The following is a 113251-nucleotide window of genomic DNA, read 5'->3' as shown; positions in this document are numbered from 1 at the left end:
GACGGACTTGGTGTCGTGACGGTCACGTACTCGCCGGGCGAGACGCTGGCTCCCTTTGTGGACACCCTTGCGAAGGCCACCACCCGTCCGGCGCAGGTCATCCTCGCCGACAACGGGTCCACCGACGGCGTGCCGGAGTCCGTCGCGGCTTCGCATTCCCATGTCACTTTCCTGCCCACCGGCGGAAACCTCGGGTACGGCGGCGGCGCCAACCGCGGCGTCGCGGCGCTGGGACCCGACGTCGGGTGGGTGCTGATCTCCAACCCCGACATCGAGTTCTCGCCCGGCAGCGTGGACGCGTTGATCGACGCCGCTTCGCGGTGGCCCCGGGGCGGGATGTTCGGGCCGTTGATCCGGGAACCTTCTGGGGAGGTCTACCCGTCTGCTCGGCTGTTGCCCTCGCTTGGTCGTGGGGTTGGGCACGCGTTGTTCGGTGCTGTGTGGAAGTCGAATCCCTGGACTCGGGCCTATCGGCAGGAGAAGGCTCCTGTGGAGCGTTCTGCCGGGTGGTTGTCCGGGTCTTGTTTTCTGATGCGGCGTGAGGCTTTCGACTCCGTCGGCGGGTTCGACGAGCGGTACTTCATGTACTTCGAGGACGTCGACCTCGGGGAGCGTGTGAGTGCCGCTGGGTGGTTGAACGTGTACGTGCCTGATGCGGAGGTCACGCACATCGGGGGGCACTCGACCGCTCGGTCTTCGGATCGGATGTTGAGGGAGCACCACGCCAGTGCTTACCGGTACATGGCTGATCGGCATGCCGGGGTGTTGTGGGCGCCGTTCCGGTTGGCGTTGAAGGCTGGGCTGGCGGCTCGGGTGAAGATTCTCACTCGTAAGTCTGGGTGAGTTTCTGGGGTTCCGGGCTGTTCCTGGGGCTCCGCCCCAGACCCCGCCAATCTGATCCAAAGCCGGGGTCCACGCCACACGCGGGTAGATGGCACGCCTGTCGCTTTGGGCGGAGGCGCGTTGCGTAGATGGGCGCGTCGGTGGGGTGGCTTCGTCACGAGCCGTACCAAGAGCGGGCCACATGCCTGAAGGGGTGTCAAGCGGACGAAAAGCGTGTCCGCTTGACACCCCTTCAGGCATGCAGCAAGTGCTGTGGCACGACTCGTGACGAAGCCACCCCACCCGGACCGTTTTGGTAAGGATTGCTCGCCTTCGGCTTCGCGGGTGAGTTGCGTGCCCATTCGCGTGCGCTCGGACAGCTCGCCTGCGGCATCGCGGGTGACTTGTGTGCCCCTTGCGTGCGCTCGGACTGCTTGCCTTCGGCTTCGCGTGGGCTGACCGTGGCCGCGCTCTCTGGCGCCTTGCCTGCGGTTCGCTTGTGATCAAACGTTCTCTGGCACGCGGCAGTGTCAGACCTGCTCGCTAAGTTGGGTCGCGGGGGACCCAATCCCCAAGGGGACCCCTGCGCGAGCCTGCCCGGCGGTGCGCCGGGCCCGGTTACATCTCGCCGCTCAGCCGCTGCGACAGCGAGTTGCGCGACTGCTGGTGGTTCGAGACCGTCGGGATCAGGCCGGGGCGGACGACCTGCGTGATTTCCGCGTCATCTGCGGGGGCCTGTTGCTGCGGCATCGGCTGCGTCGGCATGGGCTGGTTCGGTGCGTGGTGCGGTGGGCGCTGCGGCTGCTGCTGGCCCATCTGGGCGGGCGCGAGGATCATGGTCGAGTCCGGGTCCCGGCGCGGGTCCACGGCGTTGACCAGCGCGCGAGGGATCTGTTGCGTGTCGGACGCGTCCATCGGGGACGTCATGTTGTCCGGCGTCACGATGTTCCGCCCACGTGCACGGGCGCGGGCGAGCATGGCGTCGGCCCGGTCGCGGGGGTCCATGTCGGATTTAGCTCCTTGCCGGGACCAGATCCCGTATGACGATCTGCTTCGTGTCAGAGTATTCCGTCGAACGGCTCGCTGTAACGCGGAGGAGGAAAAAGGTGCACGGCGTCGAAGCTGTGGTGCTGGTCGGGGGCAAGGGCACTCGTCTTCGCCCGCTGACCCTGTCCGCTCCCAAGCCCATGCTCCCTACCGCGGGGGTGCCATTTTTGACGCACCTCCTGTCGCGGATCAAGGAGGCCGGCATCACGCACGTGGTGCTGGGTACGAGTTACAAGGCCGAGGTGTTCGAGGAGTACTTCGGGGACGGATCGAGGCTCGGGCTGGAGCTCGAGTACGTGGTGGAAGAGGTGCCGCTGGACACGGCGGGCGCGATTCGCAACGTGGCGGACAAGCTGCGTGAGCCCGACGTGATGGTGTTCAACGGCGACATCCTGTCGGGCGTCGACCTGAACGGGATCATGGACACCCACCGCGAGCACGAGGCGGATGTCACGCTGCACCTGGTGAAGGTGCAGGACCCCAGGGCGTTCGGGTGCGTGCCGACGGACGACGAGGGGCGCGTCCAGGCGTTCCTGGAGAAGACCGAGAACCCGCCGACGGACCAGATCAACGCTGGTTGCTACGTGTTCCGGCGTGAGGTGATCGACGCGATTCCCGCCGGCCGGCCGGTGTCGGTGGAGCGCGAGACGTTCCCCGGTCTGCTGGAGGCCGGGAAGAGGTTGCAGGGGCACGTGGACGCCACGTACTGGCTGGACCTCGGCAAGCCCGAGGCGTTCGTGCAGGGGTCCGCGGACCTCGTGCGCGGCGTCGCGCCGTCGGCGGCAGTTGCACAGCCTGGCGACTACTTGGTGCTCGACGGCTCTGCGGTGCACGAGGGTGCAACGCTCAAGGGCGGCAGCACGGTCGGTGCGAACTGCACGGTTGCGGAAGGTGCTGTGCTCGATGGCGCGATCCTTTTCGACGGTGCCGTTGTCGGCGAGGGCGCCTTGGTCGAGCGTTCGATCGTGGGTGCCGGTGCGCTCGTGCAGGCCGGTGCGGTCCTCAAGGACGCCGTGGTCGGCGACTCCGCGGTGATCGGTGCGCGGTGCGAGCTGATCGGGGGAGCGCGGGTGTGGCCGGGCGTCGTGCTGCCCGAGGCCGGCGTGCGCTTCTCGACGGATGCCTAGCAGAGCCTGGACTCCACCGTTCCCACTCGATCTGGGCGCGGTGCTCGGCAGGTTGCGCCGCGGGCCCGGCGATCCGTCCTTCAGCGCGGAGGGCGGCGTCTGGTTCGCGGCGAACACGCCGTGCGGGCCCGGCACGCTGCACATCACCAGGACAGGCGGTGAGGTGCTGGCGGAAGCGTGGGGCGAGGGCGGGCCGTGGCTGCTCGACGGCCTGCCCGCCCTGCTCGGCGCGGACGACACGGTGGACGAGTTCGTCGCGCACCACCCGATCATCGCCGAGTCGCGCAGGCAACGTCCCGGGCTGCGGCTCGGCGCCACCGGACGCGTCTGGGACCTGCTGTTCGCCTCGATCCTGGAGCAGAAGGTCACCGGCGTGGAGGCCTTCCGGACGTGGCGCGAACTGGGCCGCAGGTTCGGTGAGAGCGCTCCCGGTCCGAAGCCGCTGAAGGTTCCGCCGACACCGCAACGGTTGCTGGGCCTGCAGGACTGGGAGTGGCACCAGTGCGGCCTCGACGGTGCCCGCCGCCGGACGCTGATCAACGTCGCGCAGGTCGCGCACCGGCTGGAGAAGGCCGCCGAGATGCGCAGCCGTGAGCTCCTCGAAAAGGTGCCCGGAGTGGGCGTCTGGACGTCGGCCGAGGTGGCGCAACGGGCCTGGGGCGACCCGGACGCCGTGAGCGTCGGCGACTTCCACGTCGCCAAGAACGTCACGTGGGCCTTGACCGGCACGCCGGGCGACGACGACGGCATGATGGAGCTGCTGGAGCCCTACAAGCCGCAGCGCCACCGCGCGGTCATGTACCTGACGGCGGCCGGCCTGCATCGGCCGCGGCGAGCACCGAGGTTCTCGCCGCGCGACTACCGCAAGTTCTGAGGGAGCTTCGTTGGCGAAGCGGCAGTACGTGGCTCGGGGCGTGCCCGGCGGCTACCGGATCTGGAACAACAAGTCGCGGCGGTGGTGGGGCGACCACTACGAACTGTGCCCCGACGACCTCCTCGCCGAGCTGAACGGCGCCGCCGATCCCGCACGGATCACCGCCCTGCTCAAGCGCTACCGGGCGCTCCGGCGCTGAGAATGGCTAACGCAGGCGCGCGAGAGCGCTCTCGATCAACGGGTGCAGGTCGTCCACGTTGTCCGGCAACGAGTCCAGCGGCCACCACTGCAGGTCGACCGACTCGGCGGAGCGCACCGGCTGTGCGCCGACGGGGGCGCGCACCAGGAACCGCACGTCGAAGTGCCGCGTCGGCTTGCCGAGCGAGCACGTGATCGGGTGCACGTCGAGGTGGATCGGCGTCGGCTCGATCCGCAGCCCGCGCATGCCGGACTCCTCGGTCGCCTCGCGCAGAGCCGCCGCGGCCAGGGTCTCGTCCTCGGGCTCGCAGTGGCCGCCCAGCTGCAGCCACCGGCCCACGCGCGGGTGCAGCGTCAGCAACGCGTGCTCCGCGGTGGCGTCCAGGACCAACGCGGAGGCCGTGATGTGTCCGGGCTCGCAAGAGCGTCGGCAGGCGTCCTCGCGGGCGGCCAGGAAGCCCAGGTAGGCCTCGCGCAGGGCGTCCTGTCCCGAGAACCGGCTCAGCGTCGAGACGGCGTCGGCGTGCAGTGTCACAGCTCGATCAGCCCTTCCAGCGGTTCGCGCGGCGTCAGCGGCTCGGTCGGGTGCCCGACCGCGACGGCGCCCAGCGGTTCCCAGTCGTCAGGAACACCCAGCACGGAACGCACGACGTCCGCGCAGAAGATCGTCGACGACACCCAGCACGAGCCGAGCCCCTCGGCGGCCAGCGCCACCAGCAGGCCCTGCACGGCGGCGCCACCGGCGACCGTGAACATCGTCTTCTCGGCGTCCGCGCGGCGGTCGTCGGGGTAGGAGTGCGCGCCGTCGCGCACCAGGAACGGCACGACGATCTCCGGCGCCTCCACCAGCAGGTCGCCCCGGCGCACCCGGCGCGCGATCTGCTCGTCGGTGAACCCGTCGGCGCGCAGGTCGGCTTCCCACTGCTCGCGCATGGCCTTCAGCAGTTCCGCGCGCTTCTCCCGGACCAGCACGAACCGCAGCGGCTTCGTGTGGTGTGGCGCAGGCGCGGTCAGCGCCGCACCGACCGCGCGCTTCAGGACAGCGACGTCGACGGGCTCGTCCGAGTAGAACCGCACGGACCGGCGCATCAGCACGGCCTGCGCACGACCGGCCGCGAGTGCCTCCTCCGTGCCGAGGCTGAAGAGGTCCTCCTCGACCGGCCGGTTCAGGTCACGGGCCGTGGAACCGTCGTCCACCACGTCGAACCCGCGCAGCACCGCCACCGGCACCGCGCCGAGCTTGCCCTTCACCAGGTCGGCGGCCGCGGCGATCTCGTCGGCGATGGCGACCATCGTCACGGCGAGCTGGTTGCCGTGCTCGTCCACCGCACCCGCGTAGTCGTGCAGCACGCGGATGCCGGACGCGCCGATCGCGGCGTCGGTCTGGCCCATCCGCCACGCGCGGCCCATCGTGTCCGTGATCACCACGGCGACCTCGACGCCCAGCGACTTCCTCAGCGCGGCGCGCAGCGATGCCGCGGAGCCGTCCGGGTCCACGGGCAGCAGCGCGATCTCGTCGCCCGCCACGTTCGAGGCGTCCACACCGGACGCGGCCTGCACGATGCCGAGCTTGTTCTCGGTGATCAGCGTGCGCATCTTGCGGGCGAGCACCCGCACGGACTCCGCGTCGACGTGCTCGCGCCGGATCCTGTCCCGTTCCACCGGATCGGCCGGCACGCGGACGAGCCGTCCCTCTACTTTGGACAAGACCTTGGACGTGACGACCAGCACGTCGCCGTCGCGCAGCCAGGGCGCGGCCTTCGCGATCGCGCCGGCCAGGTCGTCGCCGGGGCGGAATTCCGGCAGGCCGGGGACCGGCAGCAGCTCCAGCGCCGCCGCGGCGTGATCAGTCAACGTCGACTCCGGCCAGTTCCAGCGCGGCGCGGGCCATCTGCGCCGTGGCGTCCACATCGGACATCAGCAGCGGAACGGCGCGGACCCCGACACCCGGCACGTCCGCGCGGTCGCCGGTGTGCACCAGCCACGCGTCGAGGATGCCGTCCTCGGAACACTTGCGGGAGCCGTAGAGCCGCCCGACCGCCTCGGCCGAGGTCTCCACGCCGATCGCGTCCAGGCAGGCGTCGGCCATGCCCCGCAACGGTTTCCCGCCGATGATCGGCGACAGGCCCACGATCCCGGCCTCGGTCTTGCGCAGCGCGTCGCGCACTCCGGGCACGTTGAGGATCGTGCCGATGCTCACCACGGGGTTGGACGGGGCCAGGACCACCGCGTCGGCCTCGCCGATCGCGTCCAGCACACCGGGCCCTGCGGTGGCGCTCTCGGCGCCGACGAACGCGAACGACTGCGCGGGCAGACCGGCCCGGTGCTTGACCCACCACTCCTGGAAGTGGATGGCCTTCGTCTCACCGTCGAGCTCGACGACGACGTGCGTCTCGACCCGGTCGTCCGACATCGGCAGCAGCTTCACGCCCGGCTTCCACCGGTCGCACAGGGCCTCCGTCACGGCGGACAGCGGATAGCCGGCGCGCAACATGCGGGTGCGAACGAGATGCGTCGCGATGTCCCGGTCGCCCAGGCCGAACCACGAAGGTTCGGCGCCGTACGCCGCGAGCTCCTCCTTGACGGTCCACGACTCGCCCTCGCGGCCCCAGCCGCGTTCGACGTCGATGCCACCGCCCAGCGTGTACATGCAGGTGTCGAGGTCGGGCGTGATGCGCAGCCCGTGCATCCACACGTCGTCGCCGGTGTTCACCACCGCCGTCACGTCTGCTCCGAGAGCTTTGAGTCCCTGCAGGAACCTCGCGCCGCCGACCCCGCCGACGAGTGCTACGACCTTCACGCCCGCCCATGCTTCCACAGCGCGGTGAGTGGCCTACAGGGAGCGCCAGAACGAGAACGTCGCGGAGCCGAGGTACGCCGCGAACGAGTCGCCGCCGACGAGCTGGAACAGCCAGGTCGACACCTCGAAGAAGAGTCGGCTGACCTCGGAGAAGCCGATCAGGACGGCGAACAGGACCAGCGGCGCCCACGGCCGGGCCTTCGCGCCGAACTGCTGCGCCGAGTAGGGGAGGAACGGCTCCAGGGCACCCCAGCCGTCCAGACCGGGAATCGGCAGGATGTTCAGCACGAACGCGAACACCTGCAACAAAGCAAGGTACGAAATCGCGGCGGCGAGGGCGGCGGGCGGCGAGAAGATCGTGACGACCAGCGCGAGCAGGACGCCGATCACGAGGTTCGAGATCGGGCCCGCGAGTGAGACCAACGACTCGATCTTCTTCGACCGGAGGGCGTGGTGGTTGATCCACACCGCGCCACCCGGAAGTGGGATTCCGCCCATGACCAGCAGCACGAGCGGCAAGACGATGCTGAGCACGGGATCGGTGTAACGACGGATGTCGAGGGTCAGATAACCCTTGTCGCGTACGGAAAAATCGCCGCCCTTGTACGCGACGGCGGCGTGTCCGAACTCGTGCAGGCACAGCGTCACCGCCCACCCGGCGAGTACGAAGAGGATGGTGCCCGAGATGATGGCGACGTCACCTTCGAGCAGGGTGAGCGCAGCTCCGGCGACGGTTGCCGCGAGCAGGCCGAGGAACAGTGGGCTGGGGCGAACCGCTGATCGCTTCACCCCTCCAGTGTGGCGTGTCGGCCGGCGTGGTGGGCCGTTCGGGGACGCCTTGCGACACCTGAATCACTGTCTGTGCAGTCAGTCAAGGTTTTTGCGGCCATCTGCGGGAATATCCCCCGACGTGTGGACTCGGCTTGACCGCCCGCTGTGACGCAGGTGTAATCACATCGGTGTCATTCGTCGTTGTGGGAACGGCGACTGGCGTCCGCCAACCGGGGAGAGCGGAAGGCGAGGAGGCGGACGAAATGCAGGAATTCGAAGAGCTCGAAGAAGATCACGTCACGCAGCCGGTCGTACAGGGCGAGCTGTCGTACCTGTTCGACCCTGCCGACGAGCAGGACTGGCAGGAGCGTGCGCTCTGCGCCCAGACGGATCCCGAGGCGTTCTTCCCCGAAAAGGGTGGTTCGACGCGGGAGGCCAAGCGCATCTGCCTGGGCTGCGAGGTTCGTTCGGAGTGCCTGGAGTACGCACTCCAGCACGACGAACGCTTCGGCATCTGGGGCGGTCTCTCGGAGAGAGAACGCCGCAAGCTGAAGAAGCGAGCCGTCTAGTCGGTCAGAAGCGTGATCTTTCTGCCTTAACTTGAGGGCGTGACAAGCCCTCACCCGAGGCTCCGGACAGCGCCGGTGCTGTGCGTCCTGGTCTGCCACGACGGCGACCAGTGGCTCAGCACGGCGCTGTCTGCCTTGCGGCGCCAGCGAATTCGTCCCCGGCACGTGATCGCGGTCGACACCGGATCGACTGATCGGACGGCAAAAGTCCTGGCGGAGGCCGGAGATCTGCTGGACGGAGTCCTGACCGCGCCGCGTGGCACGGGCTACGGCACCGCAGTGCGCCTCGCGGTCGAGCACGCCGTCGAACGGTGGGGCGACCCGGGCAAGTGGCTGTGGCTGCTGCACGACGACAGCGCACCCGAACCGGACTGCCTGGCGGCTCTGCTGACCGCGGCCGAGGTGTCGCCGTCGGTCGCCGTGCTCGGTCCGCTGTGCCTCGATTGGGTGGATTCTCGTCTGGTCGTCGAGGCGGGTCTCTCGACGGATTCTTCAGGACATCGACAGACTGGTCTGTCCTCCGCGGAACATTCCGCATCGTTTCAGCAGAGCACCGAGGTTCTCGCCGTATCGTCCGCCGGATCGTTGATCAAACGTGAGGTGTGGCACTCGCTCGGCGGTTACGACGAAGCGATGCCGCTGCTGCGCGATGATCTCGACTTCGGCTGGCGCGCTAATCGCGCGGGTCATTTGGTCCTATGCGTACCCGTCGCACGCATGCGACATGCGCGCGCCGCTACTAAAGGCGCACGCCGTTTGGACGCGGCGATGGCACGGCCCGGTCCGTCATTTCGTGGCGTCGACCGTGCGCACGGCATGCGTACATTTTTGGTCAATTGTTCAACTTTGTCGTTTCTCGTCGGAGTGCCGCGGCTGCTGTTCCTGTCGCTGCTGCGGGCCCTCGGCTTCCTGCTGCTCCGGCGTTTCGCGGACGCACACGCCGAAGTCGGCGCGGCCCGCTACCTCCTGACGCGGGGCCGTTTGCTGCGGGGACGGCGTGCCCGTCGCGGTTCCGCCGTCGTGCGCGGCCTCTTCACCAGCAGACTCACCCGGCTGCGCAACGCCGTGCGCGCCGGCGCCGCCTTCCTGATCCGCCGCCGGGTCGAGGCCGACGCCGCGCTGGGTCGTTTGCCCGCAACCGATTCCGGTTCGGCGTGGCTCGAACCGTCCGAAGTGGACTCCCGCCTCGTCGGCCCGTCCGCTCTGCCCGCCGGCGCGTCCCGCGGTCGTCCGCGTGTCGCCGGTCTGCGCCGTCCGCCCGTCGTCGTTCCCGTCGACGCCGCGCTGCCCGGCGCTCTGCGTCCTTCGCCGCGGCCCCGTCCGTCGCCCGGCCCGCGCGCCGGCTCCGGCATGGTCTTCGTCGAGGTCGACCAGTCGCGGGTGCTGCGCTCCCTGCTGCTGGCGCCCCCGGTGCTGTTGCTGCTGTCGCTCTCGGCCGTCGCGGTGATCGCCAACTGGTCCAGGCTCGGGCTCGACCTCGCGGGCGGCCGGCTGCTCCCGGTCGGATCGGTGGGGTCGGTCTGGTCGACCTACCTGTCCTCCTGGCACCCGGTCTTCGGTGGCACGGCGGCGCCCGCACCCGCGGCGTTGGCCGTCCTGGGTCTGATCCCCGGCGGACCGTCGTTCGCCGTCGCCCTGTTGTTGCTCGGCGACATCCCCCTCGCCGCGTTGTCGGCCTACATCGCGTCACGCGGCTTGCGCGTACGCCGTTCCGTGCGCGCGGTGGTGGCGGCCTTCTACGGCCTGCTGCCGGTCGCGACGACCGCCGTGGCCGAAGGCCGTCTGGACGTCGTCGTTGTGCACATCGTCACGCCCGTGGTCTTCGCAGGCGTGTACGCCGTCTTGCGCGCGTCGTCCACGCACGCCTGGTTGCCCATGGCCTCGGGCACCGCCATCGGTGTCGCGATCCTCGGCGCCTTCTCACCGCTGACCCACGTCGTGGTGATCATCGGCGCACTGGGCGGCTTCATCGCGGTGACCGGTGGTGCGCGCAGGATCGCGGCTCTGTTCGTGATCGTGCTTCTGCCCATGGGCCTGCTTCTGCCGTGGCCCGCCGTCTTGCTGCAACACCCGGAGATGGTCCTCAACGGCCTTGGCGCCGCGTTCGAGTCGCCACCGCCGAACCTGATCGTGTGCTCGGTCTTCGTGGCCGCCGCGTTCGCCGCCGCCGTCCTGCGGCCGAACGCCTCGATGTTGCCCGGCCTGACGGTGATCGTGCTGGCCATCGGGGCTCTGGCGGCGGTGGCCGCGGTGGGTGCCTGGCCCGGGACGCCGCTGGTGATCTTGGCCTGGGGACTGGTCTGCGTGGTGCTCGCCGGGTGCCAGCGCGGGGTGCAGCCCGGTGTGGCCGGGCGGGCCGCCGTCCGGCGGGCCGTGTACGTCGTCGGCGTGGTGACTCTGGTCAGTCTCGGAGTGGCCGGGTTCCTGGACCTGCGGTCCGGGCCTTTGAAGGCCGACGGCGGGCTTGCGTTGAATGCTTCGCTGACCGCCGAGTTGGAGCGGACCGGGCGCTCGGTGCTGATCCTCGGGTCGCCTGTGCGTCAGGTTGCCGGACGGATGCCTGCGTTCGGGGACGACGATCTGGTGCCCACGGTGTCGTCGCCTGCTCGGTTGCGGCGGTGGAACTCCTCGTTGCTCGACGGGGCGGCGCCGGCGGTGAAGGTGGCGCTGGGGCAGGCCGCTTCGTCCGGTGTCGCGTTCTTGGTGCTGCCGTCTGAGGAGGCGTCCGCTCGGGTTCGGTCGGCTGCCGGGGAGTTGGTGTCGGAGGCGCCGCGGGCTTCGGGCGGGCGGCCTGTGTTGCGGATGCGGCTGGTTGCTGACACCGGGGTGTTGCTGGCGCCTGATCTTGCTCGTCGGGCTCGTACCGGCGGGGAGCCGCCGTCTGAGCTTGGTGCTGACGGGGTGGCGCCGGTGAACGTGTCCCTGCCTGATGTGGCTGTTCGGGTTTCGCCCGGTGGGGAGGGGCGGGTGCTGGTGCTCGCCGCTGAGGACGAGCCCGGCTGGCAGATTTCCGTGGACGGGGCCGCGGTGCCTGTCGTCCGGGCCTGGGGGCATCTGGTCGGGGTGCCGTTGCCGTCCGGTGGGGCCGAGGTCCGGGTTTCCGTGTCCAGCACGTTGCGGGACTTCTTGTTGCTCGGTCAGGCCGCGGCGGCGTTGTTCACGTTGCTGACCGCTGTGCCCACTCGGCGGCGGACTCCTGGGGCCCCGCCCCAGACCCCGCCGATGTGATCCGAAGCCGGGGCCACGCCGCACGCGGGTAGGGGCACGCCTGTTGAGTTGGGCGCAGGCGCGTTGCTGCGTGTGGCGCGTCGGTGGGGTGGCACGACTCGTGACGAAGCCACCCCACCCGGAGCGTTCGGTGACGACGGCTCGTCTTCGGCTTCGCGCGCGATCAGGGCGCGTGGGCGCGCTGAACTGCGGGGTGTGAGAGGGGTCTCAGCCCTCGTCCACCACGTCCGGGTCGAGGCCCAGGTAGTTCGCGATCTGCTCCACCAGCACGTCGTGCACCAGGTCGGACAGGTCGGCGCCGTCCTTCGCGCGGGCTTCCAGCGGGCGGCGGTACAGGACGATGCGGGCGCGGTTGTCCGAGCCCGCGGGCAGCAGGCGGGCCAGGGGGACGTTGCCGTCCTCCACCACGCCGTCCTCGCCCTCCACCTGGACGTCCGGCACGTCGTCGACTGCCACGTCCAGTTGTGTGAGTTCGGTGCGCCAGCGCGCCTCGATGGGCTCCAGGGCCTCGATGACCAGGGCGTCGAAGCGTTCGGCCCGGGAGCGGGCCGCCGGGAGCGTGGCCGGGTAGAGAGGGCCGCGCAGGCCCCGTCCGTGCCGGTCGCGGTTGCGTCGGCGCGGCGAACCCTGCCGCTGAGAACCCCGTGCCATCACCACAACCAAGCAGCCTAGTTGCTACCCCTGACGACTAAACACAGCGTGCCTCACACACAGCCTCCCGAGGACGCGCTATCGTCCCCGATCGTGCGGAGCGTGAGACGGTGCTCGCGAACCGGGTGTGCTAACCCGGCTGTCGCCACGCTCACCTACGCCTATGCGGACTCCACCGCGGTCGTCGGGCCGCTTGCCACGTACTCCGAACCGCACAGCTACGACCTGTGCGAGGAGCACGCCTTGCGGCTCACTGCGCCGCGGGGTTGGGAGGTCGTGAGGCATCAGGGTGAGTTCGCGGCGCCCGAGCCGACTGTGGACGACCTGACGGCCCTGGCCGAGGCCGTGCGGGAGGCTGGGCGGGCTGATGTGAGCCCGAAGCTGCCCGATGTGCCTGCGGGCTCTCATCGGCGTGGCCACCTGCGGGTATTGCCCGATCCGCACGAGGACTGACTGACCACACGCACCACTAATCTTCTCGCCGGTAGGCTGCCCTGGCAGTGGCCGTCAAGAGCGAGTTTCGGGAGTGTGCGGCGTGCGTGACCTGTCCGGCATCGTCAAGGCGTACGACATCCGCGGGGTGGTCGGCGAACAGCTGGACGCCGGCTTGGTCCGCGACTTCGGCGCCGCCTTCGCGCGCCTGGTCGGTGGACCGGCGATCGTGATCGGTCACGACATGCGTGACTCCTCGCCGGGGCTGTCCCGTGCGTTCGCCGAGGGTGCTCAGGCCCAGGGCGTCAACGTGATCAGCATCGGCCTGGCCAGCACCGACATGCTCTACTTCGCGTCCGGCAAGCTCGACCTGCCCGGCGCCATGTTCACCGCGAGCCACAACCCGGCGCAGTACAACGGCATCAAGATGTGCCGCGCGGGTGCCTCGCCGGTCGGCCAGGACACGGGTCTCGCGCAGATCCGCCAGGACGCCGAGAACCAGGTCCCCGACGTCGAGGGCGTCGAGCCCGGCACGTTCGAGGAGCGCAACATGCTCGTCGAGTACGCGGCGTACCTCAACGACCTGGTCGACCTGAAGAACATCCGCCCGCTCAAGATCGTGGTGGACGCGGGCAACGGCATGGGCGGCTACACGGTGCCGCAGGTCTTCGAGGGCCTGCCCATCGAGGTGATCCCCATGTACTTCGAGCTGGACGGCAGCTTCCCGAACCACGAGGCGAACCCGCTCGACCCCAAGAACATCGTCGACCTGCAGGCCCGCACGAAGGCAGAGGGTGCCGACGCCGGTGTCGCGTTCGACGGCGACGCGGACCGCTGCTTCGTCGTGGACGAGAACGGCGACCCGGTCAGCCCGTCGGCGATCACCGCGCTGGTGGCCGTGCGCGAACTCGCGAAGGACCCCGGCGGCACGATCATCCACAACCTGATCACCTCGCACGCCGTGCCGGAGATCGTCGCCGAGCACGGCGGCAAGCCCGTGCGCACGCGCGTCGGCCACTCGTTCATCAAGGAGGAGATGGCCAGGACCGGCGCCATCTTCGGTGGCGAGCACTCCGCGCACTACTACTTCCGCGACTTCTGGAAGGCCGACACCGGCATGCTGGCCGCGCTGCACGTGCTGGCCGCGCTCGGTGAGCAGGACGGCCCGCTGTCTGCGCTGACCTCGATCTACAACCGCTACGCAGCCTCCGGTGAGATCAACTCGACGGTCACCGACCAGGCCGGTCGGATCGCCGCGATCAAGGACGCGTACGGCTCCAAGGACGGCGTCACGATCGACGAGCTGGACGGTCTCACCGTGCAGCTGGCGGACGGGTCGTGGTTCAACCTGCGTGCCTCGAACACCGAGCCGCTGCTGCGCCTGAACGTCGAAGCCGCCACCCCCGAGGCCGTCGCCGCGCTCAGCGACGAGGTCCTCGCGATCGTGCGGGCCTGAGGAGAACATCGTGGCCGTCAAGCTCGAAGAGCAGTTGCTGGAAATCCTCGCCTGCCCGTGCCCCGAGCACGCGCCGCTGCAGGTCGGTACGCCGTCCGACCCGGAGGCGGACTTCCTCACGTGCACTGCGTGTGGTCGTTCGTTCCCCGTGCGCGACGGCATTCCGGTCCTGCTGCTGGACGAGGCGGTCGAGCCGCCGTCGGCTGGGTGACGTAGGTGCTCGACGACACGCTGCTCGACGACCAGAGCCGCCTCGCCGACGCCGACACGGGCGGCTGGCTGCGCGCCGCCGCACGCGCGGGGGCACAGGTCCGTTCCACCGCCGAGGCCGCGGCCGAGGCGGGGGTGGAGCGGATCTTCGCCGAACGCCCGCGCGCGGTGGTGCTCATCACCCGGCCCGGCCACTCGGTCGCCGTCGCCGCCGTCGTCATGGCGTTGCTCGGTCCCGGCTGCTCGGTGCCGGTCGTGGTGTCCGACGAGGTGCCGCCGTGGGTGGGCGCTCTCGACGTGGTGCTGGCCCACACCGAGGACCCCGGTGACCGGGTGCTCGCCGAGTCGATCGACCGGGCCGTCCGCAGGGGCGCCCGCACACTGCTGACGGCGCCGGACTCCGGTCCGATCGCCGCGGCCGCCGCCGGCCGTGCCGTGCTGCTGCCGCCCCGCATCGACGTACCACCGGGCTTCAGCTTCCCGCGCGCGTTCGCCGCGTGGCTGCTGGTGCTGCACTCGCTCGGCCTGCTCAAGGCCGACGTCGAACTGATCGCCGACGAGCTCGACCGCGAGGCCGAGCGCGACCACCCGATGCACGAGTCGTTCGTGAACCCGGCGAAGTCGCTCGCGTTGCGCGTCGCCGACCGCACGCCGCTGCTGTGGGGCCTCGACGAGGTCGCCACGTCGATCGGTGTGCACGGCGCCGGCGTGCTGGGAGCTTTCGCCGGCGTGGCCTGCGACGTCGCCGGGTACTCGCAGGCGCTGACCCGCCCGGTCCTGCACCGCCGCGCGGTGCAGGGGACCTCGGGTGCGGACCTCTTCGCCGACCCGGACGACGAGCCGGGCAGCGGACTCGTGCGCGTGCTGTTGCTGGCCGTGCGCCAAGGCCCCGTGGCCGATGCCGTGCGCCACGCCGCCGAGGACGCCCTGCCGGGCGCGGACGTGCTGGAGCCGGCCGTCGAGGTGGCGGGAGGCGACGCGGTCAGCGCCGCGCTGCTCGCGCTGCGCTTCGAACTGGCCGCGCTGTACCTCGGGCTCGCCGCCGGGACTCTCGGCGGCAACCCGTACTGATTTGGGAGCTGACTTAGAAGTGGACCTGCTGCACAACGCGGTAAGGCCGTACGCGTGGGGTTCGCGCACGGCCATCGCCGAGCTGCTCGGGAAGGAGGTGCCCGCACCCCATCCCGAGGCCGAACTGTGGATGGGCGCCCACCCCGGCGACCCGTCCCGCGTCCGTGGCGCGGACGGGATCGAGCGCTCGCTGCTCGACCTGCTGACGGCGGACCCCGACGGCCAGCTCGGCCCGCGCGTGGCGCAGAGGTGGGGCAGCAGGCTCCCGTTCCTGCTCAAGGTGCTCGCCGCCGACGAGGCGCTGAGCCTGCAGGCACACCCGTCGGCCCAGCAGGCGGCGGAGGGCTTCGCGGCCGAGGAGCGCCGCGGCGTTCCGCTCGACGCCGCGGTCCGCAACTACAAGGACCCGGCCGCCAAGCCGGAACTGGTCTGCGCCCTGACCGAGTTCCACGCCCTGGCAGGCTTCCGCGAGCCGTCGCGGACGGTCTCGTTGCTGCGCTCGCTGGACGCGCCCGCACTCTCGCCGTACACCGAGATGCTGGTCGCGCAGCCGGACTCGTCAGGCCTGCGCGCGTTGTTCACGATGCTGATCACGCTGCCGCAGACGTCGCTGTCGACGCTGCTCCCGCAGGTGCTGGACGCGTGCGTGCTGCACGTGAAGGAGCACGGCGAGTTCGACCTGGAGTGCCGCACGATCCTGGAGCTGGGCGAGTCCTACCCCGGCGACGCGGGCGTGCTCGCGGCGCTGCTGCTGAACCGCATCGTGCTGCAGCCGGGCGAGGCCATCCACCTGCCCGCCGGCAACCTGCACGCCTACCTGCGGGGCACCGGCATCGAGATCCTGGCGAACTCGGACAACGTCCTGCGCTGCGGCCTCACTCCGAAGCACGTCGACGTGCCCGAGCTGCTGCGAGTGCTCGACTTCACGTGCGGTGACATGGAAGTGCTGCTGGGCGAGGAGGTCCAGCCCGGCGTCCGCGTGTACCGCACACCCGCGCCGGAGTTCGAACTGTCCAGGTTGGACCTGGCCCACGAGACCCGGATCGACCACGAGGGTCCGCAGATCATGATTTGCACCGAGGGCGCCGTGGTACTCACCAACGCCCGTGGCGAGGAGTTGCGGCTGGCGCGTGGCGAGTCCGTGTGGCTCCCCGCGTCGGATCCGGCCGTGCTGCTGCGACCGGATGGTGTTGAATCCGCTGAACTTTTCCGCGCCACGGCCGGAACAGACTAAGGTTCACGACCGGACAAACCGGACTTGTTGCGAGGAGACAGGCGTGTCAGCAGGGGGCGGAACCAAGGCCATTGTCGCGGCCTTGGTCGCGAATGCCGGAATCGCGGTGGCCAAGTTCATCGGATTCCTGATCACCGGCTCGTCGTCGATGCTCGCCGAGTCGGTGCACTCGGTCGCCGACACGTCGAACCAGGGCCTGTTGCTGCTCGGCCAGAAGACGGCCCAGCGCAAGGCGACCAGGCTCCACCCGTTCGGCTTCGGCCGCGACCGCTACTTCTGGTCGTTCGTGGTGGCGCTGATGCTGTTCACCCTCGGCTCGGTGTTCGCGCTGTACGAGGGCATCCACAAGCTGCAGCACCCCGAGGAGCTCTCCAGCCCGCTGGTGGCGGTCGGCATCCTCGTGGTCGCGATCGGCCTGGAGTGCTACAGCTTCTACACCGCGATCGTCGAGTCGAAGAAGATCAAGGGTGACGCCACCTGGTGGCAGTTCATCCGCAACTCCCGCACGCCGGAACTGCCGGTCGTGCTGCTGGAGGACGCGGGCGCGCTGATCGGCCTGGTGCTGGCGCTGATCGGCGTCAGCCTCGCGACGATCACCGGCAACCCGGTCTTCGACGCGCTCGGCACCATCGCCATCGGTGTGCTGCTCGGCATCATCGCGATCATCCTGATCATCGAGATGAAGTCGCTGCTGATCGGTGAGGGCGCGGCCGACAAGGACCTCGACGTGATCATCGACGAGCTGGCCGCCGGCAAGGTCCAGCGGGTCATCCACATCAAGACGCAGTACATCGGGCCGGAGGAGCTGCTGGTCGCGGCGAAGATCGCGCTGGCGCCGCAGCTGTCGCTCGACGAGGTGGCTCAGGCGATCAACGACGCGGAGCAGCGGGTGCGGGCCAAGGTGCCGCACGCCCGGCTGATCTACCTGGAGCCGGACCTGGACCGGTCCACGGTCTCCAGCTCCTGATCTGACGTTCTTCGAAGCCGCTCCGGGTGTTCTGCCCGGGGCGGCTTCGTCGTGTCAGCGGGTGTCGCGGGTGCGGTACCGGTCGATGAACACGACGAGCAGGGTGACCGCTGCGAGGAACACGCCGCCGAAGAGCTGATGTCGCCAGGTGGATCCTGGCGGCAGGTCCTGGCGCCTCGCGGCGGGGCGCGTCGTTGACCCGGACGTCCGAACGGATCTGCGGCTACAGCGAGATCAATCCCACGACCAAGCCGATGACGCCCGTCACGATCCCCATCACGTCGGCAGCGGCAGCCATCGGGCGAGTGGGGCACGGCGATCACCCGTGACCAGTGTGATCACCGTCCGGAACAACCGTTCGGCGCAACCCGCGGCCATCGAGCTATGGGCATCTCACCTGGTGGTTACCTCTAGGGTGGGCCAATTCAGGTTCCATCAAGGAGGTATGCACCGTGCCGGGGAACGGGTTGTGGCGCACGAAGTCGATCGAGCAGTCGATCGCGGACACGGACGAGCCGGGCACCAAGCTCCGCAAGGATCTGACGGCGTGGGACCTCACGGTCTTCGGTGTGGCGGTCGTCATCGGTGCCGGCATCTTCACGCTCACCGCGAGCACCGCGGGCAACATCGCGGGGCCGTCGGTCTCGCTGTCGTTCGTGCTGGCGGCGATCGCCTGTGCGCTGGCCGCGTTGTGCTACGCCGAGTTCGCCTCGACGGTGCCGGTCGCGGGTAGCGCGTACACCTTCTCCTACGCGACGTTCGGCGAGTTCGCCGCGTGGATCATCGGGTGGGACCTGGTGCTGGAGTTCGCGGTCGGCTCGGCCGCGGTCGCCAAGGGGTGGTCGGCCTACCTGCAGACGACGTTGGGGCTCATGGGTCTCGACGTGAAGACCGAGGTGGGCGGCGGCATCAAGTTCGACTGGGGCGCCGTGCTCCTGGTCGCGGTGCTCACTGCGCTCCTCGTCATCGGTACGAAGCTGAGTTCGCGGGTCAGCGCGGTCATCACGGCCATCAAGGTCGCGGTGGTGCTGCTCGTGATCGTGCTGGGCATCACCTACATCAAGGCCGAGAACTACTCGCCGTTCATCCCGCCTGCCGCCGAAGGTGGTGGTCCTGCCGCGCACACCGGGGTCGAGCAGTCGCTGTTCTCGCTGATCACCGGCTACTCGGGCAGCACCTACGGCGTGCTCGGCATGCTGGCCGCGGCGAGCATCGTGTTCTTCGCGTTCATCGGATTCGACGTCGTGGCGACCACGGCGGAGGAGACGAAGAACCCGCAGAAGGCCGTGCCGCGCGGCATTCTCGGCTCGCTGGCCATCGTCACGGTGCTGTACGTCGCCGTCACGCTGGTGATCACCGGCATGGTGCCGTACACGGAACTCGCCACGCAGCCGGACGGCACGCGCGCGACGCTCGCCAAGGCGTTCTCGGACAACGGGGTCGACTGGGCGGCAACGGTGATCTCGGTCGGTGCGCTCGCCGGTCTGACCACGGTCGTCATGGTGCTGATGCTCGGCCAGAGCCGCGTGCTGTTCGCGATGTCGCGCGACGGACTGCTGCCGCGCAAGCTCGCCAAGACCGGCAGCCACGGCACGCCGACGCGCATCACGATCATCATCGGTGTGCTCGTCGCGGTCGCCGCCGGCTTCTTCCCGGCGGGCAAGCTCGAAGAGATGGTGAACGTCGGCACGCTGTTCGCGTTCATCCTCGTCTCGGCGGGTGTGCTGGTGCTGCGCAAGACGAGGCCCGACCTGTCGCGCGGCTTCCGCGTGCCGCTCGTGCCGCTGGTGCCGATCCTCGCGATCCTCGCCTGCCTGTGGCTGATGCTGAACCTGACCGCGCTCACGTGGATCCGGTTCCTCATCTGGATGGCGCTCGGTGTGGTCGTCTACTTCGTCTACAGCCGACGCAATTCGGTGCTGGGCAAGACGGGCCAGGGCAAGGTCGAACCCGAACCGGTGGTCAAGCACGGCGAAGAGCCCGGCATCTAGCTCGTCACCAACTAACCTGCGCACCATGGAAAACGCGCGGTGGCTCTCCGAGGAGGAGGCGACGGCCTGGCACCACTTCGTCCAGGCCTACCACCTCCTCGAGAGGCAGATCGAACAGCAGTTGCAGCGCGACGCGGGCCTCTCGCACGCGCAGTACAACGTGCTGATCGTGCTGTCCGAACAGCCGGACAACCGCATGCGCATGACCGAACTCGCGCGCAGGGTCGTGGTGTCGAAGAGCTCGTTGACCTACCAGATCGGCAAGCTGGAGAAGGCCGGACTCGTGCGGCGCGAGCCGCACGAGTCCGACGAGCGCGGCATCCTCGCCGTGCTCACCGACGCGGGCAAGGACCTGCTGCGGACCACCGCGCCCGGCCACGTCGGGACTGTCCGCGAATACCTCATCGACCTCTTCACGCCGGAGCAGCTCGCGCAGCTCGGGTCGTTCATGAAGGTCGTGCACGAGAAGGCCGACGACTAGAGCGTCAGCAACCCATGCTCGTCCAGCCACTGCGCCACGTCGTCCGGGCCCTGCCGCGTCACGTCGAGCTCCAGCACCGGCAGGATCGACTTCGCCGCGAGCTCGCGGAGTTGGCGCTGCTCCTCGACGAACGGCTCCAGCGAGACGTACTGCTTCGGGTTCGCGCTGATCTTCAGCCGTTCTTCCCGTGCCGCCTCGAACGTGTCCTCAGGCCGTGTGCACAGCACGATCGCGAAGTTGAGCGGCTTCAGTCTCTCCTCCAGCCAGCCGAAGTCGAAGTCGCGCCCCTGCCGCGCCTGGTACGCCAACGTGGACAGGTGGAACCGGTCGACGATCCACGAGTAGTAGCGCTGCAGTTCGAACATCCGCGCCCACGTCTCGTAGGTCTCCATCGCGTGCGCGGTCTCCTCCGGCGCGAAGTCGATCAGCCCACGGCCCCACGGCTCGTTGCTGAAACCGCTCCACTCACCCGAGATCAACGGTGAGTGGTACCGGTACCTGCGGTGACCGACCAGACGAGGGTGTTCGTTCAACGCGAAGGCCAGATCCGTCTTGCCGGTCAGCCGCGTGCCTTCGAGGATCACCTTGGGTGTGAGCTTCATGGTGGCAAGCTAACCCCGTGATCCTCTGTCTCGACGTCGGTTCCACCTGGACCAAGGCCGCTCTCATCACCGGAGAGGGCGAGCTGGTCAGGACCGGGCAGCACCCGACCACGCCGCCGGAGGTGCTGCGGGGCATCGACGCGCTGCGCGAAGAGGTCGGCGACGGCGAGATCCTCGCGTGCTCCTCCGCGGGCGGCGGCCTCAGGCTCGCCGTCGTCGGCCAGGAACGGGTGGTGAGCGCCGAGGCCGGCTACCGGGTCGCGCTCAGCGCGGGCGCCAAGATCGTGCACGTCAGCGCGGGCCCGGTCGACGTGAGGGCGTTGCGCGCGTCGGCCTCTGACCTGGTCCTGCTGGTCGGCGGCACGGACGGTGGTGATCGGTCGGTCCTGCTGCACAACGCCGGGAAGCTCGCCCGCGTGGCCGTGCCGATCGTGCTGGCCGGCAACGTCGAGGCGCAGCCGGAAGCGTTGGAACTGCTGGCGAAGCGCACCGTGGTGGCCTGTCCGAACGTGCTGCCGGACGTCGGTCAGCTCGCCCCGGAACCCGCACGCAGGGCGATCCGCGAGGCGTTCCTCCAGCACGTGATCGGCGGCAAGGGGCTTTCGAGGGGCCCGAGGTTCCGTCAGCTCGTGCGGGCCGTGACGCCGGATGCCGTGCTGGCAGGCGTTTCCCGGTTGGCCGCACAGGATCGCGAAGGTGCCGTGCTGGTGGTGGACGTCGGTGGCGCGACCACGGACGTGTACTCGGCGGTGTCCACTGCGGACAGTGAAGGTCTGGAGAGGACGGTCGCGCTGCCGCCGGACCGGCGCACCGTCGAGGGCGATCTGGGCATGCGCTGGTCCGCGCCGGGCGTGGTGAAAGAAGCGCTGACCGAACGCCTGACGACCGAGGACCTGACCGCGGAGGCGCAGTTCCGCGCCGAGAACGTCGACTGGCTCGCGGACGACCCGGCGGTCGACGTGAAGCTGGCGTCGTTCGCGGCGATCCTGGCCGTGCGCAGGCATCTCAGGCAGGTCGACGGCCAGCTCGGACCACACGGGGCGGGCCTGCTGGTGCTGTCGGGCGGAGTCTTCCGGCACACGCCCGACATCGGGCCGATCGTCGAGGCGCTGCGGGCCGACCCGGTGCTGCGGCCGGTGCTCAAGGCCGCCGAGATCACCGTCGACCGCGACTACGTGCTGGCACCGGTGGGCCTGCTCGCCGAGTCGGAGCGGCTCGAAGCCGCCGACCGACTGGCGAAACGGCTGGGCTAGGCGGATTCCTCGTCGTCCACGAACTCGAGGAGGTCACCCGGCTGGCATTCCAGCACCCGGCACATGGCCTCCAGGGTGCTGAACCGCACGGCTTTCGCGCGCCCGTTCTTCAGCACCGCGACGTTGGCGGGCGTCAGCCCGACCTTCTCCGCGAACTCGCCGACGCTCATCTTGCGCTTGGCCAGCTCGACGTCGATGCGCACGACGATGGCCATCAGATCACCGATTCCATGTCAGCCCGCAGTTCCGTGGCGCGCTTGAGCAGCGCCCGCATCACCACGAGCACGAGCCCGACCACCGAGACCGCCGACGTGAACAGGAAGAACAACACGATCACCCCCGGGTCGTCGGCGTTGACGCCGACCCAGATGAACACGCCCACGAGCACGGCCCACGCCGCGGCGATCGCCCACACCATCACGTTGACCCACCTGATCGCGCCTTCGGTGAAGATCAGATCCTTGCGCACCAGCGTGAGCAGTTTCCAGGTGGCCACGATCACCACCTGCACGCACACGATCCAGAAGATCGACACGATCGTCGAGGGCCACCTCAGATGGGCCTCGTCCGGGTTCTGCTGAGCCATGTGCGCGTACTGGCCGGGGATCGAGAACGTCTCCAGCATCACGAGGATCCCGAACAGCGCCACCAGGAACACCCGGAGCGCCGTCACCGCCCAACGTTCAGAAATCATGCATCGAGTATCGGTAGTCATCTATCGAAAGTCAATCGGTAGTGATCGTGTCGCAACAGGTCTCTACAGTGATCGCCGTGGGACTGCGCGAGCGCAAGAAGATCGAGACCCGAGCGGCGCTGTCGGCCGCCGCCCTGCGGCTCGCCCTGGAGAAGGGCGTGGACGAGGTGCGCGTCGACGAGATCGCCGAGGCGGCGAACGTCTCGCCGCGCACCTACAACAACTACTTCGCCAGCAGAGAGCACGCGATCGTCGCGGGCATCACGGCCACGCGAGCGCTCCAGGTCGCGGAAGCGTTGCGCGCCAGGCCCTCCGACGAGCCCCTGGTCGACTCGATCGTCGCCGCGTTCGCCGAGCAGTACCGCGAACCACCGACCGAGGCCCTCGCGCTGATCACCTCGACACCGGCGTTGCGCGCGGCCTACCTCGACTCGGTGGCGGAACTGGAACCGCCGATCGCCGACGTGATCGCCTCGAGGCTCGGCAAGTCCGACGAGGGCGCCGAAGTGCTGGCGGCCGCGGTGTCGGCGGCCGCCCGCCTGGCCGTGCGGCGGTGGGTCGACCTGCGCCCGTCCGGACTGGTCGTCGTCTCGGCGGGCTCGGTCGAAGATCACCTGCGCGAGGCGATCGGCCACCTCGCGCCCGCACTCACTTGAGCTCGTCCTTCAGCACGCACATCAGCAGCGCGTCGTGCCACTCGCCGTCGCGGAAGAACGACTGCCGGAACCGCCCGTCGACCTGGAACCCGACCTTCTCGTAGGACCGGATGGCGCGGGTGTTCGCCTCCACGACGCCGAGCTCGATCGAGTGCAGCCGCATGGTGTCGAACCCGTACCGGCAGGCCGTGCGCAGGGCATCGGTGCCGTAGCCACCGCCCCAGTGGTCCTTCTCGCCGATGTAGACGTCGACCTCGGCCCGCGCGTTGATCGGATCCGCGTCCCGCAGCACGACGACGCCGATGAGCTTGCCGTCCTTCAACGTCTCGATGCAGAAGGTGACCTTCTCGTACGAGTTCTCCTGACGGTCGGCGAAGCGTCTGCGCGCCGACGCCAGCGACGAGTGGAAGTAGCTCTGCAGCCACCGCATCACTTCTTCGTCGTTGTGCCAGCGGTGGAACGCGTCGGCGTCCTCCGGCTCGACGGGCCGCAGTCGAACAAGATCCCCAGTCAGCATGGTCCGCAGATTACCCAGCGTGGACGACCTGGATGTCCGCTTCCGCCACCACTCTGGGCCCTTCCATCACCAGCATCCTCGCGCCGGGGACCAGAGCGGGCCTGGCCAGTTCGCGCACGAGGAAGTCGACCTTGCAGGTGCGGCTTTCGTCCTCGCGCACATCGAGCTGTTCGATCAGGACGCTGATGTGCGCGTCACCCGGCGTGAACACCGCCGTGGCCATGTAGACGGGGGCCGTGGGCGGACCGGATCGCCGCCCGCCCTGCTCCGCCGTCCGCCATCTGATCACCGCTTCTGCCATGGGGTCGTCGATGTGCTCCCTCACGTCAGGAGCCTCCCAGCGCGTCCCGAGACCGGGTTGCCGGCTTCCGCGCGAACGGCAGCGAAGGCGACTCCGGCGCGTCCACCTGCAGCAGCCCCGCCGCGATCGCCACCGCCCGGTCCCACTCCGGGTCCGACGTGTAGTCGGAGTGCGCCGACACCCCGGACCGCCACCGCCGTCCGGGGAACGGCCCCCGCTGCGGATCCGGCAGCCAGTGGTCGCCACCCAGCACCAACGCCCCGGTGGGCCCGCGCAGGGCAGGCGCCAAGGCACCCTCGGATCCGTCCTCGCGGTAGCCGACGCCGAGCAACATGCCGTCGAACACCTGCCGCCGCCACGTCGTCACCGCGCCGCCCAGCGGATCCGTGCCCCGGCACAGCGCGCGCCAGCGTCCGTCCAGCCCGCCGGCCAGCCGGGCCAGCGACGCGTGCGGCACCACGGCCGGGAACGCCCGCGGGTAGGCCCACTGCAGCTGCGAACCGGCCGTCAGCAGGCCGATCCGCTCGCGGTCGTGCGGAGGCAGGTCCTCCAGCAGGCGGGCCGCGGCGACGGCGACCAGCAGGGAGCCCTGCGAGTGGCCGCAGAGGACGACGCGGGTGCCGGGGTCGCGCAGGTGGTCCTGCACGCGGGCTACGAGTTCCGGCACGACCTTGAGCGCGTAGCAGGGAGGCACGATCGGATGCGCCTCACGCGGCCAGAACTGCGCGATGTCCGCGATGATGCCGAGCCGCCGTCCCGACTCCGGCTGCCGCGCCGCCAGGTACACCGCGCGCAGCAACGACACGGCCAGCAGACCGAGCACGAACACGCCGAAAGCCGAGAAGGGATACGTCCACGAAGCCAGCTCCACGTCGCGCAGCCGCTGCAAGGAGGCCAGCACGGCGCCGACCACCAGCACGGACGCGACGATCAGGATCATGTGATGGCCGTGGTTGCGTTCCCAGCGGGCCCACCACCACGCCCGCGTCGCCATGCGGAGGTCGCGCATCCGGCCGGAGTGCAGCAGCGAAGCCTCACGCGCCCACACCTTGCCCTTGCGGAACGCCCGCCACCGCACGGCACCGGTGAACGAGGCCACCGCGAGCATGCTCAGCAGCGCCAATACCCCCGCCACGCCCCACAGCAGGGTGATGTAGGTGTACCCGAGCGGCAGGTGCAGCTCGTCGCCCAGCGCCTTGCGCACCGGCAACGCCACCCCGGCGCCGAAGCCGCCGCCGAGCAGCCCGGCGATCGCCAGCACCGGCGCCGCGAACCAGCCGCCGGCCCACGGCCGCAGTTCGCGCGGCAACGAGCGCCACGTCTTGCGGGCCAGCAGCGCCGCGGGCACGAGCAGCAGCCCGAACAGCACCAGCACGAACGCCATCAGCAACGCCACGACCTGCACGGTCACGTCCGCGCCGGGCACCCGCAACGGCAGTTGCTCCTGCAGTCCCAGCGTCGTCAGCACCAGAAGCAGCGAGAACACCAGCAGCAGCCGCCGGGGCTTGCGGCTCAACGCCGCGCGCAGCCACCGTCCGCCACGATGAGGCGCACCGCCCGTGGGGTCGTCCAACAACAAGACGCCGAGCACGGACACACCTACGAGCACCAACGACACAGTCCACGCCACCGTGATCGCGACGCCCATGCCGCCGGCGGCCGTGAGCTGCTGCAACGGTCCGCCCAGCGCGATCAGCGACGTCACCGCGAGCGCGGCCACGACGTGCAGCGACCGCAACGCCGCCGTGTCCGGGTCCGTCGCCACGTGCGCGCCGGGCAGCCCCGACGGAGGCTGCTTGTCCTTCTCCTCGGCGTCGGCGATCTCCTTGCGCTCGATCCGCCACTCGACGTGCGAGACGCGCCGCATCACCGCGATCACCATCAGAATCGGCAGCAACCCCAGGAAGGTCCGGAACCAGGGAAAGGCGCGCACGTCGCCCGGAATGCTGGTCAGACACGCGGTGGCGGGCCGCAGGCACTGGGCGGCGAGCAGGTCCAGGCTGACCACCGAGATCTGCGCGACCAGCAACGCCGTCAGCAGCAGCGCGAACACCCGCAACAACGACCGCAGACCGATTCCGAGCAGGTGAGCGGGCAGGTTCTGCTCCGGGACGGGAGGGAGCATCCAGTGCGCGACGTTCGCGATGCTGAACGGGAAGAGCAGCGCCCACGTGGCCTTGGCCACACCGCCGGACGTCATTCCACCCCACAGATACCCCTCGACCACGCGGGGGATGGGACGGCCCTCGGTCTGCAAGACTGGACCAGGCGCGGGCCTGCGGAGTCTGTCGGCCGGACGCACGATCCGTCCGAGTCCGTCCCCCGCAACGTCCACGGCCGCAACGGCGTCGACGAGCGTCTGCGGCGTCGTTCCTTGGACGCCGTGGACGCGCAGTTCGACGACACGTGTGTCCGGGCCGGTAAGCAACACCCGAGACCTCCCTCACCCAACGTGGGGGACATAGTGGTGCATCAGCGGGCGGTATGGTCGGACGACACCCTCGCTGAAGTGCCCTGGAGGACTTCGTAATGACCGCGGAACGGTTGCAGACCCGCAACGGCATCGACTTCGCAGTGGCCGACCTGTCGCTCCACGAGTTCGGCCGCAAGGAGATCCGGCTGGCCGAGCACGAGATGCCCGGCCTCATGGCCTTCCGCCGCGAGTACTCCGGGGTGTACCCGCTCAAGGGCGCCCGCATCTCCGGCTCGCTGCACATGACGATCCAGACGGCCGTCCTCATCGAGACCCTGGTTGACCTGGGCGCCGAGGTGCGCTGGGCCTCCTGCAACATCTTCTCGACGCAGGACCACGCGGCGGCTGCCGTCGTCGTCGGCCCGCACGGCACGGAGGAGGAGCCCAAGGGCGTCTCCTGCTTCGCCTGGAAGGGCGAGACCCTGCCGGAGTACTGGTGGACGGCCGAGCAGATGCTCACCTGGCCGGACGGCAAGGGCCCGAACATGATCCTGGACGACGGTGGCGACGCCACCCTGCTCGTCCACAAGGGCGTCCAGTACGAGGCGGCCGGTGTCGTTCCGGCGGCCACCGAGGACGACTCGGAGGAGTACACGATCGTTCTCGACACGCTCCGCGCGTCGCTCGAGAAGGACGGCAAGAAGTGGACGAACATCGCCGAGGGCATCCGCGGCGTCACCGAGGAGACCACGACGGGCGTCATGCGCCTGTACCAGCTGGCCGCCGCCGGTGAGCTGCTCTTCCCGGCCATCAACGTCAACGACGCCGTCACCAAGTCGAAGTTCGACAACCGCTACGGCATCCGCCACTCGCTGATCGACGGCATCAACCGCGGCACCGACGTCCTCATGGGCGGCAAGGTCGCGGTCGTCTGCGGTTACGGCGACGTCGGCAAGGGCTCCGCCGAGTCCCTGCGCGGCCAGGGTGCCCGCGTCATCGTCACCGAGATCGACCCGATCTGCGCCCTGCAGGCCGCCATGGACGGCTACCAGGTCGCGAAGCTCGAGTCGGTCCTGCCGATCGCGGACATCATCATCACGACGACCGGCAACAAGGACGTCGTCACCGTCGAGCACATGGCGCAGATGAAGCACCAGGCGATCCTGGGCAACGTCGGCCACTTCGACAACGAGCTCGACATGGCCGGTCTGCAGCGCTACCCCGGCATCCGCAAGAACAACATCAAGCCGCAGGTCGACGAGTGGGTCTTCCCGTCGGGCCGCACGATCATCGTGCTGTCCGAGGGCCGCCTGATGAACCTGGGCAACGCCACGGGCCACCCGTCGTTCGTGATGTCGAACTCCTTCTCGAACCAGGTGATCGCTCAGATCGAGCTGTTCACCAAGTTCAAGGAGTACGACAACGAGGTCTACCGCCTGCCCAAGGTGCTGGACGAGAAGGTCGCGCGCATCCACCTGGAGGCGCTCGGCGGCGAGCTGACCAAGCTCACCAAGGAACAGGCCGAGTACATCGACGTCGACGTCGAGGGCCCGTTCAAGCCGGAGCACTACCGCTACTGACGTAGTTGACAGGGGCCTCCCGCGCGCGTCGCGGGAGGCCCCTGTTTCATGTTCACCGTGGGATTCTTCGGCACTTACGCCTACGAGCACGGTTCCTGGAAGACGCTGTCCGAGGGCGAACTGCCGCCCCTCGCGGAGCCGTTCCTGTGGATCGACATCCACGACAGCGACATCACGTCGGTCGTCTACGCCCCGGCCGGCACCGGCTCCGGTGTCGCCTACCTGGGCCTGACGCCGCGAACGTACTTCGAGAACCCCAGCGCCTCCGACCCGACCGACGTCCTGCGGGAGGCCGCGGGGCTGGCCGAGTGGTGGGCGTCGCTCAACTCCGGCGGTGACGTTCCGGCCAAGCAGGCGGAGCTGCTCGCGTTCCTGGCCGAGGACGAGGACCCGAACGCGTTCGAGTGGAACGAGTCCGAGGACATCGACGAGATCGACGACGGTGAGGTGTTCGTCGAGGTCAAGACTCGGCGGTTCCTCGCTGCGCTGGACCTGCCGGTGCCCGACGGGCTCAGCTGACGTCTTGCCCGCCCAACGCCGGCCAGATGTACTTGACGCCGCTGAGGAAGCCCGCAGCCTCATCGAGCAGTTCTCGGCGGGAAGCGGTCAAGCCGAATTCCATCGGGTGCTCGACTGGTTCAGCCAAGTCATCAACGGGATTGATCAGCTGCAACGTCAGCTGTCCGCGATTCACGCCGACGTGACCGTTGCGGCCAACCGCTTGGAGGGAAGCGGCCGGACGAGTGAGGTGCTGGAGCTCGACTCACCTGTCCGCAGCCGGCCTCAGGGAACTTCGAATTGGTCCCCCTCGTGGCACCTCGTGGGTGGCAGCCCACGTCGAGGTCAAGCTCGCTGCGGCGCTCCGCGGACTGCCGCGAAGCACGTTACGCTCGCCGTCGACAATGAGCCTTGCAATGAAGGCCGATGGTCGTGCGACCGCCTTCTGTCGAGAATCCTCAAACCAGGTCAAACCGTGACGATTCACTGGCCGGGCGGCGAGCAGACCTACCGGTGGAAGGAAGCCCAGAGATGAGCTATGTCTTGGAGGCTTCGTACAAGCATGGCGCAGGCGTGAGCTTGTTGCGCAGCGACGACGACATCGACAGCTTTCTTGCTGAGCTGCTGAACGCAGGGCCGGACTACCAGTCGGCGACGGTCTACGCCGTGGACGAGTCCGTCGACGAGGACCCGACGCACGAGTTGGTGGTTGGCGTTGACCAGGCCACCGCGCTTGGCGCTGTTCGCTACGCCGGTGATGATGGCGAGTGGTTCAGCAAGGGAGAACAGGTCAACCCGGACGGCGTCCGCTACCTGTACTACGGGACGGCGCACGGGTTCCCGGCTGACTCAGAGGTGTCACTCGACGTGGTGCGGCAAGCCCTTCGGGAACTGCTGGCGAACGAGGGCACACGCCCCGAGGGCTTGCCGTGGCAAGCGGCTACCGAGCTTCGATGAATCCCTGCCAAGCCTCGACGCTGAACTCCAGCTCGGGACCTGCGATGTTCTTGGAGTCACGCACGCGCACGGCTTGGGCGAATGCCACTTCGACGCAGTCGCTGTCGACAGAGTCACCGCCGCTGTAGCTGCTCTTACGCCAGGTGCAGTTTCCGGCCACTGAGGTCCTCCCGCGATCGGCTGGCGAGATCCGCCACCATCGACCGCGATTGTTCCTCATCGAGAGCGAGGGCATCTAGCCTCGCGAAGATCGACTTGCAGCGTCGTACGCCGATGTCGTCCTGCACGAACACCATCGCGAGGTCGGTCTCCGTGAAGGCCACGTCGCTGCGCTTCTCGTACTGCCAATGCACGTAGTGAGCCAGCAGCACCCCAGCCGGGCCGCTGGCCGCAGGGATGATCCGAATGGCGTGGGTGTGGAAGAGCAGCCTCAAGAGTTGGTCTTCCATGACCTCGTCGCTGCCGACCTTGAGCCGCAGAGCATTCTCGTGGATGTAAAAGGTGCAATCCGGGCGGTTGTGCCGTCGCAGGATCGCCTGTCGTTCCATCCGAAAACGGATGGCCGCCTCGATCAGGTCCGGCGTGAGGACGCCACGTGCCTCGTAGAGCGCCCGTGCGTACTCCTCGGGCTGCAGCAGGCCTGGAATGTTCGCCAGGTCGTAGGTGGTGATCTTGTCCGCTGCAGACTCGGCCATCGCCATCGTGCGCAGGTTGTCCGGGACCTGCACGAAGTAGAGGTCGAAGGCGGAGCGGTACCGCCTCAGGAAGTCCTCGATGAACGCCTGAGGACGGCCGCATCGGCCCAGGTACTGGATGATGTCGATCTCGGTCGCGCGAACCTTGCCGTGCTCGATGTTCGAGACCTTGCCGGGGTCCCAGCCGAGCATCTTGGCGATCTTCCGCCCGCGGAACGTCGTGAAGCTCTCGCGGATCTGGCGCAGCTCGTCGCCCAGGTCGCGGCTGTAGGGGGTGGACGGATCACCGTTCATGCAGTCTGACGTTAGGCGTTGGAGCCCGAACAACATCGTGCCCAAATGGGTGGAATTGCGTTGACGTGCGGGTTTTACTGACCAGGTGCGGACGACCATCATCAAGAAGACCCTGCGCGTGCCCACTTCGGACGGTGCGCCGGGTGACGGTGCCGCCGTCGCGAGGCAGCTGGACGCCGCGCTGATCAGGTCGGGTTTCAAGGCCTCGCGGGAGCTGCTCGAACACGTCTCCGGCCTGGCCGGCGCCGAGGACTACGCCGCGGAGGTCGTGCGCGCGGTCAAGGAGCTGATCGGTGCGCGCGGGCAGCACAACCCGTACTTCAAGGAGTTCCCGCACAACGTGCCGGACACCCTCGCGTTCTGGTGGGAGTGCCTGCGGGACGCGCTGGAGCAGGGCATCGCGCCGACGAACAACCTCCTCGACCTGCCGAAGTACGGGCGGGTCCAGCACTCCTACGAGGAGATGCTGCGGGCGCACGACGAGCTGATCCCGTCGTTGAAGGACCGCATCATGCTCGTGCACCTCGGGGGCACGCTCGAAGAGGAGGCCCAGCGCCTCTTCGAAGAGCTCGCCACGAGTCCGATTCCGTTGGCGGAGAACGACAGGGCGTTGCTCGGCGAGCTGGCCGTGCTGTGCCCCGACGGCGAACTGGACGTGCCCGTCCGGGAGAACCGGGCGATCCTCAACGCCGCCCGGCTGGTCGCGCAGCGGCCGCTCCAGGACATCGACACCGTCACCGACGTGCTGCGGCTCGCGGCCGAGGCGTCCGGGGGAGACGTCACGCTCGTGGAACCGACGCGCTTCCGGTCGTTCCGCCGGCCTGAGCGCAGGGCGTTGCTCGGCGCGTTGAACGAGGTGGCGGAGAGCAAGCTCGGCGACGTCGGGCAGCACCGCGAGGCGTGGAAGCGGCTCGGTGAGCGGTTGCACCCGCACGAGTACCCGTTCGAGCGGGCGCAGGACGTGTTCGCGGTGGCGCGCAAGGAGAAGGTCGCGCGGTCGTTCGCCGGGCAGGTCGAGCTGGCGTTCGCGCAGAACGACGCCGACCGCGCCGCCGGGATCCTGGCCAAGGCGCCCGGTCTGTTGCTGCGGCAGCTCGACAGGTTGCTCCGCAACGGCGCCGGAAACCTCGCCGCGCGCGTCGAGGCCGCGGTGCCGGAGGTGTCCAGCCGCGTGCTCGTCTCGGTGCTGGAACACCTGTCGAACCGCACGACGCCGGACGCTGCCCGCATCTTCCCGACCCGTGCGCGCAGGGTGTGGATCGCCGACGACGCCCGCGAGCCGCTCGATCCCCAGGCGGTCGCGGCGATCGTCGAGGTGGTCGAGAACGAGCTGATCCGCCGGCTGCCGGAGTGCTCGGAGCTGGTCGTGGACGACGAGGTGCTCGACGTCGTGGTGCCGGTGTCCGGTACCGAAGAAGGCTTCGGCGTGCTTCCGCGCGGGTCGAAGTTCTGGCTCGAAGGTGACGTGCTGCGGTTCTTCGTGCACTGGCGGCAGCACGCGAAGCGGACCGACTACGACCTGTCCGCGGTGCTGCTCGACGAGAGGTTCGAGTACCAGGGGCAGGTGTCGTGGACGCAGCTGAAACAGGACGGCGCCTTCTACTCGGGCGACGTCACGGACGCCTGGAACGGTGCGACGGAGTTCATCGACGTGCACCGGATCAACACGAACGCCAAGTACGTGGTGCCGCAGGTGAACATCTTCTCGGGAGAAGGGTTCGACGACGTCGCCGAGTCGATGTTCGGGTTCATGAGCCGCGACCTCGACCAGATGGGCAAGCCGTTCGAACCGAGCACGGTGCGGGCGCGCTCCGCCATGCGCGGCAAGGGAAAGGTCGCGCTGCCGGTGATGTTCGAACGGGAGGGCGACACCTGGTTCGGCACCTGGCTGCACCTCTACCTGCGCGGCACGTCGTGGGGCAACCGGGTCGAGGAGAACCGCGACGTCGTGAAGCTGATCGCCGCGGCGGCGTTGCGGCGCAAGTACTTCACCGTGGCGCGGCTGAAGGACCTGTTTGCGCGCAAAGAATCCACAATGGATTCGCCGGTGCTCCGCATCGGATTGACGCAGGACGAGACCGGAACCGTCACCACGGTGTCAGAACTCGGGAAACTGCTGTCGGATTGAGCGGCCTCGCTGCTACCGTGGTCCCAGCGAGGCCATGAGGGAGCTTCCTTCTAACTCCGGAACCGGAATGCTCTTCGGAGCGCCGGTCTTTAGCTCCCTCGCTTTCCTCGCCCCTAGCTCCACTCGACGGCGATGCCCGCGATCCCCGGCCCGACGTCGCCGAAGTACGCGCTGACGACGCCGCCGAGCCCGCACACCAGCTCGTCGACGTCGACCGGCGTCGCGTCGGCCGAGGCCAGGAACTGCTTCATGCAGCGCGCGGGCATCGCCCGCCGGTGGAACGAGAGCTGCACGAGGTACGAGCCGCAGGTGTCGCGGAACGTCCGGTGGTGGCCGGGGGTCGCGTTGCCGGTGTCGTCGGTGATCGTGAAGCTGAAGACGTGCTCCTCGCCCGCCGCGAGCCGCCGGTCGAACAGCATCTCCACGGCGAGGTTGCGGGAAGCGCTTTCCCGGCGCAGCCGCCCCTGCCGGCAGCCTTCGCCGGCTCTCACCATCGCGTTCTCGATCAACGAGCCGTCGTCGCCGTGGTGCGTCGCCAGGTACCTGTCCGGTCCCTGGCGCACCGCGCGCACGACGAGCCGCGTGGTGATGGACCGCTGCTCGCGGTGCATGCCTATCTGGGCGGTGTCGTGCACGGAGAGCACTTCGAGGTCGGCGTTGCCCCGGGCGGCCTCTGGTACGGAGTCGAACGTTGCGAGCAGAGGTGCGTGGTCGGGCCAGGTCGCGACGGGCCGTGGCGCGTAGGTGTTCGCGTTGCGCGGGCCGATGAGGTCCAACAAGGACGACGGCGGCAGGCGCAGCACGGTCTCCAGCGCGCGCACTGTGCTGATGGCGCGGGGCACCTCGGGATGGCGCAGGCCGCGTTGCCAGTACGAGAGCGTCGACTGGCCAACTTGGACACCCAGCTGTTCGAGATGTGCGCGCAGCCGTGCCAGCGAGAGGCCCCGGTGGGCGATCGACTCGCGCAATGCGCGGTGGAACGGCCCGTAGCGCAGCGTCTCGGCGAGAGGGGTCGGCAGACCCCCGGTCGGGTGCCCGTTCGGTTCTTCGACCGACTTGGCGTGCCCGGAATCCGCGGTCACCGCGGCACCTACCCTTCACACGCGCCGTGTGACTGTTCACCGTAGTCACTCGTTCTGGTGATCGAAAGATCGGATTTCGCCCGTGTGGGGGACGTGCTGCGGCCGTGTGAGTGGCCGGAACCGGTCCCGTTAGGGTTCTGGCGTGGGAAAGCTCGTGGTGATCGAAGGTCTGGACGGCGCCGGCAAGCGCACCCTCGCCAACGGATTGACCGAGGCGCTGGCCGCTCAGGGCAGGACCGTGGCCAGCCACGCGTTCCCGCGCTACGGCGTCAGCGTGCACGCCGACCTGGTCCGCGACGGCCTCTACGGCCGGCTCGGCGACCTGAGCGACTCGGTCTACGGGATGGCCGTCCTCTACGCGCTCGACCGGCGCGGCGCGGCCGACGAGATCCGCGAGGACCTCGAGGAGCACGACGTCGTCCTGCTCGACCGGTACGTGGCGTCGAGTGCCGCGTACAGCGCGGCGCGGCTGCACCAGGACGAGCACGGCGAGTTCGTGCGGTGGGTGTACGAGCTGGAGATCGAACGCTTCGGGCTGCCCGTTCCGGATCTTCACCTGCTGCTGCGCGTACCCGTGGAGGTCGCGGCCGAACGAGCGGCGAAGCGGGAACAGGCCGACTCGGCGCGCGCCAGGGACATTTATGAATCCGATGGCTCGTTGCAGGCCAGATGCGGCGTCGTTTACGACGGATTGGCGAACATCGGCTGGCTCGCCCCGTGGCAAGTGGTCGATGGGCGGTCAAACGTGAACTTTCGTTCGCTTCTGGAACCACTCTTCACTCCTTGAGTGGTCGCTCACGTGCGTACCGATTGACACGATCGAGTGTCCGGTTTGTCACTGTGAGTGAATAGGAGATCACAATTTGAAGCGTGTACTGCAGCGAACCCCGGTCGGTGTCGCCCGTACGGCGGTCCTGATCGCTGCCGCCCGCGCCAACGAGCAATCTCATCCCCGCCGCCTCTTCGACGACCCGCTGGCCGCGGGACTCGTGGAGGCCGCCGGCTCCGCGAGCGACCTGAACGGCGTCCGGACCCTCGCGGGTGACCACTTCGTCCTGCGCACCCGGTATTTCGACGACGAACTCCTCGGCACCCCGCAACCCCAGGTCGTGATCATGGCGGCGGGCCTCGACACAAGAGCGTTCCGGCTGCGGTGGCCGCCGGGCACGACACTCTTCGAACTCGACCTGCCCGAGCTGATCGAGTTCAAGGAAGACGCTCTGCGCGAGCAACTCGCCCGGCCCGCCTGCGAACGCGTCGCCGTCCCGTGCGATCTGCGGGACGACTGGGCAACAGCGCTGATACGAGCTGGTTTCGACCCGAAGAGGCCCACGGCGTGGTTGCTGGAGGGCCTTTTCATGTTCCTGCCGCCGGACGCGGGCGAGCAGATCCTGTACTGGGTGAGCGCGCTGTCCGCCCGTGGCAGCACGCTCGCGCTCGAACACGTCAACCACGCCTTCCGCGAGCTGCCGCAGATGAAGCCCGTGCACCAGCGGTTCGACGCGCTGGACGCCCGCTGGCGGTCCGACGTGGAGGACCCCGTCGAGTGGCTCGACGGCTACGGCTGGCACGCGACGGTGACCCACCAGGTCGACCTGGCCGCGCGGCACGACCGCGCCGTCCCGGCGATCACCGACCCGCGGAAGGTGGGTGACGCGCGCATCTGGCTGGCCTCCGCCGTCCGCACGGCCTGAGAACGCCCGGTAACGAAAGATGATCCTCGCGCGGATACTCACGCGACGAACAGGTCAAACGGGGCGAGGTGGGGTACGTGGAACGACAGTTCCGGCCGGTTACCGAACGAGCGCACATCGCCACCAGCAGCAACGGAACGTGGGCGGTGCGCGAACGCGCGACCGGCAGTGCAACGATGTTGGGTATGAAGGCACGCGTGCTCGTCGTCGATGACGACCCCGCCCTGGCGGAGATGCTGACGATCGTGTTGCGCGGGGAGGGCTTCGACACCGCGGTGGTCGCCGACGGTGCCCGTGCCCTGCCCGCGCTGCGCGAGCTCAAGCCCGACCTCGTGCTGCTCGACCTGATGCTGCCGGGGATGAACGGCATCGACGTCTGCAAGGCGATCAGGTCCGAGTCGGGCGTGCCGATCGTGATGCTCACCGCGAAGAGCGACACGGTCGACGTGGTGCTGGGCCTCGAGTCCGGCGCGGACGACTACGTCGTCAAGCCGTTCAAGCCCAAGGAGCTCGTGGCTCGCATCCGGGCGCGCCTGCGGCGCACCGAGGCCGAGCCGTCCGAGGTGCTGCAGATCGGCGACCTGACGATCGACGTCCCCGGCCACGAGGTGCTGCGCGAGGGCAGGCCGATCCAGCTCACGCCGCTGGAGTTCGACCTCCTCGTCGCGCTGGCCCGCAAGCCGCGCCAGGTGTTCACCCGCGAGGTGCTGCTCGAGCAGGTGTGGGGTTACCGCCACGCCGCCGACACGCGCCTGGTGAACGTCCACGTGCAGCGGCTGCGCTCCAAGGTCGAACGGGACCCGGAACACCCCGAGGTGGTGTTGACTGTCCGCGGTGTCGGGTACAAAGCCGGCCCTCCGTGACAGGTGGCGTATGAAGTTCGTGCGGCCGGCCATCGCGAAGGCGCAGTTCCTCGTCGAGGAAGCGCGTAAGCGGTGGTCCGCGTTTGGTGACCTCTGGCGTCGCTCGCTGCAGTTGCGCGTCGTCGTGTCCACGCTCGCGCTCTCGTCGGCCGTGGTGTTCGTGCTGGGCATGGTGCTGCAGATGCAGATCACGAACCAGCTGCTGAACACCAAGGACGAGGCCGCGGTGCGCCAGGCCATGGCCTCGCGCAGCCTGATCCAGTCCGATCTGATCGGTCTGAACCCCGGCCCGGACAGCGTGCAGACGCGGTTCACCAGCGCGATCAACAAGCTCGCTGTCGGTGGCGCCGGTACGGACGCCACGACGGCGGGTGCCGGTGCGTTCGAACCGGTGCTGGCCGACGGGCTCGGCTCCGCCGGCGCCGGGCGCGTGCCGTCCGTGGGCAAGCTCGACGACGTGCCGCGCGGCCTGCGCGAGATGGTCGAGGACGGCGGCTCCGGCACCCAGATCCACACCGTGCAGCGCGACGGCGCGCAGACCACGTTGTTCGTCGTGGGCCTGCCGATCAGCACGTCCGCGCGCTCGATGCAGCTGTACCTGATCTTCCCGCTGACCGCCGAGCAGCGCACGGCCGAGGTCGTGCAGTCCACTCTGGCGGTCGGCGGCATCGTGCTGCTGGTCCTGCTCGCGTTGATCGCGAACCTGGTGACGCGCCAGGTGGTGCGGCCGGTGCGGCAGGCCGCCGAGGTCGCGGAACGGTTCGCGGACGGCACCTTGCACGAACGCATGCACGTCGTCGGCGAGGACGACGTGGCCCGCCTGGCCGAGTCGTTCAACGAGATGGCCGAGTCGATCCAGGCGCAGTTCAAGCAGCTGGAGGAGTTCGGCCAGCTCCAGCGCCGGTTCACCTCCGACGTCTCGCACGAGCTGCGCACGCCGTTGACGACGGTGCGCATGGCCGCGGACGTCCTGCACGCCTCGCGCGAACAGTTCCCCGCCGGGCTCGCCCGCTCCACCGAGCTGCTGGTGGACGAACTCGACAGGTTCGAGTCGCTGCTGGGCGATCTGCTGGAGATCTCCCGCCTGGACGCCGGCGTCGAGGAACTGACCGCCGACCAGGTCGACATCCGCGTGCTGGCGCGACGCGCGCACGATTCGGTGCGGGCCATCTCCACGAGCGCCAACTCGCCGGTGGTGCTGGACCTGCCCGACGACGAGCTCGTCGCCGAGCTCGATTCCCGCCGCGTGGAACGGATTCTGCGCAACCTGCTCGCGAACGCCATCGACCACGGCGAGGGCCAGCCGGTCGAACTCACCATGCGCGGCAACGACGACGCCGTCGCGATCACCGTGCGAGACCACGGCGTCGGTCTGCGCCAGGGCGAGGCCGAGCTGGTGTTCAGCCGCTTCTGGCGCGCCGACCCGTCGCGCAACCGCCGCACCGGCGGCACCGGCCTGGGTCTCTCGATCTCGCTGGAGGACGCCCGCCTGCACGGCGGCTGGCTGGAGGCCTGGGGCGAGCCCGGCCACGGCGCCGTGTTCCGCTTGACGTTGCCGCGCAGGCACGGTGAGGAGCTGCGCGAGAGCCCGCTGCCGCTGGCGCCCGCGATCGAGCACGGCTCTGTCACCGTCGTCGAGGAGCCGGTCGTCCACGAGGAGCCCGGCGAGATCGAGCTGCGGCCAGAGGAGATCACCTGGCAGCCCGCGGAGCCCGTGGACGGGCCGCCCGCGTCGTCGGACGAGGTTTCGGAGGAAGTGCGGTGAAGCGGCTGGCGTTGCTGGTGCTCGTGCTCGTCACCCTGTCCGGGTGCGCCGCGATTCCGACGAACACCCAGCCCAAACCGATCGGGTCGAAGGACAGCAAGGCGTCCAACACGCCCGCCGCACCGGAACCGCGGCAGAACATCGACCCGTTCATGCTCGTCCGCGACTTCATCGACGCCACGTCCAATCCGGACAACAACTACGCGGCCGCCCGCGCGTTCATGACGCCGGAGGCCAGCAAGACGTGGGACACCAAGAACCCCACGATCATCGAGACCGGCTTCTCCACCGTGCCGACCTCGCAGGCGCCGCAGGACAAGACGCAGACCGTCATCCTGCAGGGCAAGTACGTCGGCCGGCTCGGCAGCGACAACGCGTTCGTCCCGCAACTCGGCGACTTCCAGAAGCCGGTGAAGGTCGAGCGCAACAGCGAGAACCAGTGGCGGATCTCCGAACCGCCCGCGGGCATCTACATGCCGCAGAACCTGTTCAACACCACGTACCGCCGGATCACGCTGTACTTCTACAACCCCGAGTTCACCGTGCTGGTGCCGGATCCGCGCTACGTCGTGATCCCGCCGGCGACGAGCATCCCGACCCGCGTCATCGAACTGCTGATCGCGGGCCCCGGCGACGCGGTGCGCGACACCCTCGTGAGCGCGCTGGGCCCGGACGCCGACAAGTTCGAGGACACGAGAGAGGCCGACGACGGCGCACTCGAGGTGAACCTCACCAACGTCGGCAAGGACCTCACCCCGGAGAAGCGCAAGCAGATCGTCGCGCAGGTCGTGAAGTCGTACTCGGGCGTCACCTCGTCCCGCTTGCGCGTGCTGGTGGACGGCCAGCAGATCCTGCCGGACCAGCGCGACTACCGGCCGTCCGACGTGTCGGCGACCGCGGGCGAGGCGTTGCTGGCGCTGAACGCGAACCTCCAGGGCATGATCGTGGCGGACGGCTCGGTCCGCTCGCTGACCGACGGCGCCCCGATCAAGGGCCCCGCGGGCACAGGCGCGTACAGCGTCGTCTCCGCCGCACAGTCCCTGGACGGCTCGAGGCTCGCCGTGGTCTCCCGCTCCGGCGGCGGGATGCGGCTGCGAGTGGGCGAGCTGGAACAGGACCTGTCCGAAGTGGACATGACCGCGACCACCCTGTCGAGACCGACGTGGCAGCTCTCGAGCGGCCCGAAGGAACCCGGCACCGAGGTCTGGACGGCGGTCAACGGCAACTCGGTGACCAGGGTGACCCGCTCCGACAACGGCAGCTGGACCGCCAAGGGCGTCAACATCACCGACGTCGTGCCGTTCGGCTCGATCAGCGAACTGCGCCTCTCGCGCGACGGCACGCGAGCCGCCATGGTGATTGCGGGCAAGCTCTACATCGCCTCGGTGGTGCGCAACAACCAGGACGTGGCCCTCCGCGCACCCAGGCAGCTGCAGCCGTCGATCCTCGGCGCGGCCGTGCAGTCCATCGACTGGCTCTCGCAGGACGTGCTGGTGGTCTCCTCCTCGCTGCCTTCGTGGCCGGTCACCAAGGTCTACACCGACGGTTACAAGATGGACCGCTACAGCCAGTCGAACCTCAACGTGCCCGTCGGTTCGGTGGCGGCCGCGGCGGCTCGTCAGGTGCAGGTGGTGGACCCTTCCGGGCTGTGGTCGGCTTCGGACATCACTGACGTGTGGAGGTCGAGCGGGATCCGGGTACCCGCGGGGGCGCTGGTGTTCTACCCGGGCTGACGCGCCTGGGTAGCCGCCGCTGGGCTGACGCGGCTGGGCTGACGCGCCTGGGCTGACGCGCTGAGGCGGCTTGGGTAGCCGGGCTGAGGGCGCGGCGAGAGCTGGTCGGTAGTGCAGACATCGCGAGTCGGTGCGAGATCTCACCGCCTGCCGAAGCCCACGCCAGCCGCGGCACACCGCTGCCGAGTCACGCCCGCTGAAGGCTCCCTGCCGCCAAGGCGCGCCCGTCGAAACGCCCGCCCGTGCGTCAGCCGAAGCGCCTCACCTCACGCCACCCGTCCAGAGGCGTCACCACCCCGGACTCGGCCCCTCTATGCCCGGCGCCTCTGCCCAGGCCCTCACCACCCGGCCCCTCACCACCCGGCCCTTCACTGCCCAGGCCGGTGAGGCCGGGCCGACGTCAGCACCAGCACCGCGTTCGTCCGCACCCCGGCCTGCCGCAAAGCCCGAACACAGGCCGAAGCCGTGGCCCCGGTGGTGACCACGTCGTCCAGCAACACGGTCGTCCCCGGCGGCGACGGACCACGCACCAACACCCGCCCCTCCAGGTTCCGCCTCCGCGCTCCGGCGCCCAGCCCCACCGAGTCGGCCACTCCGGCGTCGAAGCACAGCACGGGTGCGACGGCGGCGATCTCTGCCTCCCTCGCGATCCGCAGCATGTGGTCGCCGCCGCGATCCCGCGCGGCGCTGCGGCGCGACGGTGCGGGGATGAGCGTCCACGGTGGAGGCCCGACCGCCACGAGGGCCGCTGCGACGAGGGCGCCGAACCACGCTGCGAGGGACCGTGCGCCTCGTTCCTTGAAGGCCAGCACCAGTTCCCTCGCGACACCGTGATAGGCGGCCAGCGTCCACACAGGCGGCCCCACACCGGGCACCTGGAGTCGCGTGGGCGGGCCGAACGTGGCGAAGCACGTGGCGCAGCACTGGGAGCCGGGGCGGCCGCAGCCGGAGCAGGTGGCCGGCACGAGCAGGTCGAAAGCTGTCATGGGACCAGGGTGGCGGCGAGGTCTGACAGAAAATCGCGGGAGGGGGCCCGGCGGGGCCTTTCGGCACCGCCCACAAGGGTGAAGTTCCGGTGACGTTGTCGATCTCCAAGGGGGTTCGGCACGGCGAGAACTCCCTGCTCGGCGCGCGTTCTGTGACGATCTTCCGAGAGGACGTAACTCGTTTCGGCCCGGTTGTCCGAGCGTCTGTTGAGACGGTGTTTCAGAACTGAGGAGTCCGCACACGAGGCCCGTCGATCAACGCCCGCGGACCCCGGACGATCACGCCCTCGGGCGGCCTCCGGCGTGCGCGCCACACCCCCGCCAAGTTAACGTTTATTCACGTACGGAGCTGACCAGCGCTTATTCCTGGGCAATAGCCGGATGTCCGCGCAACGGTGATCGTCTGCCTTGTCCGCCAATGGGCGAAATCCACCGTTCAGCCAGGCGTGACTGGGCCGTGATCGGGCTTCGGCGGCGCGCAGTTCGGTGCGAAGAAGTGCGGCAGAGGCCGGCGAGTGGTTCGGAATCGATCTCTTCCAGGTTTCGGGAACATGACGCGATGGTCGCCCGTTGGCTGGGTATGAGGCCGCGACTGGACCCGTTCGACGCAGCGAGGCTGCCGTCGAGTGCCGGTTCGGCTGTGGGCTGTTCGGGTGAGCGGAGTGCCGGGAGGTTTGGCTCGGAGCACGCTCGGGAAACGCTTGGCAACGCGCTGTCGTCGCGCTGCGTAGTCATCGAAAAATCTCGTCGTTCCCCCGGCAAGGGGGCTTACGCGACGGTGAATCCCAAGCTAACGTGCACCGCTATCAGCGTTCCCGGCCCTCGGGGAGGAGGCGAACAGCCCATGACCCTGGCGCCGTGAGAGCTGAGGGAGACGACCCTCTGCGACACATCCGCGATCGAAGATCGCCACGGCGCTTTTAAAGCAGTCCAGCCATAGCTCGCAGCAAAGCGAGGGAGGTCGTGTATGGACATCGTCGTTAAGGGCCGCAACGTCGAGGTGCCCGATCACTACAGGGTTCACGTCGCCGAAAAGCTGGCCCGGCTTGAGCGCTACGACCGCAAGGTCATCCGCTTCGACGTGGAGCTTTTCCACGAGCCGAACCGCCGCCAGTCGAAGAACTGCCAGCGGGTCGAAATCACCGGCAAGGGACGTGGACCAGTAGTCCGTTCCGAAGCCTGCGCGGGTGACTTCTACGCCGCGCTGGATGCTGCGGTCGCGAAGCTCGAGAACCGCCTGCGTCGGTCACATGACCGCAGGCGAGTCCACCACGGGGCCCGCGCCCCGATCTCGGTGGCCGAAGCGACAAGCGGGCTGATCGACCAGTCCGCCGGCGAAAGCATGACGTCGCGCCGCGCCAAGACCGCGGTGCTCGACGCACCCGAGGCCGACTACGAGGGCATGGCGGAAGTGCCCGCGCAGCGTTGGGACGACGGCCTCGAAGAGAAGTTGCCCGGACGCGTTGTACGCGAGAAGGAGCACGCCGCCAAACCGATGACCGTCGACCAGGCCCTCTACGAGATGGAACTGGTCGGACACGACTTCTACCTGTTCGCCGACGCCGAGTGCGGACGTCCGAGCGTCGTCTACCGCCGGAAGGGATTCGACTACGGCGTGATCAGGCTGGCCTGACCCCGCTCGACCACGTTCCTTCGACCGCCGCCGCCCCGCACCCCTCGCGTGCGGGGCGGCGGCGTGCGTCTGCGGCCACCGTCTACCGCCGGTCGGAGCCATCTCGCGTCGCGACGTTCACCGTCAAGGTGAATTCAGCCGCGCCAGGAACCTTTGCGCGACCCTCGTACGTTCTCCACACCAGTAGCCGAGGTGGGGGCACCGGCGACAGGTGGCCTGGGAAGATCGCTGGAAACCGCACCTGACCTGCACAGACCAGGTCGGGTGCCCCAATCCGCCTGTGTCCGTGCACACATCTTGGCGACTTGCCTACGATGGGCAGGGGAAAGGCGTCCGACGTGGGCGCGCCGCGATACAGGTGATGAGGTCTATCCAGATGGTGCTGTCCCGACTGCTCCGCTCCGGCGAGGGCAAGATGCTCAAGCGCCTCCGCAACATCGCCCAGCACATCAACCACCTGGAAGACGAGGTGGTGGACCTCTCCGACGCCGAGCTGCGGGGCAAGACCGAGGAGTTCAGGAAGCGCTACGCCGAGGGCGAGTCGCTGGACGAGCTGCTGCCGGAGGCGTTCGCCGTGGCCCGTGAGGCCGCGAAGCGCACCCTCGGCCAGCGCCCCTACGACGTCCAGATGATGGGTGGCGCGGCGCTGCACCTCGGTCAGATCGCCGAGATGCGCACCGGTGAGGGCAAGACGCTGACCTCGGTCATGCCCGTCTACCTCAACGCCATCGCCGGCAAGGGCGTCCACGTCATCACCACGAACGACTACCTGGCCAAGCGCGACGCGGACTGGATGGGCCGTGTTCACCGCTTCCTGGGCATGACCGTCGGCGCGATCCTCTCCGAGATGACTCCGGAGCAGCGGCGCGCTTCGTACAACTCGGACATCACCTACGGCACGAACAACGAGTTCGGCTTCGACTACCTGCGCGACAACATGGCGTGGAGCCTGGACGAGTGCGTGCAGCGCGGCCACTACTTCGCGATCGTCGACGAGGTCGACTCGATCCTCATCGACGAGGCCCGCACGCCGCTGATCATCTCCGGCCCGGCCGAGCAGTCGGCCCGCTGGTACACCGAGTTCGCGCGGCTCGTCCCGCGGATGCGCGGCATCGACGTCACCCAGCTCTCCCAGAAGGACCGCATCGAGGTCATCGAGGAGAAGTCGAAGTCGTTCCACTACCAGTACGACGAGAAGAAGCGCACGGTCGCCGTCACCGAGCTCGGTGTGGAGTTCATCGAGGACCAGCTCGGCATCGACAACCTGTACGAGGCGGCGAACACGCCGTTGGTGGGCTACCTGAACAACGCCCTCAAGGCGAAGGAGCTCTACAACCGCGACAAGGACTACATCCTCCGCAACGGTGAAGTCATGATCGTCGACGAGTTCACGGGTCGTGTGCTCTCCGGTCGCCGTTACAACGAGGGCATGCACCAGGCCATCGAGGCCAAGGAAGGCGTGGAGATCAAGGCGGAGAACCAGACTCTCGCCACGATCACGCTGCAGAACTACTTCCGCCTCTACGAGAAGCTCGGCGGCATGACCGGTACCGCCGAGACCGAGGCGGCCGAGTTCCACCAGACCTACAAGCTGGGTGTCGTCCCGATCCCGACGAACCGCCCGCCGCAGCGCAAGGACCAGCCCGACCTCGTCTACAAGAGCGAGGAGGCGAAGTTCGACGCCGTCGCCGACGACATCGCCGAGAAGCACGAGAAGGGCCAGCCGGTCCTGATCGGCACGACGAGCGTCGAGCGGTCCGAGTACCTCTCGAAGCTGTTGGTGCGCAGGGGAATCCCGCACGAGGTGCTGAACGCGAAGCACCACGACCGCGAGGCGCTGATCATCGCGAAGGCGGGCCGCAAGGGCGCCGTCACCGTCGCGACGAACATGGCCGGCCGCGGTACCGACATCGTGCTGGGCGGCAACCCGGACATCATCGCCGACCACGAGCTGCGCGAGCGCGGCCTCGACCCGGTGACCACGCCGGAGGAGTACGAGGCCGAGTGGGCCAAGGTCGTCGAGGAACTGACGACCCAGGGCAAGGCGGAGGCCGACGAGGTCCGCGAGGCCGGCGGTCTCTACGTGCTCGGCACCGAGCGCCACGAGTCGCGCCGCATCGACAACCAGCTCCGCGGCCGCACCGGCCGTCAGGGCGACCCCGGTGAGTCGCGCTTCTACCTGTCCCTTCAGGACGAACTGATGCGCCGCTTCAACGCGTCCATGGTCGAGATGGTCATGACGCGCCTGAACGTGCCGGACGACGTGCCGATCGAGCACAAGATGGTCACCCGCGCCATCCGCAGCGCGCAGACCCAGGTCGAGCAGCAGAACTTCGAGATCCGCAAGAACGTCCTCAAGTACGACGAGGTCATGAACCGCCAGCGCACGGTGATCTACGCCGAGCGCCACCGGGTCCTCGCCGGCGAGGACCTCCGCGACCAGGTCGAGCACATGATCGAGAGCGTCGTCGAGGAGTACGTCAACGGCGCCACGGCCGACGGCTACGCCGAGGACTGGGACTTCGAGAAGCTCTGGACCGCCCTCAAGACCCTCTACCCGGTCTCGCTGGACCCGAAGGAGATCCTCGAGTCCGACGAGGACGTCACGCGCGAGTACCTGCGCGACCTCCTGGTGAACGACGCGATGGACGCCTACCGCGCCCGCGAGGCCGAGATCGAGGGCCGCGTCGGCCAGGGCGCCATGCGCGAACTGGAGCGCCGCGTCCTGCTGTCCGTCCTGGACCGCAAGTGGCGCGAGCACCTCTACGAGATGGACTACTTGAAGGAGGGCATCGGCCTGCGCGCGATGGCGCAGCGCGACCCCCTCATCGAGTACCAGCGCGAGGGCTTCGAGATGTTCAACGCGATGCTCGACGCGTTGCGCGAGGAGACCGTCGGCTTCCTCTTCAACCTCCAGGTCGAAGCGGCAGAGCCGGAGCCCGCCCAGCCCGAGGTCCCCGTGACCCTGGGCGCGGCCCCGCAGCCCCTCCCGCAGGTGTCGGGCAACGGCGGAGGCGCACGAGCACGAGCCCGCGCCGCGGCAGCCGCCCAGCAGCAGGCGCAGCGGGAGCCCGAAGCCCCCGTCGGCCCGGCCATGGCCCAGCTGGCCAGCGGCAACGCCATCCCGCCCGCGCTGCGCGGCAAGGGCCTCGGCGGCCCCGGCCAGCAGAACCTGAGCTACAGCGGCCCCGCCGAGGACGGCGGCGTCGACGAGCACGGCGAGGCGACCGGCGCGGCCGGCCAGGGCGGCGGCACCCGCAAGGAGCGCCGCGAGGCGGCCCGCCAGGCGGCGAAGAACAACCGCAAGAAGGGCTGACGCCCGCACCGCACCACCACCGCGTGGGCCGCGTCTCCTTCGGGAGCGCGGCCCACGCGGCGTTTGGGGGTGCGGTGGAGGCTGCGGGGCAGGGGCGTGGCGGGGCACGGGCTGCGGGATGGCGGGCGGGTCCCGGCGGGTGGGGCTGGATCAGTCAAGTCGTGGAGTGAGGCGAGCGCGGCAAGGCGCGTGAGGCAGGGTGCAAGCCCGAGAAGCCGAGCCGTTCTCGTCTCACCACCGCATGAACCGCGAAGCCGAGCCGACCCTGCTCCACCGCCACCAACGTGCGCGAGCCGTGTTCTTCCAGAACGCGGTCCAGCGGCGTTTGCGCCGATGGGTACGCATGTCGGCGGGGTGAAGCACGGGCGGCACGACATTGCAGGTCGGGCGCCCCTCACTCCAGCACCGTGAACGAAGTGAACCGCCACCTCCCGCCGGCGTGCTCGGCCCGACCGGCCGCCGCCAGCACCCGCCCCTCCCTCCGCAAGGTCACCGACATCTCCGCCACGAACCGCGACGGGTGACAAACCCGAGGCGGCCGCACCATCCGCGTGGTCCGGGCACGCACCGAACCGCCCAGCCGGGCCGCCAGCGCGGGCACCGCGATCTCCCGCAACAGCCGGGCGGGCCGCCGTCCGTCGAGCACTTCCAGCACCACCGAGAGCAGGCGCGCGGCGTCCAAAGCGGGGGACGGTGGCTCCGGCACCGGAACCCACACCGGACGCGGCCGGGGCAGGGGAATCCGGGGCGGGCCTCCGACCGGAGGCTCGTAGGCGGGCAGGCGGCGGACAACTGGGGGCATGGTTGACCTGGCGCGCCACCGGCGGGATCAGGACACCGAACACCCGAAAGTGGCGTTACGGTCCCCACCATGCTGAAAGCCCTGGTGCTCGACTACGGCGGCGTCCTGACCGACCCCGGCGAGGACAACCCCGCCGGACCGCCGCTCCTCACCGCCCTGCGCAAGGCGAAGCAGCACGGGCTCAAGACCGCTCTGCTGTCCAATGCGGACGGTTGGTGGCAACCGCCGAAGGCACTGACCGGGTTGCTGGACGTCGCGGTCATCTCCGGGGAGGTCGGGCTCGCCAAGCCGGACACCGAGATCTACCTGCTCACCGCCACCAAGCTGAACGTGCAGCCGGGGGAGTGCGTTTTCGTCGACGACCTCGCGGTCAACGTTCGCGGGGCCGCCAAGGCGGGCATGGTCGGTGTCCACCATCGGTCGACACTGTCCACCCTTGAGGAGTTGGAAATACTGCTAGCGATCGCACTCCGCGATTGAGGGTCACCCCGGAGCGTCATTGCCCCTTTTTAGGCAAGCCACTAGCGTCGAATTCGTCGGTAGTCGATTGCATAGGGGAGAAAATGCGAAGAATTGTCGCTTGTGTTGCGGTCGCCATTGCAGCCACGGCAATTGCATCACCCGCGCAGGCGCACGAACGCGGCTGCTACGAGGACTATCTGCGGGACGGGCGCACCATCGAGGTCTTCTGCGACCATGGCCGGCCCGGGCGGTTCCGGGCCGTCGCGCACTGCACGAACGGGCTCGGGGTCTGGGACGAGGACGGGACGGTCGGCCGGGTCAGGGGCGAGTCCTCGGTGGCGGAGTGCACGTCGCTGCTCGGGTACCCGCGGGTCAACGGGTACCACGTCGACTGGCTCTGATCACTGAGCCCGGCGCACCAGCTCGAAGCAGAGCACGGCCGCCGCGGACGCGACGTTCAGGGATTCCACGCCCGCCGCCATCGGAATCGAAAGCCACGACGTGATGTGTGGACGCACGTCGTCGGTGATTCCGGACGTTTCGCTGCCGAGCACGAAAGCCGCGCGTGCCGGGAAAGAGGCGGAATAGATCGTGTCGGATGCGTGGGAATCGAGCGCGTGGAGCGAATAGCCGGACGCGCGCAACAAAGCCGAGGCCTCCGCCGCGGTGCCGCAGCGCAGCACGGGCGCCCGGAAAGCCACTCCGGCGGAGGCCTTCACCACGAGCGGGTCGATCGAGGCGACGCCCCGGCGCGGCACGACGATGCCGTCGATGCCCGCGGCGGTCGCGGTGCGCAGGATCATGCCCACGTTCGCGGGAGTCGTGATGCCGTCGAGCACGAGCACGGACCCCAGCGAGCCCTCTTCCAGCGCCAGCGCCAGGGGCTTCATGCGCGGCGCGACCACGTCGGCGAGCACGCCCTGGTCCTGCTTGCCGTTGCCCGCCAGCACCTTCACACGCTGCGCGGTCGCCCGTTGCACGGCGACGCCGCGCGAACGGGCCGCGTCGATGATCTCGTGCGCGGCCGCGCCTCGGGCCGTGTCGGCGAGCACCACCTTGTCGACCGTGAGCGTCGGGTCGTCCAGCGCTTCCAGCACTGGCTTGCGGCCGTAGACGGTGACGAAGCGGTCCTTGGGCGAGATCTCCACCGGAAGAGAGTGCCAGAGGCGGGCACACCGGGCTCAAACGGGTGAAGAGCTCCACTAGAGCCGTTCGGCCCTTGTGTTTCGGATCATATCGATGATGATCGTCACATGACGGCAGGTATGCGCAGCGTCGCGCAACGTCAACATCTCGCGAGCGGTCAGGACTCGGATGTCTTCATCCGGTCCGACGGGCTGCTCGTCAAACGCACGCGCACCGGTCGTGACCTGCGGCGCGAGGCCGAGATGATGTCGTACCTGAGCGGCTACGGCATCCCCGTCCCGCGCGTGCACGAGGCCACCGAGGACGAGCTGGTCATGCAGTACGTGCCCGGCCCGCGGATGTCCGAGGAGATCGGCCGCAAGCCGTGGCTCGCGGGCAGCCTCGGCGAGGAGCTCGCGGACCTGCACCACCGCCTCGACGTCATCCCGGCGCCCGGCTTCCTCAGCGGCGACGGCGACCTGCTGCACCTCGACCTGCACCCCGGCAACGTCGTGCTCGGCCCGGAGGGGCCCGTGGTCCTCGACTGGGCCAGTGCCACCAAGGGCGACCGCAGGCTCGACGTCGCACTGAGCTGGGTGTCGCTCGCCGTCGCCCACCTCGCACCGGTCATGAAGCTGACGCGCTGGCGGTTCCTCCGGTCGTTCATGGCCAACGTGGACCCGGAGGCGAGGAACGCGATCCCGGAGGCCGCGCGCATCCGGCTGGAGCGGCACGACCGCGATCCGCGCGAACGCGCCGCACTTCAGAAGCTGATGGACCGCGAACGCCACTAGGCTGGGTGCATGCCGGACCGCCTGTCAGCGCTGGACGCCTCGTTCCTGTACCTGGAGGACGCCAAGACGCCGATGCACGTCGGCGGTGTGGCGGTGTTCCGCAGGCCCAAGGCGGGCTTCGACTACGACAAGCTCGTCGACCTCATCGAGCAACGCCTCAGCCTCGTGCCGCGCTACCGGCAGAAGGTCGTGCACGTCCCCGGACGCATCGCACGCCCCGTGTGGGTCGACGACCCCGACTTCGACGTCACCTACCACGTTCGCCGAAGCGCCCTGCCCAAGCCGGGCAACGACACGCAGCTGCACGACCTGATCGCACGCCTGATGTCGCGCCCGCTCGACCACTCCCGCCCGCTGTGGGAGATCTACCTGGTCGAGGGCCTCGAGAAGAACCAGACCGCGGTCATCACCAAGACCCACCAGGCCATGATCGACGGCATCGCGTCGCTGGAGATCGGCCAGGTCATGCTGGACGTGTCGCCGACGCCGCGCACCAACGTCGAGAACCTCTGGATGCCGCAGCCCGAGCCCAGCTCGCTCCAGCTCGTCGCCGACGCGGTCACCGACATCGTGCACAGCCCCGGCGAGCTCGTGGAGAACGTCCGCAGCGCCGCCCTCGACACCGTCAACACGGTCGAGAAGGTCTTCAACGCGTTCGGCGTGCTCGCCTCGGCCGTCCGCACCGCCGCCACGCCCGCGCCCGGCTCCCCGCTGAACGTCCGCATCACCTCGCCGCAGCGCCGGTTCGCCGTCGCGCGCGCCCAGCTCGACGCCCTGCGCGCCATCCGCAAGCAGCACGGCGGCACGGTCAACGACGTGGTGCTCGCCGCCCTGAGCGGTGCTCTGCGCAACTGGCTGCTCAGCCGCGGCGAGAACGTCACCGGAAGCACCACGATCCGCGCGATGGCCCCGCTGAGCGTGCGCGAGGCCGACCCGGACTCGGGCAACAACGTGAGCGCCTACCTGGTCGATCTCCCGGTCGGCGAGCCGAACCCGGTCGTCCGCCTGCACCACGTGAGCCACGCGATGCGCGCGCACCAGGAGTCCGGTCAGTCCGTCGCCGCCGACGCGCTGGTGAAGGTCTCCGGCTTCGCCCCGCCGACGTTGCACGCGCTCGGCGCACGGGCCGCGAGCTCGTTCAGCCGCCGGCTGTTCAACGTGATCGTCACCAACGTTCCAGGCCCGCAGGTGCCGCTGTACGCGGCGGGGGCGAGAATGACCGAGATCTTCCCGGTCGTGCCGCTCGCCAAGAACCAGGCGCTGGCCATCGGGGTGACGTCGTACGACGGCGGTGTGTACTTCGGTTTGAACGGCGACCGCGACGCCATGTCCGATGTGGACGTTCTCGCGACCATGGTCGAGGAGTCGGTGGAGGAATTGATGGGGACGGCGAGCGCATGAGGGTCTACATCCCGGCCACGGTGCCAATGCTGCGCGCGTTCGTCGACAGCGGCGAACTGGCTCCGGTCACCGGCACGGCGTTCGCGCTGACGCCGGCGTTGCGCGAGTCCTACGCGGCGGGCGACACGGAGGAACTGGAGTACGCGGCGATGCTCGATGCCGCGCGGGCTTCCCTGCGGCTGCTGGCCGCCGACGAGAAGGCCGAGCCGCGGCGCGCGGTGCTCGCGGTGGACGTGGACGACGTGACGTTGCGCCCCGACCTCGACTTCTCGGTCGTGAAGGTCGGCGGTTCGTTCACCCTGAAGGACGTCGCCGCCGTGCACCTCGACACGGCAGAGGCCGAGCAGGACGTGCGCGCGGCCGTCGACGTCATCGACGCGGCGGACCTGGGCGACCCGGACGCGGAGTTCGCGCTGGGCAGCGCCGAGGACCACGAACTGGCCTGGTACGCCGCGCAGGAGCTTCCGTTCGTGCTGGAACTGCTCTAGGGCCTGTGTCGAAGTCTGATCCGCGATAGCCGGGCCCGAGGCGGCACGGCCGGACGACCCACGTACAACACCGGTACGCGGGCCATCCGGCCGCACCACCAGGAACCGCCTCAAGCGCGACTCTCCTCGAACCAGACTTCGACACAGGCCCTAGTCCCGGCGCTGGTCGTGCACCTCGGGCAGCTGGTCGAACCCGGCTGCCCGGTAGGTGGCGACCGCGCCCACGTTCGAGCTGGGCGTGCAGACGAGTGCGCTCGACGAGCCGAGTTCGCGCAACGCCGCCGCTCCGGCGACGGTGATCGCCTTGCCGAACCCCTTGCCCCGATGGTCGCGGTGCACGCCCATCGGTTCGATCAGCCCGGGCCTGCCGGGACCCGCTGACCACACGGTCATCGCCGCCACCGCGTCGCCCCGGTCGAACACGACCAGGCTGCGGGCGTCGGCGTACGGCGAGCCGATCGCCATCGCGTGCCAGCGCTCCTCGGTGAACGTCGACTTCTCGAACGACGCCCGGATCACGGCGGCGTACACGTCGGCCTGGTCATGTCCGACGACCTCGGCCCGCACACCGGGATCCTCCACCGGGGCACCGAGATCACGGCGCAGTGGCGTCCACGGCACGTCGGACTGCCAGCCGCGCTCGAACATCAGCTCCTGGAACCGCGTGCCCCGCGGTGACTCGACGTACACCGTCCCGGCGGGAAGGACGCCGCGCTCGGGAGTGCAGACGTCGTCGGCCAGCCGGCGCGCCAGCTCCTCGTCGGCACGGGCGTCCGGCGCGATCGTGCACCGCAGCAGGTCGGCACCGTCCAGCAGCCCGACGGTCACGATCCGCCCGTCGCCGCGCCAGATCCGGATCGCCTCATCGGCCGCCTCGGCACCGAAACGCCGGTACCAGCCCAGATCTCCGGGGTGGAGCTGGAACGGCTGGTCGTCGTGCTGCCACTCCCTCAGGGCGTGCACGGCCTCGTCCAGCATCACATTCCCTCTGCCGGTTCCCACAGCTCGATCCGATTGCCCTCGGGGTCGACGCACCACCCGAACAGGCCGAACTCCGAATCCTCGGTGTCGGGCAGCACCTCGACGCCGCGCGCCTTCAGCTTGGCCATCAACGACACCAGGTCGTCCACGCGCAGGTTCAGCATGGTGCGCTGGTGGGGCTCGCCGATGTACTCCGTGTCCTGCGCGAACAACGCCATCGTCGTCGTGCCGGGGTACTCGTTCGTCGCCGTGTCGAGCCAGTGGAAGGTGACGGTGCCCTTCTCGCTCATCGGCACGCCCAGGTTGTCGCGGTACCAGGCGGCCAAGCGCACAGGGTCCCTAGAACGCAGGAAAACCCCGCCGATGCCAGTCACCCGCGCCACCCGACGGACCCTACTACCGCGTGCCACGATGGGGGAATGGACGCCGTCACGTCTGCACCCGAACCGGTCAACGAGCCCGTGCGCGCCTATGCACCCGGTAGCGCCGAACGGGCCAGCCTGCAGGCACGCATCGCGGAGCTCGAAGGCACCACGCACGAGCTGACGATGACCATCAGCGGTGAGCAGCGCATGGGCGGCGGCGACCGCATCGACGTGGTCCAGCCGCACGACCACAGGCACGTCCTCGGTGTGACGGCGCAGGCCACGAACTCGGACGTCGCCGACGCCATGCGCGCCGCCCAGCACGCCGCACCGGGCTGGCAGGAGCTGCCGTTCGACGAACGGGCCGCGGTGCTGCTGCGGGCGGCCGACCTGCTCGCCGGGCCGTGGCGCGACACCCTCAACGCCGCCACGATCCTCGGCCAGTCGAAGTCCGTGCAGCAGGCCGAGATCGACGCGGCGTGCGAGCTCATCGACTTCCTGCGCTTCAACGTCCACTTCGGCCGCCGGATCCTCGAAGAACAGCCGGTCTCGTCGCCGGGCGTGTGGAACCGGATGGACCACCGGCCGCTCGACGGGTTCGTCGTGGCGATCACGCCGTTCAACTTCACCGCCATCGCGGGCAACCTGCCGCTGGCGCCCGCGCTGATGGGCAACGCGGTGCTGTGGAAGCCGTCACCGACGCAGCAGCTGGCCGCGCACTTCACCATGCGGCTGCTCGAAGAAGCGGGCCTGCCGCCGGGCGTGATCAACCTCGTGACCGGCGACGGCCAGGCGTTGAGCCAGGTCGCGTTGCGGGACAGGTTCTTCGCCGGCCTGCACTTCACCGGCTCCACCCGCACGTTCAAGGCGCTGTGGCAGACCATGGCGGGCAACCTCGACCACTACCGCGCCTACCCGCGCGTCGTCGGCGAGACCGGCGGCAAGGACTTCGTGCTGGCACACGCCTCCGCCGATCCCCAGGCGCTCGTCACCGGGCTGGTGCGCGGTGCTTTCGAGTACCAGGGCCAGAAGTGCTCGGCGGCCTCGCGCGCGTACATCGCCCGGTCGCTGTGGGAGGGCGGAGTGCGCGAGCAGCTGCTCGACGTCACGAAGTCGTTGTCCTACGGCGATGTCACGGACCTGTCGGTTTTCGGAGGAGCGGTGATCGACCACCGCGCGTTCGCCAAGCACGAGGAGGCGCTGCTGATGGCGTCCGCGTCCACCTCGGTCGAGGTGCTGGCCGGCGGCTCGTGCGACGACTCGGTGGGCTACTTCGTCGACCCGACCGTGCTGCTCGGCACCGACCCGCGCCACGACATCTTCACGACCGAGTACTTCGGCCCGATCCTCGCTGTGCACGTCTACGAGGACGCGGACTTCCAGAAGATGATGGAGACCATCGACACCTCCACGCCGTACGCGCTGACCGGCGCCGTCTTCGCGCGCGACCGGGCCGCCATCGAACAGGCGCACCGCGCGCTGCGGTTCGCCGCGGGCAACTTCTACGTCAACGACAAGCCGACCGGTGCCGTCGTCGGGCAGCAGCCGTTCGGCGGGTCGCGCGGTTCCGGCACCAACGACAAGGCGGGCTCGATCTACAACCTGCAGCGGTGGACGAGCCCGCGCGCCATCAAGGAGACCCTGGTGCCGCCCACGGATCACCGGTACCCGCACATGGGTTAGTGCCGCGGCTTCCAGCCCGTGGCCTCGGTGAGCTTCGTGCTCACCACCCGCTGCGAACGGCCGAACACCTCGAACGACGCGGCGAACCTGCCGAAGAACTTCGGCAGCCGCGTGATCCCCGTGTCCCGCTTGAGAACCGGCGTCCCGACGTTGTAGATCCCCGCGGGCGCGTCGAGCGCGGCGATCGCCGCGGCGGCCGCGTCGGCGGGGTGCACGACCGACATCCAGCCGTCGCCGACGAGCACCGGCGGCGACTGGGCCTCGCCGCCGATCAGCATCCCGATGCGCAGGAACACACCGCCGGGGTGCTTCAGGACGTTGTGCTGCGCCGTGACCGAGCTGGCGATGTGCCCGACGGGCTTGATCGGCGCGCTCTCGTCGAGTTCGCGGTCACCACCGTCCGCGTAGACGAACGAGATGCCCTCCTGCACGACCCGCCCGGCCCCGGCCCTGATCGCGGCCTCGGCCACGGCGGCGCTGCCCTCGGTGCGAAGGCGGTTGTTCTCCGCCCACGCGCTCGCGAGCACGGCTTTCGCGCTGAGCGGGATGCGGGTGGCGAGGTTGAGGACGGCGTCGTAGCCCGTGAACGCGGCCGTGAGCTGGTCCACGTCGAACACCGAGGTCGTGTGCCGGTCCAGCACACCGACCTCGTGTCCGGCCGCCCGCAGCTGGGGGACCGCTTCCCGTCCGAGAACACCCGTCGCACCGATCACGAATACCTTCATGACCGGTGGACGAGACAGCGCGTCAGGATGTGACAACCATGGTTGCGAGGCGTTCTGCCCAGTCGCGGACGCGCTTCACTTCGGCAACCTCTCCACGGCCTTCGCCGCCAGTCCCTGGGTGACCTGCCCGACCACGTTGAGGTCGTGGCTGCGCTGCAGGACCTTCAGCCCGATGAGCTGCCCTTCCTTCGCCTCGACGACGGCATCGCACGTCACCTCGCCCGAGGAGTCGACGCACTTGCGCGTGAGCGGACGGTCGTCGACCACCCCGCCGTAGCCGCCGTCGGACAGCAGCTTCTGGGACTCGTCCGCGTAGTTCGCGCTCAGCAACGTCAGCCGCACGGTCAGCGAGTCGAACGGGTAGTCGCACGTCCGCTCGGTTCTGGTGGGGGAGCCGTTCATCTGGCCCGCGTCGCCGGACTGCAGCAGCGAGCAGGGATCGACCTCCGTGAACGCCGGTGCCTTGGGCTCTTCCGGCGCCGAGCACGCGGCGAGAGCGACCAGCAGGGGCAACGTCCAGCGCATGCTCATGATCCGTCCGTGTAGTCGTCCATGCCGGCACGGGACGCCAGCAGCCGCCGCAACGACGTCAGCCGGCCCGGCGCGTCCGGCACGAGCTCGTCCAGCATGCAGCCGGGATCCTCGGGCGAACCGAGGTGGCCGCAGCCGGGCGGGCACTCCTCTGCGGCCTCGGCGAAGTCCGGGAAGGCCTTCACGATGTCGTCCGGCGTGATGTGGGCGAGGCCGAACGAGCGGATGCCCGGCGTGTCCACGACCCAGCCGCCCTCGGGCAGCCGCAGGGCGACGGCCTGGGTGGAGGTGTGCCGGCCCTTGCCGACGCCGGACACCACGCCCACCGCGCGGTTCGCGCCCGGCACGAGCTTGTTGACCAGGGTGGACTTGCCGACGCCGGAGTGGCCGATCAGGCACGACACCGTGTTGGCCAGCCGGGCGCGCAGTTCGGCGGGTTCCTCGTCGGAGCGGGTCACGACCACCGCCACGTCGAGTTCGGTGTACAGCGCCAGCAGGGAGTCCGCCGAGGCGAGGTCCGACTTCGTCAGGCACAGCACCGGTTCCAGGCCGCCGGCGTACGCGGCGACCAGGCAGCGGTCGATGAAACCCGTGCGCGGCGGGGGATCGGCCAGCGCGACGACCATGATGAGCTGGGACGCGTTCGCGACGACGACCCGTTCGAACGGGTCGGTGTCGTCCGCGGTCCGGCGCAGCACCGAGGTGCGCTCCTCGACGCGCACGATGCGGGCCAGCGTGTCCGGCTGGCCCGACGTGTCACCGACGATGCCCACCTGGTCGCCGACCACGACGGGCGTGCGGCCCAGTTCGCGCGCTCGCATCGCCGTGACGACGGCGCCGGACTCCATCGCGCACGTCCAGCGGCCGCGGTCCACGCCGATGATCATCGCGGTCTCGGCGTCGGCGTGTTCCGGCCGCCTCTTGCTGCGCGGCCGCGTCCCCTTGCCGGGGCGCACGCGCACGTCGGACTCGTCGAGTTTGCGCCAGTCCTGCTTGCTCACTTCTACGCGCCCCCGGTGAGCATGGCGTCCCACATGCCCGGGAAGTCCGGGATCGTCTTGGTGGTGCTGCCGATGTCGTCGACCGACATGCCCGGCACCACCAGCCCGATGATCGCGCCCGCGGTCGCCATGCGGTGGTCGGCGTAGGCCTTCCACACGCCGCCGTGCAGGGGAGCGGGGTCGATGACCAGGCCGTCCTCGGTCTCGGTCGCGTTGCCGCCGACGGCGTTGATCTCGTTGACGAGCGCGGCGATCCGGTCGGTCTCGTGGCCGCGGATGTGCGCCACGCCCCGGATGGTCGTGCGGCCCTCGGCCAGCGCCGCGAGCGCGGCGACGGTCGGGGTGAGCTCGCTCTCGTCACGCAGGTCGATGTCCACACCGGACAGCTTCGCCGGACCGCGCACGGTCAGGCCGCGCTCCGACACCTCGACCGCACAGCCCATGCGCTCCAGGATTCCGCGCACCGCGTCGCCGGGCTGGGTCGTGGCGGCCGGCCAGTGCGGGATCGTCACCTCGCCACCGGTCACCGCGGCCGCCGCGAGGAACACCGTCGCGTTCGACAGGTCCGGCTCCACGTGCCACGTGCGTGCCTTGATCACACCGGGCTCGACGCGCCACACGTTCGGCACGCTCGTGTCCACCTCGACGCCGACCGACCGCAGCGTCTGGACCGTCATGTCGATGTGCGGCAACGAGGGCACGGGCTTGCCGTCGTGCCGGACCGTCACGCCCTTGTCGAACCGGGCGGCGGACAGCAGCAGCCCGGACACGAACTGCGACGAGCCCGACGCGTCGATCGTCACCTCGCCGCCGGGCACCGATCCCGTGCCGTGCAACGTGAACGGCAGCGCGTCCCCGTCGACCTCGACGCCCAGCGACCGCAGCGCACCCAGCACGGTGCTCATCGGCCGCGTCCGCGCGTGCGGGTCGCCGTCGAACCTGATCTCGCCCTCGGCCAGCGCGGCGGCGGGCGGCAGGAAGCGCATGACCGTGCCCGCGAGACCGCAGTCGACGTCGGCGGGCCCGCGCAGCAGACCGGGCACCACGTCCCAGCCGCCGTCCTCGCGATCGGTGATGCCGACGCCCAGCGACGAGAGCGCGGCCGTCATCAGCACCGTGTCCCGGCTGCGCAGCGGCGCGTGGACCGTGGACGGCCCGTCGGCCAGCGCCGCGAGGACCAGGACGCGGTTGGTGATCGACTTCGAGCCGGGCACCGGCACCGTCGAGTGGACTGGGCCGGACGCGCTGGGAGCTGACCAGTGCTGAGTCATGCCTGAATGATCCCGCATCGGCCTTGGCAAGCTCGCACAGGTGTTCCCGGCGTGGGACAATTGAGACTTCGGAGGTGATCGGTTTTGTGTGGTAGGTACGCCTCCACCAAGGACCCGGCGCTGCTGGCGGCGGAGTTCGACGCGGTGGACGAGACCGGCGACGAGGCACCGGGGGCGGACTACAACATCGCTCCCACCAAGCGCGTGATGGCCGTGGTCGAGCGCCAGCCCGAGGACGAGGAGCTGCAACGCAGCATCCGCGTCATGCGCTGGGGGCTCGTCCCGCACTGGGCCAAGGACCTCTCCGGTGCGGCCAAGATGATCAACGCCCGCGCCGAGAGCGTGCTGACCAAGCCCGCGTTCAAGCAGTCGGCGATCAAGCGGCGCTGCATCATCCCCGCGGCCGGCTGGTACGAGTGGCAGCCGGCTGAGGGGCGCAAGCAGCCGTACTTCATCACCCTCGGGGACGACACGTCCCTGGCGATGGCGGGCCTGTGGTCCGTGTGGTGGAAGGACGACGTCCCGACCGTCACGTGCGCGGTGCTCACCACGGAGGCCATCGGCGCGATGACCGAGGTGCACCACCGCATGCCGTTGCTGCTGCCTGCGGACCGCTGGTCGGCGTGGCTCGACCCGACGTCGCTCGACCCGAGCGAGCTGCTGTCCCCCGACCCGTCGATCGTCGAGGCGCTCGAGCTGCGGCCGGTGTCGACCGAGGTGAACAGCGTGAAGAACAACAAGCCGTCCCTGATCGACCGCGTCTCGCTCACCGAGGACGAGAAGCCCTCACCCAGCTTGTTCGAGCTGTCATGACCACGCTGTTGGTGGACACGCCGCACGGCCCCGCGCGGGCCTCGCTGCACTGTGCCCACGAACCGCGTGCCGCACTGCTCCTGGGCCACGGCGCCGGCGGTGGCGTCGAGGCCCCGGATCTCGTCGCCGCGTGCCACGCCGCGAACTCCGTCGGCGTGCACGTGGCGTTGATCGAACAGCCCTACCGCGTCGCGGGCCGTCGTGCCCCGGCGCCGGCCGGCCAGCTCGACACGGCGTGGCTGGCGGTGGTCGAGGACCTGGGCGAACGCTGGTTCGACGGCCTGCCCCTGGTGTTCGGGGGCCGGTCGTCGGGTGCACGCGTGGCCTGCCGGACCTCGGTCGAGGGCCAGGCCGTCGCGGTGCTGTGCCTGGCTTTCCCGGTGCACCCGCCGGGCAAGCCGGAGAAGTCGCGGATGGCCGAACTGGACGGCGTCGAGGTCGCCACGCTGGTCGTGCAGGGCGAGAACGACCCGTTCGGCCAGCCCGAGCGCGCCCACCACCGCGAGGTCGTGCTGCTGAAGGGCGACCACTCGCTGAAGGCCTCGGTCGCGGACGTCGGTCGCTACGTCGGCGAGTGGATGGATCGCGTGCTGCGCCCGCTGGACTAACGTTCGGCCCATGACGGTCATCGATGAGCACGGCAGGCCAGAACCACCGATGGGCGGCGATGAGCTCACCACCCTCAAGGGGTTCCTCGAGTTCCACCGCGCCACCCTCATGTGGAAGATCGAGGGCCTCACCGCGGAGCAGCTCAACGCGACCGTGGCGAAGTCCACGATGACCCTGGGCGGGATGGTCAAGCACCTCGCCTACGTGGAGCAGCAGTGGTTCCGCGTCGTCCTGCACGACCGCGAGCCGCTGGAACCGTGGGCGAGCGTCGACTGGAAGACCGACAACGACTGGGACTGGTGCTCGGCCGCCGACGACACTCCTGAGCAGTTGCGCGCGTTGTGGCTGCGCGCTGTCGACGGCGCCAGGAAGGACCTGATCGAGGCGCTCAGGCGCGGCGATCTGAGCCAACCGGCGAAGCGGGCGCCGTGGCGTGACGGGCGCGTCCCCAGCCTGCGGTGGATCCTCAACCACATGATCGAGGAGTACGCCCGCCACAACGGTCACGCCGATCTGATCCGGGAAGCGATCGACGGCCAGACGGGGGAATAGCGCGCTGGCCGAATGGACACGCCGTCGGCCGAAAGTACGGCAATTCGTTTTCGTGACAACCGAATGCGCATCGATGGCGTCACCCCGGTCGTAAGGGGAATCACCAATCGAGACGTATTCGGGGAGAACGCGTGAACTCGTTCCGCACCACCGCACTGGCATTGGCCGGTGCCGCCCTCCTGTCCGCCGCGGTAGCGACGACGGCGCAGGCCGACGACGCGCCGTGGTGCACCGGAGACGACCTGGTGATCAGCGCCCACGACATGCGCCCGAACGGGAGCACGAACAAGGGGCACGTGGTCAGGTTCGCCGCCGCGGAGGGCGTCACCTGCACGATCGGCGGCAGCGTGAGCAACCTGCGGTTCCTCGACGCCGAGGGCGCGGACATGAACGTCCCGCTGACCGGTGGCCAGGGCGAGTACAGCGAGGCGACCGTCCACGGGGACTACCAAGCCGTCCTCTACGTGGGCTCGCGGATCAGCGGTCCGCACGTGACGCCCGCGTCCATCCAGTTCGACCTGCCCGGCCAGGGCAGCCTCGGTGCCCGGGTCACCGTCGCGTGGCCGTCGTGGATCGGCGCTCCCGTGCAGGTCGGCAACATCGGCTGGCCGGTCAGCTAGCGGGTCACACCACTAGGCGCTGATCTTCGCGACCACCGCTCCGGTGAGTCGTACCAGGTCGGCAGGCGTGATCTCGACTTCGAGGCCACGCCTGCCGGCGCTGCAGAACAAGGTCTCGAACCGCAGGGCCGACTCGTCGAGCACGACCGGCAGGCGCTTCTTCTGGCCGAGTGGAGAAATGCCGCCGGCGACGTAACCCGTGGCGCGCTCGGCGTCGGCGACGACGGCCATCTTGGCCTTCTTGCCCTTGAGCGCCGCCGCGAGACCCTTCAGGTCGAGCTGCACCGTCACCGGCACGACGCCGACCGCGAGCTTGCCGTCCACCTCGGCCACGAGCGTCTTGAAGACGCGCTCCGGCACCAGCCCGAGCGCCTCGGCCGCCTCCAGCCCGTAGGACTCGTGGCGGGGGTCGTGCTCGTACGAATGCAAGGTGTGCGCCACCCGCTGCTTGTCCAGCAGCGCTGTGGCGGGGGTCCCACGTCCGGCCATGCGGAATTACTACCAGCACCTCTGTTGTTAGGTAGAACGTGGCAACGAACATGCTCGAGCGGTCACGCGTAGAGTCAGTCCCGACCCAGAACCTGTGGGAAGGGAGCGCGGTGCCCGCCACCGGCACGACAGAGACGACGGCGGAACGCGCTGCGCGTTTCGAACGCGACGCGATGCCCATGCTCGACCAGCTTTACTCGGCGGCCTTGCGCATGACGCGCAATCCGGCCGATGCCGAGGACCTGGTTCAGGAGACGTTCCTCAAGGCCTATTCGGCGTTCGCCTCCTTCTCGGAGGGCACGAACCTGAAGGCATGGCTTTACCGGATCCTGACGAACACGTACATCAACGGCTACCGCAAGAAGCAGCGCCAGCCGATTCAGCAGCCGACCGACGAGATCACGGACTGGCAGCTGGCGCAGGCGGAAAGCCACACCTCGTCCGGGCTGCGCAGCGCCGAGGTCGAGGCACTCGACAACCTGCCCGACAGCGACGTCAAGGAAGCATTGCAGCGGTTGCCGGAGGAGTTCCGGATCGCGGTCTACCTCGCCGATGTCGAAGGCTTCGCGTACAAGGAGATCGCTGACATCATGGGCACCCCGATCGGCACGGTGATGTCCCGGTTGCACCGGGGCCGTCGCCAGCTCCGCGACATGCTGGCGGACGTCGCCCGCGACCGCGGCTTCCTCCGAGGCGGCAACGGTAGCAACGGAGACGCGTCATGAACTGCGGCGAACCCCACGACACCGACTGCTCAGAGGTGCTGTCCGAGGTCTGGCTGTTCCTGGACCAGGAATGCGACAAGACCCGGCGCGCGGCGCTGCAGACGCACCTCGACGAGTGCCATCCGTGCCTGGAGCAGTTCGGGCTGGAGGAGCACCTCAAGGCGCTGCTCGCCCGCAAGTGTGGCGGAGACTACGCGCCCGCCGATCTGAAGGCGCGCATCCGCGCCACGATCGTAGAGATCCGCAGCGAGGACTGAACCTCCTCCAGCAACACAAAAGGCCCTGGTCACCGTGGTGGTGTCCAGGGCCTTTCGCAGTACTCAGGCGTTGGGGCGCTTGCCTCGGTTGGCGCCGCCCTTTTTGCGGTCGCGGCGCTTGCGAGCACGCTTCGACATGGGTTTCTCCTAGGATCAAGAACTGCTTCACCCACCAGTTTCTCATGGAGGAGTTCTGAGCACGCTCACGGACCTGCTGGCCGAGCAGACCAAGCTCTCCGGCGCCGCCGTCGACCACCTCCAGCTGGTGGTCGCGGAGTGGCAACTCCTCTCCGACCTGTCGTTCGCGGACTTCGTCATGTGGGTCCCCCTCGAAGAGGACAAGTTCCTCTGCGTCGCCCAGGCCCGTCCCACGACGGCCCCCACGGCCCACCCGGAGGACGTCGTCGGCAGCGAGGTCGACTCGGAGGACCACCCGCAGCTGCGCCGGGCCATCGACGAGTCGCGGATCTGCCGCGAGGAGGACCCGCGCTGGCACCTGGGCGTGCCGGTGCGGCGCGAGACCATCCCGGTGCGGCTGGGCAGCCAGGTCATCGCGGTGCTGAGCCGCAGCACCAACCTGGCCGTGCCGCGCGTGCCGTCGCCGTTGGAGATCTCGTACCTCGGCAGCGCGGCCGACCTGTGCCAGATGATCGCGGACGGCACGTTCCCCGCGCCCGAACCCTCGCCGGACGTGCACACCAGTCCGCGTGTCGGTGACGGCCTGATCAGGCTCGATCCGTCCGGGGCGGTGGTCTTCGCCTCGCCGAACGCGCTGTCGGCCTACCACCGCATGGGGCACGCGTCCGACCTCGTGGGTGTGCACCTGGCGCCGTTGACGCGCAGTCTCATCGGCGACCCGTTCGACGCCACCGAGGTCGCTCAGCGCATCAGGCAGGCGCTGGACGGCCAGCCGTCGATGCGCATGGAGGCCGAGTCACGGCGCGGTGCCGCGGTGCTGTTCCGGTCTTTGCCCCTTCGGCCACGCGGACAGGCCGCGGGCGCCATCGTGCTGTGCCGCGACGTCACCGAGGTGCGCCGCCGCGACCGCGCGTTGATGTCCAAGGACGCCACGATCCGCGAGATCCACCACCGGGTGAAGAACAACCTGCAGACCGTCGCGGCCCTGCTGAGGCTGCAAAGCCGCAGGTTGAGCAACCCGGAGGCGAAGGAGGCCCTCGCCGAGTCGGTGCGCCGTGTGACCTCCATCGCACTGGTTCACGAGACGCTGTCGATGAGTGTCGACGAGCGGGTCGATCTCGACGACGTGGTCGACAAGGTCATCCCGATGATGAGCGACGTGGCGGTCACCGAGACGCAGGTCAGCGTGCGCCGCGAGGGCGGGTTCGGCATCGTGCCGGCCGAGATCGCCACCCCGCTGGTGATGGTGCTGACCGAACTCGTGCAGAACGCCTTCGAACACGCCTACGCCCCTGGCCAGCGCGGAGAGGTCGTCGTGCATTCCGAGCGGTCCGCGAAGTGGCTCGACGTGACGATCACCGACGACGGCAAGGGTCTTCCGCAGGGTTTCTCGCTGGAACGCACCGATCGTCTCGGTCTGCAGATCGTTCGGACCCTTGTTGATTCCGAATTGAGAGGCTCTTTGAGCTTGCGGCGCAGGCCCCGAGGCGGTACTGAGGCGGTCCTGCGCGTGCCGCTCAGAGGGCGGCGCTAAACTAACGCCGTGCACACGTGGCGACCAGCCTCAGCGGTCTCACGTGGTCATGCGGGAGGGTGTGCAAACAAACGAAGAAGCCCGACACCTGGCACGGTGTCGGGCTTCTTCTGTGTAGCTTGTTCGCGGCTAACTGCCTGGTCAGGCGTTGCTGCGGGCCCGCGTGCGGGCGTTGCGGCGCTTGAGGGCGCGGCGCTCGTCTTCGCTCATCCCGCCCCACACGCCGGCGTCCTGGCCGCTCTCGAGCGCCCACGCGAGGCAGTCGGAAACGACGGGGCAGCGGCGGCAGACGGTCTTCGCCTCGGCGATCTGAAGCAGCGCGGGACCACTGTTCCCAACGGGGAAGAACAGCTCGGGGTCCTCGTCGCGGCAGATCGCGCGGTGGCGCCAGTCCATTGGAACTACTCCTCAGCGAGTGGGCGCGCACAAGGGCACGCCGGTTGTCAGCGGTCGTTTTTGGGGTGCTTGTGAATGCTTTCACGAACGGCTGGGATGTCAAGGGGTAACCACTGACCCGGTGAGTGAACTCACCCAAAAGATCGACAGCGTTCACCTGGGGTTTCACGCTCTGCTGTCACTCGACTGCAGTACATCCCGGCTGGGTACCGAGACGGTCACGAACCGATCACGGACTGTCAAGTTCCTTACAGGGCAACAGTCAACGCGTCCGGGACCGCCCGGAACTCCACCGCCGTGGTCGTTCCGAGGAAATCTCCGTCAACCTGGAGGTTCGCGGGCTCCTCGCACTTCACTCTTACATAACCCACGTCGTCACGCCGAACGAGATTCCCGCCCTTCGGATTCCCGGTCGCGAGGACCTGGGCGATGTAGCGCCCGACGGTGGGTACCCGCAAAGTCCTCAACGCACTCAGGCCGAGGCCGCCGTCGAAGGACGTGCTGGGGTTGAGCTGGATCGCCCTGTCGCCCAGGTACGTCCACGGGTCGGTGTTCGACACGAACACCATGCCGACGTCGTCGAACGGCGCCTCGTCCGGAACCTCGACGGTGAAGTGCTGCGGCTTGCGCACGAGTTGCGCGTACGCCTTGACGGCGACGCTCAGGTACAGGGCCGGACTCGCGTTGTGGCCCTTGGCACGCTTGCGTTCCACGCCGGCGACGACATCGGCGTCGAGGCCCATGCCCGCGTTGAACGTGAACCAGCGGCCGTCCTCGATGACGTCCGCGAAGACCTGGCCGAGCCCGATGCGGCGCCGGGTGCCGTGCTCGATCGACTGGAGCAGGACGTGCGTGGCCTCGACGGGGTCGCGCGGAATGCCGAGCGCGCCCGCGAAGACGTTGGCCGATCCGCCGGGCACGACGCCGAGCATCGGCTTCTCGGGGCGGGGTCCGCCGCGCAGGATGCCGTTGACCGCCTCGTTGACCGTGCCGTCGCCGCCGTGGGCGATGACGAGGTCGAACCCGTCCGCCGCGGCCTGGTGCGCGGCGTCCGCCGCATGGCCGCGGTAGGAGGTCTCGATGACCTCCAGCTTCACGTCGCTCGCGAGTGCGTGCGCCAGCACGTCACGGCCCGCCGGCGTCGTTGTAGTCGCCTGCGGGTTCACCACGAGAAGAGCGCGCACTACTTGAGAGTAAGACAGTGCGTGACCGTCCGCGGCTCGCATGTCCTCCCTCAGGGTGGCTACAGCCTCACGAAAGTGGCGTAAATCTCCCTTCCGTCAGCACCGCGTTCACCTCGCAGCCGAGTGCACCCCGGACGACCGCCGGCTCGCTGAAGGCCCCTTGATCTTCCCGCGCGGGACGTGCTCGGAGAGCCCTCCAACCGGGTGGCCTACGATCCGTGACCAGTACAGAACGTGATGAAAGGTCTCCCGTGACCACTCAGATCCAGGCGCCGCCGCGCGCGGTCCGCATCGCGTCCGCGCTCACCTTCGTGCAGGGTCTGGGCGGAATCGCGCTGGCCGTTGCGCTCGTCGTCCGGGTGATCGGCGGATCCACGCCCGCCGGACCGATCCTCGGCGCCGCCGGTGTGCTCGTGGTCTGGTTCGGCGGGGCGCTCTTCGCGACGGTCATGTTGTTCCGCGGTCACCACGGCGCCCGCACGCCGGTGATCGTCACGCAGCTGCTGCTGCTCGGCTGCGCCTGGTACGCGTACGGGCCTTCGGAGCAGCAGCTGCTCGGCTCGCTGGGCGGCATCTACTGCGTCGTCGTGCTGGTGTTCCTGTTCACCAACGACGGGCGCAAGTGGGCGATGGGCCTCGACGACGTATCGGAAGACGACAAAGCCGACTAACGGAGGGTGGTCACAGTCACACGGCCGGGTGAAGCTGTGCGTGGTTGCTTAACCACTCCCTGCACTCACCGAGGTGACCAACCATGCGTTTGACCATTGCGATCGCGGGCGCTGTCCTGACGGCTCTCTCCCTCGCCCCCGCCACCGCCACGGCCGCTCCGGAGAACCCGGACATGTCGCCGATGATCATCGGCGGCAGCTACGCCCAGAACTTCCCGTACGCGGCCCGCCTGTTCGCCAACGGACGGGAGAACTGCTCCGCCACGAAGATCGCGCCCAACTGGATCCTGACGGCTGAGCACTGCGTGGCCAGCAGTGCCACCTACACGTTCCGCGCGGGCAGCCTGGACCAGCACTCCGGTGGCCAGATGGTGACCGCCAGCCAGATCATCAAGCACCCGTCGTCGGACCTGGCGCTGGCCAGGGTGTCGCCGGCGATGTCCGGCCCGTTCGCGCCGCTCGCCGGCAGCAGCGACGGCGTGGTCACCGGCCAGACCGTGCAGCTCTACGGCTGGGGCGCCACCTGCACCAACCAGCCGGAGATCAACTGCCAGTCGCGCTACCTTAAGGTCGCGAACACGCGGGTCACGAACCCCAACGGTTCCGACTACCGCGGTGGTCGTGCGATCGCCGTCCAGCGCGTCGACGGCATCGCCGCCGGTGGTGACTCGGGCGGCCCGATGTTCGCGGCCGGTCGCCAGGTCGGTGTGGCGTCCACGTCGGACCGCGCGACGCGGTCCAACTACACCCGCATCGCCACCTACCGCTCCTGGATCCAGCAGTACTCCGGAGTGTGACAAACCCTGACTGACCAGCGGTAACCCTGCGATGGCCCCCGGCTCCGGCCGGGGGCCATCACCCTACGTGACCACTAATGGTGGATGGACACGAACGGAGTAGCCAGCTACCGTGCCTCCAGCGTTCGCGCCGCTCGGGAGCATGGTGAGGTGCGCAGTGCAGGACGGCCCGCAGCGGGTGATGACAAACGGCGATTCCGAACGCCCGAATGTGGCTCGGCTGTTCGACTACTACCTCGGCGGAGCGCACAACTTCGCGGTCGACCGCCTGGTGGCCGAGGAGATCATCAAGCGGTTCCCCGTCGCCGAGATGGCCCGCACGATCAGGTCCTTCTCCCGCCGCGTGGTGCGCCTGTGCGTCGAGGAGTACGGCATCCGCCAGTTCCTGGACCTGGGCAGCGGCATCCCGACCGCCGGCAACGTCCACGAGGTCGCCCAGTCGCTCGACCCGTCGTGCCACGTCGTCTACGTCGACAGCGACCCGGTGACCGTGGCCCACGCCCGCACGATGCTGCGCGACAACCTCAACGCCGCGATCGTCCAGTCCGACATCGGCGACGTCGGGGCCGTGCTGCGGCACCCGGAGACGCGCCGCCTCATCGACTTCAGCCAGCCGGCCGCCGTGCTCATGGTCGGCGTCCTGCCGTACGTCACGGACGAGCCCGCGGGCGTCATCGCGCGCTACCGGGCCGCGTTGTCCGAGGGCAGCGTTCTCGCCTTGACGCACCTCACGAAGGACGTGGAGCCCGATCTCGTCGGCCGGCTGGTCGACCTCGGGGACGACATGGGGTCGAAGCTCGTGCCGAGGTCCAAGCAGGACGTGGAGGAGTTCCTCTGCGGCCTGACGCTGCTGGAGCCCGGACTGGTGCTCGCCGCCCACTGGAGGGCCGACGGCGAGCTCCCCGGTGCGTCCGCCGCCGCCGACGCGTCGACGTACGGCGCTGTGGGGATGGTCTAGCCGTTCCTGGCTCGCAGCGCCCGACCGCTCGTGGTCGTGCTGTTCGTGACCGGGGTCCCGCTGCTCCTGCGCCACTGGATGTCCCTGAAGCTGCCGCAGGTCTCCGAGCCGCCCGAACTGGACGGCGTTGTTCTCGGCCGACTCGATGGTGGAGTTCGACAGCTCCACGTTGGAGCTGTTGATGAAGTTGATGCCGTCGCGGTCCTCCGGGCTGTCGACGGTGATGCGGTCGAGTTTCATCCCGTTGCAGCCGTTGGTGATGATCGCGAAGTGCCCGGCCTCACGGAACGTCACGTCGGTGATGGTGACGTTCCTGCAGAACTTGAGCGACAGCATCTTGTCGCCCTTGGCGGTGAAGCTGATGTTCTCGACGTTCTCGCCCGCAGTCGGCGCCTCATCGTGGAGAGGTCCTTCCTCGTCTTGCGTCGAGGGCGGCGGCTGCTCGGCGTCTGAAACGTCCTAAAAACGATTTCATGGCCGACCGCAGTGAAGGCCGGGCCTGAAGTACAGGGTGACTTCGTGGCCCGGCCTTCGTGGTCTTGCTCAGCCCTGGTAGGCGCCCTGCTTGCTCACGAGCGCGGCCGGGCCGCGGTACTGCGCGCCACCGAACGCGAGGATCGCGTAACCGATGATGCTGAACAGCCACAGGCCGACGACGCCGAACACGGCGTCCTTCGCGAACGACTTGGCGATGTCGATCGAGACGATCAGCGCCATGACGATGTTCACGATCGGGATGAGGAAGAGGATCAGCCACCAGCCGGGACGACCCGCGACCTTCAGCCACACGTAGATGTTGTAGATCGGGATGATCGCGGCCCAGCCGGGCTGACCGGCCTTGGCGAAGACCTTCCACATCACGACGATCGCGAAGACGGCGAACGCGAGGTAGATGATCGCGCCGACGACGCCGATGCCGGTCGAGACGGCGGGGTCAACGGTAGTCGGGTCAGTGCCCACGGTCTTTCCTTCTTTCCACGCTTACTTGTGCCGGGGGATCGGCGTGCCGGGACGCTGCCAGGACAGCGGTCCCGTCCTGTGTGGAATCCCCGTTTCGTGAGCCTTTTGAGACCTTCCGTCAACATTCAGCGTGCAGAGCCGAGCCTCACCAGGGCATCGTCTGAGACGCGCATCGTCGTCCACTCGTCCATCGGCACGGCGCCCAGCGACTTGTAGAAGCCGATGCTGGGCTCGTTCCAGTTGAGCACCCACCACTGCAGACGGGTGTACCCCTTCGCGACGCACTCCTGGGCAAGCGCTTCCAGGAGCTGCTTGCCGAGACCGTTGCCGCGCTGGTCCGGCGTGACGTACAGGTCTTCGAGGTAGATGCCGTGCACGCCGTCCCACGTCGAGAAGTTGAGGAACCACAACGCGATGCCGACGACCCGACCGTCCACTTCGGCGACGTGACCGAACAGCGCGGGACTCTCGTTGAACAGCGCGGTGTGCAACTGTTCCGCGGTGAGGTGGCACTGCTCGGGTGCCTTCTCGTACAGCGCCAGTTCGTAGACCAGTCCCACGACCGCGTCGACGTCACGCGGTTCGACTCGCCGGATCATCACACCTCCCACGCGGGCACGTTGAGCCTGCGCACCTGCGGGTCGCCCCGCTCGTCGCCCAGCTGGCAGATGCCGGCCGGGTCCAGTCCGAAGTGGACGCCCTGGTCGGGCGCGAGGCCCAGCCACGCCGCGATCAGCACGCGGCTGAAGTGCCCGTGGCCGACCAGCACGACGTCGCCGCCGGGCAGGATCTTGCGCACCTCGCCGAGCACCTTGCGCGCCCGTTCCTGCACCTCGGCGTGCGTCTCGCCGTTCGGCATCGGGTGCGACCACACCGTCCAGCCGGCCACGCGCTCGCGGATCTGCGGCGTGGTGATGCCCTCGTAGTCGCCGTAGTCCCACTCGGCCAAATCCTCGGTCGTCGCGCTGACCTCCAGCCCGGCCAGTGCGGCCGTCCTGGTGGCGCGCTGCCGGGGACTCGTCAGCACGAGTGCGGGGGCTTGGTCGGTGCCTCTGAGCCGTGCGAGCGTGGCGCCCGCGCGGCGTGCTTGCTGCTCGCCCTCGGGCGTCAGCTCGATGTCAGTGCGTCCCGTGTGCCTGCCGCTCTCGGACCACTCGGTCTGGCCGTGCCGCAGCAGGTAGAGGTGGGTGCTCACCTGTTCGATCCTAGGCAGTGACGGGGAGCACGTTTGGGGCAGTCCGCCTTCGAGGTACCCAGCGCGCCATGACCGCCGAGCACCCCCACCACGGCGCCTCCGACGAGGTCGACGCCCAGGAGATCCGCGAGGCCTTCGGGGTTCGTGTCGCCCGCATCCGCGCGGAGCTGACCTCGACCTGGAACAAGCTGAGCCAGAACGAGCGCGGCACGGACACCAGAGGGCAGTGAGACCGCGCTTCCCCGTGGCCATTTCCGGAAATCCCTGAGCGCCGGACTCCGGTGACATTTCGGTTCTGCCCGAAATGCGGGCGCTTCGCAGGGCCGCCTGCTTTCCTGGTAGGTCCTGATCGCAGTTCTGAGGGGGAATGACGATGGGGTACGTGCTGGATTGGCAGGGGCTGCCGGAACCGCACCGGATCGGGTCTGAGGAGCGCGGCGCGCCGATGGGGAGCGTCACGACCGTGCTGGACTCGACCTGGCCCACCATCTTCCGGCCGGAAGAGGGCGAAACCGGGAAATTGGGCTGAACGGCGTACTACTCCCGGCTGATTGTTGTTTTGATTGGCGGATTTCGGGCTGAATTGCGTGCCGTGTGCGGTGCGACGTGGCTAGAACGGAGTGGATCGTCCTTTTCGAGGGGGACCTGCTCATGCGTCGCACAGTCACTTTTCTGATACCCGTTCTGCTGGCCGCGGTACTACCGGCGCTGCCCGCGTCGGCCGCGCCGGAACCGCCTTCCCCGCCTGGCTGGACCGTCTCCGGAGACGTGATCCGGTGGACCACCTCCACGCCCGTGCCGTTGCTCGACGCGGGCGTGGAGTTCTGGGAGGGCGACCGGTTCCTGGGGGTCGCCCAGGAGTCGGCGAACCTGCGGACCTTCACGCTGAAGGCAGCACCGGCCGATCCCGCCGCGTTGCAGGTGCGGTCGGCCGGCAAGCGCCTGGACGTGGTGCGGCCGCCGGTGGCCGGGCTGTCCGCGCCCGAACTGCCGGCGTTGCAGCCGCAGGCGGACGTGGATCCCGGCAAACCAGGCCCGTACGCCACCTCCACCGGCGAGTACGCGCTCGACCCGGTCAAGCTGCCCGAGTACGCGGCGCCGATCGAGATGGAGGCCGTCGTCGTCGCGCCCAAGGGTGCGCGGGGCAAGCGGCCGCTCGTGCTCATCCTGCACGGCAGGCACTTCACCTGCTACAGCAAGTCCGATCCGAACCAGATCTCGATGAACTGGCCGTGTCCCGCAGGGTCGACGGCCGTGCCGAGCCACAAGGGCTACCTGAAGGCGCAGCAGTTGCTGGCGTCGCAGGGATACCTGACGGTGTCGATCTCCGCCAACGGCATCAACGCCCAGGACGCGCTGACCGCCGACGCGGGTGCGCAGGGGCGTTCGTCACTGGTGCGCCACCACCTGGCGAAGTGGTCGGACTGGGCGTCCGGCCGCGGCACCGCGCCCGCCGCCGTGAAGTCCGCGCCGGCCGCCGACATGGCGAAGGTGCTGCTGGTGGGCCATTCCCGCGGCGGTGAGGGCGTCAACCGCGCCGCCACCGACAGCCTCACCCCGCCGCCCGGCGACACCGGGTTCAGCGGCCCGGTGCGCTGGAACATCCGCGGTGACGTGCTGATCGGCCCCACGATCTTCGGCCACAACCCTGCACCGGACGTTCCCTCGGTGACGTTCCTGCCCGGTTGCGACGGTGACGTGGCCGACCTGCAGGGCCAGATCTTCGTGGACCAAACGCGCGGCCTGAGCCGTGGCGCCGCGTTGCACAGCGCGCTCTACATGGTCGGCGCGAACCACAACTACTTCAACAGCGAGTGGACCCCCGGCCAGGCCGAGGCGCCGGCGTTCGACGACTTCTGGCCCGGCCAGCAGCCGGACCCGCTGTGCACGCCCGGCGCCCCGACCCGCCTGACCGCCGACCAGCAGCAGACCATGGGCGCCACCTACATCGCGGCGTCCGCACGCCTGTTCCTGGGCCGTGACGAGTCCGTGCTGCCGCTGCTCGACGGCTCCGGCGTCCGCGCCCCGTCCGCCGACCCGGCCCGCGTCCTCTCGCACGCCATCGGAGGCGACCGCAGGTCGTTCGTGGTGCCGGACGGCTCCACCGGGGTGTCCGGCAGCGCGCGGGTCTGCCAGCAGACGTCCCGTGACGCCGCCGTCGCGTGCAGCGCCACGCGTTCACCGCACTTCGTCGGCTTCCGCGGCGCGGTGGCCCAGCCGGAACGCCTCTCGGTAGCGCTGAAGTGGTCGGCCGCGGGCCAGGCCGGAGTGGTCACGCCCGCTGCGCCGGTGTCGCTGAACGGCTCGCGCGACCTGGCACTCCGCCTGGCCGTCCCGCCGAACGCCGCGGCCACCCGCTTCGGCGTCTCGGTGACCGGCAACGACGGACGCAAGCACCAGCTCGGTTCCGTCTCGGTGACCGGCCTGCCCGGATCGGACCGCACGAGTTCGTTGTGGGCACAGGAAGTCCGCGTTCCGCTGCCCCAGGGCATCGGCCGCGTCGCTTCGCTGGAACTGGTCCCCGAGTCCGCGTCCGGCGAGGCCTGGCTGATCGACGCCTACGGCTGGGACAAGGGACTGGTCCCGGTGATTCCCGCGCGTCTGGCACGTGTCGACGCCGCCGTCACAGCCGTCGACGAGGGCGACTCCGGCACGCAGACCCGCACCATCGTCGTCACCGCGACCGGCAACGGCACCCGCGTGATCAGGCTCTTCTACAACGAGCCGGGCAACAAGCCCGCCACGAGGCTCGTGGCGCTCAAGCCGGGCGAGCACCGCGCCGAGGTACCGGTGACCTACACCGGCAACACGAGGTGGGGCAGCGACGTCCGCCACCCGGTGTCGGTGCAGGCGATCTCGAACGCGGTCGTCGGCTCCGCACTCGGCGGCCTGCTGGTGCGCAACGACGACCCCGCGCCCAAGGTCACGGTGACCCCCGTCGCCGACAGCGTGGTGGAGGGCGGCGCCCTGAAGTGGAGGCTGACCCTCTCCGAGCCGGTCGACTCGCCGGTCTCGCTCATCGGAGTGCCGGTGGCACCGGCCTCCGGCACCGAACTGTCCACAACGGACGTCGACCCCGAGTGGCTCCTGCTGAACTCGGGTGAGGCGGCGCTGCCGTCGCGGCCGTTGTCCGCGACCCAGCTCGGGTTCTACGCCTTCATCCCGACGGGCGCGACGTCGTTCGAGTTCGAGGTGCCGACCGTGGCCGACACCGAGGCCGAGGGGGAGGAACAGGTCAGGCTGAAGTTCGAGGGCCTCTCGCCCACCGGCACGGACTTCGAGGTGATCGGCAAGGTCCGGGAGGCGGCGTAACCGCGCCTGCCCACAACGACGAACGGCGCCGTTCCCCTGCCCGGGGAGCGGCGCCGTTCTGTGAAACCGTCGCGGGGCTCAGCCCTGCTTGGTCTCCCAGAAGATCTTGTCGATCTGCGCGATCAGGTCGAGCAGGGCCTGGCCAGAAGCCGGGTCCATGGACCCCTTCGTGCCGCTCGCACCCGCGGCCTTGGTGGCGCGGTTGAACAGGTCGTGCAGCTCGGGGTACTTCTCGAAGTGCGGCGGCTTGAAGTAGTCCGTCCACAGCACCCACAGGTGGTGCTTGACGAGCTCGCTGCGCTGCTCCTTGATCAGGACAGCGCGCTCCCGGAACTCCGGGTCCTCGTTGGCCTGGTACTTCTCCTGGACCGCCTTGACCGACTCGGCCTCGATGCGGGCCTGCGCCGGGTCGTAGACACCGCACGGCAGGTCGCAGTGCGCGGTGGCTTCGACGCGCGGGCGGAGAATGCGCGACACGAGTCGCATCGTTCCTCCCAGAGTGAAAACAGTGGATGCTCCGACAGGTAGGAACCCTACTCCGGCTGATCGAAGGGTGATCGTTGAGACCGCGCCTCTCCACCGTGCTCGTGCGCGGTCCGTCCATGGCCCCTGCCCTGCGCGACGACGACATCGTGCTGGTCAAGTGGGGTGCGAGGCCCAAGGCGGGGCAGATCGTGCTGGTCAGATGGGCCAGCAGACCTGATCAGCTGTCGGTGAAGCGTGCCTCCCACGAAGTGGACGGGGGGTGGCACGTGGTGGGAGACAACCCCTTCGCGAGCACCGACTCCGAACACCTCGGACCTGCGGAGGTGCTCGGAGTCGTCAAAGCTCGACTATGGCCGAGGCCGGGTTTCAGGCTTTGAGGGACGCGTACAGGGCCAGGCAGTCCTCGTAGCGCGGCAGCACGCCGGCTTCGTAGGCCTCGGACAGCGTGGGGGCCGAGGTGTCCTTCTCCGACAGCTGGAACTCGAGCTCACGCGGCCACGGCAGGTCGAGCGCCGGGTCGAGCGGCGTCAGGCCGTGCTCGCCGGACGGGGTGTAGACGGTGGAGCAGAGGTAGTTCATCGTCGTGTCGTCTTCGAGGGCGATCATCGCGTGGCCCAGGCCCTCGGCGAGGTAGACCGCGTTGCACTTCTCGGAGTTCACCAGCACGGCGTCCCACTGGCCGAACGTGGGCGAGCCGACGCGGATGTCCACGACCACGTCGATGAACGAGCCGCGCGGGCAGAAGACGTACTTCGCCTGCGACGGCGGCACGTCCGCGTAGTGGATGCCGCGGATCGTCCCCGCGCGGGAGACGCTGTGGTTGGTCTGGGCGACCCGGAACGGGTGCCCGACCGCCTCCACGAAGGCGGCCTCCTGGTACGGCGAGACGAACACACCGCGGTCGTCGGGAAATGTCCGAGGGGTGAACTCGAACGCGCCGTCAATTTTCAGCGAACTCGCCTGCATGCCGTCACTCTAAGGCGTCATTTTTTCTTGACCGATCGGGTGCTTCCTGCCTGCAGAAACTGACCGGTCGGTGCAGAAAACCGGACGGACGTCTTGCTACATGCCCTCTGACCTGCGGAAAAAGTGTGATCCCCGCCGCAGACAGCAACGCGCGACCCTGCCACACTTCCCGTCACCCGCAACACTCGGCGGTTCTCCGACGCAACTCGTCGGAGGGCATCTACCGAGTTTCCAGGCCCCGTGTACCCGGCGTGACAACGCTGGGCCGGTGCGCCGTCTGGTGATGAGCCCACGCTGGGCCACTACGCCGCCCGCACCGCAGGAGGGACGCCGTGACAGCAGTGAACGAAACCCGCATCGAGAACTCCGATCCGACGCAGTTGACGGACGAGGAGATCTTCAACGCGCACCTGGGCGGGAAGCTCGAGGTCGGCGCGACCGCCTCGCTCGCTGACCCGAAGGCGCTGTCCATCGCGTACACACCTGGTGTCGCACGAGTGAGCAAGGCCATCGCGGAGGACCCCTCGCTCGCCGCGAAGTACACGTGGGCGCACCGCCTGGTCGCCGTCGTCAGCGACGGCACCGCGGTGCTCGGTCTCGGCGACATCGGCCCGAGCGCGTCGCTGCCCGTCATGGAGGGCAAGTCCGCGCTGTTCAAGACGTTCGGCGGCCTCGACTCCATCCCGCTCGTGCTCAACACGACGGACGTGGACGAGATCGTCGAGACGCTCGTGCGGCTGCGCCCGTCGTTCGGCGCGGTCAACCTGGAGGACGTCTCCGCCCCGCGCTGCTTCGAGCTGGAGCAGAAGCTGATCGAGGCGCTCGACTGCCCGGTCATGCACGACGACCAGCACGGCACGGCCGTCGTGTCGCTCGCGGCGCTGAACGGCGCGAACACCGTCCTCGGCAAGAACATCGGCGACCAGCGGGTGGTCATCTCCGGTGCGGGTGCCGCGGGCATCGCGATCGCCAAGATCCTCATCGCCGCCGGGGCCGGCGACATCACGCTGCTCGACTCGCGCGGCATCGTCCGCACGGGCCGGGCCGGTCTCAACCCGGTCAAGGAAGAGATCGCGAAGGTCACGAACTCCAGCAACCTCGACGGTGGGATCGACGTGGCGCTGCGGGGCGCGGACGTCTTCATCGGCGTCTCGTCCTCCAGGGTGTCCGAGGACCTGATCGCGAGCATGGCGAGCGGCTCGATCGTCTTCGCGCTGTCGAACCCGGACCCCGAGGTGCACCCGGAGGTCGCCGGCCGGCACGCCGCGATCGTGGCCACCGGCCGCAGCGACTTCCCGAACCAGATCAACAACGTGCTCGCGTTCCCCGGCATTTTCCGCGGGGCTCTCGACTCGGGTGCGCGACGGATCACGGAAGGCATGAAACTCGCCGCCGCGGATGCCATTCTCGCGGTCGCGAAGGATGATTTGGGCCCAGACCGAATTGTGCCCTCGGCATTGGACCCGCGCGTCGGACCCGAGGTCGCGGCGGCTGTGGCCGTGGCCGCGAAGGCCGACGGAGTCGCCTGAGCCAGCCCGTTCATTTGCCACCTTTTTGCATCTGCACGAGTACCGGAACCACGAACGTGGCTTTTCGTTAACCCGTGCAGGGGTGGGCGATGACGCTCTGAAGCGCTACCGTCCCTCTCCTCGGGTGTTCACCCGAGGAGAGGGTTCGTGTTTGCCGCCGTTCGGGTGCCGTTGTCGTGCCCACCCGAATTGCCGCGGGCGGTGGATGCGGGAGAGGGTGGGCCGGTGCCCAAGTGGGTGGGACGCGCGACGGTGGTGAACGGCCGTGCACGGACGGCTGTCCCGGAGAACGGGAAACCTCCGATCACGTTGGACGGGTTGACCCTGCCCGACGCGCCGTCGTTGCTCGTCGACGCCAAGGGTGTCGTCATGCAGGCGAACCCCGCGGCCGTGGAGCTCGCGGTCGCGCAGGGTGCCGACGACCTCGTCGGGCACGCGCTCGGCGACCTGCTCCTCGGCAACTCCGCCGACCTGAGGCTGCTGCGCGCGGACGGCACCGAACTGCCGGTGCGCGTCGCCCGGCACGCCGTTCCCGGCACGGGCCTGCAGGCCGTCCTGCTGATCGACGTCTCCGACCTCGCCTCCGCCGCGGACGCGCTGCGCGACGAGCAGCGCCGGCTGCGCAAGGTGCAGAAGGTCGCGAACCTGGGCTCGTGGGAGTTCGACCCCCGGACCGGCCTGACGGTCTGGTCGGACACGCACTACGAGCTCCTCGGCCTCGAACGCGGCGCCGTCGTGCCGGGCGCGCAGGCCGTTCTCGACGTCGTGCATCCGGACGACTACCAGATGGTCGAGACGTACTGGCACGGTCGCGAGATCACCGGCGACCCGATCGACATCGAGTACCGGATCGTGCGCCCGGACGGCCAGCTGCGGTGGATCCGCGGTGTCGCCGAGGCGAGGCTGGACGACGCCGGCGGCCTGGACAAGATCACCGGCTACATCCGCGACATCACCGAGACCAAGCGCGCGGCCACCGACCTCGCCCAGGAACGGGCGCGGCTGCTGGAGGCGCAGCGCATCGCCCGCATCGGCAGCTGGGCCTACGAGACCGGCACGCGCGCCGTGCACCGCAGCGAAGTGCTGCTGGAGATGTACGCCCAGCTCGGCATGACGCCGGACGACGACCTGCTCAGCGGCGTGCACCCGGACGACCGGGAGGCCGTCAAGGCGATCCGCCACTCGTTGCTGCACGCGAGCGACGGGCAACCGGTCGAGGTCGAGGTCCGCAGCGAGGTCGGCGAGCGCGTCTACATGTGCCGCGCCCGCGCGGAGATCGCGCCGTCGGGCCGCATCGAGCGCTACCACGGCACCATCCAGGACGTCACCGAAGCGCGGGCGCTGGAACGCCAGATGCGCGAGGACCGCCGCAGACTGGCCGACGCGCAGCAGGCCGCCCGCCTCGGCATGTGGGAGTGGAACCCGGTCAGCGGCGAGGTCGTGTGGTCGGACATGCTCCGCGACCTCTACGACATCCCCGCCGACGTCGCCGGCAGCTACCAGTACTACCTCGACCTGGTGCACCCCGAGGACCGGGGCTGGGTCGACGACCTGTGGCGCCAGCTCGCGGCCGACGAGATCGCGGTGCAGTGCGAACACCGCGTGATGCGCCGAGACGGTTCGACGCGCATCTTCCGCTGCCACGGCATGATCGTCCACGACGCGCGCGGCAAGCAGCTCGCCGTCGGCACCGCCCAGGACGTCACCGAGCAGCGCGCCGCCGAAGCGCGCATGAAGCGTTCCTCGCAGCGCTTCACCGACCTCGTGTCCGTGACGCCGGTGGGCATCGGCCTGTTCGACGAGGGCGAGCGCCTGGTCGACGCCAACGACGCGTTGTGCGACCTGCTCGGCATGGAACTGGAACAGCTGCGCGGCATGACCGCCGAACAGCTCACCCACCCCGAGGACACCTCGCCCGGCCTGCAGTGGGCCGCCGAGCGCACGCAGAAGATCCCGCAGCGCATCCTCGTCCGCCCGGACGGCGAGAAGGTTTACTGCGAACTGCACATCGCGCTGTCCGTGCAGGACGACGGCCGCCGCTTCTGGCTGATCGTGTTCCTGGACATCACCGAACGCCGCCGCGCCGCCGAGGCGTTGCGGCACCAGGCCACGCACGACGAGCTGACCGGCCTGCCGAACCGCGCGCTGGTGAAGGAGATCCTCGGCAAGCTGCTGGAGGGCCCCGGCCGGTCCAAGGTCGCCGTGCTCTTCTGCGACATCGACAACTTCAAGCGCGTCAACGACTCCCTCGGCCACGACGCGGGCGACGAGCTCCTCGTCGCCCTGGCGCGACGCCTCGAAGGCGGCCTGCCGGACGGCTGCACCGCCGCCCGGCTGTCCGGTGACGAGTACGTGATCATCGCCGAGGACCTCGACGCCGTGGGCGGCGTCGACGCCCTGGCGACACGGGTCGCGTCACTGCTCAGAACCGCGGTTCCGGTGCACGGCCAGCTGGTCCGGGTCTCAGCCTCGATCGGCGCGGCCGTGCCGAACGGCTCGCGCGCCAACGGTGCCGACCTGCTCAGGTTCGCCGACGCCGCGATGTTCGAGGCGAAGCGCGCCGGCGCCGGACGGGTCTCGCTGGCCTCCGCCGCGTTGATCGCGTCCGCGGACCGCCAGGTGCACCTCGAAGGCCAGCTGCGCGAGGCCCTGCAGAACGACGGCCTGGCGCTGCACTACCAGCCCGTCGTGGGCGTCGACGGCGCCGTCCTGACCGCCGAGGCCCTGGTGCGCTGGCCGCACCCCGATCGCGGACTGCTGCCGCCGGACGTGTTCCTGCCGGTCGCCGAGCAGGGCGACCTGATGCGCGAACTCGACCGCTGGGTGCTGCGGACGGCCCTGAAGGAGGCCGCGACCTGGCCCGCGCCCGACGGCCGCCCGGTGTCGGTCGCCGTGAACCTCGCCGGCCTGGTGCCGGGCGATCCGGAGTTCGTCGACATCGTGTCGACCGCGATCATGGAGTCCGGCGTCCCGTGGGAACGCGTGGTGCTGGAACTGGTCGAGACCGCGTTCGTCGACCTGCCGTCCCGGGTCCGTCAGTCGATGGACGAACTGGTGAAGCGCGGCGTGCAGTTCGCCGTCGACGACTTCGGCACCGGCTACTCGTCACTGGCGCGCCTGAAGGACCTGCCGGCTCAGATCATCAAGGTGGACCGGCGCTTCGTTTCGGGCGTGGGCAACGACTCCTCGGACTTCGCCGTCGCCCGCGCCGTCGTGGACATGGCCCGCGCGATGGGACGCAAGTGCGTCGCCGAAGGCGTGGAGACCGCCACCCAGTTCCACGTCCTGCGCGGCGTCGGCGTGGACGCGTACCAGGGCTGGTTGTTCTCGCGTCCGGTGCCGCCCAAGGAGTTCCGCGCGGTGCTAGCTCTCGGGCCGCTCCACATACCCCGCGCTGGCTGAGATCTCCGGCAGCAGTGCCGCGATCCGGTGCCTGGGCAGGTCGATCAACCGCAGTTCGAGGTCGTCCTGCACCACCGGGGCGTTGTCGATGATCTCCGCGGCCTGCCTCTTGGTCAGCACGCCCTGCGACGCGGTGATCAACGCCTCGCGCCAGCTGTTGCGCAGCTTGCCGTGCGCCTTCATCAGCACCTCGCGGACCGCGCGCTCGCCCAGCGACAGCGTGCCGGTCAGCACCTGATCGGCGACGACGATCGTCGTCCTGCCATCCGGGTTGTTGCGCAGGAACTTCAACTTGAACCGGGTAGCCACCAGCTCCTGCAGCTCCGTCTGCCCGGCCTCCGACGACACCGCCGGGTGGTTGTTCGGCACCAGGCAGGCCAGCCGCGCGGGCGACGAGGCGAGGAGCGTGCGCAGCAACCACGGGCCGGGGTCCGCCGACAGGTCGACGGCCAGGGAGGCCGCACCCTTGCCGACGGGCTCGGCCCAGCCCGCCGGACGGGGCTTCGGCGGCGGGGAGGACTCCGGGCGGGGAGCGAGATCCGACAACGCGGCCAACGCTTCCGGCGACGGGCCGGACGACTCCACCGACTGCGCGCCGTGCGTGTAGATCCGGGTGCCACCGGACACCGCGCGGCGTCCCGTGGGACGGCACACGTAGAGGTCGGCGGCCGAGCCGATGGCCTGCGCGCCGTCGAAGCGGTGGAACGCGGGCAGGATCGCCTCGAACACCAGGCCGAGCTTCTGCAGTTCCTGCTGCACCTTCAGGCCGAGGGCCGGCGTGCGGTCCGAGAAGCCGTACGCGAGCAGCAGCCGTCCCGAAGCGATGTCCTCCAACGCCTCGATGCCGCGGCCGGCGAACAGGCCCATGCCCTCCGGCGAGTACGGCGGGTCGCTGAAGACGAGGTCGAAGGACTCGAGAACCGAGGCGGGCAAGCCGAAACGCATGTCGCAGTGCAACGTCCGGATGTCGAGGCCGCGTGCGGCGGCCCGTGAGTCGATGAACTCCAGCAGGCGCTCGTCCAGGTCCACGACGGTGATCGACACGTGCGGGTTGACCGCGGCGACGGCCAGCGACGTCAGGTCGTGGTCGCCCAGGCACAGCAGGCGCCTGCCCGTCAGGTCGTAGGACGAGTCCAGCCACACCGCGCGGTTCAGCGCCGTCTCGGCCGTGGCCTGCACGTGGTCCAACGAGGACAGGGGCGGTGGGACGTCGGCGATGTCCACGAGGATCTGGCGCAGCACGTCCGTGTGGTCGCGGACACCCGAGACGCCGAAGGCGGAGCGGTACGAGGCCACCAGACCAGGAGCGATGCGGTAACGATCGCCTGAAGATTCGGCGTCGTCGCCGAGGGCCTTGAGCAGGTCCTGCACGGTGCGGCGGGGCACGGCGGGCAGGCGCACGAGTTCGGCCAGCGGGTGCCAGTCCTCGGTGAGCAGGGACAACACCTCGCGGAGCTTGCGGGCGTGCACGCCGCGCTCTGCTACCAACTGCCGAACCTGATCGATCGTCACAAGCGGTAAACCATACGGCCCTTGACGTGCTCCGCTGCCCGAAGGCCTGGGGAGCTTCCTGCTTCCTCGCCCTGCGCCTCTCCACGGAGAGGGCTTACCTGGGCTCCACAGGCATTTCGCTTCTCCGCCCGCCCGGCGGTGAGGATGTTGAGCGCCGCATTGCGGTCACGATCGTGGGCCGCCCCGCATTCAGGGCAGGTCCACGATCTGACTCCCAGCGGCATGGCGTCCATGAGGTGACCGCAGCTCGAACAGGTCTTCGAGCTGGGCAGCCAACGGGACACAGCCCGCACTGTTCGGCCGTACCGCTCGGCTTTTTCGTGCAGGAGCCGGATGAACTGTGCCCATCCGGCATCCGAGACCGCTCTGGCCAGGCGGCGGTTTGCGACCATGCCCACGACGTTCAGGTTCTCCACGTAGACCGCTTGGTTCTCGCGGATCAGGATGAGGGCCTGTTTGTGGTGATGGTCTCGCCTGGCGCGGGCGATCTTGGCGTGTTGGGCTGCCAGCCTTCGTCGCGTCTTCTCTCGATTGGCACTGCCTTTGGCTCGGCGGTGCTTCTCGCGTTCAAGCCGGGCGAGTCTCCGCAGCTTGCGTGCCAAGTGTCCGGGGTTGGCGATGGTCAGGCACTGCTCGTCGGTGTCGGCGACGACGGCCAGACGGGAGATCCCGAGATCGACTCCGGCTTCCCTGTCGATCTGCGGTAGCGGTGTCGGATCGACGTCCACGACGAACGAGGCGTAGTAGTGGCCGTCCGGTTCGAGGACGATCGTGAGCGAACTCGGATCGGAGGGCAGAGGCCGAGACCAGCGCACGCGCACATCGCCGATCTTGGCCAGGTAGAGCTGGCCTCCAGCGCGTAGAACGAACCCGTTGCGTGTTAGCCGGAACGTCTGCCGGGAGTCCTTGCGGGACTTCAGCCTCGGCCGTCCCATTCGGCGGCCTCTGCGCCGCTTCGTCAGAGAATCGAAGAAGTTTCGGTACGCCTGGTCTGCGTCGCGTACCGATTGCACCAGTGCCACCGATGCCACGTCGCGCAACCACACGCGATTCTCGGTTGTCTTCGCCTCGGTGATCACACGGCGCTGCACGTCGGTCGGGGTGATCTTCTCGCCAGCCAGGTGCGCGGCTTCCCGGCAGCGGATCGCGTCGTTGAAAACCACTCGTGCGCACCCGAACGTACGTGCCAGCATGCCGCGCTGAACCTCGGTCGGTTCGATCCGGTAGCGATACCGCGCCAGCACGTCCGTCACCTTAGCCGTGAGAGCCTCGGCGTTCACCACGGTCTGCATCGGCTCCGGCACTCGTTGTCGATCTTTCCCTGGTTGCGTCGGACGAAACACTCGGGCCGTCACATAGTGGAACGCTGTGCCGGGGTACGCCGAACGAGTTAAGGTCTTTGGGATCTACATCCAGGGCGGCCCGATCGGGGTGGTCGTCACGACCGGAGGGATCCGAAGGGTGATCGAGTTCCGGGCCGTAACCAAGCGGTTCGAGGACGGGACCATCGCTGTCGACGAGCTCGACCTCACGGTCGAGGCGGGCACCATCACGGTGTTCGTCGGTCCTTCCGGCTGTGGCAAGACGACGTCCCTGCGCATGGTCAACCGCATGATCGATCCCACGTCGGGCACGATCCTGGTGGACGGCAAGGACGTCCTGACCGTCGACCCGCCCACCCTCAGGCGCGGCATCGGCTACGTGATCCAGCAGGCGGGCCTCTTCCCGCACCGCACGGTGCTGGACAACGTCGCGACCGTGCCCCTTCTGTCCGGTTGGGACAAACGCAAGGCGCGCACGCGTGCGGCCGAGCTGCTGGAGATCGTCGGGCTGGACCCCGCCTTCGGCAAGCGCTACCCGGCCCAGCTCTCCGGAGGCCAGCAGCAACGCGTGGGCGTCGCCCGCGCGCTCGCGGCCGACCCGCCGGTGCTGTTGATGGACGAGCCGTTCAGCGCCGTCGACCCGGTGGTCCGCGAGGACCTGCAGAACGAACTCCTTCGCCTGCAAGCGGAACTGGACAAGACGATCGTGTTCGTCACGCACGACATCGACGAGGCGCTCAAGCTCGGTGAGCGCGTCGCGGTGTTCCAGACGGGCGGGCACCTCGCGCAGTACGCGAAGCCGGCCGAGCTGCTCAGCGCGCCCGCCAACGACTTCGTGGCCTCGTTCGTCGGACGGGACCGCGGCTACCGCACCCTCACGTTCCTGCACGCGGACGTGCCCGTGCACCCCGTCGCGACGGCCAAGCTCGGCGAGCGTGTCACGGTCACCGACTGGACGCTCGTCGTCGACGAGGAGAACCGGCCGAAGGGCTGGCTGTCCGGTGTGGACGGTGAGGTCGATGTCAGCGAGAAGGACCTGATCTCCGGCGGCTCGCTCTACGACGGCACGACGTTGCGCGGCGCGCTCGACGCGGCGCTCAGCTCGCCGTCCGCGCTCGGTGTGGTCGTCGACGGCGCCGGTGCGGTCACCGGCGTGGTCCACGCCGGTGACGTGATCCAGGCGCTCGCGAAGGCCCGCGCGGCGGGTGAGGTCCCGAAGTGACCTGGATTTTCGAGAACTGGGAAAGGTTCTGGGAAGTCACCGAGGTGCACCTCCGGCTCTCCGTCGTGCCGGTGCTGGTCGGTTTCGCGCTCTCCATCCCCCTCGGGTGGTGGGCGAGCCGGTCGCAGACAGCGCGCGCGATCCTCTTCCCGTTCGCCAACGTCCTGTTCACGATCCCGTCCATCGCGCTCATCGTGATCACGCCGGTGCTGTTCGGCGTGAAGATCCTCGACGAGATCAACGTCATCGTGCCGCTGGTGGTCTACACGGTCGCCCTGATGGTGCGCGCGGTCGCGGACGCGCTGGCCGCCGTGCCGGGCAACGTCGTCGCCGCGGCGAACGCGATGGGGTTCCGTCCTCTGCGCCGCTTCCTCACCGTCGACTTCCCGCTGGCTCTGCCGGTCACGATCGCGGGCCTGCGGGTCGCGACCGTGTCGAACATCAGCATGGTGAGCGTGGGCGCGCTCGTCGGGCTCGGCGGCTACGGTCAGCTCTTCACCGAGGGCTACCAGACCGACAACACCGACAAGGTCCTCGCGGGCCTGATCGGCACGGTCGTGCTGGCACTGCTCGCGGACGGACTGCTGTTGCTGGTCGGACGGCTGCTCACGCCGTGGGCACGGGCGGGGAGGTGAGCTGAGATGGGCTGGCTCTTCGACCCCGCGCACTGGTCCGGCTCGACCGGGATTCCGGTGCGGTTGCTGGAGCACTTCGGCTACACGCTGCTGACCATGGTGATCGCGGCGCTGATCGCGATCCCGCTCGGCGCGTTCGTCGGGCACACCGGCAAGGGCGGGTTCGTGATCGTCGGGCTCTCCAACGCGCTGAGGGCGTTGCCGACCACGGCGGTGCTCATCCTCGTCGTGCTGTGGGCGGGCCTGGGTGACTTCCCGGTGTACGTCGCGCTGGTGCTGCTGGCGATCCCGCCGATCATGGCGGGCACGTACGCGGGCGTCCGCGCGGTCGACCCGGTGACGGTCGACGCCGCGAGGGGCGTCGGGATGCGCGAGTCGGGCGTGCTGCTCCAGGTGGAGATCCCCAACGCGCTTCCGCTGATCTTCGGCGGTTTCCGCGGCGCCGCACTGCAGGTGGTCGCGACCGCCACCATCGCCGCCTACACGGGCGCCGGTGGACTCGGCAGGTTCGTCTTCGACGGCCTCGCCCTGCAGGATTTCGGACAGATGCTCGCCGGCGCGGTGCTCGTGGCACTGCTCGCCGTTCTCGTCGACCTGGGGTTCGCCGGCCTGCAACGGCTGACGGTCTCGCCAGGATTGCGTCCAGTGGGAACCGGAGGAAAGAGATGAAGCGCATCGCCACGGCTGTCGCTGCCGTGATGCTTCTGTCGGCGTGCGGTGGTGACCCGCTGACGGGCGGCGCCGACAACCCGGCCCCGACCGACACCATCGTCGTGGGTTCGGGCAACTTCCCGGAGTCGCGCCTGCTCGCGGAGATCTACGCGGAAGCGTTGGCCGCCAAGGGCGTCAAGGTGTCCAAGAAGCTGAACATCGGCAACCGGGAGCTGTACTACAAGGGCGTGCAGGACGCCTCGATCGACCTGATCCCGGAGTACTCCGGCGTCCTTCTCAAGTACATCAACAAGGAGGCGCAGGAAGTCGGCTCCGACGAGGTGTACGCGGCGCTGAAGAAGGCGCTGCCGCAGAACCTCATCGTGCTCGACAAGTCGTCCGCGGAGGACAAGGACGCCGTCGTCGTCACGAAGCAGATCGCGGCCCAGTACAGCCTGAAGTCGATCGACGACCTCGTGCCGTACTGCAAGGACCTGGTCTTCGGCGGCCCGCCGGAGTTCCAGAGCCGCGCGGACGGCCTGCCGGGCCTGAAGGCCAAGTACGCCTGCGAGTTCAAGGAGTTCAAGGTCCTCGACGTCGGCGGCCCGCTGACCGTCGCCGGTCTGAAGGACAACACGGTGCAGGCGGCCGACCTGTTCACGACGGACGCGGCCATCAAGGCCAACGAGTTCGTGGTGCTGGAAGACCCGAAGAACGCCTTCGCCGCGCAGAACGTGTTGCCGCTCATCAACGAGAAGAAGGCGTCGCAGCAGGTCCGCGACACCCTCAACGCCATCTCGAAGAAGCTCGACACGAAGGTCCTGCTGGAGCTGAACCAGAAGCTCTCCGCGCCGGACAAGCCGGAGCCGGAGAAGGTCGCCAAGGAGTGGCTCGCCTCCGCGGGAATCTGATCGCGTTCTGACGACCGCCGGCCCGCAGGCCTACGCCTGCAGGTCGGCGGTTTTCGCTTGTACGCCCATGTAGATGAAGGTGTCCTCGTAGCCCAGCGAGTGGTTCACGCGCAGCATGTGCTCGTTGTTGCTGCTGGTGCGCGTGAAGATCGTTTCGACGCCTTCCAGGTTGTGCAGCATGTACGCCTTGATCAGCCTGCCGAACCCCCGGCCACGATGTGCTGGTAGCACGACCGTGTGCAGTTGCTCGGCCACGGTGGACACGGCCGGATTCAACTCGACGACCGTGACGCCGGCGGCCTGGCCCTCGTGCAGCAGGAGGACGATCCACCGGACCGGGACGGCGCCGGCCTCCTCCCGCCGGATGCTCTCGACGGTGTTGCGCGTCAGATCGAGCGCCGTGTCGCCCTGCGGAGCGTCCCTGATGCCGTTGAGCGCCTCGACGTAGGCCTCGACGAACTCCTCCGGTGCCGCGCCCTTCCACGTGACGAGTTCGTACCCGGCCGGGAGCTCGCCGATCTCGGGCGGATCTCCGAGGGTGAGCCGTTGCCTGGTCATGGTGGAGACGACGCGGAATCCGCGGGCGGCGGCGAACCGTTCGCCCGGGCTGTCCGCGAAGACGCTCCACGCCTCGATGACGGTGCGGCCGTTCACCAGCGACAGCATGGCGCGGAGCAACGCCGTGCCGATGCCGCGACGGCGGTGGGCCGGCAGCACCACCACGTTGCCGGTGGCGAGGTGCGCGTTGGCCTCGGCCTCGGAGATCCGCACCTCGCCGTAGCCGATGATCTTTCCGGCTTGTCGGGCGACGACGAAGCGCGGCGGTGCGAAGCCGAGGTCGTCGTGAAGCTCCCACCTGGCGACGCAGGCCTCGTAGGGCGGCCGCTTCTTGCCGGGTGAGTCCTCGACCACCCAGGTCGCCACGACCTCGTAGAGGCCGCGCCGGTCCTCCTCGGACGCGGAGGAGAAATCCAGTTCCTCGATCTGTTCGGTTATAACCCCCATGCACGCTATGCAACCAGACCGTTGCTCTCCGTCCAAGCCCTGATGGCGGCCGTGATCTCCTTCGGCCGGTCCTCCTGCGCGTGGTGCCCGGCCTCTCCGGCCGCCACCACCTCCAGCGCCGCGATGTTCTCGGAGCACCACGCGGCCAGTTCGGGAGTGATGAGCAACGTCGGCGCGTTCTCGAAGGTCAGCAACAACTTCGGCACCTCCGAGCTCGCCAGCCACTTGCCGTAGGCCTCCATGCGCGGCACCAACGCGGGCGGGTCACCGTCGACCGGCAGCTGCTGCGCCCACGCCAGCACCGGGCGGCGGCTCTCCCGGTCGGGGAACGGTGCCAGGTACGCGGCCATGTCCTCCTCCGAGACCGGTGTGCGCACGCCGCCGGTGAACGCCTGACGCAAGATGGTGTCCTGGTCCAGCACCAGTTCCTCGGCCAGGCCGGGGGCCCGCAGCCTGCGCATCCGTGCCTGCGCGGCGGGCTGCAGGTCGGCCGACCTCAGGGGCTTCATCATCGTCTCGAAGAAGGCGATGCCGGCCACGCGCGAGGGGTGCCGGGCGGCCCAGTCGAACGCGAGCGCGCCGCCCCAGTCGTGGCCGACCAGGATCACCTGGTCCAGTTCGAGGGCGTCGAACCACGCGTCGAGGTACCGGGAGTGGTCGTCGAACGAGTAGCCGATGGCCGGCTTGCCCGATCTGCCCATGCCGATGAGATCGGGGGCGAGCCCGCCCAGTTCGGGCAGGACGTTGCGCCAGGTGTGCGACGAGGCGGGATTGCCGTGCAGGAACACGAAGGGCGCGGAGCCGTGCTCCTCGTAGTGCATGGTCGAGTCGAGGACGGGGACGACGGGCATCGAAGGCTCCTCAGTCGAGGGGAACGGCGAGCAGCGCGTGCAGTTCGCCGGAGAAGGCGGAGGTGCGGTCGCCGAGGGGCGCGAGCAGCCGATCCAGCAACGAGCGGACCAGCGCCACGGCGGGTTCGACCGTCTCAAGGCCTTGAGGGGTCAGTGACAGCCGCACGGTCCGTGTGTCGACGGCGTCCCGTGTGCGCGAGATGAATCCCGACGCTTCCAGCGAGCGCGCGAGCTTCGAGACGTACAGCGCTTCCAGGCCCGTGTGATCGGCCAGTTCGCGTTGGGAGGGCCGGTCCAGGTGCAGCAGCGACGACAGCACGACGTACTGCGCGTGCGTCAGCCCGAGAGGGTCCAACGCGCGGTCAACGGCCGTCCGCCACTTCATCGCCAGACGCCACACGAGGTGCCCAGGCGTCGGTTCCGCACTGCTCATGACAAATACAGTACATGGCTACTATGTACATGGCGACTATCCCGAGGCGGCGTGACCGCCGATCCGGAGCGTCAGTTCCTCGGCCGCCTTGTGCACCTCTTTGGCCAGATCGGGCCACGTCTGACCGCACGGTGTGTCGCAGACGTGCCGAAACGTCAGCGTGATGGCCGCGATCGGCCGCTCGCCGTGGTCGAACACCGGCGCCGCCACCGAGGCGAACCCGGCCGTGACGAACCCGTCCTCGACCGACCAGCCCTGCCGCCGTTCCAGCGTCAGCAGCCGGCGCAACGCGGGCAGGTTGTGCGGGCCGCGCCCGGTGCGGTCGACGAACGACGCCACCGACGGCAGCAACGCCCTGACCTGCGCCGGAGGCAGGTGCGCCAGCATCGCGCGGCCCGAGGCCGTCAGGTGGGCGGGCAGCCGGACGCCGACGTCGGACACGATCGACTGCGGCTGGCGGGGCTGCTCCCGCACGAGGTACAGGGCCTCGGCGCCGTGCAGGACGCCCAGATGCGCGACCTTCTCCATCCGGTCGGCGAGCTTGCGCAGCAACGGCCGGGCCAGGCGTTCCAGCGGATCGTGCCGCAGGTAGGCGGAGCCGAGTTCGAACGCCGCGACGCCCAGGCCGTAGCGCTTCTCCTCGGGGAAGTGCGTCGCGAAGCCGGCCTCGGTCAGCTCCGACAGCAGGTGGTAGGTCGTGGACCTGGGCAGATTCAGCTCGCGCGCCACCGACGCCGCGGAGACGGGTCCCGGTCTGCCCGCCAGCAGCCGGAGGACTGCCAACCCTCGCCGCAGCGCGGGAACGTCACTGCTGCTGCCCACGTCAGTGATTTTCCCATGTGATGCACCCCACGCCGTTACGACATCAGGGCACACTCAACAGAACACCCCCAGGGAGCGTTGGAGGGGCGTGACGGTTTTGAAGGGGGTCGGGATTGACACCGAGTTTCGATGACTTCGTGGCAGCACAGGTGACCCCGTTGCTGCGCTACGCCACCGTGCTCACGTGCGACCCGCACCTGGCCCAGGACGTGGTCCAGGAAGTGCTGCTGCGCGCGCAGCAGAAGTGGGACCGCATCGGTTCAGTCGACCTCCCTCACGCCTACGTCAAGCGCATGGTGACCAACGAGTACCTCTCGTGGCGCAGACGCAGGGCCGCCAAGGACGTCGCTCTCTGCATGACGACGCTCGAGTCCGTCACCCCGCCCGTCGGCGACAAGACGCACCACTACGACGAGCGGGAAGCAATGTTGCAGCGGATCGCGAAGCTGCCCCGCAAACAGCGGGCGGCCGTGGTGCTCCGCTACTACGAGAACTACGAGGACTCGGAGATCGCACAGATGCTCGGTTGTGCCGAGGGAACCGTGCGCAGCCACATCTCGCGTGCGCTGGCCACACTCCGCCTGGACCACACGCCGGAACCCGCTGGAGTCGGGTTGCGGCTCGGGGAGGGCCTGTCGTGAACGACACCGAACAGCTCATCAAGGAGGCACTCGGTCAGCTGGCCGAGCGCACCCCGCATCCGGGCCCGACGCTGAACGCGCTGCGGCGCAAGCGGAAGAGGCAGCGGAACAACATCTTCCTGATCGCCACGGCCGGCATGGCCGCGGTCGTCGTCCTGATCTTCGCGGGCGTGATCGCCAGCGACAGGTACACGCCGCCGAACCCGAACGACGCCGCCGCGGCGCTCACACCCGGCGGGACCGGCTCGCTGAAGTACCAGCCGCACTGGCTGCCGGACGGGTTCGCTGAGGCCCTCCGCGCCGCGCACGACCGCGGCACGGCGCGCGTCTGGGTGCCGGCGGACGCCTCGCCGGAGGCCCCGCACGCCGACGGCCCGCGGATCCAGCTGGCCAGCGGCCAGAGCTACGAGGGCGGCACGAACCAGTGGCAGGACACGACCGTGCGCGGCCTCAAAGCCCGTGTGCAGGTGAACGGCGGCACGGCGGTCGTCGAGTGGAAGGCGCAGGAAACACTGTTCGTGCAGGTGCAGGACGTGGGTGACCCGAGGGAGACGGCGATGCGCGTCGCGGATTCGGTGCGCGCGGACTCGGACACGAACTTCCAGGCGCCGTTCACGTGGAAGGGCAAGCCGGCGGACGAGTTCAGCGGCTCCAGCCCTTCCGACTGGCGCGCCAAGGTGACCGCCGCCGAGATCGAGGTCGGGGTCACCTCCCGCACGCCGGACTACAACGGCGCGCCGACCAGCCCGGTGACGGTGCGCGGCAAGCAGGGGATCGTCGTGGACGGCCGGGTCGTGGCGGTGCAGGAGGGTGGCCTCTGGATCACCGCGATCAGCTACGCGGCCACCAAGCCGATCGATGAGCTGGTCGCGGCGGTCAACGACGTCGAACTCGCCTCGAACGTCGACACCGGCTGGATCCGCAAGAAGTAGTCCGTCTGGCATCTCAGACACCATCGAGCGCTCCGGGGTCGCTGACTCGGCCCAGGAGCGCTGTGATGTCTCCATGCGACAACCGGTGGAGCTGGGTCCGAAGCCTCTGACCCTCGAGGACGTTCATGCCGTCGCCCGCGACGGCGCCCCGGTGGAGATCACCGCGGCGGCCCGCGAGGCGGTCACCACCGCCCGTGGCCACATCGAACAGCTCGCCACGGCCGAACGCCCCACCTACGGCGTCTCGACCGGGTTCGGCGCGCTCGCCGTCCGGCACATCCCGCCGGACCGCCGTGCCCAGCTGCAGCGGTCGCTGATCCGCTCGCACGCCGCCGGTTCCGGTCCCGAGGTCGAACGCGAGGTCGTGCGGGCGCTGATGCTGCTGCGCCTGCGCACGCTCTCGACCGGCCACACCGGCGTCCGGTTGTCCACTGTGGACGCGATGGCCGGGATGCTGAACGCCGGCATCACCCCGATCGTGCACGAGTACGGCTCGCTGGGCTGCTCCGGCGACCTCGCGCCGTTGTCGGCCAGCGCACTCGCGCTGATGGGCGAGGGCCTGGTCCGCAACTCCCGCGACGAGCTCGTTCCGGCGGCCGAAGCGCTCGCCGAAGCAGGCATCGAACCCGTGCAGCTGGCCGAGAAGGAGGGCCTCGCGCTGATCAACGGCACGGACGGCATGCTCGGCATGCTGTCGCTGGCGATCGCCGACTTCACGAGGCTGCTGGACATCGCCGACCTCACGGCCGCGATGAGCGTCGAGGCCCTGCTGGGCACCGACCGCGTCTTCGAGCCGGAGCTGCACGCGCTGCGCCCGCACCCCGGCCAGAACCTGTCGGCCGCCCGGATGCTCGCGTTCCTCAAGAACTCCGAGATCGTCGCCTCGCACCGCGGCCCGGACTGCACCCGCGTGCAGGACGCGTACTCGCTGCGCTGTTCCCCGCAGGTGCACGGCGCGGCCCGCGACACCGTGGCGTACGCGGCGACGGTGGCCGACCGCGAGCTGGCGTCCGTGATCGACAACCCGGTCGTGCTGGCGGACGGCCGCGTCGAGTCCAACGGCAACTTCCACGGCGCCCCGGTCGCCTACGTGCTGGACTTCCTGGCCATCCCGCTCGCGGACGTGGCCTCCATCGCCGAGCGCCGCACCGACCGCATGCTCGACGTCTCCCGCTCGCACGGTCTGCCGCCGTTCCTCGCCGACGACCCCGGCGTCGACTCCGGCCACATGATCGCCCAGTACACCCAGGCGGCGATCGTGTCCGAGCTCAAGCGCCTGGCCGTGCCGGCGTCCGTCGACTCGATCCCGTCCTCCGCGATGCAGGAGGACCACGTGTCGATGGGCTGGTCCGCCGCCCGCAAGCTGCGCAAGGCAGTCGACGGGCTCACCACCGTGCTGGCGATCGAACTGCTCACCGCCGCGCGGGCGCTCGACCTGCGCGCGCCCCTCAAGCCCGCCCCCGCGACGGCCGCCGCCGTGGCGAAGTTGCGCGAGACGGTTCCCGGCCCCGGCCCCGACCGCCACCTCGCCCCCGAGATCGCCGCCGCCGAGGCCCTGATCCGAAGTGGAGCCCTGTAATGGCTGTTCGCGCTGACCGCGGCACCGAACTGACCGCGAAGAACTGGTCGACCGAGGCCGCTCTGCGGATGTTCCACAACAACTTGGACCCGGACGTCGCCGAACGCCCCGAGGACCTCGTCGTCTACGGCGGCACCGGCAAGGCCGCGCGCGACTGGCCGTCGTTCGACGCGATCACCCGCGAGCTCAAGAACCTCGAAGCCGACGAGACGCTGCTCGTGCAGTCCGGCCGCCCGGTCGGCGTCATGCGCACGCACGAGTGGGCACCGCGCGTGCTCATCGCGAACTCGAACCTCGTGCCGGACTGGGCGAACTGGTCCGAGTTCCGCCGCCTGGAGGCCGAGGGCCTCACGATGTACGGGCAGATGACCGCCGGTTCGTGGATCTACATCGGCACCCAGGGCATCCTGCAGGGCACGTTCGAGACGTTCGCCGCCGTCGCCACCAAGCGCTTCAACGGCACGCTGCGCGGCACGCTCACGGTCACCGCGGGCCTGGGCGGCATGGGCGGCGCGCAGCCGCTGGCCGTGACGATGAACGAGGGTGTCGCGCTGTGCATCGAGGTCGACCCGCAGCGCGCTCAGCGTCGCCTGGAGACCCGCTACCTCGACGAGATCGCGGACGACCTGGACTCGGCGATCGAGCGCGTGCTGGCCGCCAAGGCCGCCGGTGAGGCCGTGTCCGTCGGTGTCGTGGGCAACGCGGCGGAGATCCTGCCGGAGCTGCTGCGCCGCGAGGTCGCCGTCGACATCGTCACGGACCAGACCTCGGCGCACGACCCGTTGGCGTACCTGCCCGTCGGTGTCCCGCTGGAGGAGTGGCAGGACTACGCCGCCGCGAAGCCCGACGAGTTCACCGACCGCGCCCGCAAGTCGATGGCCGAGCACGTCGAGGCCATGGTCGGGTTCATGGACCGCGGCGCCGAGGTGTTCGACTACGGCAACTCGATCCGCGGTGAGGCGCAGCTCGGCGGCTACGACCGCGCGTTCGCGTTCCCCGGCTTCGTGCCCGCCTACATCCGGCCGCTGTTCTGCGAGGGCAAGGGCCCGTTCCGCTGGGCCGCGCTGTCCGGCGACCCCGAGGACATCGCCAAGACCGACAAGGCGATCCTGGAGCTCTTCCCGGAGAACGAGCAGCTCCACCGGTGGATCAAGATGGCCGGCGAGCGCGTCGAGTTCCAGGGCCTGCCCGCCCGCATCTGCTGGCTCGGCTACGGCGAACGGCACCTCGCGGGCCTCAAGTTCAACGAGATGGTGGCGTCCGGCGAACTGTCCGCGCCGATCGTCATCGGCCGCGACCACCTCGACTGCGGCTCGGTGGCCTCCCCGTACCGCGAGACCGAGGCGATGGCCGACGGTTCCGACGCGATCGCGGACTGGCCGCTGCTCAACGCCCTGGTCAACACGGCGTCCGGCGCCACCTGGGTGTCGGTCCACCACGGCGGCGGCGTCGGCATCGGCCGCTCGATCCACGCCGGCCAGGTGACGGTCGCGGACGGTACTCCGCTGGCGGCGCAGAAGATCGAGCGCGTGCTGACCAACGACCCCGGCATGGGCGTCATCCGGCACGTCGACGCCGGGTACGACGAGGCGAAGGCGGTGGCTGCGGACAAGGGCGTTCCCATCCCCATGCAGCACAGCCCGATGGAGGGCTGAAAATTGTCAGACCTCGCTGGGAGAATTGAAATCGGGGGACCCCCTGGAGGGGACCCCTGCGTGAGCCTGCCGATGGAGGCGTGATGCTCGACCAGATCGCGGACGTCGGGCGTGACACCAAGCGTGGCGGCTACTCCCGGCACGGCTACGACAAGCCGGAGCTGGAGCTGCGGCACTGGTTCGTCGAGCAGGCCGTCAAGCGCGGCCTGAACGTCGAGACCGACCAGAACGGCAACCTCTGGGCGTGGTGGGGCGAGCGCGGCGACAACGCGCTCGTCACCGGCAGCCACCTGGACTCGGTGCCCGGTGGCGGCGCGTTCGACGGCCCACTGGGGGTGACGTCGGCTTTGGAAGCCGTGGACCTGTTGCAGGCCAAGGGGTTCAAGCCCGCGCGGCCGTTCGCGGTCACGGTCTTCGCGGAGGAGGAAGGCGGCCGGTTCGGTGTCGCGTGCCTCGGTTCGCGGCTGCTGACCGGCGCCATCTCCGCGGAGAAGGCGCTGGCGCTCAAGGACCCGGACGGCATCACGCTGGCCGAGGCCATGAAGGCCGCCGGGTACGACCCCGATCTGGTCGGCCGCGACGAACGGGCGTTGCGGCGCATCGGCCAGTTCGTCGAGCTGCACGTCGAACAGGGCCGCGGCCTGACCGTGCCGGTCGGTGTCGCGAGCAGCATCCTCGCGCACGGCCGGTGGCGCTTCACGTTCTCCGGCGAGGGGAACCACGCCGGTGCGACGTTGATCGAAGACCGCCGCGACCCGATGCTCCCGGCCTCACAACTCGTCCTCGCCGCCAGGAAGGCGGCCAGGTCGGGCGGGCGTGCCACCGTGGGAAGGCTCGTCCCCAACCCCGGTGGCACCAACGTCATCGCGTCCAGCGTGGACGTCTGGCTGGACGCCCGGGACAGCGACGACGCGCGCACCCGTGCGATGGTCGCGGAGATCTCCGAGGCGGCTCACCAGGCCGCCGAGGAAGAGGGGTGTGAGGTCACCATCACCGAGGAGTCGTACGGCGACACGGTGTACTTCGACAGCGGGCTGCGCGACGACATCGCGGGGGCGCTCGGCGGCGTTCCGGCGTTGCCGACCGGTGCGGGTCACGACGCGGGCATCCTCGCCGCGCACGTGCCCACCGCCATGCTCTTCGTGCGCAACCCCACCGGCGTGAGCCACGCGCCGGAGGAGTTCGCCGAGCAGGCCGACGTCGACGAGGGCGTCAAGGCGCTGGCCGCGACTGTCGAACACCTCAGCTCATGAACTTCTGGTGCGAGCGAGCCTGGTTGCCCGCCGGGCTCGCCGAGCGCGTCCTGATCAGGGTCGAGCACGGCGTGATCTCCAACGTGTCCACAGTGGACACCATTCCGCTGGGAGTGCGGCGGCTGCACGGCATCGTGGTGCCGGGCTTCGCGAACGCGCACTCGCACGCGTTCCACCGCGCGCTCAGGGGCCGGACGCACGACGGTGGCGGAACGTTCTGGACGTGGCGCGAGGGCATGTACGCGCTGGCCTCTCGCCTCACACCGCAGTCGTACTACCGCCTGGCCCGCGCGGTCTACGGCGAGATGGCGCTCGCCGGGGTGTCCGCGGTGGGCGAGTTCCACTACGTCCACGACGGGTCGAACGAGTTCGGGTACGCCCTGCGCGAGGCGGCGAAGGACGCCGGCATCCGCCTGACCCTGCTCGACACCTGCTACCTCGCGGGCGGCATCGACCAGCCCGTGAACGAGGTGCAGCGGCGCTTCTCCGACGGCACCGCCGAGGCGTGGGCGTCCCGGGTCGCGGAACTCCAGTCGGACGACGTGATGCGCGTCGGTGCCGCGATCCACTCGGTCCGCGCCGTGCCGCGAGCCGAGCTCTCCGTGGTGGCGCAGGCGTTCCCGGACGCCCCGCTGCACGTCCACCTCTCCGAGCAGCCCGCCGAGAACGAGGCGTGCCTCGCCGCGTACGGCCTCACGCCGACCGGGCTCCTGCACGAAGCCGGTGCGCTCTCAGCCCGGACAACGGCCGTGCACGCCACGCACCTGACGCCCGAGGACATCGCACTGCTCGGCGGCTCCGGCACGGGCGCGTGCTTCTGCCCGACGACCGAGGCGGACCTCGCCGACGGCATCGGGCCGGCCCGCGAACTGGCCGACGCCGGCAGTCCCCTCTCGCTGGGCAGCGACCAGCACGCGGTGATCGACCCGCTGCTGGAGACCCGCGCACTGGAACACAACGAGCGGCTCCGCACCGGTCAGCGCGGCCGGTTCTCGCCGGCCGAACTGCTCGGCGCAGCCACCCGTCACTCGGCGCTCGGCTGGGACGGCGGGCGGATCGAGCCGGGTGCACCGTGCGACCTCGTGGCGATCAGCTGCTCCACGCCGCGGACCGCGGGTTCGTTGCCGCAGCAGGTTCTCCTGTCGGCGACGGCGTCCGATGTGGACACGGTGGTCGTCGGTGGCCGGGTGGTCGCCGCTGGGGGAGTGCACGAGACTCTGGGTGACGTCGGCAGGCTGCTGGCGGACGCGATCGAGGAGCTGTGGGCATGAGCGTGCTGATCACCGGCATCGGTGAGCTGACCACGAACAGCGAGGTCGCCGGTGACGCGCTGGTGATCGACGGCGCGGAGATCGCCTGGGTCGGAAACGCGGACAGGGCCCCCGCCGCCGACGAACGGGTCGACGTCGAGGGCCGCGCGGTGCTGCCCGGCTGGGTCGACAGCCACACCCACCTGGTGTTCGCGGGCGACCGGACCGCCGAGTTCGGCGCGCGCATGGCCGGCAAGCCCTACACCGCGGGCGGCATCGCCGTCACCGTCGACGCGACCCGTGCCGCCACTGACGAGGAACTGGCCGCGGTCGTGCGCAAGCACGTCGCCGAAGCCCTTCGCCAGGGAACGACGTTCATCGAGACGAAGACCGGTTACGGCCTGAACGTGGCCGACGAGGTGCGGTCGGCCCGCATCGCCGCCGAGCAGGCCGACGAGGTCACGTTCCTCGGTGCCCACCTCGTGCCGCCCGGCGAGGACGCGGACACCTACGTCGAGCTGGTCCGCGGCGAGATGCTCGACGCCGTCGCACCCCTGGTGCGCTGGGCGGACGTGTTCTGCGAGAAGGGCGCGTTCGACTACGACCAGTCGAAGGCCGTGCTCCAGGCGGCTGCGGCGAAGGGCCTCGGCCTGCGCGTCCACGGCAACCAGCTCGGCGAGGGGCCCGGCGTGCGGCTGGCCGTGGAACTCGGCGCCGCCTCCGTCGACCACTGCACGTACCTGTCCTCCGCGGACATCGACGCACTGGCGTCGTCGGACACCGTCGCCACGCTGCTCCCGGCGTGCGACCTCTCGACCCGCCAGTCGCTGCCGCCCGCCCGCGCCCTGCTCGACGCCGGTGCGACGGTGGCGCTCGCCAGCAACTGCAACCCCGGCTCGTCGTACACCTCGTCGATGGCGTTCTGCGTGACGACAGCGGTCCTGCAGATGCGGATGAGCGTCGAGGAAGCGGTCTGGGCGGCGACGGCGGGCGGCGCGCAGGCGTTGCGGCGCACCGACGTCGGTGTCATCAGGCCTGGTGCGCGGGCCGATCTCCACGTGCTGGACGCACCCTCGATCACGCATCTGGCGTACCGTCCGGGCGTCCCGTTGACGCACTCGGTGTGGCGTCAGGGGGAACGCGCCAATTGAGACGGGGGTCTCATCACCCTTCGTGTGGGCCTACTGGCGGAAGGTGCAGGGCCGTACGGTGTCCCCGTGGTGGATTTCGCGGAGGCCTTGACGAAAGCCGTCGACAACAGCGGCCTCAGCCTCGAACGCATCCAGCACCACCTGGCCGCCCGGGGCATGCAGGTCAGCATCTCGACGCTCAGCTACTGGCGCCGCGGCCGCAGCCGTCCGGAACGCCCGGAGTCGCTGAAGGTCGTCGCCGCCCTGGAGGAGCTGCTCGACCTCGGTGAGGGTTTCCTGACCGACCGGCTGGGCGACAAGCGGCCGCGCGGGCGCTGGGTGGACCAGTCGCTGTCCCTGGAGGACATGTGGGACTCGCGGGCCACCGATCTCGGCGAGGTCATGTCGCGGATCGACCGGCTGCAGCCGACGGCGACGACGTACCTCAGCGTGCAGGACCGGCAGGTGATCGGCCCGGACCGCCGCGAGGTCTCGAACCACTGCACCGGCGTCATCCAGGCGCTGGAGGACGGCGTCGACAGGTTCCTCGCGATCCAGCTGGCCGATGCCACGGACCTCGGCGTGCCGTCCATCGAGGCGGGGCCGCCGTGCCGGCTCGGCAGGGTCCGCAGTGAGGACTCCACCGGGTTCCTCGTCGCGGAGATCCTCTTCGACCGGATGCTCAGAGCGGGGGAGACGGCTCTCGTCGACTACGTGGTCCGGATGAGACCCGGCGCGGACAGCGAGGTCTGCGACCGGCGGTTCCTGCGTCCGGTGAACGACTACACGCTGCAGATCGGCTTCCACCCGGACGCGGTGCCGGCGCGGTGCTTCCAGTTCGCACGGCCTTCGTTGCACGAACCGGAGACCGCGCTGAACGACCTGTGGATCGGGACGACGGCCTCGACGCACATCCACGTGCGGAACTCGAAGCCCGGAATCTATGGAGTGCGGTGGGAGTGGGAGTAGCCGCTACTCCCACTCCCACCGCAAGCGCCCCCAGTCGAGACGATGCGCTCGGCCGAGCCGCATTCGGCCTGCTCATCAAGGGCGCCCAGGATGGCCGTCACCGCTGCAGGGAGGCGGCGACAGCGAGTTCCTAGACCTTCAGCAACAGGTTCGGCGAACCCGTCCTGATGTCGGTCAGCTTGTTCGGCGTCGCGGCGCCGACCAGGGCGTTGCGCACCTGGGCGGGCGTCGCGGACGGGTTCGCGCTCAGGTAGAGCGCGGCCGCTCCGGCGACGTGCGGGGAGGCCATCGACGTGCCGCCCATGGACCGCGTGCCGGTGTCGCTGCTGTGCGAGGCGCTCACGATGTCGCTACCCGGTGCCCAGATGTCGAGGCACGTGCCGTAGTTCGACGAGCCGGCCGTCCAGATCGAACGCCTGTCGGCGCGGTCCGACGCACCGACGGTGATCGCCTCCGGCGTGCGGGCCGGGGTGAAGTTGCACGCGTCCTGGCCGCTGTTGCCGCCCGCCAGCACGTAGGTGAAGCCCGCGCTGATCGAGCGCCTGACGGCGTTCTCCAGCGAGGTGTTCGTGCCGCTGCCACCGAGGCTCATGTTGACGACGGCGGGCTTCTTGCCGTTGGCCGTCACCCAGTCGATGCCGCGGATGATGCCGTCCCACGCGCCGCTGCCGTTGCAGTCGAGAACGCGGACGCCGACGAGCCTGGCCTTCTTCGCGACGCCGTAGGTCTTGCCCGCGACCGTGCCGGCGACGTGCGAGCCGTGGCCCTGGCAGTCCTGCGCGACGGCGTCGTTGTCGATGAAGTCGTAACCGTCGGAAGCGCGGCCCTCGAATTCGGAATGAGTTTTCCTGATTCCGGTGTCGAGAACGTACGCCGTCACGTTCGACGCGGTGTTCGGGTAGGTGTAGGACTGGTTGAGCGGCAGGTTCGCCTGATCGATCCGGTCGAGACCCCAGACCGGGTTCGACTGCGTCCCCTGGATCGTGGCGACCGTGTTCCGCTCGACGAATTGCACGTCCGGGTCCGCCGCGAGCCTCCGCGCCTGACGATCGGACATTCCGGTGACCGAGAACCCGTTCAGCGCGGCGCTGTAGGTGTGCTTGACGTTGCCCTGGTAGCGGGACGCCAACGCGCTGGCAGGGGTGCGCGCTCCGTCCTTCAGCACCACGATGTAGCTGCCCTCGACCGCCTGAGTGCCCGCACCGGGCAGCACTGCTCGTTCAGCGATCGCGGTGGGCGTCCACATCGCTGTGGAAGCGATGCCCAATGCCGCCGCGATGGCGACATGACGCCTAAGTGCCATGGGGTTCCTCCTGGCAGGGAATGAACTGGGGAACACCAGGAAACTAACGTGAGTTGTGCTCTGGATAACAGGTTCGAAACTTCAGTTCTCAATACTGTCAAAACTGTGGCGATCCTCGGTTTTGTGCACTCGCAGTGTTGAACGGGCCAGTTCCGATCACGGCCCGTAGCATTCCTCCATGCGGGATTTCGCTGAGGCGCTGGCGAAGGCGGTGGAGGCGAGCGGGCTCAGTCTGGAGCGGATCCAGCGCCACCTGGAGTTGCGCGGCGTGCAGGTGAGCCTGTCGACGCTGAGCTACTGGCGCCGCGGCCGCAGCCGCCCGGAACGGCCGGAGTCGTTGCACGCCGTCGCGGTGCTGGAAGAGGTGCTGCGGCTGGCACCGGGGGAGCTGACCGGGCAACTCGGGGACAAGCGGCCGCGTGGCCGCTGGGTCGAACGAGTCGCCGCGCTGGAGGGCATCTGGCAGGAGGCCGCCATCGACCTCGGCCGCGCCATCGCCAGGGTGGACCGCCTCACCGCGGCTCCGGCGAAGTACCTCGTCGTGCGGGACGTGACGGTGATCGGTCCCGACCGGAGGGAGGTCGAGATCCGGACCAGTTCGGTGATCGAGGCGTTCGAGGACGGCGTGGACCGGATCCTCGTCGCGAAGACCGCCGACGAGACCGACCGCTCTCCCGGTGACATCGTCGCGCAGAAGTCGTGCCGGGTCGGCCGCGTGCGCCGGGACGACGAGCACAAGCTGATCGTCGCCGAGGTCATCCTCGACCGGGTGCTGCGAGCGGGGGACACCGCGCTCGTGGACGTGCGGATGATCTCCGACCCCGGCGCGGACAGCGTCTCGGCGGACCGCACGTTCGTCCGCGCGCTGCGCGAGTACGTGCTGGAGGTCGAGTTCCACCCCGACGCGGTGCCCGTGCGGTGTCACGGCTTCAGCCGGTCCGAGCCGGGCGCGCCCGATGTCGACACGGGCGAGCTGTGGATCGGCACCACGGCCTCCACCCATCTCGTCGTGCGCGAAGCCCAGGCGGGGTACGTCTACGGCATCAAGTGGGAGTGGGAGTAGCGGCCCTCGCTCGCTACTCCCACGACTGCACATCGAGGCATCAGTTCCCGATGCGCAGCAGCCTGTCGGGCGATCCGACGCGCAGGTCGCGCAGGGCCGCCGTCGTCGTCGCGCCGTTCACGAGTGCGTCACGCACCTGCTGGTTCGTCGCGTTCGGGTTCGCGCTCAGGAAGAGCGCCGCCGCACCGGCCACGCTCGGCGCAGCCATGGACGTGCCGCTGTCGAGCCGGGTGGCGAAGTCGTGGGCGGTGGAGGCGGAACGGACGTCCGTGCCCGGTGCCCAGATGTCGACGCACCGGCCCCAGTTCGACGCCGTTCCCCACTGCGGCCAGACCGAGCGGTTGTCGTTGCGGTCGGTGGCCCCGACCGTGATCGCCTCGGGCAGCCGGGCCGGGGTGTAGCCGCACGCGTCGCGGCCGTCGTTGCCCGCCGCGAGCACGTAGGTGAACCCGGCCGCGATCGACCGCCTGATGGCGTTCTCGATGAGGTCGTTCTGGCCCGGCCCGCCGAGACTCATGTTGACGACCGCGGGACGCCGGCCGTTGAGGGTGACCCACTCGATGCCGGAGACCACGCTGTCCTGGTCGGACATGTTGTCGCAGCCGAGCACCCGCACGCTGACGACCTGCGCTCGTTTGGCGACACCGGACGTCCGGCCCGCGATCGTCCCGGCGACGTGGGTGCCGTGACCGGCGCAGTCGCTCGCGTTCGCGTCGTCGTCGATGAAGTCGAAACCGTGCGACGCGCGACCTTCGAATTCGTTGTGCGTGATTCGCACGCCGCTGTCGAGAACGTAAGCGCGAACACCTGCCGCAGCATTGTCCGGATATGTGTACTGGGCGTTGAGGGGAAGGGCGCGCTGGTCGATCCGGTCCAGGTTCCACGGCACGTTCCACTGGGTGGTCTGGCCGCGGAGGACGAGGTTGCGCTGGACGTAGGAGACCTTCGGGTCCGCTGCGAGCCGTCTGGCCTGCTGCTCGGACATGTCCCGCACGGAGAAGCCGTTGAACACGGCCTTGTAGGTGCGCTTGAGCGTGCCGCGGTACTTGCTCAGCAGGCTCTGCGGAGATGCGCTGACGCCGTCCTCGAGGACGACGATGTAACTGCCGGGAACAGCCTCGCCCTCACCGCGCAGTGCCTGTTGTGCATTTGCGGTGGGAGTGCAGAGAACAGTCGCGAACAATGCCGCGGCAACGCAGGTGTTGATTCTCATCGTGTCCTCCCGGCAGGCTTGAACGCGATGAAACGTAACTTCACGAGTGGGTGAAATGACAGTGGAGAAAATTTGGTCACCAACACTGTCAAGACTGTGGCGAGCTGGAGCAGCTCCACGTGGCACAATGCCGCGCCGCGGGGCAGGCTGGAAGTCATGGAGTACACCAACCTCGGTCGCAGCGGCCTGTCCGTCTCCCGCCTGTGCCTCGGCACGATGAACTTCGGTCCCGAGACGTCCGAGGCCGACAGCCACGCGATCATGGATCGCGCCCACGAGCACGGCCTCAACTTCTTCGACACGGCCAACGTCTACGGCTGGAAGAAGGGCGAGGGCGTCACCGAGAACATCATCGGCAACTGGTTCGCGAAGGGCGGCACCCGCCGCGAGCGGACCGTCATCGCCACCAAGCTCTACGGCAGCATGGGCGACTGGCCGAACGAGACCAAGCTGTCGGCGCTGAACATCCGCCGCGCCGCGGACGCGTCCCTCAAGCGCCTGCAGACCGACTACATCGACCTGTACCAGATGCACCACGTCGACCGGGACACGCCGTGGGACGAGATCTGGGAAGCCTTCTCCGTGCTGCGCCAGCAGGGCAAGGTCATCTACTTCGGCTCGTCCAACTTCGCCGGCTGGCACATCGCCCAGGCCCAGGAGGCGGCCCGCACGCGCGGGTTCCTCGGGCTGGTGTCCGAGCAGTCGATCTACAACCTGATGACCCGCTGGGTCGAGCTGGAGGTCCTGCCGGCGGCCAAGCACTACGGCCTCGGCGTGATCCCCTGGTCGCCCCTGCACGGCGGCCTTCTGGGCGGTGTGCTGCGCAAGCAGCGCGAGGGCGGCACGTCCCGCAGCGCGTCCGGGCGGTCCGCGGACGCGCTGGAGAAGTACCGCGACACCATCGACGCCTACGAGAAGCTGTGCGCGGAGATCGGGGAGGACCCGGCCAACGTCGGCCTTGCCTGGCTGCTGCACCAGGACGGCGTGACCGCGCCGATCATCGGGCCGCGCACGGCCGAGCAGCTCGACAACTCGTTGCGCGCCGCGGAGCTGAAGCTCGACGCGGACGTGCTGGCCAAGCTCGACGAGCTGTTCCCGGCACCGGCTCCGAACGGGTCGAAGCCGGCCCCGGAGGCCTACGCCTGGTAGCTCAGTCCTCGAAGTCGTCGTCGTCGCGCGCCAGGAAGGTGGCGAAGCGCTCGATCGGCGTCTCGAAGTCGGGGTTGGCGTCGACGAACTCCCGCAGCTTGTCGGCGAGCCACGCGAAGGTGACCTCCTCCTCGCCGCGCCGCTTCTCGAGCTCCTCGATGCCGCGATCGGTGTGGTACATGGCGGAAACTCCTGTGAGTTCTGTAGAAAACGAGCCGCCGGACCCAAGGGATCCGGCGGCTCGTTCGTGTCGTGCGGGGTCTTACTCGAACGCGCGGGTGATGATCTCGCGCTGCTCGACCTCGTGCACCTTGCTCGAACCGGCCGACGGGGCGGCCATCGGGCGGCGCGACACGCGGCGGACGGTGCCCAGGTGCTCGGGCAGCAGTTCCGGCAGGGCCAGACCGTAGAACGGCCAGGCACCCTGGTTCGCCGGCTCCTCCTGCACCCAGCGGACGTCCTTCGCGTTCGGGTAGCGCTCCAGGGTCTCGGTCAGCTTGCGGGCCGGGACCGGGTAGAGCTGCTCGACGCGCACGATCGCCACGTCGCCACCGCCGCGCTTCTCGCGCTCGGCGTGCAGCTCGTAGGAGATCTTGCCGCTGCACAGCAGGACCTTCGTGACCGCGTTCGGGTCCTTGATGGTCGGGTCGTCCATCACCGAGTGGAAGCGGTCGTTGATGAACTCGTCCGTGCCGCTGACCGCTGCCTTGAGGCGCAGCATCGACTTCGGCGTGAACACCACGAGCGGGCGGTCGACGCCGTCGAGGGCGTGGCGGCGCAGCAGGTGGAAGTAGTTCGCCGGCGTCGACGGCACCGCGACGGTCATGGAGCCCTCGGCGCACAGCTGCAGCCAGCGCTCGATGCGGCCCGACGTGTGGTCGGGGCCCTGGCCCTCGTGGCCGTGCGGCAGCAGGATCACGACGTCGGAACGCTGACCCCACTTGGCCTCACCGGACGAGATGAACTCGTCGATGATCGGCTGCGCGCCGTTGACGAAGTCACCGAACTGCGCCTCCCACAGGACCAGTGCCTGCGGGTTCGCGACCGAGTAGCCGTACTCGAAGCCGAGCGCGGCGAACTCCGACAGCACCGAGTCGTAGACCATGAACTTGCCCTGGTCCGGCGACAGGTTCTGCAGCGGCGTGTAGTCCTCGCCCGTCTTGCGGTCGATCAGGGTCGCGTGGCGCTGCACGAACGTGCCGCGACGCGAGTCCTGGCCGGCCAGGCGGATGTTGCGGCCCTCGATCGCGAGCGAACCGAAGGCGAGCAGCTCGGCGAACGCCCAGTCGATGCCGCCCTCGCGCGCCATCTTGGCGCGGCGGTCGAGCACCGGCTTGACCCGCGCGTGCGGCGTGAAGCCCTCCGGCAGGTTCACGTGGGCGTCCGCGATGTGCTCCAGCACCTCGCGGGAGATGCCCGTGGGCAGCTTCGCCGGGATCTGCTGCTCGGCCTCCACCGACGGGCTGACCGTCACCGGGTGCTTCTCGAGCTCGCGGACCTCGTTGAAGACGTGCTCCAGCTGGCTGGAGAAGTCCTGCAGCGCCTTCTCGGCCTCTTCGACGGTGATGTCGCCGCGGCCGATCAGGGACTCGGTGTAGGTCTTGCGCACCGAACGCTTCTGGTCGATCACGTCGTACATCGCCGGCTGCGTCATCGAGGGGTCGTCGCCCTCGTTGTGGCCGCGGCGGCGGTAGCAGACCATGTCGATCACGACGTCCTTGTGGAACGCCTGGCGGTACTCGACGGCCAGCTTCGCGACCCAGTAGCAGGCCTCGGGGTCGTCACCGTTCACGTGGAAGACCGGCGAGCCGATCATCTTCGCGACGTCGGTCGAGTACTTCGAGGACCGCGAGTGCTCCGGTGCCGTGGTGAAGCCGACCTGGTTGTTCACGACGATGTGGACGGTGCCACCGGTGCGGTAGCCGCGCACGAGCGCCAGGTTCAGCGTCTCGGCGACGACACCCTGACCCGCGAACGCCGCGTCACCGTGCATGGCGACCGGCAGGACGGGGAAGAAGTCGCCGCCCTTGTCGATCATGTCCTGCTTGGCGCGCACGATGCCTTCGAGAACCGGGTCGACGGCCTCGAGGTGCGACGGGTTCGCCGTCAGCGACACCTTGGTCTCGCCGTCGCCGAACATGCGGAAGTACTTGCCCTCGGCGCCGAGGTGGTACTTCACGTCGCCGGAGCCGTGCGCCTGACCGGGGTCGAGGTTGCCCTCGAACTCGCGGAAGATCTGTGAGATCGGCTTGCCGACGATGTTCGCGAGGACGTTCAGGCGGCCGCGGTGCGGCATGCCGATGACGACCTCGTCGAGCTCGTGCTCGGCGGCCTTGTCGAGCACCGCGTCGAGCAGCGGGATGACGGTCTCGCCGCCCTCCAGCGAGAAGCGCTTCTGGCCGACGTACTTCGTCTGCAGGAACGTCTCGAAGGCCTCAGCGGCGTTCAGCTTGCTGAGGATGTACTTCTGCACGGTGGCCGGGGGCTTCTCGTGCGGAACCTCGACGCGCTCCTGGATCCAGCGGCGCTCTTCGGGCTCGAGGATGTGCATGTACTCGACGCCGACGGTGCGGCAGTACGAGTTGCGCAGCACGCCCAGGATGTCGCGGAGCTTCATCCGCTCCTTGCCGGCGAAGCCGCCGACCGGGAACTCGCGGTCCAGGTCCCACAGCGTCAGGCCGTGGCTGAGCACGTCCAGGTCGGCGTGGGAGCGCTGGCGGTAGTTCAGCGGGTCCGTGTCGGCCATCAGGTGACCGCGCGTGCGGAACGCGTCGATCAGCTCGATGACGCGCGCGGTCTTGTCGACAGCGCCCTCGGGGATGTCGGCGACCCAGCGGATCGGCTCGTAGGGCAGGCGCAGCGACGCGAAGATCTCGTCGTAGAAGCCGTCCTCACCGAGCAGCAGCTGGTGGATGCGCTTGAGGAACTCGCCCGACTCCGCACCCTGGATGATGCGGTGGTCGTACGTGCTGGTCAGCGTGATGATCTTGCTGACGCCCATGTCGGTGAGCGCCTGCTCGCTGGTGCCCTGGAAGTGCGCGGGGTACTCCATGGCGCCGACGCCGATGATCGCGCCCTGACCCGCCTGCAGCCGCGGCACCGAGTGGTTCGTGCCGATCGTGCCGGGGTTGGTCAGCGAGATCGTGGTGCCGGAGAAGTCGTCCGCCGTCAGCGAACCGGACCGGGCCTTGCGGATCAGGTCCTCGTAGGCCTGCCAGAACTGCGTGAACGTCATGTTCTCGCAGCCCTTGACCGACGCGACGACCAGCGTGCGGCTGCCGTCCTTGCCGGGCAGGTCGATCGCCAGGCCGAAGTTCACGTGCTCCGGCGTGACGACGAACGGCTTGCCGTCCACCTCGGCGTAGTGCCGGTTCATGTTCGGGTAGGCCTGCAGCGCCCGAACCACCGCGTAGCCGATGACGTGCGTGAAGGAGACCTTCCCGCCGCGCGTCCGCTTCAGGTGGTTGTTGATGACGATGCGGTTGTCGGCCAGCAGCTTCGCGGGCACGGCACGCACGCTGGTCGCGGTCGGAACGGTGAGCGAGAGCTCCATGTTCTTCGCGATAGCGGCGGAGGCACCACGCAACTGCTTCTGCTCGGGCTGCGCGCTCGGCTTGACCGGGGCGGCCTTCGCGGCCTGCTGCGGCGCGGGCTTGCCGGTCTGCGGCAGCGAGGCCGCGGACTTCGGCGGCGCGGCAGCCGGCTTGGGTGCGGCGGCGGGCGCGGGCTTGCCGTTGTCGGCGGCCGGGGGCGTCACGGTCGCGGTCGTGGTGGTCGTAGAGCCACCCGCGCTGGCCGTGGCGGCACTACCGTTGCCTCCCGCACGCTTGTAGTCGGCAAAGAAGTCGTGCCATGCCGGGTCTACGGATGACGGGTCCGCGAGGAACTGATCGTACATCTCCTCGACGAGCCATTCGTTCGGCCCGAACTGTGACGCAGGACTGCTGCTGGACACGGCTGGCGCTCGCCTCTATCCATCTCGCTCTTGGTGTTGACTCATGCGGTAGTCAGGTTAGTCCCCCTGGCCCGGGCCTTCACACGCTGGAGGCACATGGCAAGGAGTGCTCTGTCACAGGATCGATCAGGACGGCCCTGTCGTCACCCGCAGTTGAGCAGTTCTTGATGTGCGTCTCACATCGTCGCCTCCCTTTCGAGCAATGCTCACAAGCTGTCGGACGGGCATACGCGCCGGGAGCACTGATCAGTTCACGATAGGTACATCGCGGTCGCCCTGCGGATTGATCTTGTGCAGCTCGTTCTGTTCAGCCCAGTGAACGCCGGATCGAAGCCGCCATCGCGCTGACGAACCTGGTCCTGGTGTCGTCCGGGGTCCGGTCCAGCGACAGGTACGGGTTCAGGTCCTCCAGCTCGACCAGCAGCAGGTCGCCCTGCCGGGTGCGGCAGGCGTCGACGCGCTGGATGCCGTGGTCCAGGTCGTTCCAGTCGACGAACCGCTGCGCGAACTCCAGATCCTCCCGGCTGGGGACGTACGAGCGGAGTTCCCAGCGCTTCGCCGGGTCCGGTGCGTTCAGGGCGTACTGGAAGTCGTGGTCCACGAAGTAGAACGACACCTCGTACCGGAAGTCGATCCTCGGTTGGACGAGGACGTCCGCTTCGTCGCGGGCCTTGTTCTCCAGGTTGCTCTGGAGATCTTCGCTGGAGACGAACTCCAGGCCGTGGGAGTCGGCGCCGGCCTTGGGCTTCACGACGTACTCGGTCGCCTGGGGGAGGCGGTCGAGGTGGTCTGCGGTGCCGATCGTGGGGATGACCGGGAAGCCCTCGTCGGTCAGGTCGATCAGGTACTGCTTGCCCGCCATGTCGCCCTTGCCGGTGAGCGGGTTGTAGACGCGTTGGTTCGTGGCCTTCGCCTGGTCGCGGAAGTGGTGGTAGGCCGGGGCGTAGTCGATCACCGGGCCGCTGTTGCGGATCACGACCGTGTCGTGAGCTGGCATCAGGGCGGTGGCGTCTTCCGGGTGGCAGATGGCCAGGTCGAAGTGCTGCCTCAGGTGGGAGGTCAGGTAGATGTCCTCGTCGCAGTAGCGGCGGCCTTTGGCCGGGTAGGCCAGGTTGGAGACGTAGAGGATCGAGGGGCGGGCGCGGGCGGAGGGCATGGCGGGGGCTCCTTTGACCGTGTCGGTCTGGAGTTGGTTTCTACGGGATCGGGGCGGGTGGGGACGAGGGTTCGTGGTGGGGGCCACGGGCTTGGGCTTTCGGGGTGGCTTGCGTGGGGCTTGCCGAGGGGCATCGACGGGGTGGCTCGCGTTGGCATCCCCAGGCGCATCGCGCGGGCGGTTTGTGTTGGCTTACCCAGGCGCATCGCGCGGGTCGGCTTTTGGGTGTTGGTCGCGTTCCAGCGGGGTGGTCGACTGCCGTGCGGGTTGTCGCCTTGCGGGGGCGGGTGGGTTGGCACTGCGCGGGTCGGCTTGCGTTGGCCTGTTGCGTTCCAGCGGGGTGGTCACCTGCCATGCGGGCGGTCGCCTTGGGAGGGTGGCTGGGCGGGCAGTACCGGGCCGGTCCGGTCATCGCCGCTTCGCGACGATAGCGATTGGGGCTTGACCTTGAGCCTCTGGCGGGATGCTTAGACGGCCGGAATAGGGCCGGGCTGAAAAGCGCCCGGCCGTGCCCGTGAGGGGAGCATCCCGCCCACTCAAGGTCAAGCCCCAATCGCAGTGCGGTGGTCGCTTCATTACCGCTTGACCAGCAGACCTAGGTTCACACGCCTCGGCTTCGCCATTGCCGCTGGCGACAGGTGGCTCGGCTCCGCCGTTGCCCTTCGCGTACGGAGGGACGCCTCGGCTCCGCCTTTGCCGGTAGCCGCAAGTGGCTCGGCTACGCCGTTGCCCTTCAAGCTTGGAGGGACGCCTCGGCTTCGCCGTTGCCCTTTGCGCGTGGAGGGACGCCTCGGCTTTGCCTTTGTGTTGGCGGAGCAGGGCGGTTGCGCCGTTGCCGTGGCGGCAGGGGCGTGGCGCTTGCCGTTGCGGTTTGTGTGCGGGTGGTTACGCGGCTTCTGGGGCGCCGCCGTGGCGCCACAGGCGGGCGTAGGTGCCGTTGGCTTTTAACAGGTCGGCGTGGGTGCCCTGTTCGATTATCCGGCCGTTGGCCAGGACGACTATTCGGTCGGCCCTTGCTGCGGTTGCTAAGCGGTGGGCGACTACGAAGGTGGTTCTGGCGCCTGCGAGGTGGTCGCTGGCTGCCAGCACCGCCGATTCTGTGGCCGGGTCCAGGGCCGCTGTCGCCTCGTCCAGGAGCAAGAGGTCCGGGTTGACCAGTTCTGCTCTGGCCAGGGCCACCAGTTGGCGTTGGCCTGCGGAGAGGTGGTTGCCTCGTTCGCCCACCGGTTGGTGGAAGCCGTTCTGGAGGGTGGCGACCATGGGGAGGGCGCCCACGGCTTCGGTTGCCTGCTGGATTTCCTGTTCTGTCGCTGTGGGGCGGCCGTAGGCGACGTTGGTGGCCAGGTCGCCGCCGAAGAGGTGGGCTTCCTGGGGGACCACGCCGAGGCGTTGGCGGTAGGCGGAGAGGTCGTAGGTGCGGACGTCCACGCCGTCCACCAGGACTGTGCCCTCGGTGGCGTCGTAGAAGCGGGCTATGAGTTTGACGAGGGTCGATTTGCCTGCGCCGGTCTCGCCTACCAGCGCGACGGTTTCGCCTGGCTTCACGTGGAGCGTGACGTTGTCCAGGGCCGGGGCTTCGGCTCCCGCGTAGGTGAAGGAGACGTTGCGGAGCTCCACCTCGCCCTTCAGACGGGGTGGGACCTCGACCGGGGTTGCCGGTGGTTCGACCGTGCTCGGGGTGCGGAGCAGGTCGCCGATCCTGCGCAGGCCCACCCTGGCCTGCTGGTAGCCGTCGAAGACGCCGGAGAGTTGCTGGATCGGGCTGAAGAACAGGCCCAGGTAGAGGAGGAAGGCCAGCAGGACGCCCGGCGTCATGGTGCCTGCCGCCACCCGGTGGGCGCCCACGGCCAGGACCACTGCCTGGGCCACGCCGGAGAGCATCGCCACGAACGGGAAGTAGGTGGCGATGTAGCGCTGGGCCCGCAGGCGGGTGCGGCGGTAGGCGTCGCTGCGTTCGGCGAAGGCCTCGGCCGAGCGGCGTTCCCTGGTGTAGGCCTGGGAGACGCGCAGGCCCGAGACGTTCTCCTGGAGGTCGGCGTTCACCGCGCTGACCCGTTCGCGGGCTTCCGCGTAGGCGGTGGAGGAGAGGCGCTGGAAGAGCACGGTGGCGGCGGCCAGGACCGGGAGCACCGAGAGGGCGATCAGGGCCAGTGAGGTGTCGGTGACGACCAAGGCCGCGGTGATGCCCACGACGGTGACCAGGCTGATCACGGCGGTCACGAGGCCTGTCTGCAGGAACGTCGAGAGGGCGTCGACGTCCGTCGTCATCCTCGTCATGATGCGGCCGGCCATCTCGCGCTCGTAGTAGTCGAGGCCGAGGCGTTGCAGGTGGGCGTAGCTGCGGACGCGCAGCAGGTAGAGCAGGCGTTCACCCAGGCGGGCGGCGAAGACCGTGCTGCCCGCCGTGGTCAGCCAGCCGACCACGACCAGGCCGACGCCCAGCACCACGGCCTGCCACAGCGCCGACTCGGCGCCGCCGATCACGCCGCCGTCGATGCCGAGGCGCACGAGCGAAGGCAGGCCCATGCCGACCAGCGCGTCCAGCACCACCAGGGCCGCCACGCCGCCCAGTGCCCAGCGGACCGGGCGCAGGAGGCGGGCGAGGCGGAAGGCGGGGTCGGGGGCGCGTGGATCTTCGCCGTGCAGGAGCGGGACCTCGGTGGCAGGGGGCAGCGAACGGACCTGGGCGAGCAGTTCGGGAGTGGGCGGGCCGCCGGCCAGCGCCGCCATGCCGCTGCCCGCGCCACCTCCTCCAGCGCCGCCACGCCGTCCGGCCGCGGCCGGGGCCGAGGTCTTCGCCTCGGCGAGCAGGCGCTCGTCGAGGTCCTCCTGCGACAGCTTCGGCCACAGTTCGCCGGCCGTGACCGGCGCGGCGGACTCGATGGCCTCGCCCGGCCCCGCCAGCAGGTCGCGGTAGAGGGCGCAGCGCTCGGTCAGCTCGGCGTGCGTGCCGATGTCGACCACGCGGCCCGCGTCCAGGACGGCGATCCGGTCGGCCAGGGACAGCGTCGAACGCCGGTGTGCCACCAGAAGTGTCGTGCGGTCGGCCGTGACCGAGGCGAGCGTCGCGTGGATCGCCGCCTCCGTCGCGTTGTCCACCGCGGACGTCGCGTCGTCCAGCACGAGGATGCGCGGATCGGAGAGCAGGGCGCGGGCCAGGGCGACGCGCTGGCGCTGCCCGCCGGACAGGGTGAGGCCGCGTTCGCCGACCACCGTGTCGTAGCCGAGCGGCAGGGCCTCGATGAAGTCGTGGGCCTCGGCGGCCTTCGCGGCGCGCTCGACCTCCTCGCGCGAGGCGTCGGGGCTGCCGTACGCGATGTTCGAGAACACCGTGTCGGAGAAGAGGAAGGCCTCCTCGAACACCACGCCCACCGCGCCGCGCAACGACTCCAGCTTCAGCGTGCGCACGTCCGCGCCGCCGACCCGGACCGAACCGCTGTGCACGTCGTAGAAACGCGGCAGCAGCAACGACACCGTCGACTTGCCCGACCCCGCGGTGCCCACCAGCGCCAGCGTCTCGCCCGGCTCGACCGAGATCGAGAAGTCCTTCAGGACGGGCTCGCTGCGGGCATAACCGAAGGACACGCCGGAGAACGAGACGCCGAGCGGGCCGGACGGCACCTCGCCGGGACCGTCCGTCACGTCCGGCTGGGAGTCGATCAGCTCGTAGACCCGCTCCACGCCGGCCCTGGCCAGCTGGGCGGACACCATCAGGCTCGACAGCAGCCGCGTCGGGCCGACGAGGTTCGCCACGTACGTCGTGAAGGCCAGGAACGTGCCCAGCGTGACCTGGCCGTGCAACGCGAGCCAGCCGCCCAGGCCGAGCATCGCGACCTGGCCTAGCAACGGCAGCGCCGTCACGGTCGCGAGCGGCTTCGACGACAGCCGGGCGGCGCGCATCCGTTCGGCGAACAGGGACTTGGCGTGCTTCTCCAGCCGGGCGACCTCACGCGCCTCCTGGCCGAAGCCCTTCACCACGCGGACACCGGTGACGGTCTCCTCGACGTGCTGCGCCAGGTCCGCGGCCCGCTGCTGCGCCGACCAGGTGGCGGGGAACAGCGTCAGCCGCGTGCGGCCGGCCAGCCACGCCACCAGCGGCAGCACGATCACCGCGATGATCGTCAGCGGGATCGACAGGTAGATCATCGCCGCCAGCGCGGCCAGTGCGAACACCACCGTGCCCACGGCCAGCGGCGCCATCATCAGCAGCGACTGCACCAGCTGCAGGTCGGTGATCGAGCGCGACACGATCTGCCCGGTGCGCAGCTCGTCCTGCTTCGCGCCGTCGAGCCGCTGCACCGCCGAGAACACGCCGAGCCGCAGGTCGTGCTGCACGCCCAGCGCCAGCCGCCCGCCCAGGTAGCGCCGCAGGAACGCCGACCCGAACGTCAGCACCTCCAGCACGACCAGCGCCACCATCAACGGCCACAGCCGATCGGTGCGGCCGCCCGTCGAGTCGTCGATCGCCGTCTTGAGCAGCAACGGCCCCGCCGCCTGCAGACCCACGCCGACGACCGCGGCGAGCACCGACAGCACCACCAGGCGGGGGTGCTGCCAGCACGCTGCGGTCAGTCGGCGGATCCAGCCCTTTGTCACGGAACCCACCCTACGGTCGGGGTCCGACATAAAAGTGTGACGTCAGGAACCGCAGGTCAGGTGATGTCCTTCTGGGTCATCCGGGCCCAGCCGCCACCGAACGCGGCTGCCACCCAGGCGAAGAAGATCAGCCCGGACAGCCACCACGCCTGCGCACCGCCCGCGCCCGCGACGACCCGCAGCCAGTAGACGCCCTCCTCCGGCACGACGCCCGCGTCGGCCAGGAACAGGTCGACCGCGACCGAACCGGTCAGCCCGTCCACCGACCCGTTCGGCAGGAACCCGACGGCCGTCTCCGGCACGCCCGAGAGCCGCAGGCCGAACTGCAGCGCGTTCTCGATCACCAGGAAGTACATGATCAGCAGCACGATCACGCCGGCGGAATTCGGGATCAGCGCGCCGAGGCCCACGCCGAACATGGTCATGAGGATCGAGGACAGCACGCAGACCAGGGCGAGCATCGCCCAGCCGCCCGCGTCGGGCATCTGGCCGGAGTTGCTGGTGAGGACGAGGCCGAGCGCGGTGAACCCGATGATCGCGAGCCCGTAGATCGCGCCCCAGAGCGCGTAGACCATCAGCTTGGCCGCCATCGCGTGCACCCGAGACGGCGCTGTGAGGAACGTCGTCGTGATGGTGCGCGTGCCGACCTCGTTGGCGATCGCCAGCGCCCCGAAGATCAACGGGAACATCGTGGCGAGGTTGATCGTCCGCCCGATGCCGAGCAGGGAGAACTTCCACTGGTCCGGCGTCACGCCGAGCGCGTCGGAGAGCTGCTCCGCCTCGGAGGACGAGAAGACCTCCACGATCGACTGGCCGAGCAGGCCGGACAGCAGGCCACCGCCCAGCGCGATCAGCACGGTCGGGATGAGCAGCGCCCACCACAGCGTGGTTGTGGTGATCTTGCGGAGCTCGGCCTGCACGAGGTCGCCCATCAGGCCCACCCACCCTGCTGCTGCTGGTACGGGGCCGGCGCGTGCCCGGCGAACTGGCCGCTGGTGAGCCGGAAGAAGATCTGTTCCAGGTCCGCCTGCTCCTCCTGGATGCCGTAGACCGACACGCCCGCGCGCAACGCGGTGTCCGCGACGTGCTTGGCGTCCACTCCGGACACGGCGAGACGGCCGTCCGGCAGCTGCTCGAGCGCCTGGACACCGGCTTCCCGCAACGCCGTCGCGAGGGCGCCGATGTCCGACGGCTGCACGAAGACACGGCGTTGTTGTTGCTGGCGAAGGTGT

The 113251-nt window shown here is 69.3% G+C and carries 111 protein-coding genes and 1 pseudogene (2 of these 112 cut by a window edge); 64 read left to right on the top strand and 48 right to left on the bottom strand.

Annotation, left to right across the window (positions count from 1 at the left end; genetic code table 11):
• Positions 1-843 carry the 3' portion of a glycosyltransferase family 2 protein gene (locus AB0M48_RS18660; RefSeq protein WP_363843178.1) on the top strand. 12 nt of this gene lie to the left of the window's left edge, so only the last 843 of its 855 coding nucleotides appear in the window; the start codon falls outside the window, past its left edge; it ends in the stop codon at positions 841-843.
• Positions 844-1440: 597 nt separating this feature from the next.
• On the opposite strand, the gene AB0M48_RS18655 is transcribed toward AB0M48_RS18660, so the two are convergent.
• Positions 1441-1827, bottom strand: coding sequence for a hypothetical protein (locus AB0M48_RS18655; RefSeq protein WP_363843175.1), 387 nt, complete (start codon positions 1825-1827; stop codon positions 1441-1443).
• Positions 1828-1928: 101 nt separating this feature from the next.
• Between AB0M48_RS18655 and AB0M48_RS18650 the strand changes: the two genes are divergently transcribed.
• Genes AB0M48_RS18650 through AB0M48_RS18640 form a run of 3 tightly spaced genes read left to right on the top strand, consistent with a single transcriptional unit; the run spans position 1929 to position 4069 of the window.
• The gene (locus AB0M48_RS18650) at positions 1929-2996 is read left to right on the top strand and encodes an NDP-sugar synthase (RefSeq protein WP_363843172.1); all 1068 of its coding nucleotides are present in this window, start codon (positions 1929-1931) and stop codon (positions 2994-2996) included.
• On the top strand, positions 2989-3870 hold the full coding sequence (locus AB0M48_RS18645; protein ID WP_363843169.1) for a DNA-3-methyladenine glycosylase 2 family protein: 882 nt from the start codon (positions 2989-2991) through the stop codon (positions 3868-3870). The genes AB0M48_RS18650 and AB0M48_RS18645 overlap by 8 nt, the downstream gene beginning before the upstream one ends.
• A gap of 10 nt (positions 3871-3880) precedes the next feature.
• Entirely contained in the window at positions 3881-4069 is a 189-nt protein-coding gene (locus AB0M48_RS18640) for a hypothetical protein (protein ID WP_363843166.1), read from the top strand.
• Positions 4070-4075: 6 nt separating this feature from the next.
• Here the strand turns inward: AB0M48_RS18640 and AB0M48_RS18635 are convergent, their stop codons facing one another.
• The 4 genes from AB0M48_RS18635 to AB0M48_RS18620 are packed head-to-tail and all read right to left on the bottom strand — an operon-like array spanning position 4076 to position 7657.
• The gene (locus AB0M48_RS18635) at positions 4076-4603 is read right to left on the bottom strand and encodes an NUDIX hydrolase (protein ID WP_363843163.1); all 528 of its coding nucleotides are present in this window, start codon (positions 4601-4603) and stop codon (positions 4076-4078) included.
• Positions 4600-5922, bottom strand: a complete 1323-nt coding sequence (locus tag AB0M48_RS18630) for a coenzyme F420-0:L-glutamate ligase (RefSeq protein WP_363843160.1) — start codon at positions 5920-5922, stop codon at positions 4600-4602. Before AB0M48_RS18630 ends, AB0M48_RS18635 begins: the two co-directional genes overlap by 4 nt.
• Positions 5915-6868 (bottom strand): 2-phospho-L-lactate transferase, encoded by a 954-nt coding sequence (cofD, locus tag AB0M48_RS18625; protein WP_363843157.1) that lies wholly within the window; start codon positions 6866-6868, stop codon positions 5915-5917. The genes AB0M48_RS18630 and cofD overlap by 8 nt, the downstream gene beginning before the upstream one ends.
• A gap of 33 nt (positions 6869-6901) precedes the next feature.
• Complete coding sequence (locus tag AB0M48_RS18620; RefSeq protein WP_319985764.1) at positions 6902-7657, bottom strand: site-2 protease family protein; 756 nt, start codon at positions 7655-7657, stop codon at positions 6902-6904.
• 245 nt (positions 7658-7902) lie between these two features.
• Here AB0M48_RS18620 and AB0M48_RS18615 point away from each other — a divergent pair, with 245 nt between their 5' ends.
• Together AB0M48_RS18615 and AB0M48_RS18610 are read left to right on the top strand one after the other, a co-directional pair.
• Positions 7903-8208, top strand: a complete 306-nt coding sequence (locus AB0M48_RS18615) for a WhiB family transcriptional regulator (RefSeq protein ID WP_051784712.1) — start codon at positions 7903-7905, stop codon at positions 8206-8208.
• Positions 8209-8247: 39 nt separating this feature from the next.
• Complete coding sequence (locus AB0M48_RS18610; RefSeq protein WP_363843152.1) at positions 8248-11436, top strand: glycosyltransferase; 3189 nt, start codon at positions 8248-8250, stop codon at positions 11434-11436.
• 207 nt (positions 11437-11643) lie between these two features.
• Here the strand turns inward: AB0M48_RS18610 and AB0M48_RS18605 are convergent, their stop codons facing one another.
• Positions 11644-12087, bottom strand: coding sequence for a metallopeptidase family protein (locus AB0M48_RS18605; RefSeq protein ID WP_319985762.1), 444 nt, complete (start codon positions 12085-12087; stop codon positions 11644-11646).
• Between the two features lie 93 nt (positions 12088-12180).
• Here AB0M48_RS18605 and AB0M48_RS18600 point away from each other — a divergent pair, with 93 nt between their 5' ends.
• From AB0M48_RS18600 to AB0M48_RS18565, 8 genes are all read left to right on the top strand, one after another.
• The gene (locus AB0M48_RS18600; RefSeq protein ID WP_189154299.1) at positions 12181-12540 is read left to right on the top strand and encodes a DUF3499 domain-containing protein; all 360 of its coding nucleotides are present in this window, start codon (positions 12181-12183) and stop codon (positions 12538-12540) included.
• Between the two features lie 82 nt (positions 12541-12622).
• Complete coding sequence (locus AB0M48_RS18595; RefSeq protein WP_363843147.1) at positions 12623-13975, top strand: phosphomannomutase/phosphoglucomutase; 1353 nt, start codon at positions 12623-12625, stop codon at positions 13973-13975.
• A 10-nt stretch (positions 13976-13985) separates the two neighbouring features.
• Positions 13986-14186 carry a Trm112 family protein gene (locus AB0M48_RS18590; RefSeq protein ID WP_189154297.1) on the top strand — a complete coding sequence of 67 codons (201 nt, stop codon included), beginning with the start codon at positions 13986-13988 and terminating at the stop codon, positions 14184-14186.
• 5 nt (positions 14187-14191) lie between these two features.
• Positions 14192-15256 (top strand): hypothetical protein, encoded by a 1065-nt coding sequence (locus AB0M48_RS18585; RefSeq protein ID WP_363843143.1) that lies wholly within the window; start codon positions 14192-14194, stop codon positions 15254-15256.
• A gap of 19 nt (positions 15257-15275) precedes the next feature.
• On the top strand, positions 15276-16490 hold the full coding sequence (manA, locus tag AB0M48_RS18580; protein ID WP_363843140.1) for a mannose-6-phosphate isomerase, class I: 1215 nt from the start codon (positions 15276-15278) through the stop codon (positions 16488-16490).
• Positions 16491-16533: 43 nt separating this feature from the next.
• On the top strand, positions 16534-17457 hold the full coding sequence (locus AB0M48_RS18575) for a cation diffusion facilitator family transporter (protein WP_363843137.1): 924 nt from the start codon (positions 16534-16536) through the stop codon (positions 17455-17457).
• 452 nt (positions 17458-17909) lie between these two features.
• Positions 17910-19448, top strand: coding sequence for an amino acid permease (locus AB0M48_RS18570; protein WP_363843134.1), 1539 nt, complete (start codon positions 17910-17912; stop codon positions 19446-19448).
• Positions 19449-19473: 25 nt separating this feature from the next.
• Positions 19474-19929, top strand: a complete 456-nt coding sequence (locus AB0M48_RS18565) for a MarR family transcriptional regulator (protein WP_319985756.1) — start codon at positions 19474-19476, stop codon at positions 19927-19929.
• Here AB0M48_RS18565 and AB0M48_RS18560 read toward each other — a convergent pair.
• On the bottom strand, positions 19926-20531 hold the full coding sequence (locus AB0M48_RS18560) for a hypothetical protein (protein WP_363843131.1): 606 nt from the start codon (positions 20529-20531) through the stop codon (positions 19926-19928). The genes AB0M48_RS18565 and AB0M48_RS18560 overlap by 4 nt on opposite strands.
• Before the next feature lie 17 nt (positions 20532-20548).
• Here AB0M48_RS18560 and AB0M48_RS18555 point away from each other — a divergent pair, with 17 nt between their 5' ends.
• On the top strand, positions 20549-21784 hold the full coding sequence (locus AB0M48_RS18555; protein WP_363843128.1) for a glutamate mutase L: 1236 nt from the start codon (positions 20549-20551) through the stop codon (positions 21782-21784).
• Here AB0M48_RS18555 and AB0M48_RS18550 read toward each other — a convergent pair.
• Both AB0M48_RS18550 and AB0M48_RS18545 read right to left on the bottom strand, forming a co-directional pair.
• Positions 21781-21999, bottom strand: coding sequence for a helix-turn-helix transcriptional regulator (locus AB0M48_RS18550; RefSeq protein ID WP_030476549.1), 219 nt, complete (start codon positions 21997-21999; stop codon positions 21781-21783). The two genes, AB0M48_RS18555 and AB0M48_RS18550, sit on opposite strands and share 4 nt — an antisense overlap.
• A complete protein-coding gene (locus AB0M48_RS18545) occupies positions 21999-22478 on the bottom strand; it encodes a DUF2975 domain-containing protein (protein WP_319988855.1) in 480 nt (159 codons plus the stop codon). Before AB0M48_RS18545 ends, AB0M48_RS18550 begins: the two co-directional genes overlap by 1 nt.
• A 77-nt stretch (positions 22479-22555) precedes the next feature.
• On the opposite strand from AB0M48_RS18545, the gene AB0M48_RS18540 reads away from it, so the two are divergent.
• On the top strand, positions 22556-23134 hold the full coding sequence (locus AB0M48_RS18540) for a TetR family transcriptional regulator (protein WP_363843123.1): 579 nt from the start codon (positions 22556-22558) through the stop codon (positions 23132-23134).
• Here AB0M48_RS18540 and AB0M48_RS18535 read toward each other — a convergent pair.
• From AB0M48_RS18535 to AB0M48_RS18525, 3 genes are read right to left on the bottom strand one after another with little or no spacing between them, the layout of a single operon-like run.
• Positions 23127-23651, bottom strand: coding sequence for a GNAT family protein (locus AB0M48_RS18535; RefSeq protein ID WP_363843120.1), 525 nt, complete (start codon positions 23649-23651; stop codon positions 23127-23129). The two genes, AB0M48_RS18540 and AB0M48_RS18535, sit on opposite strands and share 8 nt — an antisense overlap.
• 10 nt (positions 23652-23661) lie before the next feature.
• The gene (locus AB0M48_RS18530) at positions 23662-23976 is read right to left on the bottom strand and encodes a hypothetical protein (protein ID WP_363843117.1); all 315 of its coding nucleotides are present in this window, start codon (positions 23974-23976) and stop codon (positions 23662-23664) included.
• A 1-nt stretch (position 23977) separates the two neighbouring features.
• Complete coding sequence (locus AB0M48_RS18525; RefSeq protein ID WP_363843114.1) at positions 23978-26383, bottom strand: hypothetical protein; 2406 nt, start codon at positions 26381-26383, stop codon at positions 23978-23980.
• A gap of 98 nt (positions 26384-26481) precedes the next feature.
• Between AB0M48_RS18525 and ahcY the strand changes: the two genes are divergently transcribed.
• Positions 26482-27945 (top strand): adenosylhomocysteinase, encoded by a 1464-nt coding sequence (ahcY, locus tag AB0M48_RS18520; protein ID WP_363843111.1) that lies wholly within the window; start codon positions 26482-26484, stop codon positions 27943-27945.
• 48 nt (positions 27946-27993) lie between these two features.
• Positions 27994-28464: a hypothetical protein gene (locus AB0M48_RS18515; protein ID WP_363843108.1), complete on the top strand. Its 471-nt coding sequence runs from the start codon at positions 27994-27996 to the stop codon at positions 28462-28464.
• On the opposite strand, the gene AB0M48_RS18510 is transcribed toward AB0M48_RS18515, so the two are convergent.
• A complete protein-coding gene (locus AB0M48_RS18510) occupies positions 28457-28639 on the bottom strand; it encodes a hypothetical protein (RefSeq protein WP_363844008.1) in 183 nt (60 codons plus the stop codon). The genes AB0M48_RS18515 and AB0M48_RS18510 overlap by 8 nt on opposite strands.
• On the opposite strand from AB0M48_RS18510, the gene AB0M48_RS18505 reads away from it, so the two are divergent.
• Positions 28571-28978 carry a DddA-like double-stranded DNA deaminase toxin gene (locus AB0M48_RS18505; protein WP_363843970.1) on the top strand — a complete coding sequence of 136 codons (408 nt, stop codon included), beginning with the start codon at positions 28571-28573 and terminating at the stop codon, positions 28976-28978. The genes AB0M48_RS18510 and AB0M48_RS18505 overlap by 69 nt on opposite strands.
• A complete protein-coding gene (locus AB0M48_RS18500) occupies positions 28957-29400 on the top strand; it encodes an Imm1 family immunity protein (protein WP_363843105.1) in 444 nt (147 codons plus the stop codon). Before AB0M48_RS18505 ends, AB0M48_RS18500 begins: the two co-directional genes overlap by 22 nt.
• Here AB0M48_RS18500 and AB0M48_RS18495 read toward each other — a convergent pair.
• Positions 29384-29620 carry a DUF397 domain-containing protein gene (locus tag AB0M48_RS18495; RefSeq protein ID WP_363843101.1) on the bottom strand — a complete coding sequence of 79 codons (237 nt, stop codon included), beginning with the start codon at positions 29618-29620 and terminating at the stop codon, positions 29384-29386. The genes AB0M48_RS18500 and AB0M48_RS18495 overlap by 17 nt on opposite strands.
• A complete protein-coding gene (locus AB0M48_RS18490; RefSeq protein ID WP_363843098.1) occupies positions 29535-30389 on the bottom strand; it encodes a DUF5753 domain-containing protein in 855 nt (284 codons plus the stop codon). Before AB0M48_RS18490 ends, AB0M48_RS18495 begins: the two co-directional genes overlap by 86 nt.
• Positions 30390-30474: 85 nt before the next feature.
• Here AB0M48_RS18490 and AB0M48_RS18485 point away from each other — a divergent pair, with 85 nt between their 5' ends.
• The gene (locus AB0M48_RS18485; protein WP_363843095.1) at positions 30475-32517 is read left to right on the top strand and encodes a hypothetical protein; all 2043 of its coding nucleotides are present in this window, start codon (positions 30475-30477) and stop codon (positions 32515-32517) included.
• Positions 32518-32630: 113 nt separating this feature from the next.
• Here the strand turns inward: AB0M48_RS18485 and AB0M48_RS18480 are convergent, their stop codons facing one another.
• Entirely contained in the window at positions 32631-33599 is a 969-nt protein-coding gene (locus AB0M48_RS18480) for a hypothetical protein (protein WP_363843092.1), read from the bottom strand.
• 142 nt (positions 33600-33741) lie between these two features.
• Between AB0M48_RS18480 and AB0M48_RS18475 the strand changes: the two genes are divergently transcribed.
• The 5 genes from AB0M48_RS18475 (at position 33742) to AB0M48_RS18455 (ending at position 39654) form a co-directional block, all read left to right on the top strand.
• Positions 33742-34386 carry a dTMP kinase gene (locus AB0M48_RS18475; RefSeq protein WP_363843089.1) on the top strand — a complete coding sequence of 215 codons (645 nt, stop codon included), beginning with the start codon at positions 33742-33744 and terminating at the stop codon, positions 34384-34386.
• A 76-nt stretch (positions 34387-34462) separates the two neighbouring features.
• Positions 34463-35293, top strand: coding sequence for an SAM-dependent methyltransferase (locus tag AB0M48_RS18470; RefSeq protein ID WP_363843086.1), 831 nt, complete (start codon positions 34463-34465; stop codon positions 35291-35293).
• Positions 35294-35478: 185 nt separating this feature from the next.
• Positions 35479-36156: an MtrAB system response regulator MtrA gene (mtrA, locus tag AB0M48_RS18465; protein WP_030471262.1), complete on the top strand. Its 678-nt coding sequence runs from the start codon at positions 35479-35481 to the stop codon at positions 36154-36156.
• Between the two features lie 10 nt (positions 36157-36166).
• A complete protein-coding gene (gene mtrB / locus AB0M48_RS18460) occupies positions 36167-37921 on the top strand; it encodes an MtrAB system histidine kinase MtrB (protein ID WP_363843084.1) in 1755 nt (584 codons plus the stop codon).
• Complete coding sequence (locus AB0M48_RS18455; protein ID WP_363843081.1) at positions 37918-39654, top strand: LpqB family beta-propeller domain-containing protein; 1737 nt, start codon at positions 37918-37920, stop codon at positions 39652-39654. The genes mtrB and AB0M48_RS18455 overlap by 4 nt, the downstream gene beginning before the upstream one ends.
• A 368-nt stretch (positions 39655-40022) precedes the next feature.
• On the opposite strand, the gene AB0M48_RS18450 is transcribed toward AB0M48_RS18455, so the two are convergent.
• A complete protein-coding gene (locus AB0M48_RS18450; protein ID WP_363843078.1) occupies positions 40023-40640 on the bottom strand; it encodes a phosphoribosyltransferase in 618 nt (205 codons plus the stop codon).
• Positions 40641-41607: 967 nt separating this feature from the next.
• Between AB0M48_RS18450 and raiA the strand changes: the two genes are divergently transcribed.
• Together raiA and secA are read left to right on the top strand one after the other, a co-directional pair.
• Positions 41608-42273 carry a ribosome-associated translation inhibitor RaiA gene (raiA, locus tag AB0M48_RS18445; RefSeq protein WP_363843075.1) on the top strand — a complete coding sequence of 222 codons (666 nt, stop codon included), beginning with the start codon at positions 41608-41610 and terminating at the stop codon, positions 42271-42273.
• Between the two features lie 376 nt (positions 42274-42649).
• Positions 42650-45589, top strand: a complete 2940-nt coding sequence (gene secA / locus AB0M48_RS18440; RefSeq protein WP_363843072.1) for a preprotein translocase subunit SecA — start codon at positions 42650-42652, stop codon at positions 45587-45589.
• Between the two features lie 394 nt (positions 45590-45983).
• On the opposite strand, the gene AB0M48_RS18435 is transcribed toward secA, so the two are convergent.
• A complete protein-coding gene (locus AB0M48_RS18435) occupies positions 45984-46391 on the bottom strand; it encodes an Rv3235 family protein (RefSeq protein ID WP_363843069.1) in 408 nt (135 codons plus the stop codon).
• A gap of 69 nt (positions 46392-46460) precedes the next feature.
• Here AB0M48_RS18435 and AB0M48_RS18430 point away from each other — a divergent pair, with 69 nt between their 5' ends.
• A complete protein-coding gene (locus AB0M48_RS18430; protein WP_363843066.1) occupies positions 46461-46871 on the top strand; it encodes an HAD-IA family hydrolase in 411 nt (136 codons plus the stop codon).
• Positions 46872-46954: 83 nt separating this feature from the next.
• Positions 46955-47254: a hypothetical protein gene (locus AB0M48_RS18425; RefSeq protein ID WP_363843063.1), complete on the top strand. Its 300-nt coding sequence runs from the start codon at positions 46955-46957 to the stop codon at positions 47252-47254.
• Here the strand turns inward: AB0M48_RS18425 and AB0M48_RS18420 are convergent, their stop codons facing one another.
• Entirely contained in the window at positions 47255-48001 is a 747-nt protein-coding gene (locus AB0M48_RS18420) for an RNA methyltransferase (RefSeq protein WP_363843060.1), read from the bottom strand.
• Between the two features lie 105 nt (positions 48002-48106).
• Here AB0M48_RS18420 and AB0M48_RS18415 point away from each other — a divergent pair, with 105 nt between their 5' ends.
• Genes AB0M48_RS18415 through AB0M48_RS18405 form a run of 3 tightly spaced genes read left to right on the top strand, consistent with a single transcriptional unit; the run spans position 48107 to position 50661 of the window.
• The gene (locus tag AB0M48_RS18415) at positions 48107-48772 is read left to right on the top strand and encodes a phosphotransferase (RefSeq protein WP_363843056.1); all 666 of its coding nucleotides are present in this window, start codon (positions 48107-48109) and stop codon (positions 48770-48772) included.
• A gap of 9 nt (positions 48773-48781) precedes the next feature.
• Positions 48782-50173: a wax ester/triacylglycerol synthase family O-acyltransferase gene (locus AB0M48_RS18410; protein WP_363843053.1), complete on the top strand. Its 1392-nt coding sequence runs from the start codon at positions 48782-48784 to the stop codon at positions 50171-50173.
• Positions 50170-50661 (top strand): hypothetical protein, encoded by a 492-nt coding sequence (locus AB0M48_RS18405; protein ID WP_319988881.1) that lies wholly within the window; start codon positions 50170-50172, stop codon positions 50659-50661. The genes AB0M48_RS18410 and AB0M48_RS18405 overlap by 4 nt, the downstream gene beginning before the upstream one ends.
• A gap of 150 nt (positions 50662-50811) precedes the next feature.
• Here the strand turns inward: AB0M48_RS18405 and AB0M48_RS18400 are convergent, their stop codons facing one another.
• Together AB0M48_RS18400 and AB0M48_RS18395 are read right to left on the bottom strand one after the other, a co-directional pair.
• Positions 50812-51639 carry a GNAT family N-acetyltransferase gene (locus AB0M48_RS18400; protein ID WP_363843049.1) on the bottom strand — a complete coding sequence of 276 codons (828 nt, stop codon included), beginning with the start codon at positions 51637-51639 and terminating at the stop codon, positions 50812-50814.
• Complete coding sequence (locus tag AB0M48_RS18395) at positions 51639-52016, bottom strand: VOC family protein (protein ID WP_363843967.1); 378 nt, start codon at positions 52014-52016, stop codon at positions 51639-51641. The genes AB0M48_RS18400 and AB0M48_RS18395 overlap by 1 nt, the downstream gene beginning before the upstream one ends.
• Before the next feature lie 45 nt (positions 52017-52061).
• On the opposite strand from AB0M48_RS18395, the gene pruA reads away from it, so the two are divergent.
• Positions 52062-53690 (top strand): L-glutamate gamma-semialdehyde dehydrogenase, encoded by a 1629-nt coding sequence (pruA, locus tag AB0M48_RS18390; protein WP_363843046.1) that lies wholly within the window; start codon positions 52062-52064, stop codon positions 53688-53690.
• On the opposite strand, the gene AB0M48_RS18385 is transcribed toward pruA, so the two are convergent.
• The 4 genes from AB0M48_RS18385 to aroA form a co-directional block, all read right to left on the bottom strand.
• Positions 53687-54415: an NAD-dependent epimerase/dehydratase family protein gene (locus AB0M48_RS18385; protein ID WP_363843043.1), complete on the bottom strand. Its 729-nt coding sequence runs from the start codon at positions 54413-54415 to the stop codon at positions 53687-53689. The genes pruA and AB0M48_RS18385 overlap by 4 nt on opposite strands.
• Before the next feature lie 75 nt (positions 54416-54490).
• The gene (locus tag AB0M48_RS18380) at positions 54491-54946 is read right to left on the bottom strand and encodes a hypothetical protein (protein ID WP_363843040.1); all 456 of its coding nucleotides are present in this window, start codon (positions 54944-54946) and stop codon (positions 54491-54493) included.
• Positions 54943-55947, bottom strand: a complete 1005-nt coding sequence (gene rsgA / locus AB0M48_RS18375) for a ribosome small subunit-dependent GTPase A (protein WP_363843037.1) — start codon at positions 55945-55947, stop codon at positions 54943-54945. Before rsgA ends, AB0M48_RS18380 begins: the two co-directional genes overlap by 4 nt.
• 2 nt (positions 55948-55949) lie before the next feature.
• Positions 55950-57218, bottom strand: a complete 1269-nt coding sequence (gene aroA, locus AB0M48_RS18370) for a 3-phosphoshikimate 1-carboxyvinyltransferase (protein ID WP_363843034.1) — start codon at positions 57216-57218, stop codon at positions 55950-55952.
• A gap of 84 nt (positions 57219-57302) precedes the next feature.
• Between aroA and AB0M48_RS18365 the strand changes: the two genes are divergently transcribed.
• The 4 genes from AB0M48_RS18365 to AB0M48_RS18350 all read left to right on the top strand — a co-directional run bounded on the left by AB0M48_RS18365 (position 57303) and on the right by AB0M48_RS18350 (position 59812).
• Complete coding sequence (locus tag AB0M48_RS18365) at positions 57303-58031, top strand: SOS response-associated peptidase (RefSeq protein ID WP_363843031.1); 729 nt, start codon at positions 57303-57305, stop codon at positions 58029-58031.
• Positions 58028-58639 carry an alpha/beta family hydrolase gene (locus AB0M48_RS18360; protein WP_319988893.1) on the top strand — a complete coding sequence of 204 codons (612 nt, stop codon included), beginning with the start codon at positions 58028-58030 and terminating at the stop codon, positions 58637-58639. The genes AB0M48_RS18365 and AB0M48_RS18360 overlap by 4 nt, the downstream gene beginning before the upstream one ends.
• Positions 58640-58649: 10 nt before the next feature.
• Positions 58650-59192, top strand: a complete 543-nt coding sequence (locus tag AB0M48_RS18355) for a DinB family protein (RefSeq protein WP_363843026.1) — start codon at positions 58650-58652, stop codon at positions 59190-59192.
• A 131-nt stretch (positions 59193-59323) separates the two neighbouring features.
• Entirely contained in the window at positions 59324-59812 is a 489-nt protein-coding gene (locus AB0M48_RS18350) for a hypothetical protein (RefSeq protein WP_363843024.1), read from the top strand.
• A 12-nt stretch (positions 59813-59824) separates the two neighbouring features.
• On the opposite strand, the gene ybaK is transcribed toward AB0M48_RS18350, so the two are convergent.
• Complete coding sequence (gene ybaK / locus AB0M48_RS18345) at positions 59825-60301, bottom strand: Cys-tRNA(Pro) deacylase (protein ID WP_363843021.1); 477 nt, start codon at positions 60299-60301, stop codon at positions 59825-59827.
• A gap of 50 nt (positions 60302-60351) precedes the next feature.
• Between ybaK and AB0M48_RS18340 the strand changes: the two genes are divergently transcribed.
• The 3 genes from AB0M48_RS18340 (at position 60352) to AB0M48_RS18330 (ending at position 62955) form a co-directional block, all read left to right on the top strand.
• The gene (locus AB0M48_RS18340) at positions 60352-61026 is read left to right on the top strand and encodes a sigma-70 family RNA polymerase sigma factor (protein ID WP_266039364.1); all 675 of its coding nucleotides are present in this window, start codon (positions 60352-60354) and stop codon (positions 61024-61026) included.
• Positions 61023-61283, top strand: a complete 261-nt coding sequence (gene rsrA, locus AB0M48_RS18335) for a mycothiol system anti-sigma-R factor (protein ID WP_319988898.1) — start codon at positions 61023-61025, stop codon at positions 61281-61283. The genes AB0M48_RS18340 and rsrA overlap by 4 nt, the downstream gene beginning before the upstream one ends.
• Positions 61284-61476: 193 nt before the next feature.
• Entirely contained in the window at positions 61477-62955 is a 1479-nt protein-coding gene (locus AB0M48_RS18330) for a histidine kinase N-terminal domain-containing protein (RefSeq protein WP_363843964.1), read from the top strand.
• Positions 62956-63096: 141 nt separating this feature from the next.
• Here AB0M48_RS18330 and AB0M48_RS18325 read toward each other — a convergent pair whose 3' ends face one another.
• Together AB0M48_RS18325 and AB0M48_RS18320 are read right to left on the bottom strand one after the other, a co-directional pair.
• On the bottom strand, positions 63097-63351 hold the full coding sequence (locus AB0M48_RS18325; RefSeq protein ID WP_015104912.1) for a WhiB family transcriptional regulator: 255 nt from the start codon (positions 63349-63351) through the stop codon (positions 63097-63099).
• A gap of 248 nt (positions 63352-63599) precedes the next feature.
• Positions 63600-64535 carry a diacylglycerol kinase family protein gene (locus AB0M48_RS18320; protein WP_363843016.1) on the bottom strand — a complete coding sequence of 312 codons (936 nt, stop codon included), beginning with the start codon at positions 64533-64535 and terminating at the stop codon, positions 63600-63602.
• Positions 64536-64786: 251 nt separating this feature from the next.
• Here AB0M48_RS18320 and AB0M48_RS18315 point away from each other — a divergent pair, with 251 nt between their 5' ends.
• From AB0M48_RS18315 to AB0M48_RS18305, 3 genes are all read left to right on the top strand, one after another.
• Positions 64787-65206, top strand: coding sequence for a hypothetical protein (locus tag AB0M48_RS18315; protein ID WP_363843013.1), 420 nt, complete (start codon positions 64787-64789; stop codon positions 65204-65206).
• An 83-nt stretch (positions 65207-65289) separates the two neighbouring features.
• On the top strand, positions 65290-66003 hold the full coding sequence (locus tag AB0M48_RS18310; RefSeq protein WP_363843010.1) for a trypsin-like serine protease: 714 nt from the start codon (positions 65290-65292) through the stop codon (positions 66001-66003).
• A 142-nt stretch (positions 66004-66145) separates the two neighbouring features.
• Positions 66146-66961, top strand: coding sequence for an SAM-dependent methyltransferase (locus tag AB0M48_RS18305; protein ID WP_363843007.1), 816 nt, complete (start codon positions 66146-66148; stop codon positions 66959-66961).
• 192 nt (positions 66962-67153) lie between these two features.
• Here the strand turns inward: AB0M48_RS18305 and AB0M48_RS18300 are convergent.
• The 4 genes and pseudogenes from AB0M48_RS18300 to AB0M48_RS18285 form a co-directional block, all read right to left on the bottom strand.
• Positions 67154-67297: pseudogene (locus AB0M48_RS18300) on the bottom strand (hypothetical protein); the annotation flags it as partial.
• Between the two features lie 207 nt (positions 67298-67504).
• Entirely contained in the window at positions 67505-67921 is a 417-nt protein-coding gene (locus AB0M48_RS18295; protein WP_363843004.1) for a DUF5684 domain-containing protein, read from the bottom strand.
• Between the two features lie 125 nt (positions 67922-68046).
• Positions 68047-68520, bottom strand: coding sequence for a GNAT family N-acetyltransferase (locus tag AB0M48_RS18290; RefSeq protein WP_363843001.1), 474 nt, complete (start codon positions 68518-68520; stop codon positions 68047-68049).
• A complete protein-coding gene (locus tag AB0M48_RS18285) occupies positions 68520-69116 on the bottom strand; it encodes a histidine phosphatase family protein (protein ID WP_319988906.1) in 597 nt (198 codons plus the stop codon). The genes AB0M48_RS18290 and AB0M48_RS18285 overlap by 1 nt, the downstream gene beginning before the upstream one ends.
• A gap of 68 nt (positions 69117-69184) precedes the next feature.
• Between AB0M48_RS18285 and AB0M48_RS18280 the strand changes: the two genes are divergently transcribed.
• The 3 genes from AB0M48_RS18280 (at position 69185) to AB0M48_RS18270 (ending at position 72428) form a co-directional block, all read left to right on the top strand.
• Positions 69185-69346, top strand: a complete 162-nt coding sequence (locus tag AB0M48_RS18280; protein ID WP_319988907.1) for a hypothetical protein — start codon at positions 69185-69187, stop codon at positions 69344-69346.
• Between the two features lie 143 nt (positions 69347-69489).
• A complete protein-coding gene (locus AB0M48_RS18275) occupies positions 69490-69645 on the top strand; it encodes a hypothetical protein (protein WP_363842997.1) in 156 nt (51 codons plus the stop codon).
• Between the two features lie 122 nt (positions 69646-69767).
• Positions 69768-72428: a hypothetical protein gene (locus AB0M48_RS18270; RefSeq protein ID WP_363842994.1), complete on the top strand. Its 2661-nt coding sequence runs from the start codon at positions 69768-69770 to the stop codon at positions 72426-72428.
• Positions 72429-72506: 78 nt separating this feature from the next.
• On the opposite strand, the gene sodN is transcribed toward AB0M48_RS18270, so the two are convergent.
• The gene (gene sodN / locus AB0M48_RS18265) at positions 72507-72914 is read right to left on the bottom strand and encodes a superoxide dismutase, Ni (RefSeq protein ID WP_030476597.1); all 408 of its coding nucleotides are present in this window, start codon (positions 72912-72914) and stop codon (positions 72507-72509) included.
• A 74-nt stretch (positions 72915-72988) separates the two neighbouring features.
• Here sodN and AB0M48_RS18260 point away from each other — a divergent pair, with 74 nt between their 5' ends.
• Positions 72989-73291, top strand: coding sequence for a S24 family peptidase (locus AB0M48_RS18260; RefSeq protein ID WP_363842990.1), 303 nt, complete (start codon positions 72989-72991; stop codon positions 73289-73291).
• Here AB0M48_RS18260 and rfbC read toward each other — a convergent pair.
• Positions 73281-73880, bottom strand: coding sequence for a dTDP-4-dehydrorhamnose 3,5-epimerase (gene rfbC / locus AB0M48_RS18255; protein ID WP_363842987.1), 600 nt, complete (start codon positions 73878-73880; stop codon positions 73281-73283). The genes AB0M48_RS18260 and rfbC overlap by 11 nt on opposite strands.
• 332 nt (positions 73881-74212) lie before the next feature.
• On the opposite strand from rfbC, the gene AB0M48_RS18250 reads away from it, so the two are divergent.
• Both AB0M48_RS18250 and AB0M48_RS18245 read left to right on the top strand, forming a co-directional pair.
• A complete protein-coding gene (locus tag AB0M48_RS18250; protein ID WP_363842984.1) occupies positions 74213-75409 on the top strand; it encodes a malic enzyme-like NAD(P)-binding protein in 1197 nt (398 codons plus the stop codon).
• Positions 75410-75634: 225 nt separating this feature from the next.
• Entirely contained in the window at positions 75635-78811 is a 3177-nt protein-coding gene (locus AB0M48_RS18245; RefSeq protein ID WP_363842981.1) for an EAL domain-containing protein, read from the top strand.
• Here the strand turns inward: AB0M48_RS18245 and AB0M48_RS18240 are convergent.
• Together AB0M48_RS18240 and AB0M48_RS18235 are read right to left on the bottom strand one after the other, a co-directional pair.
• Positions 78773-80323: a bis-aminopropyl spermidine synthase family protein gene (locus AB0M48_RS18240; RefSeq protein WP_363842978.1), complete on the bottom strand. Its 1551-nt coding sequence runs from the start codon at positions 80321-80323 to the stop codon at positions 78773-78775. The two genes, AB0M48_RS18245 and AB0M48_RS18240, sit on opposite strands and share 39 nt — an antisense overlap.
• Positions 80320-81615 carry an RNA-guided endonuclease TnpB family protein gene (locus tag AB0M48_RS18235; protein ID WP_363842975.1) on the bottom strand — a complete coding sequence of 432 codons (1296 nt, stop codon included), beginning with the start codon at positions 81613-81615 and terminating at the stop codon, positions 80320-80322. The genes AB0M48_RS18240 and AB0M48_RS18235 overlap by 4 nt, the downstream gene beginning before the upstream one ends.
• A 169-nt stretch (positions 81616-81784) precedes the next feature.
• Between AB0M48_RS18235 and AB0M48_RS18230 the strand changes: the two genes are divergently transcribed.
• Genes AB0M48_RS18230 through AB0M48_RS18215 form a run of 4 tightly spaced genes read left to right on the top strand, consistent with a single transcriptional unit; the run spans position 81785 to position 85064 of the window.
• Positions 81785-82867 (top strand): ABC transporter ATP-binding protein, encoded by a 1083-nt coding sequence (locus tag AB0M48_RS18230; RefSeq protein ID WP_363842971.1) that lies wholly within the window; start codon positions 81785-81787, stop codon positions 82865-82867.
• Positions 82864-83502: an ABC transporter permease gene (locus AB0M48_RS18225; RefSeq protein WP_363842968.1), complete on the top strand. Its 639-nt coding sequence runs from the start codon at positions 82864-82866 to the stop codon at positions 83500-83502. The genes AB0M48_RS18230 and AB0M48_RS18225 overlap by 4 nt, the downstream gene beginning before the upstream one ends.
• 6 nt (positions 83503-83508) lie before the next feature.
• Positions 83509-84171, top strand: coding sequence for an ABC transporter permease (locus tag AB0M48_RS18220; protein ID WP_363842965.1), 663 nt, complete (start codon positions 83509-83511; stop codon positions 84169-84171).
• Positions 84168-85064 (top strand): ABC transporter substrate-binding protein, encoded by an 897-nt coding sequence (locus tag AB0M48_RS18215; RefSeq protein ID WP_363842962.1) that lies wholly within the window; start codon positions 84168-84170, stop codon positions 85062-85064. The genes AB0M48_RS18220 and AB0M48_RS18215 overlap by 4 nt, the downstream gene beginning before the upstream one ends.
• Before the next feature lie 30 nt (positions 85065-85094).
• Here the strand turns inward: AB0M48_RS18215 and AB0M48_RS18210 are convergent, their stop codons facing one another.
• The 4 genes from AB0M48_RS18210 to AB0M48_RS18195 are packed head-to-tail and all read right to left on the bottom strand — an operon-like array spanning position 85095 to position 88175.
• Complete coding sequence (locus AB0M48_RS18210; RefSeq protein WP_363842959.1) at positions 85095-86069, bottom strand: GNAT family N-acetyltransferase; 975 nt, start codon at positions 86067-86069, stop codon at positions 85095-85097.
• 5 nt (positions 86070-86074) lie between these two features.
• On the bottom strand, positions 86075-86920 hold the full coding sequence (locus tag AB0M48_RS18205) for a haloalkane dehalogenase (RefSeq protein WP_363842956.1): 846 nt from the start codon (positions 86918-86920) through the stop codon (positions 86075-86077).
• A 10-nt stretch (positions 86921-86930) separates the two neighbouring features.
• Entirely contained in the window at positions 86931-87353 is a 423-nt protein-coding gene (locus AB0M48_RS18200; protein WP_363842953.1) for a MarR family transcriptional regulator, read from the bottom strand.
• A 36-nt stretch (positions 87354-87389) separates the two neighbouring features.
• Positions 87390-88175, bottom strand: coding sequence for an IclR family transcriptional regulator (locus tag AB0M48_RS18195; protein WP_319988931.1), 786 nt, complete (start codon positions 88173-88175; stop codon positions 87390-87392).
• Between the two features lie 113 nt (positions 88176-88288).
• Between AB0M48_RS18195 and AB0M48_RS18190 the strand changes: the two genes are divergently transcribed.
• The 8 genes from AB0M48_RS18190 (at position 88289) to AB0M48_RS18155 (ending at position 97584) form a co-directional block, all read left to right on the top strand.
• The gene (locus tag AB0M48_RS18190; RefSeq protein ID WP_319988932.1) at positions 88289-88816 is read left to right on the top strand and encodes a SigE family RNA polymerase sigma factor; all 528 of its coding nucleotides are present in this window, start codon (positions 88289-88291) and stop codon (positions 88814-88816) included.
• Entirely contained in the window at positions 88813-89748 is a 936-nt protein-coding gene (locus AB0M48_RS18185; protein WP_363842948.1) for a hypothetical protein, read from the top strand. The genes AB0M48_RS18190 and AB0M48_RS18185 overlap by 4 nt, the downstream gene beginning before the upstream one ends.
• Positions 89749-89821: 73 nt before the next feature.
• Complete coding sequence (hutH, locus tag AB0M48_RS18180) at positions 89822-91327, top strand: histidine ammonia-lyase (protein WP_363842945.1); 1506 nt, start codon at positions 89822-89824, stop codon at positions 91325-91327.
• Complete coding sequence (hutU, locus tag AB0M48_RS18175) at positions 91327-92982, top strand: urocanate hydratase (protein ID WP_363842942.1); 1656 nt, start codon at positions 91327-91329, stop codon at positions 92980-92982. The genes hutH and hutU overlap by 1 nt, the downstream gene beginning before the upstream one ends.
• Positions 92983-93065: 83 nt before the next feature.
• Positions 93066-94235 (top strand): allantoate amidohydrolase, encoded by a 1170-nt coding sequence (locus tag AB0M48_RS18170; RefSeq protein ID WP_363842939.1) that lies wholly within the window; start codon positions 93066-93068, stop codon positions 94233-94235.
• Positions 94232-95506: a formimidoylglutamate deiminase gene (locus AB0M48_RS18165; RefSeq protein ID WP_363842936.1), complete on the top strand. Its 1275-nt coding sequence runs from the start codon at positions 94232-94234 to the stop codon at positions 95504-95506. The genes AB0M48_RS18170 and AB0M48_RS18165 overlap by 4 nt, the downstream gene beginning before the upstream one ends.
• Positions 95503-96636 carry an imidazolonepropionase gene (gene hutI / locus AB0M48_RS18160; protein WP_363842933.1) on the top strand — a complete coding sequence of 378 codons (1134 nt, stop codon included), beginning with the start codon at positions 95503-95505 and terminating at the stop codon, positions 96634-96636. Before AB0M48_RS18165 ends, hutI begins: the two co-directional genes overlap by 4 nt.
• 66 nt (positions 96637-96702) lie before the next feature.
• The gene (locus AB0M48_RS18155) at positions 96703-97584 is read left to right on the top strand and encodes a hypothetical protein (protein ID WP_363842931.1); all 882 of its coding nucleotides are present in this window, start codon (positions 96703-96705) and stop codon (positions 97582-97584) included.
• Between the two features lie 130 nt (positions 97585-97714).
• On the opposite strand, the gene AB0M48_RS18150 is transcribed toward AB0M48_RS18155, so the two are convergent.
• Positions 97715-98887 (bottom strand): S8 family peptidase, encoded by a 1173-nt coding sequence (locus AB0M48_RS18150; protein ID WP_363842928.1) that lies wholly within the window; start codon positions 98885-98887, stop codon positions 97715-97717.
• Positions 98888-99065: 178 nt separating this feature from the next.
• Between AB0M48_RS18150 and AB0M48_RS18145 the strand changes: the two genes are divergently transcribed.
• On the top strand, positions 99066-99950 hold the full coding sequence (locus tag AB0M48_RS18145; protein WP_363842925.1) for an XRE family transcriptional regulator: 885 nt from the start codon (positions 99066-99068) through the stop codon (positions 99948-99950).
• 40 nt (positions 99951-99990) lie between these two features.
• On the opposite strand, the gene AB0M48_RS18140 is transcribed toward AB0M48_RS18145, so the two are convergent.
• Positions 99991-101163, bottom strand: a complete 1173-nt coding sequence (locus AB0M48_RS18140) for a S8 family peptidase (RefSeq protein ID WP_363842922.1) — start codon at positions 101161-101163, stop codon at positions 99991-99993.
• Positions 101164-101319: 156 nt separating this feature from the next.
• Here AB0M48_RS18140 and AB0M48_RS18135 point away from each other — a divergent pair, with 156 nt between their 5' ends.
• Entirely contained in the window at positions 101320-102312 is a 993-nt protein-coding gene (locus AB0M48_RS18135) for an aldo/keto reductase (RefSeq protein WP_319988943.1), read from the top strand.
• Position 102313: 1 nt separating this feature from the next.
• On the opposite strand, the gene AB0M48_RS18130 is transcribed toward AB0M48_RS18135, so the two are convergent.
• From AB0M48_RS18130 to AB0M48_RS18105, 6 genes are all read right to left on the bottom strand, one after another.
• Entirely contained in the window at positions 102314-102493 is a 180-nt protein-coding gene (locus AB0M48_RS18130) for a DUF6104 family protein (RefSeq protein WP_030471325.1), read from the bottom strand.
• Positions 102494-102574: 81 nt separating this feature from the next.
• On the bottom strand, positions 102575-106267 hold the full coding sequence (locus tag AB0M48_RS18125; RefSeq protein WP_363842917.1) for a multifunctional oxoglutarate decarboxylase/oxoglutarate dehydrogenase thiamine pyrophosphate-binding subunit/dihydrolipoyllysine-residue succinyltransferase subunit: 3693 nt from the start codon (positions 106265-106267) through the stop codon (positions 102575-102577).
• Positions 106268-106574: 307 nt separating this feature from the next.
• Positions 106575-107423 (bottom strand): hypothetical protein, encoded by an 849-nt coding sequence (locus AB0M48_RS18120; RefSeq protein ID WP_363842914.1) that lies wholly within the window; start codon positions 107421-107423, stop codon positions 106575-106577.
• 885 nt (positions 107424-108308) lie between these two features.
• On the bottom strand, positions 108309-112049 hold the full coding sequence (locus tag AB0M48_RS18115) for an ABC transporter ATP-binding protein (protein WP_363842911.1): 3741 nt from the start codon (positions 112047-112049) through the stop codon (positions 108309-108311).
• Positions 112050-112075: 26 nt separating this feature from the next.
• A complete protein-coding gene (locus AB0M48_RS18110; protein WP_363842908.1) occupies positions 112076-112951 on the bottom strand; it encodes a hypothetical protein in 876 nt (291 codons plus the stop codon).
• Positions 112951-113251: the end of an ABC transporter ATP-binding protein gene (locus AB0M48_RS18105; protein ID WP_363842905.1), read on the bottom strand. 653 nt of this gene lie beyond the right edge of the window; the window shows 301 of its 954 coding nt (coding positions 654-954); its start codon lies beyond the right edge, outside the window; it ends in the stop codon at positions 112951-112953. The genes AB0M48_RS18110 and AB0M48_RS18105 overlap by 1 nt, the downstream gene beginning before the upstream one ends.

Source organism: Lentzea sp. NPDC051208 (genome assembly GCF_040682435.1).
Taxonomy (GTDB): Bacteria; Actinomycetota; Actinomycetes; order Mycobacteriales; family Pseudonocardiaceae; genus Lentzea; species Lentzea kristufekii.
Note: the sequence above shows the minus strand (reverse complement) of the source record. Positions and strands in the feature narration are given on the sequence as shown.

Bases quoted from the DNA above. Each gene is read 5' to 3' on its own strand.
- mtrA (WP_030471262.1), top strand. From the start codon at position 35,479: ATGAAGGCACGCGTGCTCGTCGTCGATGACGACCCCGCCCTGGCGGAG.
- secA (WP_363843072.1), top strand. From the start codon at position 42,650: ATGGTGCTGTCCCGACTGCTCCGCTCCGGCGAGGGCAAGATGCTCAAG.
- AB0M48_RS18360 (WP_319988893.1), top strand. From the start codon at position 58,028: ATGACCACGCTGTTGGTGGACACGCCGCACGGCCCCGCGCGGGCCTCG.
- AB0M48_RS18200 (WP_363842953.1), bottom strand. From the start codon at position 87,353: ATGAGCAGTGCGGAACCGACGCCTGGGCACCTCGTGTGGCGTCTGGCG.
- AB0M48_RS18405 (WP_319988881.1), top strand. From the start codon at position 50,170: ATGAGGGTCTACATCCCGGCCACGGTGCCAATGCTGCGCGCGTTCGTC.
- AB0M48_RS18220 (WP_363842965.1), top strand. From the start codon at position 83,509: ATGGGCTGGCTCTTCGACCCCGCGCACTGGTCCGGCTCGACCGGGATT.
- AB0M48_RS18385 (WP_363843043.1), bottom strand. From the start codon at position 54,415: ATGAAGGTATTCGTGATCGGTGCGACGGGTGTTCTCGGACGGGAAGCG.
- AB0M48_RS18380 (WP_363843040.1), bottom strand. From the start codon at position 54,946: ATGAGCATGCGCTGGACGTTGCCCCTGCTGGTCGCTCTCGCCGCGTGC.
- AB0M48_RS18270 (WP_363842994.1), top strand. From the start codon at position 69,768: ATGCGTCGCACAGTCACTTTTCTGATACCCGTTCTGCTGGCCGCGGTA.
- AB0M48_RS18550 (WP_030476549.1), bottom strand. From the start codon at position 21,999: ATGGCCATCGTCGTGCGCATCGACGTCGAGCTGGCCAAGCGCAAGATG.
- AB0M48_RS18115 (WP_363842911.1), bottom strand. From the start codon at position 112,049: ATGTCGGACCCCGACCGTAGGGTGGGTTCCGTGACAAAGGGCTGGATC.
- aroA (WP_363843034.1), bottom strand. From the start codon at position 57,218: ATGACTCAGCACTGGTCAGCTCCCAGCGCGTCCGGCCCAGTCCACTCG.
- AB0M48_RS18425 (WP_363843063.1), top strand. From the start codon at position 46,955: ATGCGAAGAATTGTCGCTTGTGTTGCGGTCGCCATTGCAGCCACGGCA.
- AB0M48_RS18415 (WP_363843056.1), top strand. From the start codon at position 48,107: ATGACGGCAGGTATGCGCAGCGTCGCGCAACGTCAACATCTCGCGAGC.
- AB0M48_RS18450 (WP_363843078.1), bottom strand. From the start codon at position 40,640: ATGACAGCTTTCGACCTGCTCGTGCCGGCCACCTGCTCCGGCTGCGGC.
- AB0M48_RS18605 (WP_319985762.1), bottom strand. From the start codon at position 12,087: ATGGCACGGGGTTCTCAGCGGCAGGGTTCGCCGCGCCGACGCAACCGC.
- AB0M48_RS18490 (WP_363843098.1), bottom strand. From the start codon at position 30,389: ATGAACGGTGATCCGTCCACCCCCTACAGCCGCGACCTGGGCGACGAG.
- AB0M48_RS18280 (WP_319988907.1), top strand. From the start codon at position 69,185: ATGACCGCCGAGCACCCCCACCACGGCGCCTCCGACGAGGTCGACGCC.
- AB0M48_RS18145 (WP_363842925.1), top strand. From the start codon at position 99,066: ATGCGGGATTTCGCTGAGGCGCTGGCGAAGGCGGTGGAGGCGAGCGGG.
- AB0M48_RS18135 (WP_319988943.1), top strand. From the start codon at position 101,320: ATGGAGTACACCAACCTCGGTCGCAGCGGCCTGTCCGTCTCCCGCCTG.
- AB0M48_RS18430 (WP_363843066.1), top strand. From the start codon at position 46,461: ATGCTGAAAGCCCTGGTGCTCGACTACGGCGGCGTCCTGACCGACCCC.
- AB0M48_RS18325 (WP_015104912.1), bottom strand. From the start codon at position 63,351: ATGGACTGGCGCCACCGCGCGATCTGCCGCGACGAGGACCCCGAGCTG.
- AB0M48_RS18515 (WP_363843108.1), top strand. From the start codon at position 27,994: ATGTTCACCGTGGGATTCTTCGGCACTTACGCCTACGAGCACGGTTCC.
- AB0M48_RS18565 (WP_319985756.1), top strand. From the start codon at position 19,474: ATGGAAAACGCGCGGTGGCTCTCCGAGGAGGAGGCGACGGCCTGGCAC.
- ahcY (WP_363843111.1), top strand. From the start codon at position 26,482: ATGACCGCGGAACGGTTGCAGACCCGCAACGGCATCGACTTCGCAGTG.
- AB0M48_RS18210 (WP_363842959.1), bottom strand. From the start codon at position 86,069: ATGGGGGTTATAACCGAACAGATCGAGGAACTGGATTTCTCCTCCGCG.
- AB0M48_RS18165 (WP_363842936.1), top strand. From the start codon at position 94,232: ATGAACTTCTGGTGCGAGCGAGCCTGGTTGCCCGCCGGGCTCGCCGAG.
- AB0M48_RS18170 (WP_363842939.1), top strand. From the start codon at position 93,066: ATGCTCGACCAGATCGCGGACGTCGGGCGTGACACCAAGCGTGGCGGC.
- raiA (WP_363843075.1), top strand. From the start codon at position 41,608: ATGGACATCGTCGTTAAGGGCCGCAACGTCGAGGTGCCCGATCACTAC.
- AB0M48_RS18305 (WP_363843007.1), top strand. From the start codon at position 66,146: ATGGTGAGGTGCGCAGTGCAGGACGGCCCGCAGCGGGTGATGACAAAC.
- ybaK (WP_363843021.1), bottom strand. From the start codon at position 60,301: ATGGCCGGACGTGGGACCCCCGCCACAGCGCTGCTGGACAAGCAGCGG.
- mtrB (WP_363843084.1), top strand. From the start codon at position 36,167: ATGAAGTTCGTGCGGCCGGCCATCGCGAAGGCGCAGTTCCTCGTCGAG.
- AB0M48_RS18535 (WP_363843120.1), bottom strand. From the start codon at position 23,651: ATGCTGACTGGGGATCTTGTTCGACTGCGGCCCGTCGAGCCGGAGGAC.
- AB0M48_RS18655 (WP_363843175.1), bottom strand. From the start codon at position 1,827: ATGGACCCCCGCGACCGGGCCGACGCCATGCTCGCCCGCGCCCGTGCA.
- AB0M48_RS18290 (WP_363843001.1), bottom strand. From the start codon at position 68,520: ATGATCCGGCGAGTCGAACCGCGTGACGTCGACGCGGTCGTGGGACTG.
- AB0M48_RS18495 (WP_363843101.1), bottom strand. From the start codon at position 29,620: ATGAGGAACAATCGCGGTCGATGGTGGCGGATCTCGCCAGCCGATCGC.
- AB0M48_RS18215 (WP_363842962.1), top strand. From the start codon at position 84,168: ATGAAGCGCATCGCCACGGCTGTCGCTGCCGTGATGCTTCTGTCGGCG.
- sodN (WP_030476597.1), bottom strand. From the start codon at position 72,914: ATGCGACTCGTGTCGCGCATTCTCCGCCCGCGCGTCGAAGCCACCGCG.
- AB0M48_RS18235 (WP_363842975.1), bottom strand. From the start codon at position 81,615: ATGCAGACCGTGGTGAACGCCGAGGCTCTCACGGCTAAGGTGACGGAC.
- rsrA (WP_319988898.1), top strand. From the start codon at position 61,023: ATGAACTGCGGCGAACCCCACGACACCGACTGCTCAGAGGTGCTGTCC.
- AB0M48_RS18435 (WP_363843069.1), bottom strand. From the start codon at position 46,391: ATGCCCCCAGTTGTCCGCCGCCTGCCCGCCTACGAGCCTCCGGTCGGA.
- AB0M48_RS18400 (WP_363843049.1), bottom strand. From the start codon at position 51,639: ATGCTGGACGAGGCCGTGCACGCCCTGAGGGAGTGGCAGCACGACGAC.
- AB0M48_RS18560 (WP_363843131.1), bottom strand. From the start codon at position 20,531: ATGAAGCTCACACCCAAGGTGATCCTCGAAGGCACGCGGCTGACCGGC.
- AB0M48_RS18645 (WP_363843169.1), top strand. From the start codon at position 2,989: ATGCCTAGCAGAGCCTGGACTCCACCGTTCCCACTCGATCTGGGCGCG.
- AB0M48_RS18205 (WP_363842956.1), bottom strand. From the start codon at position 86,920: ATGCCCGTCGTCCCCGTCCTCGACTCGACCATGCACTACGAGGAGCAC.
- hutH (WP_363842945.1), top strand. From the start codon at position 89,822: ATGCGACAACCGGTGGAGCTGGGTCCGAAGCCTCTGACCCTCGAGGAC.
- AB0M48_RS18410 (WP_363843053.1), top strand. From the start codon at position 48,782: ATGCCGGACCGCCTGTCAGCGCTGGACGCCTCGTTCCTGTACCTGGAG.
- AB0M48_RS18150 (WP_363842928.1), bottom strand. From the start codon at position 98,887: ATGGCACTTAGGCGTCATGTCGCCATCGCGGCGGCATTGGGCATCGCT.
- AB0M48_RS18140 (WP_363842922.1), bottom strand. From the start codon at position 101,163: ATGAGAATCAACACCTGCGTTGCCGCGGCATTGTTCGCGACTGTTCTC.
- AB0M48_RS18310 (WP_363843010.1), top strand. From the start codon at position 65,290: ATGCGTTTGACCATTGCGATCGCGGGCGCTGTCCTGACGGCTCTCTCC.
- AB0M48_RS18545 (WP_319988855.1), bottom strand. From the start codon at position 22,478: ATGATTTCTGAACGTTGGGCGGTGACGGCGCTCCGGGTGTTCCTGGTG.
- AB0M48_RS18355 (WP_363843026.1), top strand. From the start codon at position 58,650: ATGACGGTCATCGATGAGCACGGCAGGCCAGAACCACCGATGGGCGGC.
- pruA (WP_363843046.1), top strand. From the start codon at position 52,062: ATGGACGCCGTCACGTCTGCACCCGAACCGGTCAACGAGCCCGTGCGC.
- AB0M48_RS18615 (WP_051784712.1), top strand. From the start codon at position 7,903: ATGCAGGAATTCGAAGAGCTCGAAGAAGATCACGTCACGCAGCCGGTC.
- AB0M48_RS18340 (WP_266039364.1), top strand. From the start codon at position 60,352: ATGCTCGAGCGGTCACGCGTAGAGTCAGTCCCGACCCAGAACCTGTGG.
- AB0M48_RS18110 (WP_363842908.1), bottom strand. From the start codon at position 112,951: ATGGGCGACCTCGTGCAGGCCGAGCTCCGCAAGATCACCACAACCACG.
- hutU (WP_363842942.1), top strand. From the start codon at position 91,327: ATGGCTGTTCGCGCTGACCGCGGCACCGAACTGACCGCGAAGAACTGG.
- AB0M48_RS18120 (WP_363842914.1), bottom strand. From the start codon at position 107,423: ATGCCCTCCGCCCGCGCCCGCCCCTCGATCCTCTACGTCTCCAACCTG.
- AB0M48_RS18130 (WP_030471325.1), bottom strand. From the start codon at position 102,493: ATGTACCACACCGATCGCGGCATCGAGGAGCTCGAGAAGCGGCGCGGC.
- rfbC (WP_363842987.1), bottom strand. From the start codon at position 73,880: ATGCAGGCGAGTTCGCTGAAAATTGACGGCGCGTTCGAGTTCACCCCT.
- hutI (WP_363842933.1), top strand. From the start codon at position 95,503: ATGAGCGTGCTGATCACCGGCATCGGTGAGCTGACCACGAACAGCGAG.
- AB0M48_RS18275 (WP_363842997.1), top strand. From the start codon at position 69,490: ATGGGGTACGTGCTGGATTGGCAGGGGCTGCCGGAACCGCACCGGATC.